Source organism: Streptomyces sp. NPDC048481, assembly GCF_043200075.1.
Classification (GTDB): domain Bacteria; phylum Actinomycetota; class Actinomycetes; order Streptomycetales; family Streptomycetaceae; genus Streptomyces.
This window is the reverse complement of the sequence record NZ_JBICXC010000002.1, coordinates 282267-397609: the sequence shown is the minus strand read 5'-3', so window position 1 is coordinate 397609 and position 115343 is coordinate 282267. Positions and strand designations below refer to the sequence as shown.

General features: G+C 72.7%; 104 protein-coding genes (1 of these 104 only partly in view). 76 read left to right on the top strand and 28 right to left on the bottom strand.

Annotated features, from left to right (window positions below; translation table 11 throughout):
* Window positions 1-886, top strand: partial view of a transglycosylase domain-containing protein gene (locus ACGFSH_RS08055; RefSeq protein WP_393346100.1) — the 3' end only. The gene continues 1556 nt to the left of window position 1, outside the view; the window shows 886 of its 2442 coding nt (coding positions 1557-2442); its start codon lies beyond the left edge, outside the window; its stop codon occupies window positions 884-886.
* Between the two features lie 105 nt (window positions 887-991).
* Here the strand turns inward: ACGFSH_RS08055 and ACGFSH_RS08050 are convergent, their stop codons facing one another.
* The 4 genes from ACGFSH_RS08050 to ACGFSH_RS08035 all read right to left on the bottom strand — a co-directional run bounded on the left by ACGFSH_RS08050 (window position 992) and on the right by ACGFSH_RS08035 (window position 7383).
* Window positions 992-3106, bottom strand: coding sequence for a SpoIIE family protein phosphatase (locus ACGFSH_RS08050; protein ID WP_393346098.1), 2115 nt, complete (start codon window positions 3104-3106; stop codon window positions 992-994).
* Window positions 3107-3423: 317 nt separating this feature from the next.
* Complete coding sequence (locus ACGFSH_RS08045; RefSeq protein WP_393346096.1) at window positions 3424-4116, bottom strand: DUF402 domain-containing protein; 693 nt, start codon at window positions 4114-4116, stop codon at window positions 3424-3426.
* Window positions 4117-4189: 73 nt separating this feature from the next.
* Entirely contained in the window at window positions 4190-5575 is a 1386-nt protein-coding gene (locus tag ACGFSH_RS08040; protein WP_393346094.1) for a class II fumarate hydratase, read from the bottom strand.
* A 140-nt stretch (window positions 5576-5715) separates the two neighbouring features.
* Window positions 5716-7383 carry a fumarate hydratase gene (locus ACGFSH_RS08035; RefSeq protein WP_393346092.1) on the bottom strand — a complete coding sequence of 556 codons (1668 nt, stop codon included), beginning with the start codon at window positions 7381-7383 and terminating at the stop codon, window positions 5716-5718.
* A gap of 277 nt (window positions 7384-7660) precedes the next feature.
* Between ACGFSH_RS08035 and ACGFSH_RS08030 the strand changes: the two genes are divergently transcribed.
* Together ACGFSH_RS08030 and ACGFSH_RS08025 are read left to right on the top strand one after the other, a co-directional pair.
* Entirely contained in the window at window positions 7661-8368 is a 708-nt protein-coding gene (locus ACGFSH_RS08030) for a DUF1707 domain-containing protein (RefSeq protein ID WP_393346090.1), read from the top strand.
* Window positions 8369-8499: 131 nt separating this feature from the next.
* Complete coding sequence (locus tag ACGFSH_RS08025) at window positions 8500-8874, top strand: WhiB family transcriptional regulator (RefSeq protein WP_069768104.1); 375 nt, start codon at window positions 8500-8502, stop codon at window positions 8872-8874.
* Window positions 8875-9159: 285 nt separating this feature from the next.
* Here ACGFSH_RS08025 and glpX read toward each other — a convergent pair whose 3' ends face one another.
* Entirely contained in the window at window positions 9160-10194 is a 1035-nt protein-coding gene (gene glpX, locus ACGFSH_RS08020; RefSeq protein ID WP_393346088.1) for a class II fructose-bisphosphatase, read from the bottom strand.
* Window positions 10195-10323: 129 nt separating this feature from the next.
* Here glpX and ACGFSH_RS08015 point away from each other — a divergent pair, with 129 nt between their 5' ends.
* Complete coding sequence (locus tag ACGFSH_RS08015; protein ID WP_393346086.1) at window positions 10324-10848, top strand: DUF4245 domain-containing protein; 525 nt, start codon at window positions 10324-10326, stop codon at window positions 10846-10848.
* Between the two features lie 103 nt (window positions 10849-10951).
* On the opposite strand, the gene ACGFSH_RS08010 is transcribed toward ACGFSH_RS08015, so the two are convergent.
* The 3 genes from ACGFSH_RS08010 to xseA form a co-directional block, all read right to left on the bottom strand.
* Window positions 10952-11542, bottom strand: coding sequence for a malonic semialdehyde reductase (locus ACGFSH_RS08010; protein WP_393346084.1), 591 nt, complete (start codon window positions 11540-11542; stop codon window positions 10952-10954).
* 271 nt (window positions 11543-11813) lie between these two features.
* On the bottom strand, window positions 11814-12050 hold the full coding sequence (locus ACGFSH_RS08005) for an exodeoxyribonuclease VII small subunit (protein WP_393346082.1): 237 nt from the start codon (window positions 12048-12050) through the stop codon (window positions 11814-11816).
* Window positions 12047-13429 carry an exodeoxyribonuclease VII large subunit gene (xseA, locus tag ACGFSH_RS08000; RefSeq protein WP_393346080.1) on the bottom strand — a complete coding sequence of 461 codons (1383 nt, stop codon included), beginning with the start codon at window positions 13427-13429 and terminating at the stop codon, window positions 12047-12049. The genes ACGFSH_RS08005 and xseA overlap by 4 nt, the downstream gene beginning before the upstream one ends.
* Before the next feature lie 126 nt (window positions 13430-13555).
* On the opposite strand from xseA, the gene ACGFSH_RS07995 reads away from it, so the two are divergent.
* Both ACGFSH_RS07995 and ppgK read left to right on the top strand, forming a co-directional pair.
* Window positions 13556-14584 carry a 4-hydroxy-3-methylbut-2-enyl diphosphate reductase gene (locus tag ACGFSH_RS07995; protein ID WP_393346078.1) on the top strand — a complete coding sequence of 343 codons (1029 nt, stop codon included), beginning with the start codon at window positions 13556-13558 and terminating at the stop codon, window positions 14582-14584.
* Between the two features lie 29 nt (window positions 14585-14613).
* Entirely contained in the window at window positions 14614-15363 is a 750-nt protein-coding gene (ppgK, locus tag ACGFSH_RS07990; RefSeq protein ID WP_393346076.1) for a polyphosphate--glucose phosphotransferase, read from the top strand.
* Between the two features lie 65 nt (window positions 15364-15428).
* Here the strand turns inward: ppgK and ACGFSH_RS07985 are convergent, their stop codons facing one another.
* Window positions 15429-15869 (bottom strand): DUF6542 domain-containing protein, encoded by a 441-nt coding sequence (locus tag ACGFSH_RS07985; RefSeq protein ID WP_393346074.1) that lies wholly within the window; start codon window positions 15867-15869, stop codon window positions 15429-15431.
* 355 nt (window positions 15870-16224) lie between these two features.
* Here ACGFSH_RS07985 and ychF point away from each other — a divergent pair, with 355 nt between their 5' ends.
* The 4 genes from ychF (at window position 16225) to ACGFSH_RS07965 (ending at window position 19098) form a co-directional block, all read left to right on the top strand.
* On the top strand, window positions 16225-17313 hold the full coding sequence (gene ychF / locus ACGFSH_RS07980; protein ID WP_393346072.1) for a redox-regulated ATPase YchF: 1089 nt from the start codon (window positions 16225-16227) through the stop codon (window positions 17311-17313).
* A gap of 269 nt (window positions 17314-17582) precedes the next feature.
* Window positions 17583-17867, top strand: a complete 285-nt coding sequence (locus tag ACGFSH_RS07975; protein ID WP_006138089.1) for a hypothetical protein — start codon at window positions 17583-17585, stop codon at window positions 17865-17867.
* Complete coding sequence (locus ACGFSH_RS07970; protein WP_393346070.1) at window positions 17849-18262, top strand: DNA-binding protein; 414 nt, start codon at window positions 17849-17851, stop codon at window positions 18260-18262. The genes ACGFSH_RS07975 and ACGFSH_RS07970 overlap by 19 nt, the downstream gene beginning before the upstream one ends.
* A 548-nt stretch (window positions 18263-18810) precedes the next feature.
* A complete protein-coding gene (locus ACGFSH_RS07965) occupies window positions 18811-19098 on the top strand; it encodes a hypothetical protein (protein WP_393346068.1) in 288 nt (95 codons plus the stop codon).
* Between the two features lie 356 nt (window positions 19099-19454).
* Here the strand turns inward: ACGFSH_RS07965 and ACGFSH_RS07960 are convergent, their stop codons facing one another.
* The gene (locus tag ACGFSH_RS07960) at window positions 19455-20198 is read right to left on the bottom strand and encodes a HEAT repeat domain-containing protein (RefSeq protein WP_393346066.1); all 744 of its coding nucleotides are present in this window, start codon (window positions 20196-20198) and stop codon (window positions 19455-19457) included.
* A complete protein-coding gene (locus tag ACGFSH_RS07955; protein ID WP_393346064.1) occupies window positions 20195-20581 on the bottom strand; it encodes a CPCC family cysteine-rich protein in 387 nt (128 codons plus the stop codon). Before ACGFSH_RS07955 ends, ACGFSH_RS07960 begins: the two co-directional genes overlap by 4 nt.
* Window positions 20582-20858: 277 nt before the next feature.
* Here ACGFSH_RS07955 and ACGFSH_RS07950 point away from each other — a divergent pair, with 277 nt between their 5' ends.
* The 27 genes from ACGFSH_RS07950 (at window position 20859) to ACGFSH_RS07820 (ending at window position 52740) form a co-directional block, all read left to right on the top strand.
* A complete protein-coding gene (locus ACGFSH_RS07950; RefSeq protein ID WP_393346062.1) occupies window positions 20859-23045 on the top strand; it encodes a DEAD/DEAH box helicase in 2187 nt (728 codons plus the stop codon).
* Window positions 23046-23308: 263 nt separating this feature from the next.
* Entirely contained in the window at window positions 23309-24289 is a 981-nt protein-coding gene (locus tag ACGFSH_RS07945; RefSeq protein WP_393346060.1) for a LuxR C-terminal-related transcriptional regulator, read from the top strand.
* A gap of 422 nt (window positions 24290-24711) precedes the next feature.
* On the top strand, window positions 24712-24888 hold the full coding sequence (locus ACGFSH_RS07940; protein ID WP_393346058.1) for a hypothetical protein: 177 nt from the start codon (window positions 24712-24714) through the stop codon (window positions 24886-24888).
* 53 nt (window positions 24889-24941) lie between these two features.
* A complete protein-coding gene (locus tag ACGFSH_RS07935; protein WP_393346056.1) occupies window positions 24942-26282 on the top strand; it encodes a nucleotide sugar dehydrogenase in 1341 nt (446 codons plus the stop codon).
* Window positions 26279-29449, top strand: a complete 3171-nt coding sequence (locus tag ACGFSH_RS07930) for an amino acid adenylation domain-containing protein (protein ID WP_393346054.1) — start codon at window positions 26279-26281, stop codon at window positions 29447-29449. The genes ACGFSH_RS07935 and ACGFSH_RS07930 overlap by 4 nt, the downstream gene beginning before the upstream one ends.
* Window positions 29446-30222, top strand: coding sequence for a polysaccharide deacetylase family protein (locus ACGFSH_RS07925; protein ID WP_393346052.1), 777 nt, complete (start codon window positions 29446-29448; stop codon window positions 30220-30222). The genes ACGFSH_RS07930 and ACGFSH_RS07925 overlap by 4 nt, the downstream gene beginning before the upstream one ends.
* A 22-nt stretch (window positions 30223-30244) precedes the next feature.
* On the top strand, window positions 30245-31537 hold the full coding sequence (locus ACGFSH_RS07920) for an MFS transporter (RefSeq protein WP_393346050.1): 1293 nt from the start codon (window positions 30245-30247) through the stop codon (window positions 31535-31537).
* Window positions 31538-31725: 188 nt separating this feature from the next.
* On the top strand, window positions 31726-33018 hold the full coding sequence (locus ACGFSH_RS07915; RefSeq protein ID WP_393346048.1) for an ATP-grasp domain-containing protein: 1293 nt from the start codon (window positions 31726-31728) through the stop codon (window positions 33016-33018).
* A gap of 130 nt (window positions 33019-33148) precedes the next feature.
* Complete coding sequence (locus tag ACGFSH_RS07910; RefSeq protein WP_393346046.1) at window positions 33149-33556, top strand: glyoxalase; 408 nt, start codon at window positions 33149-33151, stop codon at window positions 33554-33556.
* A gap of 61 nt (window positions 33557-33617) precedes the next feature.
* Window positions 33618-35180 carry an Ldh family oxidoreductase gene (locus ACGFSH_RS07905; RefSeq protein ID WP_393346044.1) on the top strand — a complete coding sequence of 521 codons (1563 nt, stop codon included), beginning with the start codon at window positions 33618-33620 and terminating at the stop codon, window positions 35178-35180.
* Window positions 35177-36118: a Gfo/Idh/MocA family protein gene (locus ACGFSH_RS07900; protein WP_393346042.1), complete on the top strand. Its 942-nt coding sequence runs from the start codon at window positions 35177-35179 to the stop codon at window positions 36116-36118. Before ACGFSH_RS07905 ends, ACGFSH_RS07900 begins: the two co-directional genes overlap by 4 nt.
* Window positions 36115-36867, top strand: a complete 753-nt coding sequence (locus ACGFSH_RS07895; protein WP_393346040.1) for a hypothetical protein — start codon at window positions 36115-36117, stop codon at window positions 36865-36867. The genes ACGFSH_RS07900 and ACGFSH_RS07895 overlap by 4 nt, the downstream gene beginning before the upstream one ends.
* Complete coding sequence (locus tag ACGFSH_RS07890; protein ID WP_393346038.1) at window positions 36864-37763, top strand: sugar phosphate isomerase/epimerase family protein; 900 nt, start codon at window positions 36864-36866, stop codon at window positions 37761-37763. Before ACGFSH_RS07895 ends, ACGFSH_RS07890 begins: the two co-directional genes overlap by 4 nt.
* Entirely contained in the window at window positions 37760-38581 is an 822-nt protein-coding gene (locus ACGFSH_RS07885; RefSeq protein WP_393346036.1) for a sulfotransferase family protein, read from the top strand. The genes ACGFSH_RS07890 and ACGFSH_RS07885 overlap by 4 nt, the downstream gene beginning before the upstream one ends.
* A gap of 83 nt (window positions 38582-38664) precedes the next feature.
* Window positions 38665-39963 (top strand): ATP-grasp domain-containing protein, encoded by a 1299-nt coding sequence (locus ACGFSH_RS07880; RefSeq protein WP_393346034.1) that lies wholly within the window; start codon window positions 38665-38667, stop codon window positions 39961-39963.
* Window positions 39964-40058: 95 nt separating this feature from the next.
* Window positions 40059-40880 carry a glycosyltransferase gene (locus tag ACGFSH_RS07875; protein ID WP_393346032.1) on the top strand — a complete coding sequence of 274 codons (822 nt, stop codon included), beginning with the start codon at window positions 40059-40061 and terminating at the stop codon, window positions 40878-40880.
* Window positions 40881-40883: 3 nt separating this feature from the next.
* The gene (gene cysC, locus ACGFSH_RS07870; protein WP_393346030.1) at window positions 40884-41447 is read left to right on the top strand and encodes an adenylyl-sulfate kinase; all 564 of its coding nucleotides are present in this window, start codon (window positions 40884-40886) and stop codon (window positions 41445-41447) included.
* Entirely contained in the window at window positions 41444-42391 is a 948-nt protein-coding gene (gene cysD, locus ACGFSH_RS07865) for a sulfate adenylyltransferase subunit CysD (protein WP_393346028.1), read from the top strand. Before cysC ends, cysD begins: the two co-directional genes overlap by 4 nt.
* Before the next feature lie 2 nt (window positions 42392-42393).
* Window positions 42394-43791, top strand: coding sequence for a sulfate adenylyltransferase subunit 1 (locus ACGFSH_RS07860; RefSeq protein WP_393346026.1), 1398 nt, complete (start codon window positions 42394-42396; stop codon window positions 43789-43791).
* Between the two features lies 1 nt (window position 43792).
* Window positions 43793-44551 (top strand): ABC transporter ATP-binding protein, encoded by a 759-nt coding sequence (locus tag ACGFSH_RS07855; protein ID WP_393346024.1) that lies wholly within the window; start codon window positions 43793-43795, stop codon window positions 44549-44551.
* The gene (locus ACGFSH_RS07850) at window positions 44538-45443 is read left to right on the top strand and encodes an ABC transporter permease (RefSeq protein WP_393346022.1); all 906 of its coding nucleotides are present in this window, start codon (window positions 44538-44540) and stop codon (window positions 45441-45443) included. The genes ACGFSH_RS07855 and ACGFSH_RS07850 overlap by 14 nt, the downstream gene beginning before the upstream one ends.
* Window positions 45444-45562: 119 nt before the next feature.
* Window positions 45563-46951 (top strand): DUF4190 domain-containing protein, encoded by a 1389-nt coding sequence (locus ACGFSH_RS07845; RefSeq protein WP_393346020.1) that lies wholly within the window; start codon window positions 45563-45565, stop codon window positions 46949-46951.
* A gap of 147 nt (window positions 46952-47098) precedes the next feature.
* Window positions 47099-47851 carry a GntR family transcriptional regulator gene (locus tag ACGFSH_RS07840; RefSeq protein WP_393346018.1) on the top strand — a complete coding sequence of 251 codons (753 nt, stop codon included), beginning with the start codon at window positions 47099-47101 and terminating at the stop codon, window positions 47849-47851.
* A 518-nt stretch (window positions 47852-48369) separates the two neighbouring features.
* Window positions 48370-48663: a hypothetical protein gene (locus ACGFSH_RS07835; RefSeq protein ID WP_393347004.1), complete on the top strand. Its 294-nt coding sequence runs from the start codon at window positions 48370-48372 to the stop codon at window positions 48661-48663.
* A 125-nt stretch (window positions 48664-48788) separates the two neighbouring features.
* Window positions 48789-49199 (top strand): (deoxy)nucleoside triphosphate pyrophosphohydrolase, encoded by a 411-nt coding sequence (locus ACGFSH_RS07830; protein WP_393346016.1) that lies wholly within the window; start codon window positions 48789-48791, stop codon window positions 49197-49199.
* Between the two features lie 192 nt (window positions 49200-49391).
* The gene (locus ACGFSH_RS07825; RefSeq protein ID WP_393346014.1) at window positions 49392-49820 is read left to right on the top strand and encodes an ATP-binding protein; all 429 of its coding nucleotides are present in this window, start codon (window positions 49392-49394) and stop codon (window positions 49818-49820) included.
* A 271-nt stretch (window positions 49821-50091) separates the two neighbouring features.
* Window positions 50092-52740: a SpoIIE family protein phosphatase gene (locus tag ACGFSH_RS07820; RefSeq protein ID WP_393346012.1), complete on the top strand. Its 2649-nt coding sequence runs from the start codon at window positions 50092-50094 to the stop codon at window positions 52738-52740.
* 7 nt (window positions 52741-52747) lie between these two features.
* On the opposite strand, the gene ACGFSH_RS07815 is transcribed toward ACGFSH_RS07820, so the two are convergent.
* Window positions 52748-54673 (bottom strand): hypothetical protein, encoded by a 1926-nt coding sequence (locus tag ACGFSH_RS07815; RefSeq protein ID WP_393346010.1) that lies wholly within the window; start codon window positions 54671-54673, stop codon window positions 52748-52750.
* A 92-nt stretch (window positions 54674-54765) separates the two neighbouring features.
* On the opposite strand from ACGFSH_RS07815, the gene ACGFSH_RS07810 reads away from it, so the two are divergent.
* Window positions 54766-55947, top strand: coding sequence for a hypothetical protein (locus ACGFSH_RS07810; RefSeq protein WP_393346008.1), 1182 nt, complete (start codon window positions 54766-54768; stop codon window positions 55945-55947).
* A gap of 19 nt (window positions 55948-55966) precedes the next feature.
* Here ACGFSH_RS07810 and ACGFSH_RS07805 read toward each other — a convergent pair whose 3' ends face one another.
* From ACGFSH_RS07805 to ACGFSH_RS07790, 4 genes are read right to left on the bottom strand one after another with little or no spacing between them, the layout of a single operon-like run.
* Window positions 55967-56746 (bottom strand): succinate dehydrogenase/fumarate reductase iron-sulfur subunit, encoded by a 780-nt coding sequence (locus ACGFSH_RS07805; protein WP_393346006.1) that lies wholly within the window; start codon window positions 56744-56746, stop codon window positions 55967-55969.
* Window positions 56743-58683, bottom strand: a complete 1941-nt coding sequence (locus ACGFSH_RS07800; RefSeq protein ID WP_393346004.1) for a fumarate reductase/succinate dehydrogenase flavoprotein subunit — start codon at window positions 58681-58683, stop codon at window positions 56743-56745. The genes ACGFSH_RS07805 and ACGFSH_RS07800 overlap by 4 nt, the downstream gene beginning before the upstream one ends.
* Window positions 58684-58715: 32 nt before the next feature.
* Window positions 58716-59549, bottom strand: coding sequence for a hypothetical protein (locus ACGFSH_RS07795; RefSeq protein ID WP_393346002.1), 834 nt, complete (start codon window positions 59547-59549; stop codon window positions 58716-58718).
* Window positions 59550-59580: 31 nt separating this feature from the next.
* Entirely contained in the window at window positions 59581-59871 is a 291-nt protein-coding gene (locus ACGFSH_RS07790) for a hypothetical protein (RefSeq protein WP_393346000.1), read from the bottom strand.
* A 282-nt stretch (window positions 59872-60153) separates the two neighbouring features.
* Between ACGFSH_RS07790 and ACGFSH_RS07785 the strand changes: the two genes are divergently transcribed.
* The 4 genes from ACGFSH_RS07785 (at window position 60154) to ACGFSH_RS07770 (ending at window position 69284) form a co-directional block, all read left to right on the top strand.
* Window positions 60154-62559: an ABC transporter family substrate-binding protein gene (locus ACGFSH_RS07785; RefSeq protein ID WP_393345998.1), complete on the top strand. Its 2406-nt coding sequence runs from the start codon at window positions 60154-60156 to the stop codon at window positions 62557-62559.
* Between the two features lie 266 nt (window positions 62560-62825).
* The gene (typA, locus tag ACGFSH_RS07780; protein WP_393345996.1) at window positions 62826-64733 is read left to right on the top strand and encodes a translational GTPase TypA; all 1908 of its coding nucleotides are present in this window, start codon (window positions 62826-62828) and stop codon (window positions 64731-64733) included.
* A gap of 139 nt (window positions 64734-64872) precedes the next feature.
* Entirely contained in the window at window positions 64873-65379 is a 507-nt protein-coding gene (locus ACGFSH_RS07775; protein ID WP_393345994.1) for a DinB family protein, read from the top strand.
* A 410-nt stretch (window positions 65380-65789) separates the two neighbouring features.
* The gene (locus tag ACGFSH_RS07770) at window positions 65790-69284 is read left to right on the top strand and encodes a BTAD domain-containing putative transcriptional regulator (RefSeq protein ID WP_393345992.1); all 3495 of its coding nucleotides are present in this window, start codon (window positions 65790-65792) and stop codon (window positions 69282-69284) included.
* Window positions 69285-69306: 22 nt separating this feature from the next.
* On the opposite strand, the gene ACGFSH_RS07765 is transcribed toward ACGFSH_RS07770, so the two are convergent.
* Entirely contained in the window at window positions 69307-70101 is a 795-nt protein-coding gene (locus ACGFSH_RS07765) for a BTAD domain-containing putative transcriptional regulator (RefSeq protein ID WP_393345990.1), read from the bottom strand.
* 614 nt (window positions 70102-70715) lie between these two features.
* On the opposite strand from ACGFSH_RS07765, the gene ACGFSH_RS07760 reads away from it, so the two are divergent.
* The 5 genes from ACGFSH_RS07760 to ACGFSH_RS07740 all read left to right on the top strand — a co-directional run bounded on the left by ACGFSH_RS07760 (window position 70716) and on the right by ACGFSH_RS07740 (window position 76550).
* The gene (locus tag ACGFSH_RS07760) at window positions 70716-72332 is read left to right on the top strand and encodes an ABC transporter substrate-binding protein (RefSeq protein ID WP_393345988.1); all 1617 of its coding nucleotides are present in this window, start codon (window positions 70716-70718) and stop codon (window positions 72330-72332) included.
* Window positions 72333-72484: 152 nt separating this feature from the next.
* Window positions 72485-73411: an ABC transporter permease gene (locus tag ACGFSH_RS07755; RefSeq protein WP_393345986.1), complete on the top strand. Its 927-nt coding sequence runs from the start codon at window positions 72485-72487 to the stop codon at window positions 73409-73411.
* Window positions 73404-74342, top strand: a complete 939-nt coding sequence (locus tag ACGFSH_RS07750) for an ABC transporter permease (RefSeq protein WP_256915667.1) — start codon at window positions 73404-73406, stop codon at window positions 74340-74342. Before ACGFSH_RS07755 ends, ACGFSH_RS07750 begins: the two co-directional genes overlap by 8 nt.
* A gap of 11 nt (window positions 74343-74353) precedes the next feature.
* Window positions 74354-75409 carry an ABC transporter ATP-binding protein gene (locus ACGFSH_RS07745; protein WP_393345983.1) on the top strand — a complete coding sequence of 352 codons (1056 nt, stop codon included), beginning with the start codon at window positions 74354-74356 and terminating at the stop codon, window positions 75407-75409.
* Complete coding sequence (locus ACGFSH_RS07740) at window positions 75402-76550, top strand: ABC transporter ATP-binding protein (RefSeq protein ID WP_393345981.1); 1149 nt, start codon at window positions 75402-75404, stop codon at window positions 76548-76550. The genes ACGFSH_RS07745 and ACGFSH_RS07740 overlap by 8 nt, the downstream gene beginning before the upstream one ends.
* Window positions 76551-76620: 70 nt before the next feature.
* On the opposite strand, the gene ACGFSH_RS07735 is transcribed toward ACGFSH_RS07740, so the two are convergent.
* Window positions 76621-77160: a hypothetical protein gene (locus tag ACGFSH_RS07735; protein WP_393345979.1), complete on the bottom strand. Its 540-nt coding sequence runs from the start codon at window positions 77158-77160 to the stop codon at window positions 76621-76623.
* Between the two features lie 537 nt (window positions 77161-77697).
* On the opposite strand from ACGFSH_RS07735, the gene ACGFSH_RS07730 reads away from it, so the two are divergent.
* The 6 genes from ACGFSH_RS07730 to ACGFSH_RS07705 all read left to right on the top strand — a co-directional run bounded on the left by ACGFSH_RS07730 (window position 77698) and on the right by ACGFSH_RS07705 (window position 83973).
* Entirely contained in the window at window positions 77698-77988 is a 291-nt protein-coding gene (locus tag ACGFSH_RS07730; RefSeq protein WP_329413280.1) for a helix-turn-helix transcriptional regulator, read from the top strand.
* 336 nt (window positions 77989-78324) lie between these two features.
* Complete coding sequence (locus ACGFSH_RS07725; RefSeq protein WP_393345977.1) at window positions 78325-79956, top strand: ABC transporter substrate-binding protein; 1632 nt, start codon at window positions 78325-78327, stop codon at window positions 79954-79956.
* Between the two features lie 6 nt (window positions 79957-79962).
* Window positions 79963-80886: an ABC transporter permease gene (locus ACGFSH_RS07720; protein WP_393345975.1), complete on the top strand. Its 924-nt coding sequence runs from the start codon at window positions 79963-79965 to the stop codon at window positions 80884-80886.
* A complete protein-coding gene (locus ACGFSH_RS07715; protein WP_393345973.1) occupies window positions 80879-81913 on the top strand; it encodes an ABC transporter permease in 1035 nt (344 codons plus the stop codon). Before ACGFSH_RS07720 ends, ACGFSH_RS07715 begins: the two co-directional genes overlap by 8 nt.
* 7 nt (window positions 81914-81920) lie before the next feature.
* Complete coding sequence (locus ACGFSH_RS07710) at window positions 81921-82940, top strand: ABC transporter ATP-binding protein (RefSeq protein ID WP_393345971.1); 1020 nt, start codon at window positions 81921-81923, stop codon at window positions 82938-82940.
* Window positions 82933-83973: an ABC transporter ATP-binding protein gene (locus ACGFSH_RS07705; protein ID WP_393345969.1), complete on the top strand. Its 1041-nt coding sequence runs from the start codon at window positions 82933-82935 to the stop codon at window positions 83971-83973. Before ACGFSH_RS07710 ends, ACGFSH_RS07705 begins: the two co-directional genes overlap by 8 nt.
* A 163-nt stretch (window positions 83974-84136) precedes the next feature.
* On the opposite strand, the gene ACGFSH_RS07700 is transcribed toward ACGFSH_RS07705, so the two are convergent.
* Window positions 84137-86263, bottom strand: coding sequence for an alpha/beta fold hydrolase (locus ACGFSH_RS07700; protein ID WP_393345967.1), 2127 nt, complete (start codon window positions 86261-86263; stop codon window positions 84137-84139).
* A gap of 179 nt (window positions 86264-86442) precedes the next feature.
* On the opposite strand from ACGFSH_RS07700, the gene ACGFSH_RS07695 reads away from it, so the two are divergent.
* On the top strand, window positions 86443-86637 hold the full coding sequence (locus tag ACGFSH_RS07695; RefSeq protein ID WP_020127941.1) for a hypothetical protein: 195 nt from the start codon (window positions 86443-86445) through the stop codon (window positions 86635-86637).
* 16 nt (window positions 86638-86653) lie between these two features.
* On the opposite strand, the gene ACGFSH_RS07690 is transcribed toward ACGFSH_RS07695, so the two are convergent.
* Together ACGFSH_RS07690 and ACGFSH_RS07685 are read right to left on the bottom strand one after the other, a co-directional pair.
* On the bottom strand, window positions 86654-86863 hold the full coding sequence (locus tag ACGFSH_RS07690) for a DUF397 domain-containing protein (protein WP_393345965.1): 210 nt from the start codon (window positions 86861-86863) through the stop codon (window positions 86654-86656).
* Window positions 86860-87729, bottom strand: coding sequence for a helix-turn-helix domain-containing protein (locus tag ACGFSH_RS07685; protein WP_393346943.1), 870 nt, complete (start codon window positions 87727-87729; stop codon window positions 86860-86862). The genes ACGFSH_RS07690 and ACGFSH_RS07685 overlap by 4 nt, the downstream gene beginning before the upstream one ends.
* 203 nt (window positions 87730-87932) lie before the next feature.
* Between ACGFSH_RS07685 and ACGFSH_RS07680 the strand changes: the two genes are divergently transcribed.
* From ACGFSH_RS07680 to ACGFSH_RS07640, 9 genes are all read left to right on the top strand, one after another.
* Complete coding sequence (locus ACGFSH_RS07680) at window positions 87933-88349, top strand: ATP-binding protein (protein ID WP_393345963.1); 417 nt, start codon at window positions 87933-87935, stop codon at window positions 88347-88349.
* Window positions 88350-88711: 362 nt separating this feature from the next.
* A complete protein-coding gene (locus ACGFSH_RS07675) occupies window positions 88712-89659 on the top strand; it encodes a helix-turn-helix domain-containing protein (RefSeq protein ID WP_393345961.1) in 948 nt (315 codons plus the stop codon).
* A gap of 9 nt (window positions 89660-89668) precedes the next feature.
* Window positions 89669-90544: an N-acetyl-1-D-myo-inositol-2-amino-2-deoxy-alpha-D-glucopyranoside deacetylase gene (gene mshB, locus ACGFSH_RS07670; RefSeq protein ID WP_393345959.1), complete on the top strand. Its 876-nt coding sequence runs from the start codon at window positions 89669-89671 to the stop codon at window positions 90542-90544.
* Window positions 90544-90954 carry a DUF6113 family protein gene (locus tag ACGFSH_RS07665; RefSeq protein ID WP_393345957.1) on the top strand — a complete coding sequence of 137 codons (411 nt, stop codon included), beginning with the start codon at window positions 90544-90546 and terminating at the stop codon, window positions 90952-90954. The genes mshB and ACGFSH_RS07665 overlap by 1 nt, the downstream gene beginning before the upstream one ends.
* Before the next feature lie 154 nt (window positions 90955-91108).
* The gene (locus ACGFSH_RS07660; RefSeq protein ID WP_393345955.1) at window positions 91109-93511 is read left to right on the top strand and encodes a hypothetical protein; all 2403 of its coding nucleotides are present in this window, start codon (window positions 91109-91111) and stop codon (window positions 93509-93511) included.
* A 90-nt stretch (window positions 93512-93601) separates the two neighbouring features.
* Entirely contained in the window at window positions 93602-94516 is a 915-nt protein-coding gene (locus tag ACGFSH_RS07655; protein WP_393345953.1) for an ABC transporter ATP-binding protein, read from the top strand.
* Complete coding sequence (locus tag ACGFSH_RS07650) at window positions 94513-95253, top strand: ABC transporter permease (RefSeq protein ID WP_393345951.1); 741 nt, start codon at window positions 94513-94515, stop codon at window positions 95251-95253. The genes ACGFSH_RS07655 and ACGFSH_RS07650 overlap by 4 nt, the downstream gene beginning before the upstream one ends.
* Window positions 95250-96455, top strand: coding sequence for a sensor histidine kinase (locus ACGFSH_RS07645; protein ID WP_393345949.1), 1206 nt, complete (start codon window positions 95250-95252; stop codon window positions 96453-96455). Before ACGFSH_RS07650 ends, ACGFSH_RS07645 begins: the two co-directional genes overlap by 4 nt.
* Window positions 96452-97069, top strand: coding sequence for a response regulator transcription factor (locus tag ACGFSH_RS07640; RefSeq protein WP_351367772.1), 618 nt, complete (start codon window positions 96452-96454; stop codon window positions 97067-97069). The genes ACGFSH_RS07645 and ACGFSH_RS07640 overlap by 4 nt, the downstream gene beginning before the upstream one ends.
* Window positions 97070-97098: 29 nt before the next feature.
* Here the strand turns inward: ACGFSH_RS07640 and ACGFSH_RS07635 are convergent, their stop codons facing one another.
* Both ACGFSH_RS07635 and ACGFSH_RS07630 read right to left on the bottom strand, forming a co-directional pair.
* The gene (locus ACGFSH_RS07635) at window positions 97099-97953 is read right to left on the bottom strand and encodes a tetratricopeptide repeat protein (RefSeq protein ID WP_393345946.1); all 855 of its coding nucleotides are present in this window, start codon (window positions 97951-97953) and stop codon (window positions 97099-97101) included.
* Window positions 97950-99011, bottom strand: coding sequence for a GNAT family N-acetyltransferase (locus ACGFSH_RS07630; RefSeq protein WP_393346941.1), 1062 nt, complete (start codon window positions 99009-99011; stop codon window positions 97950-97952). The genes ACGFSH_RS07635 and ACGFSH_RS07630 overlap by 4 nt, the downstream gene beginning before the upstream one ends.
* Window positions 99012-99151: 140 nt before the next feature.
* Between ACGFSH_RS07630 and fdxA the strand changes: the two genes are divergently transcribed.
* The 3 genes from fdxA (at window position 99152) to ACGFSH_RS07615 (ending at window position 101034) form a co-directional block, all read left to right on the top strand.
* Window positions 99152-99475, top strand: coding sequence for a ferredoxin (fdxA, locus tag ACGFSH_RS07625; protein WP_069768200.1), 324 nt, complete (start codon window positions 99152-99154; stop codon window positions 99473-99475).
* A gap of 112 nt (window positions 99476-99587) precedes the next feature.
* On the top strand, window positions 99588-100682 hold the full coding sequence (locus ACGFSH_RS07620; RefSeq protein ID WP_393345944.1) for a bifunctional succinyldiaminopimelate transaminase/glutamate-prephenate aminotransferase: 1095 nt from the start codon (window positions 99588-99590) through the stop codon (window positions 100680-100682).
* Window positions 100683-100740: 58 nt separating this feature from the next.
* Entirely contained in the window at window positions 100741-101034 is a 294-nt protein-coding gene (locus ACGFSH_RS07615; protein WP_393345942.1) for a DUF1330 domain-containing protein, read from the top strand.
* An 82-nt stretch (window positions 101035-101116) separates the two neighbouring features.
* On the opposite strand, the gene ACGFSH_RS07610 is transcribed toward ACGFSH_RS07615, so the two are convergent.
* A complete protein-coding gene (locus tag ACGFSH_RS07610) occupies window positions 101117-101566 on the bottom strand; it encodes an ATP-binding protein (RefSeq protein WP_393345940.1) in 450 nt (149 codons plus the stop codon).
* Window positions 101567-101877: 311 nt separating this feature from the next.
* Window positions 101878-102834, bottom strand: a complete 957-nt coding sequence (locus tag ACGFSH_RS07605; protein WP_393346939.1) for a heavy metal transporter — start codon at window positions 102832-102834, stop codon at window positions 101878-101880.
* A 157-nt stretch (window positions 102835-102991) separates the two neighbouring features.
* On the opposite strand from ACGFSH_RS07605, the gene dapE reads away from it, so the two are divergent.
* Together dapE and ACGFSH_RS07595 are read left to right on the top strand one after the other, a co-directional pair.
* On the top strand, window positions 102992-104071 hold the full coding sequence (gene dapE / locus ACGFSH_RS07600; RefSeq protein ID WP_393345938.1) for a succinyl-diaminopimelate desuccinylase: 1080 nt from the start codon (window positions 102992-102994) through the stop codon (window positions 104069-104071).
* Between the two features lie 116 nt (window positions 104072-104187).
* A complete protein-coding gene (locus ACGFSH_RS07595; RefSeq protein WP_393345936.1) occupies window positions 104188-104946 on the top strand; it encodes a TIGR00730 family Rossman fold protein in 759 nt (252 codons plus the stop codon).
* Between the two features lie 38 nt (window positions 104947-104984).
* Here the strand turns inward: ACGFSH_RS07595 and folP are convergent, their stop codons facing one another.
* Window positions 104985-105845, bottom strand: a complete 861-nt coding sequence (folP, locus tag ACGFSH_RS07590; protein ID WP_393345934.1) for a dihydropteroate synthase — start codon at window positions 105843-105845, stop codon at window positions 104985-104987.
* Between the two features lie 124 nt (window positions 105846-105969).
* On the opposite strand from folP, the gene ACGFSH_RS07585 reads away from it, so the two are divergent.
* Window positions 105970-106332, top strand: coding sequence for a DivIVA domain-containing protein (locus ACGFSH_RS07585; RefSeq protein ID WP_393345932.1), 363 nt, complete (start codon window positions 105970-105972; stop codon window positions 106330-106332).
* Complete coding sequence (locus ACGFSH_RS07580; RefSeq protein ID WP_393345931.1) at window positions 106329-106934, top strand: DNA-3-methyladenine glycosylase I; 606 nt, start codon at window positions 106329-106331, stop codon at window positions 106932-106934. The genes ACGFSH_RS07585 and ACGFSH_RS07580 overlap by 4 nt, the downstream gene beginning before the upstream one ends.
* 124 nt (window positions 106935-107058) lie before the next feature.
* On the opposite strand, the gene ACGFSH_RS07575 is transcribed toward ACGFSH_RS07580, so the two are convergent.
* A complete protein-coding gene (locus ACGFSH_RS07575; protein ID WP_393345929.1) occupies window positions 107059-107850 on the bottom strand; it encodes an enoyl-CoA hydratase/isomerase family protein in 792 nt (263 codons plus the stop codon).
* 377 nt (window positions 107851-108227) lie between these two features.
* On the opposite strand from ACGFSH_RS07575, the gene ACGFSH_RS07570 reads away from it, so the two are divergent.
* Window positions 108228-108395, top strand: a complete 168-nt coding sequence (locus ACGFSH_RS07570; protein ID WP_003966491.1) for a DUF3117 domain-containing protein — start codon at window positions 108228-108230, stop codon at window positions 108393-108395.
* Between the two features lie 138 nt (window positions 108396-108533).
* On the opposite strand, the gene ACGFSH_RS07565 is transcribed toward ACGFSH_RS07570, so the two are convergent.
* A complete protein-coding gene (locus ACGFSH_RS07565) occupies window positions 108534-109232 on the bottom strand; it encodes an O-methyltransferase (RefSeq protein WP_329417334.1) in 699 nt (232 codons plus the stop codon).
* A 163-nt stretch (window positions 109233-109395) separates the two neighbouring features.
* On the opposite strand from ACGFSH_RS07565, the gene sigE reads away from it, so the two are divergent.
* The 5 genes from sigE (at window position 109396) to ACGFSH_RS07540 (ending at window position 115205) form a co-directional block, all read left to right on the top strand.
* The gene (sigE, locus tag ACGFSH_RS07560; protein WP_393345927.1) at window positions 109396-110181 is read left to right on the top strand and encodes an RNA polymerase sigma factor SigE; all 786 of its coding nucleotides are present in this window, start codon (window positions 109396-109398) and stop codon (window positions 110179-110181) included.
* The gene (locus ACGFSH_RS07555; protein ID WP_393345925.1) at window positions 110178-111167 is read left to right on the top strand and encodes an anti-sigma factor family protein; all 990 of its coding nucleotides are present in this window, start codon (window positions 110178-110180) and stop codon (window positions 111165-111167) included. The genes sigE and ACGFSH_RS07555 overlap by 4 nt, the downstream gene beginning before the upstream one ends.
* A 731-nt stretch (window positions 111168-111898) precedes the next feature.
* Entirely contained in the window at window positions 111899-113665 is a 1767-nt protein-coding gene (locus tag ACGFSH_RS07550; protein ID WP_393345923.1) for a S1C family serine protease, read from the top strand.
* A gap of 254 nt (window positions 113666-113919) precedes the next feature.
* On the top strand, window positions 113920-114366 hold the full coding sequence (locus ACGFSH_RS07545; protein WP_393345921.1) for a sec-independent translocase: 447 nt from the start codon (window positions 113920-113922) through the stop codon (window positions 114364-114366).
* Window positions 114367-114545: 179 nt separating this feature from the next.
* Window positions 114546-115205 (top strand): hypothetical protein, encoded by a 660-nt coding sequence (locus ACGFSH_RS07540; RefSeq protein ID WP_329413336.1) that lies wholly within the window; start codon window positions 114546-114548, stop codon window positions 115203-115205.
* Window positions 115206-115343: the final 138 nt, after the last annotated feature.

Genomic DNA, 115343 nt, shown 5'->3' with positions numbered 1-115343 from the left:
CATCAACTCCGTCTTCGCGCAGATGGGCGTGGACGTCGGCATGGACAAGGTGCTCCAGGTCGCCGACCAGCTCGGCATGCACACGAAGGACCTGAAGGCCGTGCCGGCCCAGACCCTCGGCACCATGGGCGCGAGCCCTCTTCAGATGGCCGGCGTCTACGCCACCCTCGACAACCACGGCAAGAAGGTCACCCCGGCGCTCATCAAGTCGGCGGAGAACAGCGCCCACCCCTCCTTCAAGCACACCGCCCCCATCGGCGGGCAGGTCATCGACCGCGAGGCGGCCGACTCGGTCACCTCCGTGCTCACCGGCGTGGTCGACGACGGTACGGCGAAGATCTCCGTGCGGGACAACCCGCTGCGCAGGGGCCAGAAGGTCGCCGGCAAGACGGGCACCTCCGACAACAACAAGTCCGCCTGGTTCACCGGCTACACCCCCGATCTCGTCACCTCGGTCGGCCTGTTCGGCGAGTCCGCCAAGGCCCCCCACCCGCAGGTCCCGCTCACCGGCGCGACGAACGGCCTGAAGTCCGACGCGGGCCGGGTCAACGGCGGCGGCTTCCCGGCGCAGATCTGGGCGGCCTACACCTTCGGCGTCTCCACCAAGGTCTCCAAGTTCGACCTGGAGACCGACCAGGGCGCGGCGGTCCAGACGGCGTCCCCGTCGCCGTCCTCCTCGCCCTCGCCGAGTTCCTCGCCGTCCTCGTCGCCCTCGCCGAGCACCTCGCCGTCCTCGTCGCCGAAGCCGAGCACGTCCCCGTCCTCGTCGGCCAAGCCGAGCACGTCCCCGTCCAGCTCGCCGTCCGGCGACACCTCGACCGAACCGAGCACGGACGCCCCCTCCACCGGCTCGGAGCGCCCTGACAACCCGCTCTTCGGCCAGTAGCGCCGGAGGGACGACGAAGGGGGCGCCCGGAGATCTCCGGGCGCCCCCTTCGCGCGTCCACCCGTCCGCGCTCTCGGCGTCTCTCGCGTGTCCGCGTGTCTGGCGTCAGTTCCGGTTCAGCTCGAACCAGACCACCTTGCCGGTGCTGAGCCGGGTGGCCCCCCAGCGCCGCGCGAGCCGGTTCACCAGGTACAGGCCGCGCCCGCCCTCGTCCGTCGCCCTGGCCTGCCGCAGCCGGGGCAGCTGCGGGACGTCGTCCCCGACCTCGCACCGCAGCACGTCGGTCCGCAGCAGCCGCAGGGTGACCGGCCGCGTCGCGTACCGCACCGCGTTCGTGACGACCTCGCTCACCAGCAGCTCGACCGAGTCGGACATGTCCTCCATGCCCCAGCGGGACAGCGCCCGCCGCGCCAGCCGGCGCGCCCGCCCCGGCGCCGCGTCCTCCGGCTCCAGGAACCAGTACGCCACGTCGCTGGGCGCGATCCCGTCGAACCGGGCGGCCAGGAGCGCGATGTCGTCGTCCCGGTCGCCCGGACCGAGCATGTCGAGCACCTCGTCGCACAGGGCCTCGAGGGGCGGCGGATGATCCGGCCCGGTCAGCTGGGCGGTCGCCGCGAGCTTCTCCCGCAGCTGTTCTATGCCCGTCGCCACGTCCCGCAGCCGGGACTCCACCAGGCCGTCCGTGTACAGCAGCAGCGTCGCCCCCGCAGGCGCGTCCAGTTCCACCGCCTCGAAGTCGACCCCGCCGACGCCGATCGGCGCGCCCGGCGGCACCCGCAGCACCTCGGCCCGGCCGCCCAGATGCAGCAGGATGGGCGGCGGATGCCCCGCGTTGGCGATCGTGATGCGGTGCGCGACCGGGTCGTAGACGGCGTACAGACACGTCGCCATACGGTCGGTGCCCAGCCGCTGGGCCTGCTCGTCGAGATGGTGCAGGACCTCCTGCGGCGGCAGGTCCAGCCCGGCGAGCGTCTGCGCCGTGGTGCGCAGCTGCCCCATGATGGCCGCCGACGTCATGGAATGCCCCATCACGTCCCCGACGACCAGGGCCACCCGGCTGCCGGGCAGCGGGATCGCGTCGTACCAGTCGCCGCCCACCCGCGCCGTCTCCGCCGCCGGCAGGTACCGCGACGCCAGCCGCACGCCCGTGGGACGCGGCAGCGTCTCGGGCAGCATCGTGCGCTGCAACTCGTCGGCGATGTACGCCTCACGGTCGTACAGCACCGCCTTGTCGATGCCGAGCGCGCTGTGCGTGGCGAGCTGGGCCGCCACCAGCAGGTCGTCGTTCTCGAACGGCAGGCGCTCGGGACGGCGCAGGAACACCGCCGCGCCGATCACCCGCCGCCGCCCGCGCAGCGGGGCCAGCACGGCCCGCTGGCCGCCCGGCACCACCAACGTGCTGTCCTCGCCCAGCAGTTCGGGCAACGCGGCCCGCGCCGCCGGATTGTCCGCGAACACCGGACGCACCCCGCGCAGCACCTCCGCGAGCGCGCCGCCGGGCCGCACCTCGCACATGTCCCCGACCGACGCCGACAGCTCGGCCGTCAGCTCCCCCGGCTCCGGAGGCGGCAGGGCGAGCGCGGCGAAGCCGGTCTCCGTGTCGCGCTCCTCCGGGATGCGGTCGGTGCGGCGCAGCCGCAGCATGATGCGGTCCGCCGCCGGCCGCTCGTCGCCGACCGGCAGCGGATCGCGCAGATAGACCAGGATCGCGTCGGAGAAGGTCGGCACCGTGGCCCGGCACAGCCCCATCACGATCTCGTCCAGGTCCAGACCGCGCGCGATCCGCCGGGTCGCCGCGCCCACGAACCGCAGCCGGTCCCCGTCGCGCCGCATCGGCGTGGGCCGGCCCGGCGCCACCGCCATACCGGCCCGCCGCTCCTGCCCGCCCGGCCCGCGCTCGGCGCGCGCCTCCGCGCCCGGCTGGGCCGGGATGGACTCGGGCACGGGCCGCGGCCGGTGCGTGTCCGGTTCGGTGGACGCGGACGGCTGGGAGTGCTCGGTCCCGGAACCCGCCTCCGGACCGGCCGCCGCATCCTTTCCCGCAGCTCCCTGGCCGCCCATGGTGCCCTTTCCGCCCTTTCCGCAGGTCGTCGTACCCGAGCCGTCGGGCGGTAACGCTGCCGCACCCGGCGCGGGCGCCGGGGTGTGCAGGAGTGCCCCACGGGGGTCCGTGGGGTCGACGCCCTGGGGGCGTTCGTAGGAGATGGGCTGCTCCGTCACGCGTGTCGAATCCGTCCGTCCGGGGCTGCGCGCCGCGCGCGCAGTTGGTCCCGCAGGAAGTCCGATACCCGGAATACATGTCCCTGGAACGGAATTCCCGCGTGGTCAGAGGTTGTTCCTGTGTCGCCGGTGGACCTCGCGCGACCCTGCGAGCCTACGTGGAACGTCCCGCCGGTGTTTCCCTCGTGCCCCTCGCTCACGTCCTGCCGCCCCTCGGTGACGTTCGGTCAGACCCGTTCCGCACCCCGGGAGTTACCGCCTGCGGTGCCTTGCGGAGGACGATCCTACGTTTGCCGCCCGGGGGCGCATCAAGGGTCTCATGTGGACATGTGCGCGGGGGTACGGTCCCAGTCCTCCGGCAGCAACGGTACGGCCCACGCCGGATCCGGGCGCCAGTGCTGCCATCCCTCGTCGAACGGCGGCCCCCAGGCGCGGATCCTCTCCACGGCCCTGCGGCCCGCCTCACGGACCCGCCGGGCCACCGACGCGTCCATCAGCCCGTCCTGCTGGGCCTGCGCGAACTCGTCCTCGTCACGCCAGCCCCAACTGCGGTCCGGGTACACACAGATGTCCAGGAAGTGGTCCACCGAGTCCACCCCGCCGTCCCAACGGGCCAACGGCTCCTCCAGGTTGACGTACCAGTTCTTGAACCGCCAGCCCGGCTCCCAGAACAGCCACACCGACCAGGGCTCGCCGGGCCGGGCCAGCTTCAGCACACCCGTGCCGAACCAGCGGTCGCGCTGCACGGTCCGCGGCTTGGTGTATCGGGTGGGCAGCGGCTCCTGGTGCAGCGGGGTGCCGTCCGCGAGCACCGGCTTGACGCACTCCGTGCCCGGCGCCATCCACACGGCGAGGAGTTCCTCGTCGTCGCGCACGACGGTGACCGGGCGGGCGATGTGGAAGCGCGCCCCGCCGTTCTCCCGGTAGCGCCACAGGATCCGGTCCCCCGGCTCCCAGAAGGCCGCCGCACCGCCCGTTCCCTCGCGTCTCACCGCTCCGCCGTCAGCCATGGACAGATATTAGGTGCCATGGCCATACGACGCTGCGGCGCGTGTCACGGTTCTCGCGCCGGGGCGCGAAACGTCACGGGCGCGTCATCCGCAGGACATCCAGCGCCTCGTCGAGCTGTGCGACCGTCAGGTCCCCGCGCTCCACGTACCCGCCGTCCAGCACCACCTGGCGGATCGTCCGCCGCTCCGCCAGCGCCTTCTTGGCCACCTTCGCGGCCTCCTCGTACCCGATGTACTTGTTGAGCGGGGTGACCACGGACGGCGAGGACTCCGCGTACTCCCGGGCGCGTTCGCGGTGGGCGACGATCCCGTCGACGGTCCGGTCGGCGAGCAGCCGCGAGACGTTGGCGAGCAGCCGGACCGACTCCAGCACGTTCTTCGCGATGACCGGCAGCATGACGTTCAGCTCGAAGTTGCCCGCCGCGCCGGCCGTGGCGACGGTCGCGTCGTTCCCGACGACCTGCGCGGCCACCATCAGCACCGCCTCCGGGATCACCGGGTTCACCTTGCCCGGCATGATCGAGGAGCCCGGCTGGAGGTCGGGCAGGCTGATCTCGGCCAGCCCCGTGCGCGGCCCGGACGCCATCCACCGCAGATCGTTGGCGATCTTCGTGAGGCCCACCGCGATGGTCCGCAGCTGACCGCTCGTCTCGACGATGCCGTCCCGCGCCCCCTGCGCCTCGAAGTGGTCGCGCGCCTCCGTCAGCGGCAGCCCGGTGACGCGGGCGACCTCTTCGATGACGGCGGCGGAGAACCCGGGGGGCGTGTTGATGCCGGTCCCCACCGCCGTGCCGCCCAGCGGCAGCTCGGCGAGCCGCGGCAGGGAGGCGTTCAGCCGCTCCACGCCGTACCGCACCTGCGCCGCGTACCCGCCGAACTCCTGCCCCAGGGTGACGGGCGTGGCGTCCATGAGGTGGGTGCGCCCCGACTTCACCACGTCGGCGAACTCCTCCGACTTGCGGGTGAGGGAGGCCGCGAGGTGCTCCAGCGCGGGGATCAGGTCGCGGGTGACGGCGGCCGTGGCGGCGATGTGCAGGGACGAGGGGAAGACGTCGTTGGAGGACTGGGAGGCGTTGACGTGGTCGTTGGGGTGCACGTCGCGGCCCAGACGCTCGGTGGCGAGGGTGGCGACGACCTCGTTGGCGTTCATGTTGGACGACGTCCCCGACCCGGTCTGGAAGACGTCGACGGGGAAGTGCTCGTCCCACCGGCCCTCGGCGACCTCGGCGGCGGCCTCCTGGATGGCGTCGGCGATGTCCTGGTCGACCACCCCGAGCCGCGCGTTCACCTTCGCCGCGGCCCCCTTGATGCGCGCCAGCGCCTCGATGTGGGCGCGCTCGATGCGCTGGCCGGAGACGGGGAAGTTCTCGACGGCGCGCTGCGTCTGGGCCCGCCACTTGGCGTGCGCCGGAACGTGGACCTCGCCCATGGAGTCGTGCTCGATGCGGTAGTCGCTCATGCCCCGTACAGCGAACGGCGCGGCCCGCTTGTTCCTGCCCGGGGCCGTCCGGGCCACGCCCCCGGGCAGGAAAGGGCGGCGACGGGCGCACCGGGGCGCCACGCCAGGCCGGGGCCCGCCGCCCCGCCGCCCCTGAGGCACTACGCCAGGCCGGGCCCGCGCACCGGGATGGAAGTGAACGTCGGCGCCGGGGCGGGATCCTGGAAGAAGTCGTTGCCCTTGTCGTCGACGACGATGAACGCCGGGAAGTCCTCGACCTCGATCTTCCAGACGGCCTCCATGCCGAGTTCCTCGTACTCGACGACCTCGACCTTCTTGATGCAGTCCTGGGCGAGGCGCGCGGCCGGGCCGCCGATCGAGCCGAGGTAGAAGCCGCCGTGGGCGTCGCACGCGTCGGTGACCTGCTTGCTGCGGTTGCCCTTGGCCAGCATCACCCTGGAGCCGCCCGCGGCCTGGAACTGCTCGACGTAGGAGTCCATGCGGCCGGCCGTCGTCGGGCCGAAGGATCCGGACGCGTACCCCTCGGGGGTCTTGGCCGGACCCGCGTAGTACACCGGGTGGTCCTTCAGGTACTGCGGCATCTCCTCGCCCGCGTCCAGCCGCTCCTTGATCTTGGCGTGCGCGATGTCGCGGGCCACGACCAGCGGGCCGGTCAGCGACAGCCGGGTCTTGACCGGGTACTTGGTCAGCTCGGCGAGGATGTCGTCCATCGGCTGGTTCAGGTCGATGCGCACGACGTCGGACGACTCGTCGAGGTGCTCGTCCGTGGTCTCGGGGAGGAACCGCGCCGGGTCCGTCTCCAGCTGCTCCAGGAAGACGCCCTCGGCGGTGATCTTCGCGACCGCCTGGCGGTCGGCCGAGCAGGAGACGGCGATGGCGACCGGGCAGGACGCGCCGTGCCGCGGGAGGCGCACCACGCGCACGTCGTGGCAGAAGTACTTGCCGCCGAACTGCGCGCCGATGCCGATCTTCTGGGTCAGCTCGAAGACCTTCTCCTCCAGCTCCTTGTCCCGGAAGCCGTGGCCCAGCTCGGAACCCTCGGCGGGGATCTCGTCCAGGTAGTGCGCGGAGGCGTACTTCGCGGTCTTCAGCGCGTACTCGGCGCTCGTGCCGCCGACGACGATCGCGAGGTGGTAGGGCGGGCAGGCGGCCGTGCCCAGCGAACGGATCTTCTCCTCCAGGAACTTCATCATGGAGGCCTCGTTCAGGACGGCCTTCGTCTCCTGGTAGAGGAACGACTTGTTGGCGCTGCCGCCCCCCTTCGCCATGAACAGGAACTTGTACGCGCCGCCGTCCGCGGCGTACAGCTCGATCTGCGCCGGCAGGTTGGAGCCGGTGTTCTTCTCGTCCCACATGGTCAGCGGGGCCATCTGCGAGTAGCGCAGGTTGAGGTTCAGGTAGGCGTCGTAGATCCCGCGGCTCAGGGCCGCCTCGTCGCCGCCCTCGGTGAGCACGTTCTGGCCGCGCTTGCCCATGACGATCGCGGTGCCGGTGTCCTGGCACATGGGGAGCACGCCCGCGGCCGCGATGTTCGCGTTCTTGAGCAGGTCCAGCGCCACGAACTTGTCGTTGGCGGAGGCCTCCGGGTCGTCGATGATCCGGCGCAGCTGGGCGAGGTGGGCGGGGCGCAGGTAGTGCTGGATGTCGTGGATCGCCTCCGCGGCGAGCTTGCGCAGCGCCTCCGGCTCCACCTTGAGGAACGTCCGCCCGTCGGCCTCGAAGGTGGAGACACCCTCGGAGGTCACCAGCCGGTAGGGGGTGGTGTCCTCTCCCATGGGGAGCAGATCGGTGTACGCGAACTCAGGCATCTCGCCCATTCCTCACTCGGCAGACGGCGCCCGCCTCCATTGGCGGGCGCCCACCAGCGTAGAACCTGCGGGGAACGGGCCGCCTGTGAGGTCCGGCTCAGTGACGGCGCGACGGGTGCGGGACGGCGGCGGGACGGCGGCGGGACGGCGGCCGGGAGCGATATGCGGCGGCCGGGGCGGGGGGAGGGATGACCGTGGAGGGGGGAGCGGCGACCCGTGGCCGGGGTGGCCGTGAACAGGGGTATCGCGATCTATCGTGTTTCGGTACGCTGCTGTCGTGGACCTTCAGAAGCAGAGCAGCGCCCCTGCCGCCGCCCCCACGGCCCCCGCGCCGGCCGCCGAGCTGCGTGCGTCCGACGCCGACCGCGACCGTATCGCCGACATGCTGCGCGACGCCCTGGCGGAGGGCAGGCTGACGGCCGACGAGCACGCCGAGCGCGTCGAGGGCGTGCTGGCCGCCAAGACGGTCGGCGAGCTGGAGGCGTTCGTCCGGGACCTGCCCGCGGCGCACGCCCGGCGTGCGGCTCCCGCCTCCGCCCCCTCCCGTCCCACCGCCGGCGCGATTCCGGCCGACCCCGACGACAACGTCGTCGCGATCTTCAGCAGCGCGGTCCGCCGCGGGCGCTGGCGCGCGGGCCGGCGCATCCACGCCTACGCGGTCTTCGGCAGCGTGGAGATCGACCTCACCGAGGCCCTCTTCGAGTATCAGCAGGTGGTGATCAAGGCGATCTCGGTCTTCGGCAACGTGGAGGTCCGCGTCCCGGAGAACGTGTCGCTGCGCGGCACGGGCGGCGCGGTGCTGGGCAACTTCGAGGTGGACGCGCTCGACTCCCCGGAGCCGGACGCGCCGGCGGTCTACGTGGACGGCTGGGCGGTCCTGGGCAACGTCGAGGGCCGGCCGAAGCGGGGCAAGCTGGTGGCGGACATCCTCGACCGCGTGCAGCACAAGGTCGACAAGAAGCTGCGCCGGCACCTGGACCGCTGAGGGGCGAGAACGCGCCAACACCGGCGGCGGCGCGGTCCCGCGCCTGCGAACCCTGTGCATAGGCGCGCGTACAGCGGGTAGGCCTTGCTGCATCGTCGCTCGCTCGCGAAGCCGTCGTCAGGAGTAGACCCGTGCTGCAACCGCCGCATTCGTCCCTGCAGGTCGCCGCCGTCCCGGCCCAGCGGGTGCCAGCGCGCGACAGGGACCAAGACGCTCCCTGGCACACCGAGGCGGTGTGCCGCCGGGACGAGGCAGGTCTGTTCTTCGCCCCCTCCAAGGAGCCCACGGCCGCCCGGCTCTCGCGGGAGGAAGCGGCGAAGCGGGTCTGCGCACGCTGTCCGGTGATGGTGGAGTGCCGCGAGCACGCGCTCCTTCAGCCCGAGCCCTACGGCGTGTGGGGCGGCCTCACCGCAGCCGAGCGCCGCGTGGTCCTCGCCCGGCGCCGGCGCCGCGACGTCGAACTGCAGAAGGCGCGCGCGGCGGGCCGCATAGCGCAGGCCGGTTAGGGCCTGGCGTACCCCTTCGAAACACCCCGCGGGCGCGGGCAGGTCCGCCTCCGGAACACCCGGCGGGCGCGGGCAGGTCCGCCTCCGGAACACCCGGCGGGCGCGGGCGGGTCCGCCTTCGGGCCACTGCGCGGACGCGAGACGGTCCGCCTTCGGGCGACCCCGCGGCCGCGGGAGGCCGAACGGCAGGCCCGGCCCCTTGGTCTGCCCCCGAGCATGAAACGGGCGCCCCCCTCCGCACCGGGGGGCGCCCGCCGACCGACCGGGCCGCTCGGCCCGTCGCGGCTACTTCGCCCGGTCGAAGTCGACGGCGCTGTAGGCGCGCAGCTTGCTCAGCCGGTGCTCGGAGTCGATGCGCCGCACCGTCCCGGACTTCGACCGCATCACGATCGAGTCGGTGATCGCGGTCTCCGAGCGGTAGCGCACCCCGCGCAGCAGCTCGCCGTCGGTGATGCCGGTCGCGACGAAGAACACGTTCTCGCCCGTGACCAGGTCCTCGGTGGTGAGCACCCGGTCGAGGTCGTGTCCGGCGTCGATCGCGCGCTGCCGCTCCTCGTCGTCCTTGGGCCACAGCTTGCCCTGGATGACACCGCCCAGGCACTTCACGGCGCAGGCCGAGATGATGCCCTCGGGCGTGCCGCCGACGCCGAGCAGCAGGTCGACGCCGGTGCCCTCGCGCAGGGCCAGGATCGAGCCGGCCACGTCGCCGTCGGAGATCAGCTTGATGCGCGCGCCGGTCGCCCGGATCTCCTCGATGATGCCCGCGTGCCGCGGCCGGTCCAGGATGACGACGGTGACGTCCTCGGGCGTGGCCCGCTTGGCCTTGGCGACCCGGCGGATGTTGACCTCGACGGGCGCGTCGATGTCGACGAACTCGGCCGCCTCCGGCCCGGTGACCAGCTTGTCCATGTAGAACACGGCGGACGGGTCGAACATCGCCCCGCGCTCGGTGGCGGCGAGGACGGCGATCGCGTTCGGCATGCCCTTGGCCGTCAGCGTGGTGCCGTCGATCGGGTCGACCGCGATGTCGACCTCGGGTCCGGTGCCGTCACCGACGCGCTCGCCGTTGAAGAGCATCGGGGCTTCGTCCTTCTCGCCCTCTCCGATGACGACCACGCCGTTCATCGACACGGTGGAGACGAGGGTGCGCATGGCGCGCACCGCGGCGCTGTCGGCGCCGTTCTTGTCCCCGCGTCCCACCCAGCGGCCGGCGGCCATGGCGGCGGCCTCGGTCACCCGGACGAGTTCCAGGGCGAGGTTGCGGTCGGGGGCCTCGGAGGGAACGTCCAGCTCGGACGGCAAATGATGATGCTCGGTCATCGGAGCGCACCTTTCTGACTGATACGACGACGGCCGGATGAGGGTTCGATGCCGACTCTATCGTCAGTCCGACAAAATGAGCAGGGGACCCCACGGATGAGCGCACCGGGCACCTGCGACGATAGGGGCGTGGCAGGTTCGAACGGCAAGCAGAAGACGGCCCGGGACATGATCCTCTCCCTGGGGCTGATCATGATCGCGGCATGGGTCATCTACCTCTTCATCCCGCACGAGGACCGCGCTCCCGACGTCAAGCGGGTCGACTACCGCGTCGAGCTGCTCACCGCGCGCCGCGCGGCGTCGTACCCGGTGGCCGCGCCCGAGGGCCTGCCCGACACGTGGAAGGCGACCTCGGTGCGCTTCAAGGGTGACGCCTTCGACGCCTGGCATCTCGGATTCCACGCCCCCGACGGGGAGTACGTGACCATCGAGCAGTCCACTCAGCGCCGTTCGCAGTTCATCGACGAGGCCAGCCAGGGCTCGACCGCGACCGACGTCACCGAGCGGATCGGCGGCCGCACCTGGACCCGCTACACCGGCGGCCGTTACGACGCCCTCGTCCTCCAGGACGCCAAGGGCTCCACCACGGTGGTCGCGGGCACGGGCGGCTTCGGCCAGCTGACGACGATGGCCGGTGCGCTGAAGCTGGCGTGAGGCGGGCGGCCTCGGACGGCACAGACGTGAGGAGGCCCCCGGCGGGCACGCGAAGAGGCCCTCGGCGGGCGTGCGCCGGGGGCCTCTTCGTGCGTCAGCGGTCTCAGACGGTGGTGACGACCTCGTCGTAGGCCAGGCGCGGGGAGCGCGGGTACCAGGCGCCCTCGCCGGGGCGGCCGATGTTGACGACCATCAGCGGGGTGTGGTCGTCGTCCAGGAACTCCTTGCGGACGCCCTCCAGGTCCACGCCCGTCATGGGGCCGGCGGCGAGACCCGCGGCGCGCACGCCGATGATGAAGTACGCGGCCTGGAGCGCGGCGTTCAGCGCGGCGGCGCCCTCACGGGCCGGACGCTCGCTGAAGAAGAGGTCCTTGGCCTGCGGGAAGGCCGGGAAGAGGGTGGGCAGTTCCTCGTGGAACTCGTTGTCCGCGGAGAGGATCGCGACCAGCGGGGCGGTCGAGGTCTTGGCCTGGTTGCCCTCCGCCATGTGCCGCACGAGGCGCTCGCGGGCCTCGGGGGAGCGGACCAGGGTGATGCGCAGCGGGGTCTGGTTGAACGCCGTCGGTCCGTACTTGACCAGGTCGTAGATCGCCTGGACCTGCTCGTCGGTCACCGGCTCGTCGGTGAAGGTGTTCGCGGTGCGGGCCTCGCGGAACAGCAGGTCCTGGGCGGCGGGGTCGAGAACGAGAGACATGCGTGGACTTCCTCAGGGTGCGTGCGGTACGACCGGAACCAGTACCGGACCGTGGTCCGGATAGGCTGACGTCGTAGACCATACGCCAGGGATGTTCAAGTTTCAACAAAGGGGTGAGCCGGAGTGATCCGCTTCACAGCGGCACCCGTCGATCACCCGTCGATCACCTGGCGGACCGGCCCGAGCCGGACCGGACTGGACCGGGATCGGACCGGACCGGGCCGGACTGGACCGGGATCGGACCGGATCGCATCGGACCGGCGTCCGGGGATCACGCGTCGGCCGCGCCTCCCGGAGTCTCCTCGTCCTCCTCCGCCAGGGCCGCGTCCAGTCGCGCCCGGGCGCCCTCCAGCCAGCGGCGGCACACCTTGGCCAGCTCCTCGCCCCGCTCCCACAGGGCGAGGGACTCCTCCAGCGTGGTGCCCCCCGCCTCCAGACGCCGTACGACCTCGATCAACTCGTCGCGGGCCTGCTCGTAACCGAGGGCCTCGTCCGTCCTGCTCGTCATGCACCCATTCCCTTGCCGGTTGCTGCCTGGTCGTCGGCGCGTCCGGCGCCGCTCGCCCCACCCGCGCCGCTCTCCGCGCCCGTGTCGCTCTCCGTGCCTGCGCTGCTCTCCGCGCCCGGGCTGCTCTCCGTGCCCGGGCTGAGCGCCTCGCCCGTGGGCGCGTCGCCGGCCGAGGCGTCGACGCGGACGGTGAACTCGCCCTCGGCGACCCGGGCGCGCAGCACGTCGTCCGCCGTCACCTCGTCCGGGCCCCGGACCACATGCCCGTCGGCCCGCTGGAGCACGGCGTACCCGCGCTTGAGCGTGGCGGCCGGCGACAGGGCGACCACGCGCGCGTGCGTGTGCGTCAGCTCGGAATCGGCACGGTCCAGGAGGTGGCCGAGCGTGCGCCGTGTGCGGTCCACCAGCGAGGCGACGTGGTCGGCCCGCTCGTCGATCATCCGGTGCGGATCCTGTATCGCCGGCCGCGCGAGGGCGTGCGCGAGCCCGCGCTCCTCCCGCTCCACATACGACTCCACGCACCTGCGGGCGCGCCCGCGCAGCATCCGCACCCGCTCCAGCTCCTCGCCGACGTCCGGCACCACCTTCTTCGCGGCGTCGGTCGGCGTCGAGGCGCGCAGGTCGGCCACATGGTCGAGCAGGGGGTTGTCCGGCTCGTGCCCGATGGCCGAGACGACCGGCGTACGGCAGGCGGCGACCGCGCGGACCAGCTGCTCGTCGGAGAACGGCAGCAGATCCTCCACGCTTCCGCCGCCCCGCGCGACGACGATCACGTCGACCTCCTCCAGCGCGTCCAGCTCCTTCACCGCCTGGACGACCTGCGTCACCGCGTGCACCCCCTGCACGGCGACGTTGCGCACCTCGAAGCGGACCGCCGGCCAGCGGTGCCGGGCGTTCTCCAGGACGTCCCGCTCCGCGGCGGAGGCCCGCCCGCACACCAGCCCGATCAGCTGCGGCAGAAAGGGCAGCGGCTTCTTCCGCGACGGGGCGAAGAGCCCCTCCGCGGCCAGCGACTTCTTCAACTGCTCCAGCCGCGCCAGGAGTTCCCCGACGCCGACCGGCTTTATCTCCAGGGCCCGCAACGACAGCTGTCCGCGCGGCGCGTACCACTCCGGTTTTGCGTGGACGACGACCCGCGCGCCCTCGCCGACGACGTCCGCGACCGCGTCGTAGACCTGGCGGAAGCACGTCACGCCCACGGAGATGTCGTGCGACGGGTCCCGCAGCGTCAGAAAGACGACGCCCGCTCCCGGACGCCGGGAAAGCTGGGTGATCTGCCCCTCGACCCACACCGCGCCGAGCCGGTCGATCCATCCTCCGATGAGCCGCGAGACCTGGCCGACGGGCAGCGGGGCGTCCGCGGACGTGTTCACAGCCATGCCGTCGAGAGTATCGGCCCCTGCTGACAACGAAGGGCCGACGCCCGCCCGCGGGTGCGGCCCGGAGCGCGGGCGTGGAGGGCGGCGCCCCGGATGACGCCGGCGGGGGCGGGCCACGGCCTTACGATGGGACGCATGACTGCTTCGCCTGGCCGCCGCCGTGTCCTGCTCGCCGCTCCCCGGGGCTACTGCGCGGGCGTCGACCGCGCCGTGATCGCCGTCGAGAAGGCGCTGGAGCAGTACGGGGCGCCGGTCTACGTCCGGCACGAGATCGTCCACAACAAGTACGTCGTGCAGACCCTGGAGAAGAAGGGCGCCGTCTTCGTCGAGCGGACGGAGGAGGTGCCGCCGGGCAACATCGTCATGTTCTCCGCGCACGGCGTCGCCCCCGTCGTCCACGAGGAGGCCGCGCGCGGGCGTCTGGCCACCATCGACGCCACGTGCCCGCTGGTCACCAAGGTCCACAAGGAAGCCGTGCGCTTCGCCCAGGAGGACTACGACATCCTCCTCATCGGGCACGAGGGCCACGAGGAGGTCATCGGCACCTCCGGCGAGGCCCCGGACCACATCCAGCTCGTCGACGGCCCCGCGGACGTCGCCAAGGTCGAGGTCCGCGACCCGTCGAAGATCGTCTGGCTCTCCCAGACCACCCTCTCCGTCGACGAGACGATGGAGACGGTCGACGCCCTGAAGGAGAAGTTCCCGCAGCTCGTCTCCCCGCCGAGCGACGACATCTGCTACGCCACGCAGAACCGTCAGCTCGCGGTGAAGCAGATGGGCGCGGAGGCCGAGCTGGTCATCGTGGTCGGCTCGCGCAACTCCTCCAACTCCAAGCGGCTCGTCGAGGTCGCCAAGCTCGCCGGATCCCGCGCCGCGTACCTGGTGGACTTCGCGAGCGAGATCGACGAGGCCTGGCTGGAGGGCGTGACCACGGTCGGCGTCACCTCGGGCGCCTCCGTCCCGGAGGTCCTGGTGGAGGAGGTCCTGGGCTGGCTCGCCGAGCGCGGGTACGCAGACGTCGAGCTGGTCAAGGCCGCCGAGGAGCACATCACGTTCTCGCTGCCCAAGGAACTCCGCCGTGACCTGCGCGAAGAAGCGGCGGCCCTGGTCGCCGAGCGTGGCGGAAGCGGCGCTTCCGGCTCCTCGGCTGAGTGACTGTCAGTCGATCGTCGTAACGTAGGGCCATGCAGATCTTCGGCGTGGACATCGGCGGGTCCGGGATCAAGGGCGCTCCCGTGGACCTCGACAAGGGCGACCTGGCTCAGGAGCGCCACAAAGTGCTCACCCCGCAACCGGCGACTCCGGAGGGCGTCGCCGACGGCGTGCGGGAGGTCGTGGAGCACTTCGGCTGGAGCGGGCCCGTCGGTCTGACGTTCCCCGGCGTGGTGACCGGCGGATCCACCATCCGCACGGCCGCCAACGTCGACAAGAGCTGGATCGACACCGACGCGCGCGCGTTGTTCGGCGAGCGGCTCGGCGGCCTGCCGGTGACCGTGGTCAACGACGCGGACGCGGCGGGCGTCGCCGAGGTGTCCTTCGGCGCGGGCCGCGACCGCAGCGGCACGGTGATCCTGCTGACGTTCGGCACCGGCATCGGCAGCGCCCTCTTCGTCGACGGGGTCCTGGTCCCCAACACCGAGCTGGGCCACCTCGAGCTGAACGGCCACGACGCGGAGAAGCGGGCCAGCAGCAAGGCCAGGGAGGACCACGAGCTGACCTGGGAGCACTGGGCGCGCCGCGTCCAGAAGTACCTGGCCCACGTCGAGATGCTGTTCTCGCCCGAACTGTTCATCATCGGCGGCGGCGTCAGCCGCAAGGCCGACAAGTTCCTGCACCTCATCGAGGGCATCAGGGCGGAGATCGTCCCCGCCCAGCTCCAGAACAACGCGGGAATCGTGGGAGCGGCGATGCACGCGGCGGCCAAGCCGGAGTAGAAGAGGCCGGGGGACGTCTCCGGCCTTCCGCAGACCGGCGGCGCAGGGATGGCCGTGGGCGCGGGCTAGCGGCGTGGGGATCCGGTTCGGCGGCGGGTCGCCGCGCGGCGCAGGCCGCGGGCCAGGACGGTCAGTCCGGCCAGCAGGGTGCCCGCGTAGAGCCAGCCGACCTGGGTGGCCAGCGCGGTCACCAGGCCCGCCAGCCGCTCCCCGGCCCCGTCGCCGCTCCTGGCCACGGGCAGCAGCCCGAACGTGAAGGCGATCGGCGCCACGACCGGCGCGGCGAGCAGCTCGGCCCCGCGCACCCACAGGCCGGTGAGCACGCACACCGGCAGGAACAGCACGCTGTACACGGTCAGCGAGCCTTCGAACAGCAACTGGTCCAGGCATCCCAGCACGAACATCAGCGCCCCGCTGAACAGGCCGCCGCCCAGTCCGGTGAGCCGCGCATTCGGCAGCCGTCGCACCGCGCCCGGCCCGCCCGACGCGCCCGAACCGCCCGGCACGACCGGGACCGCCGTACCCGGCCGCCGCACTCCGGGGCGGGCGGGCCGGCCGGAGGGGCGCGGCGATCTGCGGTTCCCCTCCCGCTCGGCCAGTGGCGGCAGCGGCTGCCCGCCGGGTCGGGTGCCTCGGTCCGGGGGGCGCGTCCTGTGTTGCTCCACCGGACCAACCTAGGTCGGTTTATGTGCTGAATCGGGTGTCGGACACGCCGTGCGGAGGGGCTTGGCCATCCGTTCGACAGGGCCGCCGGGCCGGGGCCGGCCACGCCGTAAACTGGTGGACCGGTCAGCCCTCTGGCCCTGGCCCTCTCACTCCGGGAACGGGCCCTATGGCCCTCTCACCACGGGAAGTCGCAACGTGTCGCTCACGATCGGAATCGTCGGTCTGCCGAATGTCGGCAAGTCGACCCTGTTCAACGCCCTGACCAAGAACGACGTGCTCGCGGCCAACTACCCGTTCGCCACGATCGAGCCGAACGTGGGCGTGGTCGGCGTCCCCGACGCCCGCCTCACCAAGCTGGCCGAGATCTTCTCCTCGCAGCGCATCCTCCCGGCGACCGTCGACTTCGTCGACATCGCGGGCATCGTCAAGGGCGCGTCCGAGGGTGAGGGCCTGGGCAACAAGTTCCTGGCGAACATCCGCGAGTCCGACGCGATCTGCCAGGTCATCCGCGCCTTCAAGGACGAGAACGTCGTCCACGTCGACGGCAAGGTCTCGCCCAAGGACGACATCGAGACGATCAACACCGAGCTGATCCTCGCCGACCTCCAGACCATCGAGAAGGTCCTGCCCCGCCTCCAGAAGGAGTCGCGGATCAAGAAGGACGTCGTACCCAAGGTCGCGGCGGTCGAGGCGGCGAAGGAGATCCTGGAGAAGGGCGACACCCTCTTCTCCGCGGGCATCGTCCAGGGCTCCGGCAACGAGGAACTCCTGCACGACCTGCACCTGCTCACCACCAAGCCGTTCCTCTACGTCTTCAACGTGGACGAGGACGAACTGGTCGACGAGGAATTCAAGGCCGAGCAGCGCGCACTGGTCGCCCCCGCCGAGGCGATCTTCCTCAACGCCAAGCTGGAGCAGGACCTCGCCGAACTGGACGAGGACGACGCGATGGAGCTGCTGGAGTCGGTCGGCGCCGAGGAGCCCGGCCTCACCACCCTCGCCCGCGTCGGCTTCGCCACCCTCGGCCTCCAGACGTACCTCACCGCCGGCCCCAAGGAGTCCCGCGCCTGGACGATCAAGAAGGGGGCGACCGCCCCCGAGGCCGCCGGCGTCATCCACACCGACTTCCAGAAGGGCTTCATCAAGGCGGAGGTCATCTCCTTCGCCGACCTGGTGGAGACCGGCTCGGTCGCCGAGGCCCGCGCGAAGGGCAAGGCCCGCATGGAGGGCAAGGAGTACGTGATGCAGGACGGCGACGTGGTGGAGTTCCGCTTCAACGTGTAGCGGCTGGCTATCGCCACGTCGCAGATCTGGCAAACATGCAGGTAGGCAGGGTCCGGCTCTTCGGAGTCGGGCCCGTGGTCTTTCCTGTGCTGGGATGGTGCTGGGATAGCTGACTCCTCGTCACCTGTCGTCATCCCTGGTCATCCCTACCGTGCTGGGATTGTGCTGGGACGGGAGGAGGGTGCCCGTGCTGGGATTTGTGCGAGCAGGGCGCCGGCTGAGCTGTGCGGACCTGGCACTTTTCCTACTCGTTTGACACAATCGGGGGCATGGCTGAGACGACGTACAGCATCGGGGAAGGGCCGGCGACGCGGGTGAGCTTGTCGCTGCCGGAGGGGACCGCGGAGGCGATCCGGGCTCGGGTGGGCAAGCGGGAGTTCTCCGCGTTCATCGCCGAGGCGGTCGAGCGTGAGCTGCGCGGGCAGGTCCTGGACGAGTACCTGGCGGACTACGAGAGCCGCAAGGGGCCGGTCTCCGAGCCGGCTCGTCAGCGGGCGCGGCAGGTCTTCGACGAGGTGTTCGCCGAGGAGGCCGAGTGGCCCGCCGCAGGCTGAGTCACGAGGGGACGCTCGTCCTCGACAGCGAGGGACTCTCGAAGCTGCTCGCTGACGAAGAACAGGTGGTGGCTCTGATCGCTGAGGCGCGCTCGCGCGGCATGGAGGTCGTGATCAGTGCGCTCACCATCATCGAGGCCGTCCACGCCCGTACGGACAAGTCACGCCTGAACTGGGTGCTTTCCGGGCTGCGGGTTGTCCCGGTCGGTGACGAGGAGGCGAGGGCGGCCTCGAAATTGCTGATGAATGCTGGGTTGCACGGACACAAGTACGCGATCGATGCAGCCGTCGCCGAGGCCGCGCTGCGACAGCACCGCCCCGTGGTCATGCTGACTTCCGATATTGACGACATGGCCAAGCTGTGCGGCGAGCGGGTCCGGCTCGTGGCGGTGTGATTTCCCCTGGTCCGCTTTCTGCCTTTCGACGGTTGATCAGTGAGTGGCGGTGGAACTACCAGTATTCGGCGGACCACCGGTTTCGGTAACCGGCGATCCGCCGCTATGTTGCCGCTCTTCCCCTTCTTGGTGAAATTTCGTAGGTCGCGGGCGGAGCCAAGGCTCAATAGGAGCGGGGCCCGTAGGGGCTCCAGTGGCCGAGAAAGGGCTTGAGGTCGTCGCCGCTGGGCTTCGGCGGCGTGGGCAGTTTCGGTGCTGAGACCGATTCGGTGCGGTGTTGGAGATGCGTGTCCGCGAACGCGAGCCACGCCTCGATCGCGGTCCGCTCCTGCCCTGGCGGCAGTGATGCGGTGTGGTCGCGTACTGCTGTGATGTATTCGGTCAGGCGGCTGGCCTGATACCAAGTGTCTGCCTGTTCTCCGATTCCAGGTCTTTTACGGTCAGCGGCTCTTGCCCGAGGGCAATTCGGGACAGCGGGAGCCCGGTCAGTTCATGCAGTCGCTGCTCCGCGCTCTTCCCGGTGCCTGGACGATCAACAGCGGGAGCTCGTGGGGCGGTTCCTCGGACGGCCGGTGTGCGGACTGATCAACTCAGCTGAGCTGACCGGCAGAACGGACGACGGGTTCCGTCCTTCGGCCGCGTTCGTGGCCCAGCAGGCCGCCTGCCTGGTCGTCGGCGCCTGGATGGCACGCAGTACGGGCCTGGTCAGCGGGCCTCCACGACGCATCGAGTACGACACCCGCTTCGGCCCCCGGCCCGACCAGATGATCGACCACCGGCTTCCCACCCCCGGATGCGTGTGTCAGAAGGACGCTGCACTCATCAACCAGATCTGACTCGCCTGTGGGCGGGTCGGGCACAGACGTCTGCCCGCAGTGGGTCCTCGGGCCCGCGATGCGGTGACAGCGTTCGGCCGGACGGCGTGGCGGCAACGGGGTCCACTGGTGGCGACGCGGACGCCCTCCTCCGGCGCCGCCCGGACCAGAGCCACGGCGGTGCGGTTTTTGCGGGTGAGAGCTTCGTTGCCGGTCTCGAAGTCGGCGACGATCTCCCGCAGCTTGTCCATCGCGACCCCCTGTTCGAGGGCCTGCTCGGGTGGTCCGAGTCCTTCCTCGTCACGCGGCGCTCGATCATGTAGCCGTAGCCGTAGCCGTAACCGATCTCCTCGGGGTGCCGGAACGGCGCGCGGGCTTCATCTCTCGGGGTAGGAATCCGGGTACAGGTCGATGCGGTCGATCCAGGTGGGGGCGACGAAGACGGTGTCGCCGGCGGGGGCTTCGGAGGCTTCCAGCAGGGACCAGGTGCGGGACTCCTCGACCAGGTGCTCCCAGGGCGCGGTCCAGTTGAGTTCCCAGTCCAGGGCGGGGCCGGAGACGCCGTATGTGCCGCCGGCGTCCACGCGCCAGAACTGGGAGTAGAGGATCACCTGGGCGTGGTCGGCCAGGTCGTCGATGATCTCGGAGAAGTGGGCCGAGGGCCAGCCGGGGGTGTCGTCAGGCACGGTGGCTCGTAGGCGCGCGGTGAGCGGCGGGACGACAGGGCTGCGTGCGCCGAGTTCGGTCAGGGCCCAGCGGATGCCGCCCGGCTCGGTCCAGTCCGGTGGCGTCGCCCGTTCCAGGCAGGCGCGGTAGGCGTGGCGCAAGGGCTCGACGGCGCCGTCGATCTCCAGGCTCGCCAGGGCCATCGCCGCCCATTCGCGGACGGTCGGGTCGTCGCTGTCCAGCAGGCCGATGAGAGCGGGGCCGCAGCGGGGGTCGCCCACCTCCTCGAAGACCTCGATGGCGGTCAGCTGACCGAACCCGCCGAGGGAAGGCAGGCCGTCGATGACGGCGGGTATGGCGTCGGAGCCGATCCAGATCAGCTCCGCGCGGGCGTCGTAGGACTCGTCGGCCCTGCCGTCGAGCAGCTGGACGAGTGTGTCGATGCGAGAGGTCATGACGTGGCGTGGTCCCGGCGCCAGAAGGCGGGGAGCCACCAGCAGAGAACCGAGCTGTCCTCGGGCCACGGGGCGCGGTCCTCGGCCGCCCAGTGCTCGAAGGAGTCGCGTGCCAGGTCGATGGGGCGCCAGGCGGGGTCGAGCGGCTCGTCCTCGGCCGGCGGGCGGACGTACGGGCGGCCGAGCTCGTCACAGGCGCCGAAGTCCTGGTAGTTGCGCTGGGCTTCGATCAGGGAGACCTTGTTCGCGCCGCCGCTCATGGTGGGCCAGCGGAACTGGACCCCGTCGTCCTCCCAGAAGCAGACGGGGCAGATCTCGTACGAGCCGGGCATCGCGTCCAGCACACGGTGCCCGCAGCACGGGCAGGGGTAGGAGTCGCTCACCTGCGCAGTGTCGTCGCAGGTCCCGCCCGGGTGCCACGGGTTTCTCGGCCGCTGCCTGCGCGGCCGGTCCGCAGCCGGTCCGCAGAACACCCGAGGACGGCCGTCGGGAGCCGACGTATGCCGACGAGGAAATCCGAGGTCAGAGCCTTGGAGAGTGTTCCACCGCAGGTCAGGGTCAGACCGGGGTCGGTCCGTGCGCCGTGGACCCCTTGACGTCCGTCCGGCCCTGTGGGGGCGATGGCAGGATGCGGGTGGGCCAGGGAGAGGGGCGGGAAGCGTGGGGCGTGGGGAGCGGGAGACGGTCGCGAGGGGAGCGCGGCTGCACGAGGCGGCGGGCGCCCTGGTCGATGATCATGGAAGGGTCGTGGAGGCGGTGCGGGCGGCGCTGAAGCCGATCCATGACGCGGCGGTGGCGCGGGAGCTGGACGCCATCCCGGTCGCCCGGTTGCAGGACGTCACCGAAGGGCGGCTGCGACTGGGGAGCGTCGAGAAGAGCGGACTGCGTTCGGTAAGGAGTGTGCTCGCGGCGGGCCCCTACCGGTTGCGGCAGATCCCCGGCGTCGGGCAGCGCACGGCCGACCAGATGCTCGCGGCCGCCCGTCGTCTCTCCGAGGCCGTGCACGAGACCGTGGCCGTCCATATCGACGTGGACCGCCCGGAACCGGCCACGACCGCGCTCGTCACGGCCCTGCACGTCCTGGTGGAGGCCGGTCCCGCCGTTCGGCGTGCGGTCGACGAGGCCGCCGCCCTGTCGAAGCGGCTCGGTCCGTTGCTCGCCGACGCCGGGCCCGCCGCCGCGCGCATCCGGATGCTGCTGGCAGGCCGACAGAGGAAGGCTCGCGCATCGGAGGCGGTCGCCGGCATCCGGTCGCTGGTGGACGAGGCGGAACGGAAGGGCCTGCCCGGACTGCTCGCCCAGACATCGGTGGACCTTCTTCGGGGGCCTTCGTCCCACGTCGCGGCCTGGACGGACTTCGAACTCCGCTCCGCCGAGTACTACAGCCTGCTCGCCGAGATCTCCGGGCGGCTGCCGGACGCGGCCGCCGCCGAGGGCTTCCTGCCGGACGAGATCGCCGAGCGGGTGCGCACCCAGCCTCTCGACGACACGTACCGTCGAGTCTCCCTGCGCGGTTACCAGGCGTTCGGCGCACGGTTCGCGCTCGCGCAGCGCAAGGTGATCCTCGGCGACGAGATGGGGCTCGGCAAGACCATCCAGGCGATCGCCGTGCTGGCCCATCTGGCCGCCGCGGGACAGAGCCACTTCATGGTCGTCTGCCCGGCGAGCGTCCTCGTCAACTGGACGCGGGAGATCGAGGGCCGCAGCGTCCTGCGTGTCGCGGTTCTCCACGGCCCCGACCGGCAGGACGCGTTCGCCGACTGGAAGGCGCGGGGCGGGGTCGGGGTGACCACGTTCGACGCGCTGCGCGGTTTCCGCCCGCCGGACGGTGGGGAGGTCGGGCTGCTCGTGGTCGACGAAGCGCACTCCGTGAAGAACCCGCAGGCCAAGCGGTCCCAGGCGGTCACGTCGTGGGCGGAGCGCTGCGAGCGCACCCTCCTCATGACGGGAACCCCGATGGAGAACAGGGTCGTGGAGTTCCGCAACCTGGTCCGGATGCTCGACGGCGGCGTAGCGGACTCCCTCGGTGAACGGGACGCGCCGGCCGGGTCGGTCGCCTTCCGCAAGGCCGTGGCCCCCGTCTACCTGCGGCGCAACCAGGAGGACGTGCTGACGGAACTCCCGAGCCTCCAGCAGACCGACGAGTGGGAGGAACTGAGCGCGTCGGACGAGGAGGCCTACCGGGAAGCCGTGCGCGCGGGCAACTTCATGGCGATGCGCAGGGCCGCCTACATGTGCCCAGGTAAGTCGGCCAAGCTGGCCCGGCTCCTGGAGATCGTCCGGGAGGCCGGGGAGAGCGGGCAGAAGACGGTGGTCTTCTCCCAGTTCAGAGCCGTGCTGGGCGTGGTGGAGGACGCACTCGCGGCCGCTGCCGCCGCCGACGGCGCCCCGCTGTTCGGTCCGCTCACCGGGAGCGTCCCGGCCGGGCGGCGGCAGCAGATCGTGGACGACTTCGCCGACGCCGCGGGCCCCGCGGTGCTCCTGGCGCAGATCCAGGCAGCGGGCGTCGGCCTCAACATGCAGGCCGCCTCCGTCGTGGTCATCTGCGAACCTCAGATCAAACCGACCGTCGAACACCAGGCGGTGGCCCGGGCCCACCGGATGGGGCAGGTCAGGCCGGTCCGTGTGTACCGTCTCCTCGCCACCGGGGGTGTCGACGAGCGCATGGTGAGGATGCTGGAGGCCAAGACCCGCCTGTTCGACGCCTACGCCCGCCGCAGCGCCGTGGCGGAGGCCACCCCGGACGCGGTCGACGTGTCCGACACCGAGCTGGCACGCCGGATCGTCGAGGAGGAACAGGCACGTCTGGGCACGACGACGGACACAGGGCTCATGGCAGCCGAGTGAGGCCGCAGTGCCGCAGTGTCGTAGTGCCGCCTGCACGCCATGGAACGCCCGGGAGGGCGGGGCAGGCGTCGGTGTTCCGCGGCGCCCGGTGTCAGGGGCGCGGAGAACGAGTGTGCTATGACTCGATCGCATCAGTGAATCGAGCCCTCGAAGATCTCGGGGCGGCCCGCAGGGGATCCGCCCGTGGCCTGCCGGCGACCAGCGGCGCAGGACGGGTCGCCCGCTGCCACGGGGAAGGGGTCGAGCCGAACGAGGGGGACGTTGTGAACGAGGAGAGCGAACGGATACGCCGGCGGCTCTACGGGCTGATCTACCGGCACCCGGCCTGGTCGCTGGAGCAGATGGCGGCCGAGGTCCGCTGCTCCCTCGCCGTGGCGGACCAGATGTGCGACGAGCTCTGCGCCGTCGGACTGCTGATCCCCGCGTCCGCGGCGCCCTGCGGATATGTGACGGTGACGCCGGAGGCGGCGCTGACCCGGCTGTTCTCCGCCGAGGAGCGTCAGACCGCGGCCCACGCGCAGCACGTGTCCAGGATCCGCGGCGCCATCGCCTCGCTGATCGGCGACTATCCGCGGCTGCGCGACGAGCGGCGCGAGTCCCTCGAGATCGAGGTCCTGCCGACCCCCGCCCTGGTGAACACCTTCCTCGAGGACGCGGGCAGCACCTGCAATGTGCGCATGCGGTCGATGCATCCCGGCGGGCCGCCGCCGGAGGACCTCATGGAGGACATGCTGTTGCGCGACAAGGAGATGGAGAGCCGGGGGATCCGGGTGGAGACGCTCTACTCGCGGCGGACGGCGGAGGTCCCCTACATGGCGGCCTATCTGTCGGATGTCGAGCGGCTGGGGCGCGAGGCGCGTACGGCGGTCTATCTGCCGCTGCGGATGATCCTGTTCGACTACGACCTCGCCGTGCTGCCGATCAACCCGCACGACAGCGGTGAGGGGGCCTTCGCCGTCCACGGGCAGGCGCTGGTGCGGTCCCTGCACGCGCTGTACGACTACTGCTGGCACACCTCGGCGCCGTTCCGGCCGCTGGCCGCGCACGGCGCGGACCTCGACTCGCAGGATCTCGCCGTGCTGCGCATGCTCGCCGACGGCGTCAAGGACGAGGCGATCGCCCGTCATCTCGGAGTCTCCTCGCGGACGTTGAGCCGGCTGATGACCGGCCTGCTGGACCGGCTGGGAGCGCAGACGCGGTTCCAGGCGGCCCTGCGGGTCGCGGAGCTGGGACTCCTGGACTGAGGGCCGGCCGGCCCTCCGACGCCACGGCAGCGCCGGTCCGTCGGGTGTCGAGCACAACACCGGCCTGCCGGCGTCGACCGCAGCGCCGTCCGTCGGGCGTCGATCGCAGCGCCGGCCCGCTGGGCGTAGACCGCAGCGCCGGCCCGCCGGGTGGCCGTCGCAGGGCTCGCTTCCGGCTCCTGTTTCACGATCGCCGAGGGCTGCACATCCCTGCGGCGGAGGGGTGCGTTCCGTTTCGTCTCACATCGTGAGACCGATCGGGGGTGTGACGTCCTGTCGCCATGGCCGGTCGCCGCCTGTGGAATGGCTTGAACCCGGGGTCCGCGTGACAGCAGCATGGGTCTGCCGGACGGGAGGGGCGGCGGTGACCGCGTTCCCGTCCGCCGCGTCTCGCACACGTCAGACACCACCGGGGGATACGTATGTCTGCAACACTTCGCCATTTCGTCTGTAGCGCCCTCCTGTGCGCCTCTCTCCTCGCCGTGGCCGGAACCGTCCGCGCCGCCACGCCCGAGCCGGACGCCGCCGGCGGCCGGGTCGCGTCGGCTGCCGAAGCGACCCCGCTGTCCACGCCCCAGGGCGACAACGGCTGGTGGTAGGCGCACCCGCGCCTCACCCGCCCGCCAGCCAGTCCGCGCACCAGGAGAGTTCGATGGACGTCATCGCCGCCGCACCACCCGGTCCACCCGAGCCGGTCTTCACCACGGATCTCGCTCCGGCAGCGCACCGCGACCGCACGGTCGACGCGGTCGACGTGGCTGTCGTGGGCATCGGTTACGCGGGCCTTCCGCTCGCGGTGGCCGCCGCGCTGGGCGGGCACCGCACCCGCGGACTCGACCTGAGCGACTTCCTCGTGGCGCAGGTCAACATCGGCCGGCCGCCCGTCGACACGGTGACGTCCGCCGAACTGGAGTCCGCGGCGCCGCTGCTCGACGCCACCACGGACCCGGCGTTCCTGCGCGAGTGCTCCGTCGTCGCCCTGTGCGTGCCCACGCCGGTGGACACGCACGGCGTGCCGGACCTGGAGCCGCTGCTGGCCGCGGTGCGCACCGTCCGCCACCACCTGACGGCGGGGCAGTTGGTGATCATCGAGTCCACCACCTATCCCGGCACCACCGACGGCGTCATCCGCGACATCCTGGAGGAGTCCGGACTGGTCGCGGGCCGGGACTTCCATCTGGCCTTCTCGCCGGAGCGGGTGGATCCCGGCAACACCCGGTACGGCTTCCACAACACGCCCAAGGTGGTCGGCGGACTGACCACGGCGTGCGGCGCCCGTGCCGCCGCGTTCTACGCCGGCCTGACCGACCACGTCCACGTCACCCGGTCCAGCCGTGAGGCCGAGGCCGCGAAGATCCTGGAGAACACCTACCGCCAGGTGAACCTGGCGCTGGTCAACGAGTTCGCGCAGATCTGCCACCGGCTGGGCGTCGACGTCTGGGACACCATCGCGGCCGCGGCCACCAAGCCCTTCGGCTTCACCCCGTTCCGGCCCGGCGCGGGTGTCGGCGGCCACTGCATCCCGGTCGACCCGCTCTATCTCGTGCACCGCGCCACACAGGCCGGGGTGCCGTTCCGGATGGCCGAGCAGGCGCAGCGCATCAACGACTCGATCCCGGTCTGGGTCGCCTCCCGCGCGCAGGAACTGCTCGCCGCGAGGAAGATCGCCGTCCGCGGGGCCAAGGTGCTCCTGCTGGGCGTCACCTACAAGCCGGACGTCGCCGACACCCGGCACTCGCCGGCCGAACCGCTCGCCGCCGAACTGCTCGGCGCGGGCGCCGACGTGATGTTCCACGACCCGTACGTCAGCACCTTCTCCGCGCGGGGACGGGCGGTGCCCGCCGGGCAGGACCTGGTGGCCGACCTCGCCGCCGCCGACCTGACGATCGTCGTGCAGCGGCACCGGATGTACGACGGCGGCCTGCTGGCCCACGCACGGCTCGTCCTCGACCCCAGCGGACCCGGTACGACGGCGGAGGGCGTGTACGCATGACGCAGCACCCCGGGGTGGTGGAGCTGATCCACGCCCACGCAGCCGCACGCCCCACGGCCACCGCCCTGCGGACCCCGGCCGACACCGTGACCTACGCCGAACTGTGGACCCGGGCCGGACTGGCCGCGAAGGCTCTGACGGACCGCGGCGTGCGTCCGGGCGACACGGTCGTCGTGCGCATGCCCTCCGGTCCGCCGGCGGTCGTCGCGATGCTCGGGTGCTGGCTCGCCGGCGCCGCGTTCGTGCCCGTCGACATGGCGACCCCCGCCGAGCGCCTCGCGCACGTCATCGGCCACAGCGGCGCCGTCGCCGTCCTCGACGACGACACGGCGCTCGAGCCCACCACCGAACCCCGGCCCACCACCGAACCCCGGCCGACGGCCGCGGCCGGGACGCGGTCCGCCGGGGCGGCCGCCCCGCTCGACGACCGCGGCGCGTACGTCGTCTACACCTCGGGGTCCACCGGAGTTCCCAAGGGGGTCCTGGTGGGGCACCGGGCGCTGGCCGGCCACGTCCGCGCGTCCGTGGACCTGTTCGCGCTCGGGCCGCACAGTACGGTGCTTCAGTTCGCGAGCCTCGGCTTCGACGTCGCCCAGGAAGAGATCTGGCCGACGCTCGCCGCGGGGGCCACCCTCGCCTTCCACGGCGCGGGGAGCGTCCCCGACACCGCCCGCCTCGCCTCCGCCGCCGCGGAACTGGAGGTGTCCGTCCTCCAGCTCCCCACCGCCTACTGGCGCATGCTCTGCGCGGAACTCGACGGTACGGACGGTCCGTCGTTCGCCGGGGTCCGCACGGTGGTCGTCGGCGGCGAGAACGCCACGACCGCCGACGCCCGCGCCCACCGCCGCACCCCCCTCGCGCACACCGTGCTGGTGAACGGGTACGGCCCCACGGAGACCGTGATCACCGCGACCGCGCTGGTGCTCGCCCCCGGCGACGACGTGCCGGCGACGGCCGGGCTGCCCATCGGCCGGGCGGTCGGCGAGCGCGTCGCGCGGGTGCTCGACGAGGAACGACGGCCCGTCGCCGACGGCGAGCCGGGCGAACTGTGGATCGGCGGCGAGCTGCTCGCCACGGGCTATCTGCACGACGAGGCGAGGACGCGCGAGCTCTTCCCGCCCGACCCGTACGCGACGGCCCCCGGCGCGCGGATGTACCGCACCGGCGACATGGTGGTGCGGCGGGAGGACGGCGGCATCGAGTTCCTGGGGCGCGTCGACAACCAGGTGAAGGTGCGCGGCCACCGCGTCGAGCTCGACGAGGTCGACCGCCATCTGCTCGACGTGCCCGGCATCGTCTCCGCGACCGCGTTCACCCTGGACGACGGCGCCGGCGGGAACGTGCTCGCGGCCGCCGTGGCCGGCGACGGCTCCGGCCCCGACCCCCGGGCGGTCCGCGCGCACCTGCGGGAGCGGATTCCCGCCTACCTGGTGCCGGGCCGCATCGCGGTCCTCGACCGGCTGCCCCTCACCACGTCCGGCAAGACCGACCGCCGTGCGGCGGCGAAGGCCGCGGCGGCCGTCCTGGCGACCGGTACGACGCCCCTCCCGGACGGCTCCGGCCCGCCGCGATCCCCGCTGGACGCGGTCCTCGCCCTCCTCCGGTCTCTGCTGCTCGCGCCGGACTTCGGCCCCGACGACGACTTCCTCGCCCAGGGCGGCGACTCCCTCATGGCCCTGCGCGTCTGCGCCCGGATGCGAGGACGGGGCGTCTCCATGAACCCCGGCGATCTCCTCACGGGACGCACCGCCCGCGCCGCCGTCGCCCTGGCGGAGCGCCGCCGCGCGCCGCACACCGTCGAGGAGGAGCCGGCCGGCCCGCTCGACCTGCTGCCCGCCCAGCACCGCTGGCTCCGCGACGGCGACCTCCCCGAACGCGACCACTTCTGCCTCAACGCCCTGTTCACGACCGGCTCCGGCCTGTCGGCCCGCCGTCTGGCCCAGGTGGCCGGCGCGCTGCACAGGCGCCACCCGGCGCTGCGCACGGCGCTGCGCGAGGACGGCACGGCCGAGCTGGCGCAGAGCGACCCGGCGGACGCCGTCCGCGTCCTCGACCTGGGCCCGGTCCCGCCGCGGGAACGCACCGCCGTCCTGGAGGAAGCGCTGGCCGCGGCCCAGACGTCGATGTCGCTCGAGAGGGGCCGGGTCCTCCAACTGCTCTACGCCGACGGCGTGGACGGCGACGCCCGGCTGCTTCTGACGGTGCATCATTTCGTGCTCGACGGCGTCTCGATGAGCGTCCTCGTCGACGACCTGGAGCTGCTGCTGGCCGACGGCCGCCCGGAAGCCGCCGCGACGGGACCACGCGCGGTCGGGGACGCCCTGCGGGACTGGGTGCGCACGCCGCAGGCACGGGCGGACGCCGCCGCATGGGCCGCCCGCGCCACCGGGTTCACGGCGCTGCGCCCCGACACGGACGGCGCCGCCCCACTGCCCACGCTGCGCACGCACCGCTTCCGGCTGCCCGCGGACCTCACCCGTCAGGTGACCCACCGTCTCCCCGCCGCCGGTGTCTTCCCCCACCACTTCGCGCTCGGCTGCCTCGTCGGCGGCCTGGCGGCCTGGACCGGGGAGCCCGTGCACGGCGTGGACGTCTACGCCCACAGCCGTGACGTGTCCCCGGGCGACCTCGACCTGTCCCGCACGGTCGGCTACGTGCAGAGCACCTACCCGGCCGTCCTGCGCTGGGAGGGGACGGGCATGCCCGCCCTCGTCGGGGCACTCGAAGGGCCGGCCGCCCTGCCCGAACGCCGGTACGGATTCGACGCGTTGCGCTTCCTCTCACCCGATCCCGGGGAGCGCGCGGCCCTGGCCGCGTGTCCGCGCCCGCGGGTCCGGCTCAACTTCCGGGGGCATCTGCTGCGGCTGGAACAGCGGTCGTCGGGCGCCGTGCTGCGGCCCGCGAGCGAGAGCTTCGGCGCTCACCGCTCGCCGCTCCAGCAGGAGCGGTATCTGCTCATGGCCGAGGGGGACATCGTCGACGGGCGACTGGAGATGAGCCTGAAGTACTCCACCGTCCACTGGAGCGCGGAGCGGATCGAGGAGCTGGCCGGCTGCGTCGAACGGGTGATGCGGCAGACGCTGGACGACTCCGGCGACGCGTCCCGGGCTCCCGCGGGCCCGGCGCGTGCGCACACCGCCCCCCTCGCGGACGGGGGCGCCGCATGACACCGGTCCCGCCCACGATCGCCGGCATCCCCGCCGAGCACCAGCCCGCGACGGGCAGCGCGCCGCGATGGCCGCTGGTTCTGTACTTCCACCATGTGCACCCCGGCGTACGGCACTACACGGCTCTCTCACCGGACGAGTTCGAGCGGGGACTGGAGCAGGTGCTCGAACGGTTCGACCCGTACGATCCGGCCGACCTGCTGGCCGACGGAGGGCCCCGCCGGCCGGAGCGTCCCACGGTGCTGGTCACCTTCGACGACGGCTACCGCGACAACACGACCCACGCGCGGGACATCCTGGACCGCCTCGGCGTCCGCGCGGTGTTCTTCGTCTGCACGGGGATGCTCGGACGGCGCAGCCCCCGTCCGCGTGAGGACCACCTGACGTACGAGGAGTGCGACCGGCTGGCGGGCGAGGGACACCTGATCGGCGCCCACACCCGCACCCACCCGCACCTCGACCGGATCCCCGCGGCCGACGGCCGCGCCCAGACCCGGGGGTCGCTCGACGACATCCGCGAGCGGTACGGCCCGGGTCCGGCCCGGCTGTTCGCCTACCCCTACGGCGGGGTGCCCGCCGAGCCGCACCTGCCCGACGACGTCCTCGCCTTCGGAACGGTCCGCTCGCCCGCCACGCCATGGACCGCGCACCCGCAGCGGATCCGCAGAACCTATCTGCCCTCCGGGGCGGCCGACACCTGGGCCGATCTGGTGCTGCACTGGCGCACCGCGTGGGACGGGCCGACGGCGCCGACCGCGGCCGGCCCGTCCTGACCGCTTCCGAGAGGGAAGACAGATGACCGAACGGAAAACGTGGCGCACCCGGCTGACCGGGGCGCTGCCCGCCACTCGCGAATCCCGCATCATCGCGGTGAACGCGCTGATCGGATCCATGGGCACCGGCATGTTCCTGGCCGGCTCCGCCCTCTACTTCACCCGCTTCGCCGGACTGAGCGAGACGCAGCTCGGCGTGGGCCTGGCCGTCGCGGGAGTCGTCGGCCTCGCCACCGCCGTGCCGATGGGCATGCTCGCCGACCGCTTCGGCCCGCGGAACATCATCCTGGTGGTCTGCCTGTGGCGGGCGGTCGGCTACCTCGCCTATCTGCGGGTCGACGGATTCGCCGAGTTCATGCTCACGGCCAGCCTGCTGTACGTCATGGACCGGGCCGGCCAGCCCCTGAACCAGGCCCTGGTGGGCCGGCTGATCACCGGGTCCGAACGCAACCGGACGATGGGATTCATCAGGTCCCTGCGCAACCTCGGCTTCACCGTCGGGTTCTCGCTCGCCGGCATCGCCCTGACCACGGGGTCGAAGACGGCGTTCCAGTGGCTGTTCATCGGCAACGCCCTCAGCTTCCTGGTGGTGTTCGCCCTCGTCTGGCTGCTGCCGCGGGTCGGCCCGGCGGCGGCCGAGGACACCGGCGAGGGGGAGAGCGCGAAGGCGGTGGTCCCGCCCATCCGCGACTGGCGGTTCGTGGCGGCCACGGCGGCGAACGGCGTCATGTTCCTGCACGACGCCATCCTGATCACCGTGCTGCCGCTCTGGGTCGCCGAGCACACCGCGTCGCCGATCTGGATGATCACCGTCCTGGTCACCACCAACACGGTCATCACCGTGCTGGGCCAGGTCAGGGTGACCCGGCACATCGACAGTCTGGCCTCCGCCACCCGCGCCACCACCTGGTCGTCGGTGCTGCTGCTGTTCGCCTGCGTCGCCTTCGCGTTCAGCGGCTGGTCGGACTCGGCCGGCTGGGCTGTCACGACCCTCATGACGGCGCTGCTCCTGCTGACGTTCGGGGAGCTGCTGCACTCGGCGTCGTCCTGGGAGATCTCCTTCGCCCTGTCGCCCGAGGCGGCACAGGGCCGCTACCTCGCCTTCTTCAACGTGGGCTTCTCGGCGGCGGAGATCGCCGGACCGGCCTTGGTGCTGTGGCTGCTGTCCCGGACCGGCCCGGGCGGCTGGCTGGTCATCGCGGTCTGCTTCCCGCTCTCCGCCGCCCTGAGCCGGCTCGGCACCCGGCAGCGGCCGGCGCCCGTCCCGGCCGGGCCCGGCGCGGCCGAACCCGTGGCCGCCACGAGCGGCTCCTGACCGCACGCACCGGCACGCACCCGCCCGGCGCCCGTCGGGCCGCCCGCGGCCCGGCCGGCGGGTATGGCCCGCTCCACGCGAGGCGCGCCCGGGCCCGCCGCCCGAAGCACCCGAAGCGCCCGCGGCGACGCAACCCGCACCGACCGCATTCCCACCGACCGGCGGAATGCCCACTGACGGAGGAAAGCATGTCCGACACACCCGCCCCCCAGCACCTCCTGATCGTGAGCGGCGGCCGTGATCTGCCGGACCGCGCGCGCGACGCCTGGCCCGGGCTGCGCACGACGGTCATCTGCCGGCCCGAGGTGGTGCCCCGGCTGCGCAGCCGCGAGAAGATCCAGCGCCTGATCGTGCTCCGCGAGGACGCCCCCGTCGAGGAGTGGGTGGCCGCCGCGCGGTTCGTGCACGCGATCGACCCCGTCGACCGGCTGGCCAACTTCACGGAGAAGGACACCGAGAAGACCGCGGCCATCGGAGTCGACCTCGGTCTCGCCTGGCACAGCGCCCGCACGGTACGGGCGGTGGCCGACAAGCACGAGATGCGCAGGGTGCTGGCCGAGGCCGGGATCGGCGGCGTCGTCGCCGAGACCGTCCACGACGTCGAAGGCGTGCTCAAGGTCGCCGAGCGGACCGGCTACCCGCTGATCTGCAAGCCCGTGCGCGGGGTCGCCAGCAAGGGCGTCACCCGTATCGACGGACCGGCCGACATCGGGCGGGCTCTGGAGTGGGGCGCCGAGGGAGCCGGCGATCTGGACGCGCCGGACCTGCTCGTCGAGCAGTTCCTGAGTGGCGACGAGTACAGCGTGGAGTGCGTCAGCGAGGACGGCGAGCACCTGGCCGTGGGCATCACCCGCAAGATCTCCGAGCACGACCACTTCGTCGAGGTCGGGCACGTCGTGCCCGCCCCGCTCGCGGACGCGGACGAACGACGGATCCGGGACGCCGTCACCGGCATGCTGACGGCCCTCGGCGTCCGCCAGGGCGTCACCCACACCGAGGTCATCGTGGCAGCGGACGCCGTGCACATCGTGGAGACGCATCTGCGCCCGGCCGGCGACGAGATCCCCGAGCTGTGGGCCCGCGTCAGCGGCGTCGACCTGATCGACGTCGTCGCCCGGCAGGCCGTGGGCATCAAGGTCCTCGACGACGTCCGGGCGGCGCTCGCCGCCCCGCACGACGGGCCGAGCGCGGCGGCCATCTGGTACGCCTGCCCGGACGCGGTGGGCGAGATCGTGGAGATCACCGGCGAGGACGAGGCCCGCGCGCTCGAAGGCGTCGTCGACGTCGAGGTGCTGCGCGAACCGGGCAAGCGGCTCAAGGGAGTCACCGGATCCTTCGCCCGGGGTGCACACGTGTGCGCGGTGGGCACGTCACAGGACGAGGCGCTGCGCCGCGCCCAGGAAGGGGTGCGGAAGCTGTCGTTCACGGTGCGCAGCGACGGCATGGCCGCCCGCCACGAGGCTCTGGCCTCGACCGGCTGACCCCGCGTCGGCCGCACGGACCGCGGCGGCCCGCCGCCCGGCGCGCCCGCACGACCGGGACAGCAAAGACACCAGAAACCCCGGACTCCGAGAGCCACCTGAGACACCAGAGAGAAGAGAGTGAAGAGAGATGACCGCACAGAACAGTGAACCGGCCACCCCCGACTACGCGTTCGGCGGCCTGCACCACGTCCAGCTCGCCATCCCGCCGGGCGGCGAGGACCAGTGCCGGGCGTTCTGGGGCGAGGTGCTCGGGATGACGGAGCTGGAGAAGCCCCCGGTGCTCGCCGCCCGCGGCGGATGCTGGTTCCGCGGCGGCGGCCTCGAGGTCCACCTCGGCGTCGAGCAGGACTTCTCGCCCGCGCGCAAGGCGCACCCGGGCATCCTCGTCCGGTCGCTGCGCGGTCTGGCCGAGCGCCTGGAGAAGGGCGGCCACGAGGTGACGTGGGACGACAACTTCCCCGGCCACGACCGCTTCTACGCGTTCGACAAGTTCGGCAACCGGCTGGAGTTCCTGGAGCCGCAGACCGCGTCCTGACCCGGGCCACCGGGCCCCGGTGTCGTCCGACCCCGTACCACGGCATTTCGAGGAGCCAGCAATGACCGAAGCAGCGGGCAGGCCGCCCGCCTTCCGCGTGGCGGACCTGATCGTGGCCGAAGGCCCCGAGGGAGCCGAGCGCATCCTGATCGCGGGGCTGACCGTCACCGTGGCCGCCGGCGAGATCGTCGCGGTGCTCGCGGACGACACCGGGCCCGCGGTCGCGCTGATCGAGGTGCTCGCCGGGCGCCGCCGGGCCCAGTACGGCGCCGTCACCGCCGGCGGGGCCCCCAGGCCCCGCCGCATCACCCCGGTCCTGCCCGCCGGCGTGACCGTGGTGAGCGCACGGGAGGCCTCCCCGGCCGCGCCGGCCACGGCGCCCGTCGTGGTGGTCGACGCCGTCGGCGGCCCGCATCCCGACGACTCCCGTGCCGACCCGGCGCGCTCGGCGGCCCGGCGGGGCAGCGCGGTCCTCCTGGTCACCACCGACGCCCGGGCCGCGGCGTCGGCCGACCGGACCGTGCACCTCAACCGCGCTCCCCGGCCCGAGCCCCGCCCGGCGGCGGAGGCGGAGGTGCGTTTCACGCCCGACGCGCTGCTGACGGCGGCGACCGGATCGCTCACCGCCGCCGGTGTCGGTGCCGAGCGCGCCGCCCTGGTCGCCCGTGTCCTCGTCGACGCCGATGTCCGGGGCCACTTCTCGCACGGTGTGGGCCTGCTGCCGATGTACCTCGACCGGCTGCGGCAAGGCGGCATCGATCCCGCCGCCGAACCGGAGTGGACCCGGGAGGACGGCTCCGTCGTGCTCGTCGACGCCCGAGGCGGGTTCGGACAGGTCGCCGCCGATCTCGCGGCCCGCCGGTGCGCGGAGCGTGCGGCCCGCGACGGGATCGCCGCCGTCGCCGTCCGGGGCAACAACCACGTCGGCATGCTGGCCGCGTACCGCGACCACTTCGTCCGCCACGGCGTGGTCGGTCTCGTCCTCAACGTGTCGGGCCCGAGTGTCGCCGCCCCCGGCGCGGGGCGTCCCACCCTCGGGAACGACGCGGTGTGCATGGTGGTTCCCCGCGACGGCCGGGCCCCGCTGGTCGTGGACTTCGCCACCGGCACCGTCGCCAGCGGAAAGATCAGGCATGCCGCGCACCGCGGTGAACGCGTGCCCGCGACCTGGCTGGTGGACCGCGAGGGCCGTCCCACCACCGATCCGGAGGAACTCGACCGCGGCGGCGCCGTCCCGGTCTTCGGCGGTCACAAGGGCCTCGGGGTCGCCGTCATCACCGAGGTGCTGGCCGGCGTCCTCGCCGGCGGCACGGTGAGCCCCCTCGTCCACAAGCAACGGGCCGAGCCCGACCGGCCGATGGACTGCTCCCAGTTGTTCCTCGCGCTGTCGCCGGGCGCGTTCGGCGACCCGCCGGTGGACGAGCTGCTCGACGTCCTGTCGGGCGCGGTGGCCGCCGGCTATCCGCAGGGGCCGCCCGCGGTCCACCTGCCGGAGCAGCAGGAGCGGCTGGCGGAGGCGCTGGCGGCCGAACACGGCGTGCCCGTGCCGGCGTCGGTCGTCGAACGCCTCGGCTGGGACGCTCCCGAGACGGCCGCGGCCGCCCCGGCGGGAGGTGCCGCGTGAGCACGCGTCTCGGTGTGGGCATCGTCGGATTCGGAGTCGCCGGGCGGCAGCACGCCGCCGCCCTGGAGCGCCTGCCGGGCGCGGGCATCGTGTCCGTCCTGGAAGAGGCCTCCACGGTCGACACCGGCGACCATCGCCGGGCCGGTTCGTGGCGGGAACTGCTCGACGACCCCGACGTCGGGCTGGTGGCCCTGTGCGTTCCGCCCGGAGGGCGGGCCGGGCTGGCGGTCCAGGCGCTGGAGGCGGGCAAGGCCGTCCTGCTGGAGAAGCCGCCCGCCGTGTCCGTGGCGGAGATCGACGCCGTGGCGGCCGTGGCCCGCCGGACCGGCCTGCCGGTCGGAGTCATGCTCCAGCACCGGATGCGGCTGCCGGACGCGGCCCTCGCCGCCACCTGGTCGGCGCCCTCCGTCACCGCGGTCCTCGAAGTGTCCCGGTTCCGCCCTCCGGCCCACTACCGGCGTGCCGGGTGGCGCAGCGACCCCGCCGCGGCACTGGGCGGCATCTCCGCCCATCTGGGCGTCCACTACCTCGACCTGGCCTGTCAGCTGCTCGGGCAGCCGGAGTCGGTGCGCCTGACGCCGGCCCGGGAGGTCGCCGCGGGGATCGACACCCGCGTCACGGGAGTGGTCACGTTCGTGTCCGGGGCCACCCTCGCGTTCACCGTGACCGCCGAGTCGATGGTCCGTTCCGAGCGGCTCCAGGTCCTCGGCCCCGACGGCGGCCTCAACATCACCGACGGCACGGTGATGACCCAGATCGGGGGCGCGGAGCGGACCTGGCCCACGGTGCCGACCGCGGAGCTGCGCACCGACGTCTACCGCGAGATGGCCGAGGCCATGGCCACGGGACGGCCCCCGGCGCGCTGCCACCTCGACGGCGCCCGGGGAGTGACCGGGATCCTCTCGTCGGTCGCCGGCGCCACGGCGGTGATGGCGTGAACCCCCTGATCGGCGTCTCCTCCGGTTCGGCGCCGCACCTGGACGCCGCCGCCCTGGCCGGCCTCGTCCTCTCGCTGGGCGGCACGGCCGTCGACGTGCGGGAGGGCAAGGGCCACGCCTGGGAGGCCGGAGGGCTCGACGGACTGCGGGCCGCCGGAGCCGAGGTGTGCTTCGTCGGCGTCGCCACGGTGCTCGGCGACGCCGCCCACCCGCCCGGCGGGATCGGCGGCCGGCGCCGACTCGAGAAGGGCCTGCCGGTGAAGGTCTTCGCGGCCGCCGGATGCACCGCGCCCGAGCGGCTCGGCCTGACGCTCGCCCAGGTCGAGGCGCTGGTGGCGAGGGTCGGCGACAGCTCCCTCGTCCTCGTGGAGACCCATCACGGATACGCCCCCGTCCCCGAACTGGAGGAGCTGTGCCGCCGGGCCGGCACCTCGGTCCTGCTCGACACGATGGGGCTCGCCAGAATCGACGGCGATCCCGTCGCGGCGGCGGCCCGGCTCGCCCCGTGGATCTCGTACGCCCAGGTCAAGGGCTTCGACTGGGACGCGCCCGGCACCTCGCGCCACCGGCCGCTGGCCTGCGCCCGGCCCGAGCTGACCCGGCGGGTCCTCGACGCGGCCGGCGCGCTGCGCGCGGTCACCGTCGAGTCGAAGGCGCCGTCCCTCGCCGAGGACACCGCGCTGCTGCGCGAGTGGTACGTCCCCGGTCCGCCCCCGTCCCCGGCCCTCAGCGAGGAGGCCCCGTCGTGAGACTCGCCATCATCAACGACGAGTTGTCCCAGGACATCGAGGAGGCGGCCGCGGTGTCGGCCCGCCTCGGCTTCGACGGCCTGGAGATCCGCTCCAGCGGCGGCGTGCCGCCGCATCGCATGGACGACGCCGCCCTCCTCGCCGTACGGGACGCCGTGACCCGGCACGGGCTGCGGGTGGCCGGTTTCGACCCGCCGGCCCTGAAGTGCGAACTGCCCCGCACGGCGGCGGAGACGGACGCCGCCCGCGACCTCGTGGTGGACTCCGTGCGCAGGGCCGAACTGCTCGGCGCGCCGTTCGTGCGCGTCTTCACCTTCTACCGGCAGGGCGACCCGGACCCGCGCAGGGCGGCCGCGGCGGCCCGCGAGGTGCTGGACGGAGTGCCCGCGGGACGGGTCCCGCTGCTGGTGGAGACGGGCATGCGGACCAACAGCCCCACCATGCGCCACACGCTGGAGTTCCTGGACGCGCTCGGCGACGACCGCCTGGGCGTGCTGTGGGATCCCGGCAACAGCGTCTTCAGCGGCTGGGACCCCGCCCCGTTCCCGCAGGACTACGCGCTGGGGCGCGAACGCATCCGGCACGTCCACGTGAAGGACCCGGACGGGCAGCGCGCCTACGTCCGTCTCGGCGACGGCGATCTGCCCTGGCCCGCGATCCTCGCGCGGCTGGCCGAGGACGGATACCGGGACTGGGTCTCCCTGGAGACGCACTGGCGCGTCGGACGGGTGCTGACGCAGGCCCAGCGCGACGAGCCGTGGGGCGAGGACTTCACCGCCGGCGGCTTCGAGGCCAGCACGGCCTGCATGCGACTGCTCCGCGAGATGACGCGGGGCCCGGGCGGGGACGCCGTTCCCGCCGGCACGGACGCGCACACGGTGGAGGCCGGCGCATGACCATCTCACCCGTGATCCTGCTCGGGGGCCAGCGCTGCGGCACGACGGCCCTCGCCTACGCGATGAACCTCGCCTTCCACGACGCGGGCGGTCACTTCACCGTCAACGGCAAGCTGCCCTACCTGCTGCACCGCTGGCTGGGCGGCCAGGACCTGGCGGACCGCCACCTGCGCGCCGACGAGATCCTGCACGCCCTGGACCGGCGGCCGCCGGACGGCGCGGGAGTCGAACAGTGGCGCGCCCGGGTGGAGCGGAGCCTGCGGGCCGCCGCCCGGGACGTCGCCGAGGGCGCCGCCGGGGACGATCCGGTGGAGCTGGCGCGGCGGATCCTGGGCGCCGCCCAGGGCGAATCGCCTTACTGGGGCGACAAGTACAACGAGTACCTGCTGCACCTGCCGTGGTTCGGCAGGGTGCTGCCCGACGCCCGTTACGTGATGCTCGTCCGCCACCCGGTGGAGGCCGCCCGCTCGATGCTGCGGTGGAAGGGCGACCGGCCGTACGTGCCGCTCACCGAGGAAGCCGCCCTGGCCAAGTGGACGGCGTGGAACAGGCACTGGCTCGCCTTCGCGCCCGGCGTGCCGGCCGAGCGCCGTCTGGTCGTCGAGTACCACGCCCTGTGCCGGGGGGAGGAGACCGAGCGCCTGTCACGGTTCACCGGGCTCGATCTCACGCCGTACCTCGCCGGCCTCAAGCCCCGGTCCCCGGCCGCCGACACCGGCGTCGTCCTGCCGGCGGACACCCGAACCGTGTGGGAGGAACTGCGCGCCGCCGCCGAGCCCGCCGCCACCGCCCCCGCCCCCGCACCGGCCCTGACCTGAACCGACCCGATCTGCCCTATGAACCCCGCCCTGATGAACCACCTGATGAACCACCCCATGAACTCCGACCTGAGGTGACTCCCTTGTCCGCAACCCGCGTTCTCGTCGTCGGCGGAAAGGCCGGCATCGTCCGCAAGGCCGCAGCACTCGGTCTCGAGGTGGTGCACGTCCAGAAGCCGTCCGCGTTCGACCCGGACGTGGTGCCATACTGCGCCCAGCTGCTGCTGGTCGACTACCAGGACGTTCCCACCGTCACCGCCCTGGTGCGCGCCCTGCACGAACAGCGCCCCTTCACCCGTGTCTTCACCCAGACCGAGGCGGCCCAGGCCGTGGCCGGACATCTGACCGACACGCTCGGACTGCCCGGGAACAGCGAGCGGACCACGCGCCTGCTGCACGACAAGCCGGCGCTGCGGGCCCTGCTGAACGAGCGGGGCATCGGACCGGTGGCGACGCTGACCCGGCCCAGCCGCGCCGAACTGCGCGACTTCGTGAAGGCCTCGGGAGCGGCCGTCCTCAAGCCGACCATGGGCTCCGGCAGCCTGGGCGTCCGCCGCATCGCGTGCGTGGACGAGGTCGACGAGGCGTGGGCGTGGCGCGAGGCCTTCGGCCTGGACGACTTCATGGCCGAGGAATGGCTGGTCGGCGCGGAGCTGAGCGTCGAGACGTTCTCCCGCGCCGGATCCCACACGGTCGTCGCCGTCACCGGCAAGGAGACCGGGCAGGGAGTGGTCGAGCTCGGCCATGTGGTGCCCGCGCCGCTGGACGACGCCGACCGCTACGCCGTCGAGGCGACGGTGCGGGCGCTGCTGGACGCCGTGGGCTTCGTCGACGGCCCCGCGCACACCGAGCTGATCCTCACCGCCGCCGGCCCGCGCGTCGTCGAGTCGCACAGCCGCCGGGGCGGGGACCGCATCAACGACCTCGTCCGCCTCGTGCACGGCGTCGACCTGGAGGAGGCCACCTACCGGCTCGCCCTGGACGACGACCCGCCGGCGCTGCGGCGGGCGCCGGACGGCGCGGCCGCCATCCGCTTCCTCGTGGCCGACCCCGGGACCGTCACCTCGGTGACCGGCGAGGCGGAGGCGGCGGCCGCGGACGGCGTCGTCCAGGTCGACGTCCAGGTGGAACCCGGGGACACCGTGCACGAACTGCGCTGGTCGGAGGACCGCTGCGGGTTCGTCGTGGTGCGCGCGGCGGATCCGGAGACCGCCGTGCGGCTGGCGGGCGAGACCGCGGCCCGCGTCGTGATCGCCACCGAGCCGGCCGCCGCCGGCCGGGGCCGGCCCGTCACGCTCGGCGCGCTGCTCGACGAGGTGGACGAGGTCCTCGACCCGTTCGCCGCCACCACCGCCGAGCCGTCCGCCACCGCACCCCGCTGACCGGCCGCACCCCCGGCATCCTCCGCACCCCCTTCTCCGAACCCCACCCGACCCACGGACGTGGCCGCCGGCGAACGTCCGCAAGGAGTACGGCAATGAGCACGACACACCCAGACGGCGGCAAGCAGGTCTCCGTGGTGGTCGCCACCCGCAACCGGCCGACCGACATCGACCTGCTGCTGGCCGCGATCGCGGCGTGCGACACGGGCGTTCTGCACGAGGTGATCCTCGTCGACGACTGCTCCGACACCCCCCTGCGCGTCGACGGCGACGCCCACCCCTTCCCCGTGCGCCTGCTGCGCCACGAGCGGCGCCGTGGCGCGGCGGCCGCCCGCAACCTCGCCGGCCAGGAGGCGACCGGCGACGTCATCGCCTTCCTCGACGACGACGCCCGGCCGCTGCCCGACTGGTTCGACGTCCTCGACACGGCCCTGACCCCCGACCGGGCGGCGATCACCGGCAGAGTGCTCCCGTTCGACAGCAGTGTGGTGGCCCGCGCCCGCCAGTACCGCTACGAGGTCCGCTACGCACAGCACGGCCCCGGCAGCGAGGTCACGTTCTTCGCGGGCGGCAACTCGGCCGTGTGGACGCAGGCGTTCCGCGCCGCCGGCGGGTTCCCCGACGTCGTCACCGCGAGCGACAACGGTCTCGTCGAGCGGCTCGCCGAGTCCGGGGGGCGGGTCCACTTCGTCCCCGGCCTGCGGATCGCCCACCGCAACAGCAAGGGAGCCGGCATCGCCCTGCGGGAGGCGTGGCGCGCGGGGCGTCTGGCGCCCCGCAGCACACCGGCGGCCGCGCTGCGCCGGTTCGCCACCAGCGCCAGGACCCAGCCCTGGTCGGACGATCCCGCCGCGGCAGGTCTCAACATGGGACTACAGGCGGCGAACTCGCTCGCCACCGCTCTGCCGGCGGCCTGAGCGATGGCGGGCACGGGGGACGCGCGCCGGGCGGACGCGGGAGCCACGGTGTGGCTCACGGGCCTGCCGAGTGCGGGCAAGACCACGATCGCGCGGGCACTGGCCGGGCGGCTGCGCGAGCAGGGCCGGCGCGTCGAGGTGCTGGACGGTGACGAGATCCGCGCGTCCCTGTCGGCCGGCCTGGGGTTCGGCCGGGCCGACCGGCACACCAACGTGCAGCGGATCGGCTTCGTCGCCGAGCTGCTTGCGTCGCACGGCGTGCTGGCGCTGGTGCCGGTGATCGCACCGTACGCGGACAGCCGAGAGGCGGTGCGCCGGCGCCACCGGGAGCACGGCACGGCGTATGTCGAGGTGCACGTCGCCACACCCGTGGACGTGTGCTCGGCGCGGGATGTGAAGGGCCTGTACGCGAAGCGGGCGGCGGGCGAGATCAGTGGTCTGACCGGGGTCGACGACCCGTACGAGGCGCCGGCGGCGCCGGATCTGCGGATCGACTCGCAAGGCCGGACGGTGGCGGAGTGCGCCGCGGCCGTCCACGCGCTGCTCACCGAGAGGGGTCTGCTGTGACGACGTTCGCCGCGACGGTCCGTGAGAGGACGGACGGCCCGGACAGCCCGTACGCGCTGTCCCATCTGGACGCGCTGGAGTCCGAGTCCGTGCACGTCTTCCGTGAGGTGGCGGGGGAGTTCGAGCGGCCGGTGGTGCTGTTCTCCGGCGGCAAGGACTCGGTCGTCATGCTGCATCTGGCGCTGAAGGCGTTCGCGCCGGCGGCGGTGCCGTTCTCGCTGCTGCACGTGGACACCGGGCACAACTTCCCCGAGGTGATCGAGTACCGCGACCAGGTGGTCGCGCGGCACGGGCTGCGGCTGCACGTGGCCTCGGTGCAGGAGTACATCGACCGGGGCGAGCTGCGGGAGCGGCCGGACGGCACGCGCAATCCGTTGCAGACGGTCCCGCTGACGGAGGCGATCCGGCGCCACCGTTTCGACGCGGTGTTCGGCGGCGGGCGGCGTGACGAGGAGAAGGCGCGGGCGAAGGAGCGGGTGTTCTCGCTGCGGGACGAGTTCTCGCAGTGGGATCCGCGCCGTCAGCGTCCGGAGCTGTGGAATCTGTACAACGGCCGGCACGCGCCGGGTGAGCATGTGCGGGTCTTCCCGCTGTCGAACTGGACCGAGCTGGACGTATGGCAGTACGTGCGGCGCGAGCGCATCGAGCTGCCCGGGATCTACTTCGCGCACGAGCGGGAGGTGTTCGCCCGCGGCGGGATGTGGCTGACCGCGGGCGCCTGGGGCGGTCCGAAGCCGTCGGAGCCGGTGGAGAGGCGGCTGATCCGCTACCGCACGGTCGGTGACATGTCCTGCACCGGCGCGGTCGACTCCGGCGCGGCCACACCGGACGCGGTCATCGAGGAGATCGCCGCGTCCCGGCTCACCGAGCGGGGCGCCACCCGCGCCGACGACAAGCTGTCCGAGGCGGCGATGGAAGACCGCAAGCGCGAAGGGTACTTCTAGAGATGACCAGCATCACCGAGCAGCCCGGCGCCCGGTCGTCGACGACCACTCTGCTGCGCTTCGCGACCGCGGGCTCCGTGGACGACGGAAAGTCGACCCTGGTGGGGCGGCTCCTGCACGACTCCAAGTCGGTCCTCGTGGACCAGCTCGAGGCGGTGCGGGAGTTCTCCCACGGCCGCGGCCAGGAGGCGCCCGACCTGGCGCTGCTGACCGACGGCCTGCGCGCCGAACGCGAGCAGGGCATCACCATCGACGTCGCCTACCGCTACTTCGCCACGCCCAGGCGGCGGTTCATCCTGGCGGACACGCCGGGGCACGTGCAGTACACCCGCAACATGGTGACGGGCGCGTCGACGGCCGAGCTGACGCTGATCCTGGTCGACGCCCGCAACGGCGTCGTCGAACAGACCCGCCGGCATGCGGCGCTCGCCGCGCTGCTCCGCGTCCCGCACGTGGTCCTCGCGGTCAACAAGATGGACCTGGCCGGCTTCGCGCAGCCGGTGTTCGCCGCGATCGCCGAGGAGTTCACCGCGTACGCGACGAAGCTCGGCGTGCCCGCCGTCACCGCGATCCCGATCTCCGCGCTCACCGGCGACAACGTCGTGGAACCCTCCGCGGCCATGGACTGGTACGACGGTCCCACCGTCCTGGAGCACCTGGAGACGGTGCCGGAATCCCGTCTGCCCGCGGGCGGCTCGTGCGCGGACGGCGGGACGGCGGGACCCACCCGGTTCCCCGTGCAGTACGTGATCCGGCCGCAGACGCCCGAGCACCCCGACTACCGGGGCTACGCCGGCCAGATCGCCGCCGGCGTCCTGCGGGTGGGGGAGGAGATCGCCGTGCTGCCCGCCGGCCGCACCTCGAAGGTCGCCGGGATCGACCTGCTGGGCCGGTCCGTGGACGTGGCCTGGGCGCCGCAGTCGGTCACCCTCCTCCTGGAGGACGACATCGACGTCTCGCGCGGCGACATCATCGTCCCGGCCGGCGACGCGCCCGTCGCCACCCGCAGCGTCGAGGCCACCGTCTGCCAGGTCGCGGACAGCCCTCTGACCGTCGGCCGGCGGGTGCTGCTCAAGCACACCACCCGCACGGTCAAGGCGATCGTCGAGGACATCCCCTCGCGCCTGACCCTCGACGACCTCACCCAGCACCCGGCCCCGGGACGGCTCGTCGCCAACGACATCGGCCGGGTCGTGATCCGCACCGCGGAACCGGTCGCACTCGACTCCTACGCCCGCTCCCGGCGCACCGGCTCGTTCCTGCTGATCGACCCCGCCGACGGCGCGACCCTCGCCGCCGGCATGGCGGGCGACGCCTTCACGGGCAGCGGCGCCGCCGAGGCCCCCGGACCCGAGGCTCCCGGACCGGGCGGCGCCGCGGACGAGGGCTGGGACTTCTGAGGTGAGCGGACACCCCACGGCCGTCGAGGTGTGCGGCGCCACGAAGACGTACGGCACGGGCGCCGCCCGCCGCGTCGTGCTGGACGACGTCCGTCTGCGGCTGGAGAAAGGCGAGTTCGTGTGCGTGGTCGGCGCCTCCGGTTCGGGCAAGTCGACCCTGCTCCAGCTGGTCGCCGGCCTGGAGACCGCGACCGCGGGACACATCGACGTCAAGGGCGGACGCCCGGCGGTGATGTTCCAGGAGCACGCCCTGTTCCCCTGGCTCACGGCGGGGAGCAACGTCGAACTGGCGCTCCGTCTCGCCGGAGTGTCCGGCGCGGCCCGGCGCGCGCGGGCCAGGAGCCTCCTCGCGCTGGTGGGACTCCCGGACAGCCATGGGCAGCGGGTGCACGAACTGTCCGGCGGCATGCGCCAGCGGGTCGCCCTGGCCCGAGCCCTGGCGCAGGGCGCCGACGTGCTGCTGATGGACGAGCCGTTCGCGGCGCTGGACACGGTGACCCGGAAGGCGCTGCACGGCGAACTCGCCCGCGTCTGCGCGGAACGGGGGGCGACGGTGCTCTTCGTGACGCACGACGTCGGTGAGGCCGTGGCACTGGGGGACCGGGTGGTGCTCATGTCGTCGGGGCCCGGTCGCGTCGTGGCCGAATGGCCCGTCCGGCGAGGCCCGGCGCGAGGGGCCGACACCTGCGACGCGGCCCGTCTCGTCGACGAGATCACCGCCCGGCTCGCCGAGGAGGCCGACCGCCATGCCCGCCGTTGACAGTCCCCGACGCCCCACGCCGTCACGGCCCGGCCCCCGCGTACGGCCCGGGGCGGTCCGCCCGCACGGAACGCCCGCGGGGACCGGCCGCCGAGGCCGCGCCGGGGCGCTGCTCCGGCGTGCCGCGGCCCGGCTCTGGCCCGGCTGCTCGGCGCTGCTGCTGGTGGCGGGCCTGTGGCAACTGGTCCATCTGCTCGGCCTGTCGCCGGTGCTGCCCGCGCCGTCGGCCGTGCTGCGGGACCTGTCGGACGCCTGGTCGGCGGGGACGCTCGGCTCCGGGCTGCTGCACAGCCTGGGGCGCTGCCTCGCCGGGTTCGCGGCGTCGGCGGCGGTGGGCGTGCCCCTCGGTCTGCTGCTCCACCGGTTCGGGTTCCTGCGCACGCCCGTGGCCCCGGTGCTGGGAGCGTTCCAGTCGCTGCCGGCCGCGGTCCTGGTGCCCATCGCCGTGATGTGCCTCGGCCCCTCGCGCGGCGCCGTGTACCTGGTGGTCCTGCTCGGCGCGGTTCCCTCGGTGACGACCGGGGTCCTCACCGCCCTGGACCAGGTGCCGCCCCTCCTGGTGCGGGCGGGCCGCGCGATGGGGGCGACGGGAGCCGCCGCCGTGCGTCATGTCCTGCTCCCGGCCGCCCTCCCCGGTGTGGTGGCCGCACTCCGGCAGGGCTGGGCGTTCGGCTGGCGGGCCCTGATGACGGCGGAACTCATGACGGCGACCCCTCTTACCGGCCTCGGCCGGATGATCGACGCGGGCCGGCGCAGCGGTCGGCTCAGCGCGGTTCTGGCGGCCGCCGTGGCCGTGCTGGCCGTCGGCGTGCTGGTGGAGGCGGGCGTCTTCGGACCGGTGCAGCGGCGGGTGCTGCGCGCCCGCGGACTGCCCGGCACGGACGGACGGTGAGCGGCGGTCGCACGTCAGTGCCATGCCGGGTCCGGCGCCCTGCCAGACTGGCCCGGGCGACTCGACGACCGGCTGCCCGCCCGACCGCGTAACCCGTCAGAACCAGGAGCACGGTGCTCGTGTCCATACCCCCGCCACCAGGGCCGCACCAGCCCCAGGACGACCCGTACCGGCCTCCGCGGCCGTCGGACCCGTACCCGCGCGACCCGTTCGCCCCGCCGAAGGACCCGGACGCGCACGGCCCGCACGCACCGCACGCCCAAGGCCCGTACCCCCAGGGCCCGTACGGGCCACAGGGGCACCCGGCCGGCGCTCCGGGACATCCGGCGGATCAGCATCCCGGATACCCGGGGTATTCCGGGTATCCGGCGCAACCGGGCCCGTATCCGCAGGCCCCCTACGGGGGTGCGCCCTACCCGGTCTGGGGGCAGGGGTACAGCCCGTACGGGCGTCCGGCCGCGGTCAACGGTCTGGCCGTCGCCGCCCTCGTGCTCGGCATCCTGTGCTTCCTGCCGGCCGTCGGTCTGGTGCTCGGGATCGTCGCGCTGGCGCAGATCCGGAAGCGGGGCGAACGCGGCAAGGGCATGGCGGTGGCGGGAGCGGTCCTGTCGTCCGTCGGGCTCGCGCTGTGGGTCCTCGCGCTGGCCACGGGCGGCGCGTCCGAGTTCTGGCAGGGGTTCAAGGACGGCGCGGCCGCGCGCTCCGGCTTCTCGCTCGTCAAGGGCGACTGCTTCGACATCCCGGGCGGGAGCTTCGGCGAGGACGTGTACGACGTCGACGAGGTGGCGTGCTCGGGCGAGCACGACGCCGAGGTCTTCGCGACGGTTCCGCTGTCCGGCAGCCGCTTCCCGGGCGACGACCGCGTCGGGCGGATCGCGGACGACGAGTGCTTCCGGCTCCGGGACGCCTACACGAGGGACCCCTGGGCGCTGACCGACGAGGTGGACGTCTACTACCTCACGCCCGCCTCCGGGAGCTGGCGCGCCGGCGACCGGGAGATCACCTGCGTCTTCGGACCGGTGGACGACAAGGGCACCCTGACCGGCTCGCTGCGCGCGGACGAGACGACCCTGGACGCCGACCAGCTGGCCTTCCTCGAGGCGATGGCCGTCGTCGACGCCGTCCTCGGACAGGAGCCGGAGGACTCCGCCGACGTGGACCTCGCGGCCGGCCGGAAGTGGGCCGCGCACACCGGGGACGTCACCGCGGACCAGGCGGCCGCGCTGGGGGACCGCGCCTGGCCCGCGAAGGCCGGCGGGCCGGTCGCCGCGCTGGCCGAGGACATGCGCAGGTCGGGCCGGGAGTGGGCGGCGGCCGCGAAGGCCACCGACGCCGACGCCTTCTACGAGCACTACGAGACGGCCTACGCGTACGTCGACGGCCGCACGACCGTCACCGCACGCGAGGCTCTGGGCCTGGCCACCACGCCGCCGGCTCACGACGAGGACTCCGACAGCGGGGACGGCGGGGCCGTCGGGGGCGACGGTGACACCGGCCTCGATGTGTGATCACGTCCACAGCGGGGAGAAAGTGCCTGGGTAAAGCGTTTCGCGAGCAGATGTCATCACATCGAGTGATTCCCTGGCCTTTGCTTGCACGGCCCAACCCACGGTTGCCAGGCTGTAGCTGTCTGTACAACCTGATGGGAGTGGCCAGTGACATTCGGTGAGCAGCCGGCGTATCTGCGTGTCGCGGGTGATCTCCGCAAGAAGATCGCCGACGGATCGCTGCCACCGCACACCCGCCTCCCGTCCCAGGCGAGAATCCGCGAGGAGTACGGCGTCTCCGACACGGTGGCCCTGGAGGCGCGCAAGGTGCTGATGGCCGAGGGCCTGGTCGAGGGCCGCTCCGGTTCGGGCACCTATGTACGCGAGCGGCCCGTCCCCCGCCGGATCGCCCGCTCCGGCTACCGCCCGGTCAGCGGGGCCACCCCGTTCCGCCAGGAGCAGGCCGAGGCGCACACCCGCGGCACATGGGAGTCCAGCAGCGAGCAGGTCGAGGCGGGCGTGGCCGTGGCGGAGCGGCTCGGCATCAAGCCGGGCGACCGCGTGATGCGCACGAAGTACGTCTTCCGGGAGGCCGGCGAGGCGATGATGCTCTCCACGTCCTGGGAGCCCCTCGCGGTCACCGGCCGCACCCCGGTGATGCTCCCCGAGGAGGGTCCGCTCGGCGGCATGGGCGTCGTCGAGCGGATGCGGGCCATCGACGTCATCGTCGACAACGTCACCGAGGAGGTGGGTGCCCGCCCCGGGCTGGCCGAGGAACTCCTCACCCTCGGCGGCGTCCCCGGGCACGTGGTGCTGGTCGTGCAGCGCACGTACTACGCCTCGGGCCGCCCGGTGGAGACGGCCGACGTGGTGATCCCGGCAGACCGCTACCGGGTCGCGTACCACCTGCCGGTGAAGTAGGCCGCCCGCAGAATCACTGCCCCCCATCCGTCGCCCGCGGAACACTGCTCACCGGCCCGCCCCCCAGCGCCCGTCGGCGGGAGGCGGAGAGGGCCGGCGACGACCGTGTCCTGCGGGGCGGGTGGAGTGGAGGAGGCGCCAGGGCGGCCCGGGGCCGTAGCGCATACGGCCGGGCGGCGCACACCCTTCCGGCAGTTGCCGCCGGAATCGGCCCGCCCGGGAGCTGGCCGCGCGCCGTCGGAATCCGGACGTTTCCCCTGGTTCCCGCAGGTCGACCGGTATCTGCCCACAACCCCGCCGACCGGACGCGTTGCGGCGCGCGCACGGCGCGTTCGGTCCCGTGCGCCCCCTGCGTCCTGGCTGGTTGCGTACCTCTTTGTGCAAAGCCGTGTTCGGTGCGTAAAGGTAAGGCGTACGCTCGGGCATATGCGGATTGCGGTTTCCTTGGCAGGCGGGGCGCGCGGCGCGCCGCGGACGGGATCCGGCCGGGCCGGGACGGTGAGGGGGCGGAGGGCGCGATGAACGACGGCACCACCTCCCTGCCCTGGCTCGTCATACGGCAGGACGACAACGGCAACCGCTACCGCGTGGGCAGGTACGCGACCCGGGCCGAGGCCCAGGAGACCGCGGACAGCCTCGACGGCCGCGGGCACAAGCAGCTCTACTGGGTCGAGCGGATCGGCCAGACGCAGGGACAGCCGCAGCGCCACGCCCAGACCCCGCACCACCCCCCGACACCGCCTCCGGCCCAGGCGCAGACACAGATGCAGGCGCAGGCGCAGGCGCAGAACGGTGACGGCACCCTGAACTGACCGGGCGTCGGACCGGACCCGTCGTCAACCCGGCGTCGGCACCGCCCCCGACCGCCCCGCCCCGACCGCCGCTGCCCCCGGCCGCCCCGCCCCCCCACCAGCTCCCGTCCCGTAGGCTCCGCCGCATGACGGAACGGACCGTGGTGGTGGGAGCCGCGCTGCTCGACGGCGGCCGCCTGCTCGCCGCCCGCCGCAGCGCGCCCCCGGAGCTGGCCGGACGCTGGGAACTGCCGGGCGGCAAGGTCGAGCCGGGGGAGGGCCCCGAGGCGGCTCTCGTGCGCGAACTGCGCGAGGAACTCGGTGTCGAGGCCGAGACCGTCGGACCCGTGCCGGGGGAGTGGCCCCTGAGACCGCCCTACGTCCTTCAGGTGTGGACGGCCCGGCTGCGGCCCGGCTCGGCCGCCCCCGAACCGCTCCAGGACCACGACGCGCTGCGCTGGCTCGCCCCGGAGGAGGTCTGGGACGTCGACTGGCTCGACCAGGACGTTCCCGCGGTGCGCGAGACGCTCGCCGTGATCGCCGCCGACGCCCACTGAGCCCGTCCCCTCGCGGTTGGCCGGTGGCTGGTCGTCCGTCGCGCGGCCGCGCGCGGATCCCGCGCCCGGGGCGCGTCGGCGGGCCGGGCGGGGGCGGGGTGTACGCCGTTCGTGCCACTGTGCGCCCTGCCGAGCGATACTCGCCCAGAGATATCGGGTATGTGCCCATTAACCCCACGAAACCGGACATGGGTGCACTCGCTGGGCTGGGAAGTGATCGGCGTGATCGACACCGAGGACGACCGGGCCGAGTGGTCGTTTCCCGCGGAGCCCGGTGCGGTGCGCACCGCCCGCGCGGCCGTCCGCGACCAGCTGCACCGCTGGGACCTCGACAGCCTGGGCGACATCGCGGCCCTGCTGGTCAGCGAGTTGGTGACCAACGCGCTCCGGCACGCGACCGGCCCCATCGGCGTCCGTCTGGTCCGTCAGGCCCGGCTGCGGGACGTGCTCCTCGTGGAGGTGTCCGATCCGCTGCCCGACCCGCCGCGCGAGCGGGTCGCCCGCCCCGACGACGAGAGCGGGCGCGGACTTCAGCTCGTCGCCTCCGCCGCGCGCCGCTGGGGCACCCGGCCGGGGAGCGCCGGCAAGACCGTGTGGTTCGAGCTGGCGGTGTCGGGTTGACGGGGCGTGACACGGGGATGACCCAGGTGGACGGCGGGCCTCCCGCCGTCGCCCGTTCGGCGCCGGTCCGCGACCGGTGCCCGAAGGTGTGATTCGACCACGTGCCCGCTGGTTAGAAGACTGGAAGTGTTGTCGCGGGACGGGCCGGAAAACGCCTGGACCGTGCTGTGATCGTGAACACCGTGTCGTGCGGACCCGTAGTGCTGGATACTGCGGGCAGCCGCCGCCGGTGACCGGTGCCGGACGCGGTGAGCTGGAGGGGACGGTTCGCGTGAGCGAGATACCAGCGAAGGCCACGGAGTCCGAGGACCCGTCGGGCGGCGCGAGGGCGGAGGCCGCGGGCGCGCACGCCGCGGACGCCGTGCACCGCCCCGGCGACGGGGAGGGCGAAGCGGCGTCGCACGGTGACGCCATGTGGCAGAGCAGCCCACCCGGTTCGATCTACGACTACATCAGGGTCGCCTCGTTCTCGATCGGCCCCGACGGCCTCGTCGACCAGTGGAGTCTGCGCGCCGAGCAGATCTTCGGCATCCCCGCCGAGCGCGCCGTCGGCATGGACCCCATCGACGCGTTCGTCGACCCCGACCTGCGCGAACGCGGCCAGCGCAAGATGGCAGAGATCCTCGACGGGCGCGAGTGGACCGGCGTGGTCCCCTTCCGGATGCCCGACCCGGCGCCCGGCGGCGGACGCGGCGAGCAGGGCCTCGCCGAGGTGTACGTCATGCCGACGCGCAGTCTGGACGGCGAGAAGGCCGCCGTGTGCATCGTCGTCGACGTCCGCACGCTGCGCAGCATCGAGACCGACCTCGCCGCCTCGCAGGCGATTTTCGGCCAATCCCCGTTCGGCTTCCTGCTGATCGACCCCGACCTGCGGGTGCGCCGCGCCAACCAGCGGTTCGCCTCCATCTTCGGCGGCACTCCCGACGAGCACCGCGGCAAGGGCGTCCACGACTACCTGCCCCGGCCCGAGGCCGAGCGGGTCAGCGCCACCCTGCGCCGGGTCCTGGAGACCGGCGACTCCATCACGGACATGCACGTCACCGGGTTCGTCCCCGGCTCCGACGAACGCCGGCACTGGTCGATCAACCTGTACCGGGTGCACAGCGGCAGCGGCCGGCCCATCGGCATCGCCTGGCTCGGCACCGACATCACCGCCCGCCGGGCCGCCGCCCGCGAGGCCGCCGCCGCACGGCGCAATCTCGCCCTCCTGAACGAGGCGGGAGCCCGCATAGGCAACTCCCTCGACCTGGAGACGACCGCGCGCGAACTCCTCGACGTGGTCGTGCCCGGCTTCTGCGACCTGGCCACCGTCGACCTCTACCAAGGGCTCCTGGCCGGCGACGAGACCCCGCCCGGACTCGCCGACGGCAGCGCCGAACTACGCCGGGTCGCCTTCTCGTCCGCCGTGTCCGACGCCCCCTTTCCCGGCGCGGGCGCGCCCGTCGCGGTCGGCGCGGTCCACCACTTCCCGTTCAACTCGCCCTGCGCGGACGCCCTGCGCACCGCCCGCCCGCAGACCATCCCCGGCGAGGAGGGCGGCCTCGTGCAGTCCAGCCTCGCCGTCCCGATGGTCGCCCACGACACCGTCGTCGGCCTCGCGCAGTTCTCGCGGACCAAGGGCAGCGAGCCGTTCGGCGACCGCGACCGCGATCTGGCCGTGGAGCTGGCGGCGCGCGCCGCGGTCTGCATCGACAACGCCCGCCTCTACCGGCGCGAGCACGAGCGGGCGCTGATACTGCAACGCTCCCTGCTGCCGCCCGGCGACCCGGTGGCCTCGGGCCTGGACATCGCCTGCCGCTACCTTCCCGGCAACGTCTCGATGGGCCGGCCCAGCGAGGTCGGCGGCGACTGGTTCGACGTCATCGAACTGCCCGGCCACCGCACGGCGCTGGTGGTGGGCGACGTGATGGGCCGCGGGCTGCGGGCCGCGGTCGCGATGGGCGAACTGCGCACGGCCGTGCGCACGCTGGCCCTGCTCGACCTCGAACCGGCCGAAGTGCTCTCCGCGCTGGACGAGATCGCGCGCGGGCTCGGCACCCCCGGCGGCGTCCAGCAGGCCACCCGGGCCGCCCGCCGGCCCCGCGAGGCCGACCTGTCCGAGGTGTACCTCGCGACGTGCGTGTACGCGGTCTACGACTCGGTGACCCGGCGCTGCACCTTCGCCAACGCGGGCCATCTGCCCCCGGTCCTCGTCGAGCCCGGCGAACCGGCACTGATGCTCGACGTGCCGCCGGGCATGCCGCTCGGCGTGGGCGGCGAACCCTTCGAGGAGGTGGAGGTCGACCTCCCCGAGGGCGCGCTGCTGGCGCTCTACACCGACGGCCTGGTCGAATCCCGCGACCACCCCCTCGACGAGGGCCTCAACGCGTTCGTCGGGGCGCTCACCGACCCCACCAGGCCGCTGGAGGACGTCTGCGACCACGTCCTGAACACGCTCGACTCGCACCACGGCGAGGACGACATCGCGCTGCTGATGGCACGGGTGCAGGGGCTGCCCGCGGACTCGGTCGGCGACTGGACGCTGCCGCGCGAGCCGCGCAGCGTGGGCCGGGCGCGGGAGTACGCGCGGGGCCGGCTCCAGTCGTGGGGTCTCGAAGCGCTCGTCGACACCACCGAGTTGCTGGTCAGCGAGCTGGTCACCAACGCGCTGCGTTACGGCGAGGGGGAGATCAGACTCCGGTTGCTGCTGGACCGCACCCTGGTGTGCGAGGTGTGGGACGCGGGCCTCGTCCAGCCGCGCCGCCGCCGCGCCCGGGACACCGACGAGGGCGGCCGCGGTCTCCAGCTGGTGGGGCTCCTCTCGGCGGCCTGGGGTTCGCGCCGCACCCCGCGCGGCAAGACGGTGTGGTTCGAACTGCCCCTGCCCGACGGCGAGACGACGCTCGCGGACCCGGCGGAGGCCCTGCTGAGCCTGTTCTGACGGGCGCTCATCCGTCGGCGGCGGGCCGGGCCGGTCCGGCGAAGCCCGCCGGCCGCCCGCCGTCGGGATTCCCGGCCGGTACGACGCCGCCGAGGACGGCCCCGCCGACGCCCGCCGTGTGGTCCGGCCCCGCATACGGGTTCCCGTGCGCGCGGACGTCGAGTTCGGCCAGCTCCCGGGCCTCCCCGGCGAGGTCGTCGGCGGACGGGCGGTCCGCCGCGTCCCCGGTCGCGAGGAGCCGCCGCGCCTCCGCCAGCCGGGTGCGCGCGGTCACGCCCACCGCCCCGCGGTGCGTCTCGACGAAGTCGGCCGCGCAGCCGACGGCGGACCGGGCGGTGAGCAGCGCGGCGGCCCGCAACGCCTCGTCCGGCTCCGGTCCGAGGGACACGGCCGCCCGCACGATCCGCCGAAGCTCCCCGACCGGATCCCAGCCCGCCCCGGCCGGATCCGGGTCCTCCCCGACCGCACCTGAACGCGCCGCGACCGGATCGGGGCCGCGCGCTTCCCCCTGATCCGGGCCCGCATCTGTTCCCCGGTCAGGGCCCGCGACGCCGTCGGGACGGACGGCGGGCGGGCCGTCCGGGGCCGGGCGGTCCGGCAGTCGGCGCCGGATCGACGCCAGCACGGCGTCGGCGTGCAGCAGCCGGGCGTGCAGCTCCCCCGGCGAGGCGTCCGGCGGCGCGACGATCACGCGCCGTCCCGTTCCCGTTCCCGCCCCGGCGTCCGCCCTCGTGGCCTCCTCTTCCCCGGCCCCGCGCGGGACGCCGTCCGCGTTCCCGTCGGCCCGGCCGTTCCCGGCGCCTTCCCGTGCCGCTTCCGCCGCGCGGGCCCGGGACAGGTGCTCCTGGGCCGCCGCGAGGGCGGCCGGCGCCGCCCGCTCGGCCGCCGCCAGCTCGCCGGCCAGCCGGTCGACGCCCTCCAGGAGGACGGCGGCCTGGGCTATGACCCCCTCGGCGGCCCCCAGGTGACGAGCCGCCCGCTCAGGCCGTCCCGCATCGGCCGCCTGACGCGCCCGGTTCAGCCGGTCGGTGGCGAACAGCAGCCGGTCCCTGGCCTGTTCGACGTTGCCGACGACGCCGTCGGTGGCGATGTGCGCGTACCGGGCCCGCAACCCGGCGAGGACGGCCTCCGCGGTCCCCACCCGCCCGGTCAGCTCCCGGAACCGCCCTTCGGCGACCACCAGGGCCTCACCCGACGCCCGCCCCGGCGCGCGCAGCCCCTCGAACTCCCCGGCCGCCGAGTCGAGCAGCCCCTGCACCTCCTCGCACCGGCCGATGATCCCGGCGAGCGCGTGTTCCCGCGCGGCCTCCTGCGCCGGCACACCCTCGTCGTAGCACTGCCGCATACGGAAGGCGGCGGCCAGTTCGGCGGCGGCCTCGTCGAGGGTCCGCCGGAACCGGGCCGTGTCCTGGGCGGCGAACAGCTCGGCGGCGAAGCCGAGTTCGCCGCGGGCGGCCCGGATCCGGTCGTCGGCCGCGACCAGTGCGGCGCAGGCCCGCTCGTCGAGGGCGGCGGGCCGCGGCGCCGACGGCGCGGACTGGGAGGTCTGCGACGACTGCGACGACGGTGCCGGCCGGACGGGCTGCGGCGACGCGGGGTGGCCGGTCCCACCCGGGGTCGTGCGGTCGCGGGTGCGTCTGACCCGGCGTATGTACCCGTACCCGGCGGCCGCGCCGGCCGCGCCGACGGCCACCAGCGGCAGCACCAGATCGACGGTCGACCTCCCGCCGTCGGCGGTGACGGTGGCGGGAGCCGTGCTCGCGGCGGGCGCCGGGTCCTTGATCGCAACCGGAACCCCCGCATCGGACGTCATCCCCGGCAACACCAGCCACACGATGCCGACCGTCCCGCCCACCACGGTGTGGGCCACCCGTACGGACAGGTGCGAGCCGGTTCGCCGGGGCCGGCCTCGACGAGGCTGCGAAGAGGTCACATTTGCGAGCGTATGGCCGTCAATGCGGGCACGCGAGCGGGATGCACCCGACTCGGGGGGCGTGGGGCGGAACGACACGGGAGGGGGCCCCGATGGAACGACCACCGGGACGGACGACCGCGGACACCGAGCCGGACGGCGAGGCAGCGTCCGGCACCGAGCGGGGGAACCCGGACAACCCCGAGAGCACGGGAGAGCTGAAGACCCCGGAGAAGCAGGAGCCCCCGGAGTCCCCGGGGCCCCCGGAATCCCCGGTGAAGCAGGGGAGGCGGTGGAGGCGTTGGGTGCGCCGGGGGGCGCTAGCCGTGGTGCTGCTCGTGCTCGTGCCGGTGCTGACAGCCGAGGCGGTGCTCGGTGTGAACGGCATGGGAGATCCGGCCGGGAGTGCCCGGACGCGCGGCAAGGACGCCCTCTGGCTGGGCCACGCCTGGGTGGACGGCCGCAAGACCGACGCCGATGTCGAGGCTCTGGCCCGCCGCCTCGCGGACACCGGCATCCGGGACCTCTATGTGCACGCCGGCCCGCTGGAGCACGACGGCACGCTGCCCGCGTCCGCCTACCCGCGTGCGCGGTGGTTCGTCGCCGCCGTCCACCGGGCGGCCCCCAGGCTGCGCGTCCAGGCCTGGCTGGGCGACGTGCTCGCCTCGGAGACCCCGGACGGCATGCGGCTGGAGCGCCCGGCGACCCGCGCCGCCGTCGTGCGGTCCGCCCGGGAGATCCTCGCGGCCGGCTTCGAGGGCGCCCACTTCGACCTCGAACCCCTCCACTCCGACGACGCCCACTACCTCGCCCTGCTGGACTCCCTGCGGGCCGTGACCCGCGCGCACCACGCCCAGCTCTCGGTGGCCGCGCACCAGATCGACCCGGTGCCGGGGTTCCACTCCTTCTGGGGCACGACCACCGGGCACCCCAAGTGGTGGTCGCAGAAGTTCTTCGGCCAGGTCGCCGGACGCGTCGACCAGATCGCGGTCATGTCGTACGACACCATGCAGCCGTTGCAGCGAACGTACAGCGGTTACGTCGCCCAGCAGACCTCCCTCGCCCTGGAGGTCACCCCGCGCTCCACCGACCTGCTGATGGGCCTGCCGTTCTACCAGGAGAACCGCTTCGGGCACTGGGCGCACGCGGAGACCGTCGCCGCCGCCGTCCGGGGCGTCCGGCTCGGCCTGTCCCGCACCGACGCCGACCGCGCGAACTTCGGTGTGGCGGCGTACGTGGACTTCACGGCGACGGAGACCGACTGGAGGGCGTACCGGACGGGTTGGGTCCGGTAGGAGGTGGCCGCCCGGCCCTTCACGCGTCCTCGGGCGACCGCCTCCTGATCTTCGAGCCCAGCCACACCAGCGGGTCGTACTTGCGGTCGACCGCCCGCTCCTTCAGCGGGATCAGCGCGTTGTCCGTGATCCTGATGCCCTCGGGGCACACCTCGGTGCAGCACTTGGTGATGTTGCAGTAGCCGAGCCCGTGTTCGTCCTGGGCGGCGCGTCCGCGGTCCAGGCCGCTCTCCTCGGCCGCGTCCAGGGGGTGCATGTCCAGCTCGGCGACCCGCATGAGGAAGCGGGGGCCCGCGAAGGCCGTCTTGTTCTCCTCGTGGTCGCGCACGACGTGACAGGTGTCCTGGCACAGGAAGCACTCGATGCACTTGCGGAACTCCTGCGACCGGTCCACGTCCTGCTGGAACATCCGGTACTCGCCCGGCGCGACCCCCTGGGGCGGCACGAACGCCGGGACCTCCCGCGCCTTGTGGTAGTTGAAGCCCACGTCCGTGACCAGGTCGCGGATCACGGGGAAGGCGCGCAGCGGGGTGACGGTGATCGTCTCCGCGCGGTCGAAGACCGACATGCGCGTCATGCACATCAGCCGGGGGCGCCCGTTGATCTCGGCCGAGCAGGAACCGCACTTGCCCGCTTTGCAGTTCCAGCGGACGGCGAGGTCGGGCGCCTGGGTGGACTGGAGCCGGTGGACGATGTCGAGGACGACCTCGCCCTCGTTGACCTCGACGGTGAAGTCCTCCAGGTCTCCGCCCCGCGCGTCGCCCCGCCACACCCGGAAACGGGCGTCGTAGCCGCTCATTCGTACAGCTCCTCTTCGGTGAGGTACTTGACCAGCTCCTCCTTCTCGAAGAGGGCGAGCAGGTCGGGGCGGATGGGCTCGGTGGTCTCCCGCACCAGCCGGATCTGGCCGTCCTCGGGTCCGGCGGCCGCCGGGCCGTCGCCCGGCCCGGTGAGCCGGCACAGCAGGTTGACGTTGCGCCAGGCGCGTTCCATCGCCGGGTGGTCCTCGCGGGTGTGACCGCCGCGCGACTCGGTGCGCTCCAGGGCCGCCCGCGCCACGCACTCGCTGACCAGCAGCATGTTGCGCAGGTCGAGGGCGAGGTGCCAGCCGGGGTTGAACTGGCGGTGGCCCTCGACGCCGGCCCGCCGGGCCCTCACGCGCAGCTGCGCCAGCTTGACCAGGGCCTGCCTCATCTCGCCCTCCCGGCGGATGATGCCGACCAGGTCGTTCATGGTCTGCTGGAGTTCCTGGTGGACCGCGTACGGGTTCTCCGGGGGGCCGGGCGCGGGTTCCTCGCCGTCGGCCTCGGCGGAGAAGGGGCGCAGGGCCTCCGCGGCCGCCGCGTCCACCTGGGCTTCGTCCACCGGCGGCCGGGCGGTCGCCGTCGCCGCGGCGTGCGCGGCCGCGTGCAGTCCGGCCCGCCGGCCGAACACCAGCAGATCGGACAGCGAGTTGCCGCCCAGCCGGTTGGAGCCGTGCATCCCGCCCGCGACCTCGCCGGCCGCGAACAGTCCGGGCACCCCGCGTGCGGCGGCCGTGTCCGACTCGACCGCGATACCGCCCATCACGTAGTGGCAGGTGGGCCCGACCTCCATCGCCTCGGCGGTGATGTCGACGTCCGCCAGCTCCTTGAACTGGTGGTACATCGACGGCAGCCGGCGACGGATCACCTCCGCGGGCATCCGCGTGGAGACGTCGAGGAAGACGCCGCCGTGCGGGGAGCCGCGGCCCGCCTTGACCTCGGAGTTGATGGCGCGGGCGACCTCGTCGCGGGGGAGCAGCTCGGGGGGGCGCCGGTTGTGGTCCGGGTCCTCGTACCAGCGGTCGCCCTCCTCCTCCGACTCGGCGTACTTCACCTTGAAGACGTCCGGGACGTAGTCGAACATGAACCGCTTGCCCTCGGAGTTGCGCAGCACCCCGCCGTCGCCGCGGACGGACTCGGTGACGAGGATGCCCTTGACCGACGGCGGCCAGACCATGCCCGTGGGGTGGAACTGCACGAACTCCATGTTGAGCAGGGGGGCTCCGGCGAGGAGGGCCAGCGCGTGGCCGTCGCCGGTGTACTCCCACGAGTTGGACGTCACCTTGAAGGACTTGCCGATGCCGCCGGTGGCGATCACGACGGCGGGCGCCCGCAGGACGAAGAAGCGGCCGGTCTCGCGCTCGTAGGCGAAGACGCCGCTCACCCTGGATCCGTCCTTCAGGATCCGGGTGACGGTGCACTCCTGGAAGACCTTCAGCCGGGACTCGTAGTCGCCGGTCTCCCGGAAGTCCTCCTGCTGGAGCGAGACGATCTTCTGCTGGAGGGTGCGGATCAGCTCCAGTCCGGTGCGGTCGCCGACGTGGGCGAGGCGCGGGTACTCGTGGCCGCCGAAGTTGCGCTGCGAGATGCGGCCGTCCTCGGTGCGGTCGAACAGCGCGCCCCAGGTCTCCAGCTCCCAGACCCGGTCCGGGGCCTCCTGGGCGTGCAGCTCGGCCATCCGCCACTGGTTGAGGAACTTGCCGCCGCGCAGGGTGTCGCGGAAGTGGACCTGCCAGTTGTCGTGCTCGTTGGCGTTGGCCATGGCCGCCGCGATGCCGCCCTCGGCCATCACCGTGTGCGCCTTGCCGAACAGCGACTTGCAGATGACGGCCGTGCGGGCGCCCCGCTCGCGGGCCTCGACGGCGGCCCGCAGGCCGGCGCCTCCCGCTCCGACCACGACGACGTCCCACTCCTGGCGGTCGACCACGGTCATCGGCGGGCCCCGCTCATCAGGTTCGGCAGCATCTAGAAAAACCTCGGATCGTCGAAGACACCGGACGCGACGAGATAGACGTAGAAGTCGGCGAGCGCGACGCTCACCAGCGACGCCCAGGCCAGCAGCATGTGGCGGGCGTTGAGGCGGCCGACGAACTGCCAGGCCCGGTAGCGCACGGGGTGCTTGGAGAAGTGCTTCAGCTTGCCGCCGACGATGTGCCGGCAGGAGTGGCAGGAGAGCGTGTACGCCCAGATCAGGGTGATGTTGAGCAGGAAGACGAGGGTGCCGAGGCCCATGTGGCCCCACGCGTGGTGCTCGTCGCGGAAGGAGAGCACGGCGTCGTAGGTGAGGATCCCGGCGACGAGGATCGCCGCGTAGAAGAAGTACCGGTGGATGTTCTGGAGGATCAGCGGGAAGCGGGTCTCGCCGGTGTACTTCGTGTGCGGCTCGGCGACCGCGCAGGCCGGCGGCGAGGCCCAGAAGCCCCGGTAGTAGGCCTTGCGGTAGTAGTAGCAGGTGAGGCGGAAGCCCAGCGGGAAGATCAGGATGATGATCGCGGGGGAGATGCCCCACCAGCTGCCGAAGAGGTCCGTGTTCGGGCCGGCGTGCATGGGCCGGCAGTTCTCCGCCAGGCACGGCGAGTAGAACGGCGAGACGTAGGGCGCCGCGTAGTAGTCCGCGTTCGCGAAGGCCCGCCAGGTCGAGTAGACGATGAACGCCAGCAGGCCGGCCGCGGTGGCGGCGGGGGCCAGCCACCAGCGGTCGGTCCGCAGGTGGGGCGCGGCGATCGCGGCGCGGCCAGCGCCGCGGACGCCGCTTCGGGGACGGGGGTCGGTGGAGGGGGGTTCCGTACCAGTGGCCAACTCAGGACTCCGGTCGGGTCAGGGGCTCGGGTCAGGGTGCGTGCCGGTGCCGGGCGCCGAGTCCCTCGTCGTCGGTGTCGATCCACAGGGAGTCGTCGTAGGGGGTGTCGGGGATGGTGAGCAGCTCGGGCCGGCGCGGAGTGCCGGGCTGGGCCGTCGCTTCGCGCAGCAGCGCGACGCTCTCCTTCAGATGGGCGGCGTCTGCGCGGACGCGGCGCATCTCCAGGCCGCCGCTGCCGAGCTGCTGTTCCAGTCGGCCGACGGACCGGGACAGGTCGTCGAGGCAGCGCTGGACCGCTGTCAGGTCGTCGTGCACGGACATGCCATGACCTCGCTTCCGTGGGCGTCTCGCCCTGGACGGGAACGTTCATGTGCGCCTGCGAGTGTTGCGCGTCACACCGGTGGATGTGAAGGCGTGTGCAGCGATTGGCGGATGCGCAGGGGGTGCGTTGCTCCGCACGAGTGGCCTTCGACGGTCCCGCCGCCGTGTCGCCGTCGGCAGGCGAACCGTTTCGCTTTCAGTGGGCCGTAGATCTGATCAACACGCAAATACCGCCGAACGTGATCAGAACGCACCGGCAGCGGCTCACCGGAGGTACCAGAGATGTCCCACGACGGCGTCGGCCCGCGCGCGGTGACGCGTTCGGTCGCCTTCCTCACCGCAGGCGTGCTCGCGGTGCCCCTGCTCACCGGCTGCGGCTCCTCGGACGAGGCCGGCCGGCCCCTGGCCCGCCAGGACGTCGCCCGCGCCGACCGCGCCTCGGTCGCCGACGGCGGCACCCTGCGCTGGGCGGTGGACGCCGTCCCGGAGACCTTCAACGCCTTCCAGTCGGACGCGGACCAGACGACCGCCCAGGTCGCCCAGGCCGTGCTCCCCTCGATGTTCCGGATGGACGCGAACGGGCGGCCGCAGCGCGACGCCGACTACCTGGAGTCCGCGAAGGTCGTCGCCACCGAGCCCAAGCAGGTCGTGCTGTACAAGCTGAACCAGCAGGCCGTCTGGAGCGACGGCCGGGAGATCGGCGCCGCAGACTTCGCCGCCCAGTGGCGGGCGCTGTCGGGCAAGGACAGCGCGTACTGGACCGCCCGCAACGCCGGCTACGACCGCATCGAGAAGATCGAGCGCGGGGCCAACGACCTGGAGGTCAAGGTCACCTTCGGCCGCACCTACGCCGACTGGCGCTCGCTGTTCTCCCCGCTGTACCCGAAGGACGTCATGGGCACCCCCGACTCCTTCAACGACGGCGCGCGGCGCACGCTGAAGGTGACCGCCGGGCCGTTCGCCGTGAAGAAGGTCGACCGCAAGAAGAAGCAGGTCGGCCTCACCCGCAATCCGCGCTGGTGGGGGAAGCCGGCCAAGCTCTCCGAGATCGTGCTGACGGCCGTCCCGAGGGACGAGCGGACGTCCGCGCTGGCCGCCGGGAAGATCGACCTGGCCGAGATCGACCCGTCCGACGCACAGAACGTCGACGGCGCCGCCCGCGGCACGGCCGGACCGCCCGCCGGGACCGGACCCGCCGGCCTGGAGGCCCTGCGCAGATGGGCCCTCGCCCACGGCATCGACCCGGCCGGCGGGAAGGACGGCGACACGGCCGACGGCAAGGCCCGCGGGAAGTCCGCCGGGAAGGCCGACGACGAGTCCGACGAGCAGTCGGACGAGCAGTCGGACGACGAGGCCGACGACGAGAAGAAGTCCTCGGGCGAGAAGGCCCGCGCGAAGTTGACCGCGGCGATCGCCGAGTGGCAGAGCCGGCAGAAGGCGCTGCGCGCCTTCGAGGTCCGCAGATCGCTGGAGCCCGCCTACACCCAGCTGGCCCTGAACGGCGCGCAGGGCCCGCTGGCGGACGAGCGGGTGCGGCGGGCCGTGGCCCGCGCCCTGGACCGCAAGGAACTGGCCAAGGCCGTCCTCAAGCCGCTGGGCCTGCCCGCCGAGCCCGTGGGCAGCCACCTCGCCCTGGCCGGACAGGACGCCTACGCCGACAGCAGCGGAGCCCTCGGCGACCAGGACACCGCCGAGGCGCAGGCGCTCCTCGCCGACGCCGGCTGGGTGGCCGGCGGCCCCGTCAAGGAGAAGGACAAGGACAAGGGCGAGAAGGCGGCCGGCTCGGCCGGCAAGAAGGAGAGCGGGCCGGACGCCGAGAAGCCGGAGAAGGGCGGCAAGCCGGAGAAGGGCGAGAAGGCCAGGAAGAAGGACGACGACGGCACGTACATCGTCGGCGAGGACGACAAGGCGGCCGGCGACGAACGCCACGACGCCGCGAAGAACGAGGCCGGCGGACACCGGCTCGCCCAGGACGGCAAGCAGTACCGGCAGCCGCACCGGGGAGGCGCCCCCGGCGCCTACGCCCCCAAGGGCACCGCCGCGCCCCACGCCGACGCGGCGCTCCAGGCCGGCGCGGCCCCCAAGGGCACCGCCGCGCCCGTCGCCGCCCCGGCCAAGGCGCTGGCCAAGGACGGCAAGGCGCTCGACCTGCGGTTCGTGCTGCCGTCCGGCCCGGGATCGCAGTCCCTGGAGGCGGTCGCCGAGCGGATCGCCAAGATGCTGGCGAAGGTCGGCATCCGGACCGAGATCACCAAGGTCTCCGACGCGAGCTACTTCAAGGACCACATCGCGTCCGGCGACTACGACCTCGCGCTGTACTCCTGGCCGGCGTCCGCCTTCCCGGCCACCGACGCCCGGCCGATCTACGCCAAGCCGCGGCCCGCCGCGGACGGCTCCCTGACCGTGGAGCAGAACTACACCCGGGTCGGCACCGACCAGGTCGACCAGCTGTTCGCCCAGGCGCTCGCGACCCTGGACCGGGACGAGGCCCGCTCCCTGATCCGCAAGGCCGACTCGCGCATCTGGGCGGCCGCCGGATCGATCCCCCTCTACCAGCGGCCGCAGCTCACGGCCGTGCGGAAGAACGTGGTGAACGCGGGGGCCTTCGGCTTCCAGACGCCCGTCTACGAAAACATGGGCTTCCTGAAGAAGGGCGCGAAGGCCGCCGGGAGCCCTGCGCGCAAGTGAGCGCGCGGCGGGCCCGCAACCACCGCGCGACCTGCGCGGGACCGGCTCCGCAGGCGGCGGGCGACCGGGCCCGGATCCCACGTGGATCCGGGCCCGGACGCGGTGCGGGAGGCCGTCCGCGGACCGGCCGTGCGGCCCTGCGGAGGCCGTCGCCCGCCGGGCCACGTACCATGGGGTGAGGCCGTGGCGTGTCAAGCCCGGCAGGGCCCGCGTAACACAGACGTACGCAGCAGGGTCGCCCTCACACTCCGGGAGAACGCCGCTTTATGGCCACGCGCCACGACATCCGCAACGTAGCCATCGTCGCCCACGTCGACCACGGCAAGACCACTCTGGTCGATGCCATGCTCAAGCAGGCCGGCGCCTTCGCCGCGCACGCCGCCGAGTCGCTCGACGACCGCATGATGGACTCGAACGACCTGGAGCGTGAGAAGGGCATCACGATCCTCGCCAAGAACACGGCGGTGAAGTACCACCCCAAGGACGGGGGGGACGTCGTCACGATCAACATCATCGACACCCCCGGTCACGCCGACTTCGGCGGCGAGGTGGAGCGCGGCCTGTCGATGGTCGACGCCGTCGTGCTGCTGGTGGACGCCTCCGAGGGCCCGCTGCCGCAGACCCGCTTCGTGCTGCGCAAGGCGCTTCAGGCCCGCCTGCCCGTCATCCTGTGCATCAACAAGACGGACCGTCCCGACTCGCGCATCGACGAGGTCGTCAACGAGGCCTACGACCTCTTCCTCGACCTCGACGCCGACGAGGACCAGATCGAGTTCCCGATCGTCTACGCCTGCGCGCGTGACGGCGTCGCCTCGCTGACCAAGCCGGAGGACGGCACGGTCCCGAAGGACAGCGACAACCTGGAGCCCTTCTTCTCCACGATCCTGTCGCACGTCCCGGCCCCCGAGTACGACGAGGAGGCCCCGCTCCAGGCGCACGTCACCAACCTGGACGCCGACAACTTCCTCGGCCGTATCGCGCTGCTGCGCGTCGAGCAGGGCGAGCTGCGCAAGGGCCAGACCGTCACGTGGATCAAGCGCGACGGCACGATGGCCAACGTGCGCATCACCGAGCTGCTGATGACCGAGGCGCTCACCCGCAAGCCCGCCGAGAAGGCCGGCCCGGGTGACATCTGCGCCGTCGCCGGCATCGCCGACATCATGATCGGCGAGACCCTCGCCGACCCCGAGAACCCGGTCGCGCTGCCGCTCATCACGGTCGACGAGCCGGCCATCTCGATGACCATCGGCACCAACACCTCGCCGCTGGTCGGCCGCGGCGGCACCGGCAAGGGCGCCGACAACAAGGCCGCCGTCAAGGACCGCAAGGTCACCGCCCGCCAGGTCAAGGACCGCCTCGACCGCGAACTGGTCGGCAACGTCAGCCTCCGCGTCCTGGACACCGAGCGTCCCGACGCCTGGGAGGTGCAGGGCCGCGGCGAGCTGGCGCTGGCCATCCTGGTCGAGCAGATGCGCCGCGAGGGCTTCGAGCTGACCATCGGCAAGCCGCAGGTCGTCACCAAGCTCGTCGACGGCAAGGTCTACGAGCCCGTCGAGCGCATGACGATCGACGTGCCCGAGGAGCACATGGGCGCCGTCACGCAGCTCATGGGCGTGCGCAAGGGCCGGATGGACAACATGTCCAACCACGGCTCCGGCTGGGTCCGCATGGAGTTCGTGGTCCCCTCCCGCGGCCTCATCGGCTTCCGCACCGAGTTCCTCACCGGTACGCGCGGCACGGGCATCGCCCACTCCATCCACGAGGGCCACGAGCCGTGGTTCGGCACCCTGACGACCCGTAACAACGGTTCGCTCGTCGCCGACCGCGCCGGCGCCGTCACCGCGTTCGCGATGACCAACCTCCAGGAGCGCGGCGTCCTGTTCACCGACCCCGGCACCGAGGTGTACGAGGGCATGATCGTCGGCGAGAACTCGCGCTCCGACGACATGGACGTGAACATCACCAAGGAGAAGAAGCTCACGAACATGCGGTCGTCGTCGGCCGACTCGTTCGAGGCGATCGTCCCGCCGCGCAAGCTGTCGCTGGAGCAGTCCCTGGAGTTCTGCCGCGACGACGAGTGCGTCGAGGTGACCCCGGAGGCCATTCGCATCCGCAAGGTCGTCCTCGACCAGCGCGACCGCGCCCGCACGGCGAGCCGCGCCAAGCACAGCTGATCCGCGAGCAGTTCGCGGCCGGGCGCACGCGCCCACCGGCCCGGGTCCCCTTCACGGGGGCCCGGGCTTTTCCGTGGCCGGCTTCGGCGCGGGGGAATCCCCTCGACAGGCGGGCGGGGGGCCGGACATGCTCGGCGCGATGACGAGAATCGACGACATGCCCGCCGCCTGGGACGAACGTGCCCAGCTGACCACCTTCCTCGACTACGCCCGGGACACCGCCAGGGCCAAGTGCGCGGACCTCTCCGACGCGGACGCCCGCAGGGCGCCCCTGCCGGGTTCGCCGCTGATGACCCCGAGCGGGGTGATCAGCCATCTGCGCTGGGTCGAGTACTACTGGTTCCGCGTGGTCCTCCTCGGCGAGGAGGACGAAGGACCCTGGACCGACGAGGACCCCGACCGCGAGATGCGCATCGCCGTCGACATTCCCCTCGCGAGCCTGCTCTCCGAGTACGCCGAACAGGCCGACGCCCACCGCGCGCTGGTCGCCGGGACGGTTCTGGACACCCGGGCGAGCCGGCCGATCCGCGACGGCCGCCATGTGGACCTGCGCTGGATCCTCCTGCACCTGATCGAGGAGACGGCCCGGCACAACGGTCACCTCGACATCATGCGTGAGCTGATCGACGGCACCACCGGCATGTGACCGCCGGGCACGACGTCCCCGGCCACCCGCGGCGGTCCCGCCGAGCCCCGCCGAGTCCCGCCCGGTCCCGCGGGACCGGCGCGAGGCCCGCGCGGACGGCCGGAAGACCGGCGGAGGTCCGGCGGAGTCCGGTGAAAGAGCACTGAAAGCCCGCTGAAAGACCACAGAAAGACCGCTGAAGGAGCCGGGAAAGACCGGGCCCGGAGACTGGTGGTGCGGGGCGGGCGACCGACGGGGGACACGCGGCGCCCGCCCCGCCTGCACAGCGCGCCGGCCCGCGCCGCGACCGCGTCCGCAGCCTTCGGCCCGGACGCCCCCGGTTGGCCGGAATCCGACCTCGGGCGGCCCGACGATTCGCGTCGGCGAAGCCCCGCGTTGCTCGGCCGTCGCCGCTGGACTACGTTCTGTCAATGCTCTCCCCACGGCTCCGTTTCCGTCTGCTCGGACCCCTGGACATCGAGATCGACGGACGGGCCGTCTCGCTCACCGGACGTCAACGGGCGCTGTGCGCGGTCCTCCTGCTCCACGCCAACCAGGTCGTCTCCGTCGACCGGCTGATCCAGTGCCTGTGGGACGACCGCCCGCCCGGCGCCGGCGCGGCCCGCGTCCGGGCCCTCGTCGCCGAGGTGCGGCGCGCTCTCGGGCCGTCGGGGACGGACCTGCTGACGACCCGTCGCCCCGGCTACGTCATTCACGCCGGTCCGGCCGAACTCGACCTGCTGGCCTTCGAGAACCTCGTCAGGGACGGCTCGCGGGCCGCCGCCGACGGCGACTGGCGGACGGCACGGCGCTGCGGCGAGGAAGCCCTGGAGCTGTGGCGGGACGAGCCGCTGGCCGACCTCCCGGGGGTCGCCGTGCGCGAGGCCGAGCGCCAACGGCTCGGCGAACTGCACCTGGTGGCCCGCGAAAGCGTGGCCGAGGCGGAGATCGAGACCGGCCGGCACCGGCAGGCCATCGCCGAACTGCTGCGGCTGACCGCCGCCCACCCGCTGCGCGAACGCCCGCACGGCCTGCTGATGGCCGCCCTGCACCAGGACGGCCGCAGCGCCGAGGCGCTGGAGCTGTACGCCGCGCTGCGCCGGCGCATGGTGGACGAGCTGGGCATGGAGCCCTCCGTCGACCTCCGGGACCTGCACCGGCGCCTGCTGGGCGACGGCAGGCCCGGCGGCGTCCTCACCGGCGCACCCGGCGCCCGTCCCCCGCGGTCCCGGTCCTGGCCGTCGTCGCCCTCACCGGCATACCCGCGGCCGCTCTCCCAGGGGCCACAGCCGCCGGCCGCCGGCCCCGAGCGGCCCGTGCCGCGCCAACTCCCGCCCGCCCCACGCCGTTTCGTCGGCCGCGACCGGGAAATCGGCCGTCTCGAATCCTGTCTGCGCGACGGCGAACCGCTCGCCCTCATCGTGGGGCCGGCGGGCGTCGGCAAGAGCGCCCTCGCGCTGCACTGGGCCCACCGGGTCGCCGACCGCTTCCCCGACGGCCAGCTCTTCCTGGACATGCGGGGCTTCGACAACGCCGAGCCGATGACCCCGGACGAGGCCCTGCCGCTGCTGCTGCAAGGTCTGGGCTGCGCCCCGCGCGACATCCCGCTGGGCGCGGAGGCGCAGACCGCGCTGTACCGGACGCTGCTGGCGGACCGCCGGGTGCTGGTCGTCCTGGACGACGTGGCCGACGCCTCGCACGTCCGGCGGCTGCTGCCCGCGTCGGCCGGCTCGCTCACGCTGGTGACGAGCCGCGACAAGCTCAGCGGCCTGGTCACCCTCGACGGCGGCTACCGGGTCTCCTGCGACGTCCTCGACAGCGCGGCCGCGCTGGAGCTGATCAGCGGCGCGGTCGGCGCGGAGGCCGTCGCCGCCGATCCGGAGGCGGCGGCCCGGCTAGTCGAACTCTGCGACCACCTGCCGCTCGCCCTGTGCGTCGCGGGCTCCTGGATCGGCGACCGGCCAGGCAGTATCCGGGCCTACGTGCGCGACCTCGCCGACCGGGGGCGACTGGCGCGGCTGCACGTCGAGGGGGAGGAGTCCGTCGCCGTGCGGGCCGCGCTCGACCTGTCGTACGGGACGCTGCCCGAGGACGCCCGGCTGGCCTTCCGCCGCCTCGGCACGCTGCCCGGCACCGGCCGGTCGGTGCCGGCCGCCGCCGCTGCCGCCGGGACCGGCGAACGCGACCTCGCCGACCGGCTGCGGCTGGCCCAGCGCGTGCACCTGCTGCGCGACGTCGAGCACGGCCGACCCGCGTGGCACGACCTCGTCCACGAGTACGCCCGCGACCGCACGCTCGCCGAGGACTCCCCCGAGGAGCGGGAGGCCGCCGTCACCCGAGTCCTCGACCACTACCTGCAGAGCGTCGTCAACGCCGCCGCCACGGCGGGCCTGTACGTCATGCGCACCCGCCCCGGCCCCGTCGAGGGCTCGCTGCCGCGGGAGTTCGCCACGGCCGAGGAGGCCTACGCCTGGTTCGACGGCGAGTGGGACGACATCGCGGCCGCCGTCGGACACGCCGCCGAGCACGGGCCCGCGCCGTTCGTGTGGTGGCTGGTGGACGCGTTGCAGGACCTGTTCCACCACCGCCGGCCGCTCTCCGACTGGATGCGGCTGGCCACCCTCGCCCGGGAGGTGGCCGCGCGCCACGGCGACGAGGTCGGCCAGGCCTCCATGTGCCTGTCCCTGGGCAGCGCCCGCTGGCGCAACGGCGACCTGCGGGGCGCGCTGGCCGAGTACGAGGAGGGGGAGCAGCTGGCCCGCCGGGCGGGCTGGGCGTACGGCGAGGCCGGCAGCCTCCAGGGCAAGGGCGTCACCCTCAAGCTCCTCGGCGAGCTGCGCCGCGCACTGCCCTGCTACGACCGGGCGCTCGCCCTCTACCGCACCCTGGGGAACGTCAAGAACGAGGAGATCATGCTGATCAACACGGCGTCCCTCAACCTGGCGCTGGGGCGGCTGGACGCGGCCGAGGAGGCGGCCTGTGCCGCCCTCGACCTGATCGGCGACACGGTCCACCACAACCGGGCGATGGCGCTCGTCAGCCTCGCGCAGGTGCGGCAGCGGCAGGCCCGGTTCGACGAGGCCGCGGCGGCGCTGCGCACCTGCTTCCTCGTCTCGCGCGACTCCGGCTCCACCTATACGGAGGCGGTGGCCCTGGAGGCGCTGGGCCGGGTCCGCGCCGACGCCGGCCGGGACGACCGCGCGCTCCTCGCTCACGAGGACGCCCTGGCCGTCTCCCGCCGGGTCGAGAACCGCAACTGCCAGGTCGACAGCCTGGTCGGGATCGCCTCGGTGAAACTGCGGGCGGGCCGCACCGAGGAGGCGGCCGGGCATCTCGACACCGCCTTCGAGACGGCCGAACGCACCGGGCACCGGGCGGGCCTGGTCGAGGTGCTGCTGGCCCGCGCCGATCTGGCCCGCGCCCAGGGCCGTCCCGCCGACGCCCTGGACTGCCTGGAGCGCGCCGAGGGCCTCGCCACCGACGGCACGCCGCTCGCCCTTGCTCGCATCCACCTCACCACCGCCCTCACGCTCCTGGACACCGACCCGGAAGAAGGGGCAAATCCGGACGAGGGCGGACATGTTGACGGGGGTGCACCTGTCGGCCCGGGGGGAGACGGCGCGTCTCCGCTCCCGGTCAGAGCCCGGGACGAGGCGGGCCGGGCCGTCGTCCTGGCCGAGGCCTCCGGGCAGCGCCTGCTGCACGCGCACGCCCTCGCGGCCCTGGCCGCCGCTCACGAGGCGCTCGGCGACGCCGGCTCGGCCCGCACCGCACGGGCCGGCGCCGAAGCGCTGTACGCGGCGATCGGCGTGCGGGCCGGCGCCGGGGTGTCCCCGAGCCCTCTGGCCGGGCACCGGCACCGCGAGCTGCCCCAGGACGCGGAGTCCCGCCTCACCCTCTATCTGAGCGAGCACTTCGACGGCTGACCGCGTCCGGGGGCGCGGCCGCTCAGGCGGACGCGGCGTACGCGCTGCCGACGCCGCCGAGCCCGAGCCGGGGGTCGCGGGCGAGAATGCGCTCCTGGAGCAACCGCAGGTCCGGGCCCGGCTCGCAGCCCAGCAGGTCGACCATCCGCATGCGCAGCAGCCGGAAGCAGTCCAGCGCGTCCGCCTGGCGTCCGCCCCGGTGCAGGGCGAGCATCAGCAGCTCGGCGACCTTCTCGTCGAAGGGGTGCATCTCGGCGAGCCAGTGCAGCTGCGGCAGGCACTCCTCGTGCCGCCCCGCGCGCAGGTACAGCTCGGCGCTGCCGATCAGCGCGTCCCGGTGCTCGCGCCGCAGGGCCGTGCGCGCCGACTCCGCCCAGGGCGTGCGCACGTCGGACAGCGGCTCGCCGCGCCACAGTTCCAGGGCCCGCGCGTACAGGTCGAGGGCGTCGTCCGTCCGTCCGGCGCGGGCGGTGTGCCGTGCCTGCCGGACGAGGGCGCGGAAGCGGCCGGTGTCCACGGACCGCTCGTCGACGGCGAGGACGTACCCGCCGCGCCTGCGGGCCAGTTCGAAGCCGGCGGCCCGCTGCCCGTCGGCCCCCAGGGCTTTGCGCAGCCGGGTGGCCTGGATGTAGAGCGCGTCACGCGGGTGCATCGGCCGGCGCTCCTGCCACACCCGCTCGATCAGCGTCTCGTCGGCGACGAAGGCGCCCGGGGTCCAGGCCAGCGCCGTCAGCAGCAGTTTGGTGCCGTGCGGAAGCGGCAGTTTGCCGCCGGAGTGGGCGCGGGCCTCCACGCAGCCCAGCAACTGGATTTCCATGCCGTACCCCCGTACCTCGAACCACGTGAGTCACCACTGTGCGCGTCCGGTGTTCGGCTGGCGCATGGATGCTGCACGGGCCCGGGGGCCCGGGTCCGTCGTAAGGAACACGTAGGGAAAACCCTTCATCCTGGTCATGGAGTCCGCTCGAAGGGCCTTTGCCTACTAGCCTGCTGTGTGAACGGTGGGCCTGCGCGGCTTCGAGCGCGCCTCCGTGTGTCTCCGGACACCCCGTCGCGGGTGGGTCGGCGCGGCCGATGCACATGGCCGACCGGGAGGCAAGTGAATTTCCTCTCCCGGTTGTCCGCAATGCGGACAGTCATCCCCGATAGATGTGTAACAAGTCCGTTTCGCAGGGATCTTTCTGCTAGCCGTTTGTCCGGATTTTGGAAGAAGTACACATCAGGTGTGATCGAACCGAGACCTTTGGGGTGTGGTTCGCTCTACGCCCATGGCAGATAGTTAGGCGCGTAGAGCTCGGAATGAACGGGTCACGCGCTGCAGCTGCGGCGACTCGCGAGCCCGGGGGGCACCTGACTGTTTCAGGCACCGGTGACGGTGGTGTCATGTGCCCCTTCATGCGGTGAACCAATGGACTCATGAGGAGGAGCCCCATGCGTGGTGCCAAGAGCGCCAAGTGGGTTGCGATAGCCGCCGTTGTGGCGCTGGGTGCGACGGCCTGTGGCGGTGGTGGTGACTCGGGCAGCTCGGCCAAGGGCGACGGCACCGTGTCGGTGGAGATCGGCGAACCGCAGAACAGCCTGGTCCCCACCAACACGTACGAGACCGAGGGCGGCCAGGTCATCAACGCCCTCTTCACGGGTCTGACCAAGCTTGACGCCAGCAACAAGGTCGTCAACGCGATGGCTCAGTCGATCGAATCCACCGACAACAAGGTGTGGACGATCAAGCTGAAGTCGGGCTACACCTTCCACAACGGCGAGAAGGTCACCGCCCAGTCCTTCATCGACGCCTGGAACTACGGCGCGAACCAGACCAACGCGCAGCAGACCAACCCGCTGTTCAGCCACATCCAGGGTTACAGCGACCTGAACCCGGGCGAGGGCAAGAAGCCCACGACCGACAAGCTCTCCGGTCTGAAGGCCGTGGGCGAGGACACCATCCAGGTCACCCTGACCGGCGCGTTCTCCGCGTTCCCCTCGCAGCTCTCCTTCACCGCGTTCGTCCCGCTGCCGAAGGCGTTCTTCAAGGACCCCAAGGGCTTCGGCGAGGCTCCGATCGGCAACGGTCCCTTCGAGATGAAGGGCAAGTTCAAGCACAACGAGTCGATCAGCACCACGAAGTACGACAAGTACCCGGACGCCTCGAAGATCGAGGTCAAGGGCGTCAACTTCAAGATCTACTCGAACCTGGACACCGCCTACAAGGACCTCGTCGCCGGCAACCTCGACAGCCTGCTGACGATCCCGACCTCGGGTCTGCCCACGTACAAGAAGGACCTGCCGAACCGCACGCTCGACGAGCCCGACTCGGCCGTCGGCTACATCGGCTTCCCGGTCAAGTACAACAAGGCCTTCCAGAACCCGGATCTGCGCAAGGCCATCTCGATGTCGATCGACCGGAAGACGATCTCCGACAAGATCTTCCTCGGCGCCCGCACCCCGGCGGACGACTACATCAGCCCCATCATCGACGGCTACCGCAAGGGCGCCTGCGGTGACGCCTGCACGCTGAACCCGGCGAAGGCCAAGGAGCTGTACAAGAAGAGCGGCGGGCTGCCCGGCAACACGCTGGAGATCGGCTACAACGCCGACGGCGGCCACAAGGACTGGGTCGAGGCGGTCGCCAACCAGATCCAGCAGAACCTGGGCGTCAAGGTCACGGCCAAGCCGTTCGAGCAGTTCCAGACGATCCTGAACGACCTGGACGCCAAGAAGTACAGCGGCGCCTTCCGGATGGCCTGGAGCATGGACTACCCGGACGCGGAGAACTACCTCCGCCCGGTCTTCTCCAAGGACGCCATCGCCAACGGCTCCAACTACTCGGGCTACGTCAACGAGGAGTTCGAGAAGCTCCTCGTCAAGGCCGACCAGGCCCAGACGCACGAAGAGGCCGTGAAGCTGTACCAGCAGGCGGACGACGTCCTGCTGAAGGACCTGCCGTACATCCCGGTGTACTTCTACACGATGAACGCGGGCTTCAGCGACAAGATCAAGTCGATGAAGGTCGCCGGTCACCAGATCCTGTGGGACACGGTCAAGCTCAGCTGACCCGAGTCTGAGCAGTTCCGAAACACAGCGGAACAGGGTGAGCAGGGGGGCGGGTCACCAGCCTTCCCCTGCTCACCCCTTCTGCCGTCTCCCGTCCGACAGTGCCGCCTTCCCGGCAGCGGGCGGGTCGAGCACCCCCCTCTGGAGTACCGATGGGCCGATACGTCGTGCGCCGCCTCCTGCAGGTAATCCCTGTGGCGATTGGCGTCACGTTCATCATCTTCTGCCTGGTCTTCGCTCTGCCCGGCGACCCGATCCAGGCACTGGCCGGCGACAAGCGCGCCGACCCGAACATCGCGGCGATCCTGCGCGACCACTACCACCTCAACCAGCCGCTGTACATGCAGTACTGGCACTACATCAGCGGCGTCTTCACCGGTGATCTCGGTGAGACCTACAACGGGCGTGCCGTCTCCGACCTCGTGTCCCAGCGGTTCCCCATCACGTTGAAGCTGGGCCTCACCGCCTTCGCCCTCGAAGCCGTCATCGGCATCCTGGCGGGCATCTTCGCCGCGCTGAAGCGCGGCAAGTTCCTCGACAACGTGGTGCTGATCTCCACGCTCGTGCTGATCTCCATCCCCGTCTTCGTCCTGGGCAGCGTGCTCCAGCTCGAGTTCGGCGTGAACCTCAAGATCACGCCGGTGGCGGGCATCCAGCAGGGCTGGCCGCAGAGCTACATCCTTCCCGCGATCGTGCTGGCCACGACCTCGATGGCCTACATCGCCCGCCTCACCCGGGCGAGCATGACGGAATCGGTGCGCGCCGACTACGTGCGCACGGCGGTCGCCAAGGGTCTGCCGCAGCGCCGGGTCATCGGCCTGCACGCCCTGCGCAACTCGCTGATCCCGGTCGTCACCTTCCTGGGCTTCGACCTCGGCGCGCTCATGGGCGGCGCCATCATCACCGAGCGCGTGTTCAACATGCCTGGCATCGGCCAGCAGTTGGCGCAGTCCCTCTATCTGCGCGAGCGTCCCGTCGTCGTCGGACTGGTCACCCTCCTGGTGCTGATCTACCTGGTCGCGAACCTGCTCGTCGACCTGCTGTACGCCGTGCTCGACCCGAGGATCCGTTATGAGTGAGAAGACGATAGAGAGGCCGACCACCGACGAGGCCGCCCTCGCCAAGGAGATCGAGGCCGACGAGAAGGCGGCGGCACGTCAGGCGAGCCTGCTCAAGGACGGCTGGGCCGACCTGCGCAAGCGCCCGATGTTCATCGTGTCGGGGCTCGTCATCGTGTTCCTGCTCGCCGTGGCCGTCGTCCCCGGTCTGTTCACGGCGCGCTCCCCGTTCTCGGACGGCTTCTGCCAGCTCCAGAACTCGATGACGCCGCCCACCTCGGGCCACCTGTTCGGCTACGACGTCCAGGGCTGCGACATCTACACGCGGACGATGTACGGCGCCCGCAACTCGATCATCGTGGGCGTGGTGACCACCATCGCCACGACGCTGATCGGCGGCCTGGTGGGCATGCTGGCCGGCCTCATCGGCGGCTGGATCGACGCGCTGCTGTCCCGCATCACCGAGGTCTTCTCGGCGCTGCCGCTGCTCGTCGGCGGTCTGCTGATCATGTCGATCTGGGGCGGCGGCGACGTGTGGTCGGTGTCGTTCATCATGGCGATCCTCGGCTGGCCCCAGGTCTTCCGCATCATGCGCGGCGAGGTCATCTCCAACAAGTACAACGACTACGTGGCGGCCGCCCGCGCGCTCGGCGCGGGTCCCGGGCGGATCGCGTTCCGGCACATCCTGCCGAACACTCTCGCCCCCGTCATCGTCATCACCACCATGAACCTGGGCGTCTACATCGCGGCCGAGGCCGCCCTGTCCTACCTGGGCATCGGCATCCAGTACCCCAACATCTCGTGGGGTCTGATGATCAGCGACGCCCAGGACCGGTTCCTGACCTCGCCGCACGCACTGCTGTTCCCGGCCGGCGCCCTGAGCATCACCGTGCTGGCGTTCATCATGCTCGGCGACGTGGTGCGCGACGCCTTCGACCCCAAGATGCGCTGAGGGAGGCGTACGTGACCATCATCGATCAGACAGACGCCGTCCCGGCTCCGCGGGACGGCGAGAGCACCGCCCCGCTTCTCGACGTGCGGAACCTGCACGTCGAGTTCGACACCCGCGAGGGCGTCGTCCGGGCCGTCAACGGGGTCAACTACTCCGTGAACTCCGGCGAGACCCTCGCCGTGCTCGGCGAGTCCGGCTCGGGCAAGTCCGTGACGGCCCAGGCCATCATGGGCATCCTCGACATGCCGCCGGCCCGCATCCCCCAGGGCGAGATCCGCTTCCACGGCCGGGACATGCTCGCCATGTCCGAGGAGGAACGGCGCAAGATCCGCGGTGCGCGCATCGCGATGATCTTCCAGGACGCGCTGTCCTCGCTCAACCCCGTGCTCAGCGTGGGCTTCCAGCTCGGTGAGATGTTCCGCGTCCACCAGGGGATGTCCCGCAAGGCCGCCAAGGCCAAGGCCGTGGAACTGATGGACCGGGTGAAGATCCCGGCGGCCGCGGCACGGGTGAACGACTACCCGCACCAGTTCTCCGGCGGTATGCGCCAGCGCATCATGATCGCCATGGCGCTCGCCCTGGAGCCCGACCTGATCATCGCCGACGAGCCGACCACGGCTCTCGACGTGACCGTCCAGGCCCAGGTGATGGACCTGCTCGCGGAGTTGCAGCGCGAGTATCAGATGGGTCTCATCCTCATCACCCACGACCTCGGTGTGGTCGCGGACGTCGCCGACAAGATCGCGGTGATGTACGCGGGCCGGATCGTGGAGACCGCGCCGGTGCACGAGCTGTACAAGCGCCCCGCCCACCCCTACACGCGCGGTCTGCTCGACTCGATCCCGCGTCTGGACCAGAAGGGCCAGGAGCTCTACGCGATCAGGGGCCTGCCGCCCAACCTGCTGAAGGTGCCGCACGGCTGCGCCTTCAACCCCCGTTGCGACCGCGCGCAGGACGTGTGCCGCACGGACGTTCCGGCCCTGGTCCAGGTGACCGAGCGGGACGGGACGGCACTGCCCGGCCGCGCCAGCGCGTGCCACTTCTGGAAGGAGACGATCCATGGCTGACACGACCAAGGCCACCGAGCCCGGGGACGCCACGCCCAACGTCTCCCCGCTGGAGGTCGCCGACGTGCACTCGGTGGAGGAGAAGGTCGCCGCCCTCGACACGCCCGTCGGGCGGGGCGAGCCGATCCTCCAGGTGCGCAACCTCGTCAAGCACTTCCCGCTGACGCAGGGCATCATCGTCAAGCGGCAGGTCGGCGCGGTGAAGGCCGTCGACGGCATCTCCTTCGACCTGTACCAGGGCGAGACCCTGGGCATCGTGGGCGAGTCCGGCTGCGGCAAGTCGACCGTCGCCAAGGTTCTGATGAACCTGGAGAAGGCGACGGCCGGCGAGGTCTTCTACAAGGGCCAGGACATCACCAAGCTGTCCGGGCGGGCGCTGAAGGCGGTCCGCCGGAACATCCAGATGATCTTCCAGGACCCGTACACCTCGCTCAACCCGCGCATGACGGTCGGCGACATCATCGGCGAGCCCTTCGACATCCACCCCGAGGTGGCGCCCAAGGGCGACCGCAGGCAGCGCGTGCGCGAGCTGCTGGACGTCGTCGGTCTGAACCCGGAGTACATCAACCGCTACCCGCACCAGTTCTCGGGCGGTCAGCGTCAGCGCATCGGCATCGCCCGCGGCCTGGCGCTCAACCCCGAGGTCATCATCTGCGACGAGCCGGTCTCCGCGCTGGACGTGTCCGTCCAGGCCCAGGTCATCAACCTGATGGAGCGACTTCAGGACGAGTTCAACCTCTCCTACGTCTTCATCGCGCACGACCTGTCGATCGTCCGGCACATCTCGGACCGGGTCGGCGTGATGTACCTCGGCCGGCTCGCCGAGATCGGCTCCGACGAGCAGATCTACGAGCACCCGACGCACCCGTACACGCAGGCGCTGCTGTCCGCGGTCCCGGTGCCCGACCCGGACGCCCGTGAGGGCCGCGAGCGGATCATCCTCACCGGTGACGTGCCGTCGCCGGCGAACCCGCCGTCCGGCTGCCGCTTCCGCACCCGCTGCTGGAAGGCTCAGGACAAGTGCGCCGAGGAGACCCCTCTCCTGGCCGTCCCCGAGCGTTTCAAGGGCGTGGACACGCCGGCCGCGCACGAGTCGGCCTGCCACTTCGCCGAGGAGAAGGACGTCGTCCACGCGGGGTGACCCGCCGGGCGGCACGGCCGCACACAGCAGAGCGGCCCGCCGGGATTCCCGGCGGGCCGCTCTCGTCACGCTACTTCCACTCCAGTCCCCAGACGTTGGCGTCCTTCTTCACCGGGGCGGTGAACCACTTCGCCCACTTGGTGCTCTCGTGGTACTTGCAGTGGCCGTCGTAGTAGTACGTGAACTTCGTGGCCTTGAACTTCTTCGACTCGTGGAACATCGTCATGCGGACCTTGGTCTTGCCCGCCTTGTTCTTCGCCGGGATCGAGTAGGTCCAGCTGCTGGCCTTCGACCACGTCTTGCCGACGGTCACGCTGAACGATGTGCTCGCCTTCGCGAAGATGACCCCGGCCTCGGCGGTGACGCCCGCCGTGCCGCTGGCGCTCACCGTGGCCGTCGCCGTGTGGTTGTAGGTGAGGTTGCCGCCGAGGTTGTCGTACATCCAGTCGCTGTGCAGGTTGGTCGGCTTGCTCACCGTGGACTTGTTGGTGATGTGGTAGCCGGTCCCCGGGTTCGGCGCGCACGCGGCCGAGGCGGGCGCGGCCACGCCGCCCACGATGCCGCCGGCGACGACGGCGGTGGTGATCAGGGTACTTGCGATCTTCCGCACGTACTTTTCCCTTCGAGTGAGTAAGTCGGCAGACGGCTCGCGCCGGGCTGCCTGTGTGCGCTCCAGGCGGTCTCGACGTACTCACCAGAACCCCCGTGAGAGGTCCGGCCGGCCGGAATGTGACGGTCGGTCGGACGGTGATCACCGAAGCGCGACGCCAGGATGTGCCGGGGGCCGGTGAAGTACAACCGGCGCGCCGGGCAGGCCGGCCGGCCCCGTTCGCCCCCGGCTGTTGACAGCCGGGGGGCGATGCCGGGCAAACCGTGCGGACGTCCGCGCGGGAGGCCGCTCGGAGAGGCGGTTCTTCCGCTTCCGCGCGGTTCGTCACCATCACTCGGCCTGTATGTCGTGAGGAACGTCTCATCAGGGAACGTCATGTGTCCCGCGGTATGACAGGCCCACCTCAAGCTTTCCCCAACCCCGGAACCGGCCGCCGCGGGCGCCGGTCCTGATCGGCAGAGCGCCCCACGGACCCCTCCCGGCGTACGCGGGGCGCCGACCGCAGTGACGAACGGGGAGAGTGACGAAGTGTTGGCTGTGACGCATCGCAGAGAACCCGGCGCCGGACACCCGGTGCCGGGCGAGTGGCTCGGAAGGCCCTTCGGGGCGGCCGTGCGGGCCAGGCGCCTGGAGCTGGGGCTGACCCAGGAACGCCTCGCGGCGCAGGCGGGAATGTCCCAGGGGGCCCTGTCGCGGCTGGAGCACGGCCGGGGGGTGCCCACGCTGCCGCTGCTGGAGCGGCTGGCGGCGGCCCTGTCGTCGAACCTGCTGATCTCGCTGTCGCCTTACGGCGCGGTGCACGTGGTCTTCAAGGCCCCGCCCCGCTGAGCTGCCCCGCCGCACCGCTCCCGGACGTCCCGCGCCGCGAAGGCGCGGGACGTCCGTGTTTCCGCCTTTCCCGCCCTTCCCGCCCCTCCCGCCTCTCCGGGGCCTCGCGGTCCTCCCGGGACCGCCCCCTTCCCTCCGTGTGCGTCCGCCGCCACCCGAACGGCCCAGCCGGGTCGTTCGGGTGGCGGTCTCTCAGGAGCCGACACAACCCGTACGGGTGTGGTGAGGGTGCACCGCCCGGGCAATGTGCGGATATTGACTGGCAAAGGATCAGATTTCCGGCGCCGGCGGCAGTCCGCCGCTCAGGACAGGCGCGCGGTCGAGGAGGAGGCATCCATGCGTGGAGCCACGCACGCCAGGTGGGCCGCGTTGGCGGCGGCGGCAGCGCTCACGGCGACGGCCTGCGGCGGCGGGGGGAGCGACAGCGGGAGCGGCGACGGAAGCGCGATGCTCAGCTCCTCCTGGGGAGACCCGCAGAATCCGCTGGAGCCGGCCAACACCAACGAGGTGCAGGGCGGCAAGGTCCTCGACATGATCTTCCGCAGCCTGAAGAAGTACAACCCGGAGACGGGCGCGGCCGAGGACATGCTGGCCCAGAAGATCGACACCACGGACTCCCAGAACTTCACCGTCACCGTCAAGGACGGCTGGACGTTCAGCAACGGCGAGAAGGTCACGGCGAAGTCCTTCGTCGACGCCTGGAACTACGGCGCGAGCCTGAAGAACAACCAGAAGAACGCCTACTTCTTCCAGTACATCGACGGCTACGACCAGGTGCACCCCGAGTCGGGCAAGCAGAGCGCCGGCACCCTCTCCGGCCTGAAGGTCGTCGACGACAAGACCTTCACGGTCAAGCTCTCGCAGAAGTTCTCCACCTTCCCCGACACCCTGGGCTACCCCGCGTACGCGCCGCTGCCCCAGTCGTTCTTCAGCGACCACGCCGGCTGGCTGAAGAAGCCGGTCGGGAACGGCCCTTACACGATCGAGTCGTACACCAAGGGCTCCCAGATGGTCCTGAAGAAGTGGGACGGCTACCCGGGCGACGACAAGGCGCAGAACGGCGGCGTGACCCTGAAGGTCTACACCGACAACAACACCGCCTACACCGACCTGCTGGCCGGCAACCTCGACCTGGTCGACGACGTGCCCGCGGCCCAGCTCAAGAACGTCAAGGCCGACCTGGGCGGCCGCTACCTCAACACCCCGGCCGGCATCATCCAGACCCTCGCCTTCCCGTTCTACGACCCGAAGTGGAACACCGCGGGCTCGGCCAAGGTCCGCACCGGTCTGTCCCGCGCGATCGACCGCAAGCAGATCACCGAGACGATCTTCCAGAAGACCCGCACCCCCGCCACCGACTGGACCTCGCCGGTGCTCGGCAAGGAGGGCGGCTTCCAGGACGGCCTATGCGGGGACGCCTGCGACTACGACCCCGCGGAGGCGAAGAAGCTCATCAAGGAGGGCGGCGGCCTCCCCGGCGGCCAGGTCAAGATCACGTACAACGCGGACACCGGATCCCACAAGCAGTGGGTGGACGCGGTCTGCAATTCGATCAACAACGCCCTGGACAACGACAAGGCCTGCGTCGGCAACCCGGTCGGCACCTTCGCCGACTTCCGCACCCAGATCGGCGAGCGGAAGATGAGCGGCCCGTTCCGGGCGGGGTGGCAGATGGACTACCCCCTGATCCAGAACTTCCTCCAGCCGCTCTACTACACCAACGCCTCCTCCAACGACGGCAAGTGGTCGAACAAGCAGTTCGACTCGCTCGTCAACCAGGCGAACGCCGAGACCGACACCGCCAAGGCCGTGGAGACCTTCCAGAAGGCCGAGGAGGTCGTCCGCGACAACATGGCCGCGATCCCGCTGTGGTACCAGAACGGCAGCGCCGGCTACTCCGAGCGGCTCTCGAACGTCAAGCTCAACCCGTTCTCCGTCCCGGTCTACAACGAGATCAAGGTCGGCTGACCCGCCATGGGCCGGTATGTGATCCGGCGTCTGCTCCAGATGATCCCGGTCTTCATCGGGGCCACGCTGCTGATCTTCCTGATGGTGAACGTGATGGGCGACCCCATCGCGGGCCTGTGCGGCGACCGGCAGTGCGACCCGGCCACCGCCGCCCAGCTCAAGAAGGAGTTCGGCCTCGACAAGCCGGTCTGGCAGCAGTACCTGACCTACATGGGGAACGTCTTCACCGGAGACTTCGGTACGGCGTTCAACGGCCAGCCGGTCACCGAGCTGATGGCGTCGGCGTTCCCGGTCACCATCCGGCTGACGATCGTGGCGATCCTCTTCGAGATCGTCGTCGGCATCGTGCTGGGCGTCGTGACGGGCCTGCGCCGGGGCCGGCCCGTCGACACCGGGGTGCTGCTGCTCACCCTGGTGGTCATCTCCGTCCCCACCTTCGTCACCGGCCTGCTGCTGCAACTGCTGCTCGGCGTCGAGTGGGGCTGGATCAAGCCGTCGGTCTCCACGGACGCGACCTTCGGCGAGCTGATCGTGCCGGGCCTGGTGCTGGCCTCCGTGTCACTGGCGTACGTCACCCGGCTGACCCGCACCTCCATCGCCGAGAACAAGCGGTCCGACTACGTCCGCACGGCCGTCGCCAAGGGGCTGCCCCGCCGCCGCGTCGTCACCCGGCATCTGCTGCGCAACTCCCTCATCCCGGTGGTGACGTTCATCGGGACCGACATCGGCGCCCTGATGGGCGGCGCGATCGTCACCGAGCGCATCTTCAACATCCACGGCGTCGGCTTCCAGCTCTACCAGGGCATCCTCCGCCAGAACACGCAGACCGTCGTCGGCTTCGTGACCGTCCTCGTGCTGGTCTTCCTGGTGGCCAACCTGCTCGTCGACCTCCTGTACGCCGTACTCGACCCGAGGATCCGCTATGCCTGAGCCGACTCCGCCCGAGGACCGTCTGCCGGGTGCGGGCCGCACCCCGCGGGAGGGCGCCATCGCCGACACCGGCATGGGCGGGGCCATGGACCTGGCCACGGCGGAGGGCGAGACCCTGGAGCGGATGCCGGACGGACCGCCGGGCGCGGGGGAGCGGGACGCGGACGGCGGCGCCGGCGAACGGGCCCGGTCGCTGTGGTCCGACGCCTGGCGCGACCTGCGCCGCAATCCCGTCTTCATCATCTCCGCCCTGGTCATCCTCTTCCTGGTCTTCATCTCCCTGTGGCCCGGCTCCATCACCTGGCTGAGCCCCCTCAAGTGCGACCTCGCCAAGGCCCAGGAGGGCTCCCAGCCGGGCCACCCGTTCGGCTTCGACGGCCAGGGCTGCGACGTCTACACCCGCGTCGTCTACGGCGCCCGTACGTCCGTCACGGTCGGCGTCCTGGCCACGCTCGGCGTGGCCCTGCTCGGCAGCGTGCTGGGCGGTCTCGCCGGGTTCTTCGGCGGGGCGGGGGACTCGGTCCTGTCCCGCATCACCGACATCTTCTTCGCCATCCCGGTCGTCCTCGGCGGCCTGGTCCTGCTGTCCGTGGTGACCAGCAACACCGTCTGGCCCGTCATCGGGTTCATGGTGCTGCTCGGCTGGCCGCAGATCTCCCGCATCGCCCGAGGCTCGGTGATCACGGCCAAGCAGCACGACTACGTGCAGGCGGCCCGCGCCCTGGGCGCGTCCAACTCCCGCATCCTGCTGCGTCACATCACCCCGAACGCGGTCGCCCCGGTGATCGTCGTGGCGACCATCGCGCTCGGCACGTACATCGCGCTGGAGGCGACGCTGTCCTACCTGGGCGTCGGCCTGAAGCCGCCGACGGTCTCCTGGGGCATCGACATCTCCGCCGCCTCCCCCTACATCCGCAACGCCCCGCACGCCCTGCTGTGGCCCTCGGGCGCGCTGGCCCTCACGGTCCTGGCGTTCATCATGCTCGGCGACGCGGTCCGCGACGCCCTCGACCCGAAGCTGAGGTGACGGCCGGATGCTGCTCGAAGTGCGCGACCTGCACGTGGAGTTCCGCACCCGGGACGGGATCGCCCGGGCCGTCAACGGCGTCAGCTACGGCGTGGACGCGGGCGAGACCCTCGCCGTGCTCGGCGAGTCCGGCTCCGGGAAGTCCGTCACCGCCCAGGCGATCATGGGCATCCTCGACATGCCGCCGGGCCGGATCACCTCAGGCGAGATCGTCTTCCGCGGCCGGGACCTGCTCACCCTCAAGGAGGAGGAGCGCCGCAAGGTCCGCGGGGCCGAGATGGCGATGATCTTCCAGGACGCCCTGTCGTCCCTGAACCCCGTGCTGTCGGTCGGCGACCAGCTCGGCGAGATGTTCGTCGTGCACCGCGGGATGTCGAGGAAGGACGCGCGGGCCAGGGCCGTCGAGCTGATGGACCGGGTCCGGATCCCGGCCGCCCGCGAACGCGTCCGGGACTACCCGCACCAGTTCTCCGGCGGCATGCGCCAGCGCATCATGATCGCGATGGCGATGGCCCTGGAGCCGGCGCTCATCATCGCCGACGAGCCCACCACCGCCCTGGACGTCACGGTCCAGGCCCAGGTGATGGACCTGCTCGCGGAACTCCAGCGCGAGTACCACATGGGCCTGATCCTCATCACCCACGACCTGGGCGTCGTCGCGGACGTCGCCGACCGCATCGCCGTGATGTACGCGGGCCGGATCGTGGAGTCTGCGCCGGTCCACGACATCTACAAGGCCCCGGCCCACCCCTACACCCGCGGCCTGCTCGACTCGATCCCGCGCCTGGACCAGAAGGGCCAGGAGCTCTACGCCATCAAGGGCCTGCCGCCCAACCTGATGAACATCCCGCCGGGCTGCGCCTTCAACCCGCGCTGCCCCATGGCCCAGGACGTGTGCCGCACGGACGTGCCGCCGCTGTACGAGGTCACCGAGGCGCCCGGGGCAGCCCGTGCCGCCGGGGTGGACGAACTGCCCGCGGACCGCACGAGCGCGTGCCACTTCTGGAGGGAGTGCCTGCATGGCTGAGCCGATTCTGGAGGTCAGCGGGCTGCACAAGCACTACCCGCTGACGCAGGGGATCGTCTTCCGCAAGCACGTCGGCGCGGTGAAGGCCGTCGACGGCGTGGACTTCACGCTCGGCCGGGGCGAGACCCTGGGCATCGTGGGGGAGTCCGGCTGCGGCAAGTCGACCGTCGCCAAGATGCTGGTCAACCTGGAGCGGCCCACGCAGGGGCAGATCCGCTACAAGGGCGAGGACGTCACCAAACTGTCCGGGCGGGCGCTCAAGGCCGTCCGCCGCAACATCCAGATGGTCTTCCAGGACCCGTACACCTCCCTCAACCCGCGTATGACGGTCGGCGACATCATCGGGGAGCCGTACGAGATCCACCCCGAGGTGGCCCCCAAGGGCGACCGGCGCCGCAAGGTCCAGGACCTGCTGGACGTCGTGGGCCTCAACCCCGAGTACATCAACCGCTATCCGCACCAGTTCTCGGGCGGCCAGCGCCAGCGCATCGGCATCGCGCGCGGGCTGGCCCTGCGCCCGGAGGTCATCGTCGCCGACGAGCCCGTGTCGGCGCTGGACGTGTCGGTCCAGGCGCAGGTGATCAACCTGATGGACCGGCTCCAGAGCGAGTTCGACCTGTCCTACCTGTTCATCGCGCACGACCTGTCGATCGTCCGGCACATCTCGGACCGGGTCGGGGTGATGTACCTCGGCCGGATCGTGGAGATCGGCCGCGACGCGGAGATCTACGACCATCCCACCCACCCCTACACCCAGGCCCTGCTCTCCGCGGTCCCGCTGCCCGACCCGCAGGCGCGCGAGCACCGGGAGCGGATCATCCTGACCGGCGACGTGCCGTCCCCGACGAACATCCCCTCCGGCTGCCGGTTCCGCACCCGCTGCTGGAAGGCGCAGGAGCGCTGCGCGCAGGAGGTCCCGGCGCTGGCCGTGCCGGCCCGATTCCGTGCCGCCACCGGCCCCGAGGCCCACGCCTCGGCCTGCCACTTCGCCGAGGAGAAACAGGTGGTGCCGCCGGAGCCGGAGCGGAACTGACGCGCGCCGCGCCCCCGCGCGTTCGCCTCGCAACCGCGTTAACACGCAGGCAACTTGGCCGACCCGGTTCCGATATACGGACGCGGCAGGCTCGACAGCGTACGGCCGTGCGGGTGCCGTGAGCGGGCCGGGGCGATCATGTCGCCCCGGCCCGCTGCCCGTGTCAGGGGCGGGCGAGGCCCAGCGAGCGGCGCAGGAAGTCCAGTTGCAGGTGCAGAAGGTTCTCGGCGACCTGTTCCTGCGGGGTCATGTGGGTCACGCCGGACAGGGGCAGCACCTCGTGCGGGCGGCCGGCGGCGAGCAGCGCCGAGGACAGCCGCAGCGAGTGGGCGACCACCACGTTGTCGTCCGCCAGGCCGTGGATGATCAGCATCGGACGGGCCGGCTCGACGGCGTCCACCAGGCCCTCGTCGTCGATCAGCGAGTTGCGCCGGTAGACCTCGGGGTTCTCCCCGGGGTGGCCGAGGTAGCGCTCCTGGTAGTGCGTGTCGTACAGGCGCAGGTCGGTGACCGGCGCGCCCACCACGGCCGCGTGGAAGACGTCGGGGCGGCGCAGCGCCGCGAGCGCGGCCAGGTAGCCGCCGAAGGACCAGCCGCGCACGGCCACCCGGTCCAGGTCGAGCGGGAAGCGGTCGGCGAGTGCGTGCAGGGCGTCGACCTGGTCCTGCAAGGTGACCGCGGCGACCTCGTCCTTGATCGCCTTCTCCCAGGCGGGGGAGCGGCCCGGCGTTCCCCGGCCGTCGGCGACGATCACCGCGAAGCCCTGGTCGGCGAACCACTGCGAGGTCAGGTGCGCGTTGTGCGCGGCCACCACCCGCTGGCCGTGCGGCCCGCCGTACGGGTCGAGCAGAACGGGCAGCGGGGCGTCACCCTGGTAGTCCGTAGGCATGAGCACGGCGCATGGGATGCGCCGTGCGCCCCCCTCGACGAAGGTGACGCGCGGGGACAGACCGGGATCCTCCGCGCAGGACCGCACGGTCGCCACCGGCTTCCCCTCGCGCAGCACCCGCGCCACGCTCCCCGGCCGGTCCGGCGTGGCCGACACCATGACCGTCACCGGCCCCGAGCGCACCGCCGAGTGCACGCCCGGTTCCCCGGAGAGCCGCTCCACGCCCAGCTCGTTGACGCGGTAGACGTGCACCTCGCCGATCTCCGGCGCGCTCGCGTCCTCCCCGGCGGAGGCCGAGACCAGCACGTCGTCGGCCGTCACGTCCAGCACCGCCCGCACATGCAACTGCGCGCCGGTGAGCGGACGTTCGCCCACCGCGAGTACCCGCGCCCCGCCCTCGTCCGCGATCCGGACCAGCTGCCCGGACGGGCTCCAGCACGGCACGCCAGGGAAAAGTTCCAGCCAAATCCGATCTTCGTCGGCGTGCACCATCCGGGTCGCCCCGGACTCGGTGTCCACCGCCAGGAACAGCTGACTGCGCTGGTCGCGCGCCTGTACGAGGATCAGCGGGGCTCCCGCCCCTGACCAGTGCACTCGCGCCAGATACGGGTAGCGCGCCCGGTCCCAGGCAACCTCCGTGCGCACCCCGTCGAGCCCGAACACGAACAGCCGCACCTGCGCGTTGGCCGTCCCGGCAGCCGGATAGGCGACGTGTTGTGGCTCACGTTTCGGCTGGGCGGGATCCGCGATCCACCACCGCTGCACCGGCGTGTCGTCCACCCTCGCCACCAGCAGCCGGTCCGACTCCGGAGCCCACCAGAAGCCCCGCAGGCGGCCCATCTCCTCGGCCGCGATGAACTCGGCCAATCCATAGGAAACCGTGTCCGATTCCGGCTCCGCGACCGCCCGGTCGTCCTCGCCCCCGGCGCCCACCACCCGCAGCGCGCCACCCGAGGCGTACGCGACGAGCCGTCCGTCGGGGGAGGGGCGGGGGTCGACGACCGGCCCGGCGACGGGGAGTTCGGCGGCCGTGCCGGCCGGCAGCTCGGCCGTGAAAAGCCGCCCTGACAAGGCGAAAGAGGCCAGCTCGACGGCATCGTCGGTGGCATACCCGACGATGCCGGCGCCGCCCTCGCGGCTGCGTTCGCGGCGGGCCCGCTCCTGGGGCGAGAGGTCCTCAGAGGCGCCGCCGAGCAGGGCGCCCGGGTCGGCGGCCAGGCGTTCCGTGCCGTCGGCCGGATCAAGGACCCACAGGGCGCCCGAACGGTCCGTGCCGGAGCCGGAACGAAGGAACACGACCCGGGAGCCGTCGGGGGCCACCGTGAACGAACGCGGCGCGCCGAGGGTGAAACGCTGGGTGCGGGCGTGCCTGCGGGGGAAGGAGCCGGAGTCGGTCGTCATCCCCCGACCATATTGGCCATGCTCCCCCCTTGTGCGGCTGTGCGCCGAGAGATGCGCGCCCACACATAGTTATGATCACTAGCGCTGTGTGGGTATGAACCTGCTGGCCGATGTATGGATTTACCAGTTCCCTCGATCTGTCGTCCCCCACGTTCCCGGGTCCTTGGAGGTGAGCCGCCGTGGCACTCTCGATTTCGGCGGTGGTGCTGCTGGCCATCATCGTCTTCCTGCTGGTCAAGAAGTCGGGACTGAAGGGCGGTCACGCCGTCGTCTGCATCCTGCTCGGCTTCTACCTGGCCTCGTCGACGATCGCTCCCACGATCAGCGACCTGACGACGAGTGTGGCGAGCATGATCGGCAGCATCAAGTTCTGACGCCGTCGGTCCTCGGTCAGCCCTCGGACGCGTACGGCACGAAGTCGGCCCAGGCTTCCGGCGAGAGCCGGAGGCGGGGTCCGTCGGTGTGCTTGGAGTCGCGGACGTGGACGGTGTCGGGGGCGGCGGCGATCTCTACGCAGGAGTCGCCGTCCGGGCCGTCGCTGTAGCTGCTCTTGAACCACGCCGGCTCGGAGTTCTCTCCAGCGGAACTCGTGTGGATCATGTCTCTCCCAGCAGTTTCTCGATGAAGGTCAGCGACTCCCGCGGCGTGAGAGCCTGGGCCCGGATCGTGCCATATCGCAGTTCGAGGATCCGAAGCTGCTTCGGATCCGAGATCGGCCGGCCGTTGTACGCGCCGTCGGAACGGCCCACAGCCGTGCCGTCCGGGAACTTCAGCACCTCGATCTTTCCGCTCAGCCCGGGGTGGGCCTCGGAGTCCGTCGGCATCACCTGAAGCGTGACGTGGCGCAACTGTCCCACCTCCAGCAGATGTTCGAGCTGCTGACGCCACACCATTCTGCCTCCGACCGGCCGACGCAGTGTCGCCTCTTCCTGGACGAAGCTGAGGGCGGGGGCGGGTGACCGCTCGAAGATCGACTTCCGGGCCATACGGGCAGCCACCCGCCGTTCCGCCTCCTCCGGCGCGTAGACGGGCTGCCACGCCTCGAACAGGGCCCGCGCATGCTCCGGTGTCTGCAACAGCCCGTGCAGGCTGAGTCCGACGTACACCCCGAGTTCGACGGCCTGCGCCTCCAGCTTGGCGATCTCGCGGACGTTCTTCGGGTACCGGACCTTCTTCACGTCTTCCTTCATCGCCGACAGCAGTCCGCCCGCTTCGAGCACCCTGTCGGCCTTGTCCAGGTACTCGGGCCGGGGGATCCGCTTCCCGCTCTCGATCTTGTAGACGAGGTCCTCGCCGTACCCGACCGCCAGCCCGAAGTCGGCCGCTCGCATCCCCACGGCCTCGCGCCGCAGTTTCAGCTGCCGCCCCACGGTCTCCACCACGGCGACGCCCCAGTCGTCGTCCGGGTCCACCTCCCAACCCGGCTCGTCCGCCTCCTCCTTGAGCTGGACCGGCTTGCCGTTCACCTGCGTCACCCGCACCCCTCCGTCCTCCGGACCGACAGTTCGGACATGCCCGGACAGCACCCGGACAGTCACCGTACGCAACCGCTTCGTCACTGTTCACGGTAAGCGGGAGCGGCCACGCTGAGTGACGTGATCCAGGAATCCGTCTCCTCCGGGACCGGCCGTCCGCCCGGCCCCCCGGACAGCACTTCCGCAACTTCAGCGTGCGGCTGTCCCCCACGCCTCGTGGAGCGCGCCTCGCCCGGCTGCTGGCCGTCGAGCAACTGCGCTCCTGGGGAACGCCGGTGGACCCGGCCGGCCAGATCGTCGCCGAACTCGCGGCGAACGCGGTGACCCACGGGCGCGTGCCAGGCCGGGACTTCAGACTCACGCTCTACGTCATCGCGGACACGCTGCGCATCGAGGTCACCGACACCGCGGGCGACCGCGCGCCCCGTCCGCCCCGTCCGTCGCGTCCGGGTTCGGACGGCTGCGCCGACGCCATGTCCGGCCGTGGGCTGCTGCTGGTCGAGGCGCTGGCCGACCGGTGGGGCTGGGCCGCGGAGCTGCGCCCGCGCAAGACGGTCTGGGCCGAGATCGTCCTGGCGCCGGACGATGTCCAGGCTCGCCGCGCCACCTGACCGCCGCAAGCCCCGGACGGAACGGCGTGGGTCCGTCACCGGAACCCGGGTTCCCGTGCTCCGGTGAAAGGGGCGCTCTCTCCAAAGGACCATGGCGGCGGAAAAGGACCCCGACCGAGCCCCACCCCTCCCGCCCGCCGGGCAAACTCACTCCCGCGAGTGAATATGCCCAACTCCGCTGGATTCGTGACAGGTTGCGTGGCTTACGCTCAGCGCGACGCAGGACCGAGCAGGACTGCGACCCCAGACCTGCGACCTCAGACCTGCGATCCCAGACCTGCAACCCCAGACATGCGACGGCCCTCGCCGGGACGGCAATCCCAGTGCGAGGGCCTGACCACCGAGAAGTAAAGGGCTTCCCGATGGGCTTCCAGAACCCTAGCGCGCCGTCATGCGCCGAGTCCCGCAATGCGGGTAAAAACCACCCCCGCGCGGGCGGCCTCGACCACGAGAACGCCCGTCACACCACCCGCTTCACGGTGATCGGCAACCACCTCGCCCAGCACCGGGAGCTGTCGCTCCTGGCGATCGGGCTGGGGGTGCACATCCAGTCGCTGCCCAAGGGTGCCCGCGTCGACATCAAGTATCTCGCCGGCCGCTTCCCCGAGGGCGCGACCCGTATCGCCGCCGCCCTGCGCGAACTGGAGTCCCACGGCTATCTGCGCCGCGAGCGCACCCGCGTGCCGGGCGGCCGGATCGTCACCCGCACGATCTCCTGCAACCAGCCCGGCCGCCACGACCGCCGCCCGGCATCCGCCGAAGCCGCCCACGACGCCGCCCGCGACTCCGTGCCCGCTCCCCCCGCCGAACCGAAGACGCGCGCACCCCGCACGTCCCTCCCGGCCGTCCCGCGCCCCGGCTACCCGGCCCCCGCCCTCCTCCAGGCGGCCACGGACCTCCTCGCCGGCCTGCGCCGACACGATCCCGGGCTCCTCCTGTCCACTTGCGACACCGCCCACCTGGCACCCGGCGTCGCCGCGTGGCTGGAGCGGGACGTCAGCCCGGCCGCCGTGCGCCGGGCGCTCACGTCCGACCTCCCGGCCGAGGGGATCCGCCGCCCGGCCGCCCTCCTGGCCCACCGGCTGACAGCCCTGCTGCCACCGCCACCGCCGTTCCGCGAGCCCGCCGCCCCGCCGCCGCCGGCCCCGTACGAGATGCGCAACTGCGACGGCTGCGACCGCGGCATCCGCGCCGCCGAGCCGGACGCCCGCTGCCGCGACTGCCGGGAGCAGCCGGCGGCGGCTCCCGGCCTTCACGGGACGAGGGACGACGGGCGGGTGCATGACCGGGGGAGAGGCGCCGCCTCGTAGGGTGGGCGCATGACGGAACTGCCCGCCCGGCGTCTGCTGCTGGTGCACGCGCACCCGGACGACGAGTCGATCAACAACGGCGCGACCATGGCCAGGTACGCGGCCGAAGGGGCCCACGTGACCCTGGTCACCTGCACTCTCGGCGAGCGGGGCGAGGTCATCCCGCCGCACCTGCGCGAGCTGACCGGCGCGGCCCTCGGCGAGCACCGCCGGGGCGAGCTGGCCGCCGCGATGGCCGAACTCGGCGTCACCGACTTCCGGCAGCTCGGCGGCCCCGGCCGCTACGGCGACTCCGGGATGATGGGCCTCTCCGACAACGACGACCCGGCGTGCTTCTGGCAGGCCGACGTCGACGCGGCCGCCGCGGCCCTGGCCGAGGTGATCCTGGAGGTGCGCCCCCAGGTCCTCGTCACCTACGACGACGACGGCGGCTACGGCCACCCCGACCACATCCAGGCCCACCGCGTCGCCATGCGGGCCGCCGATCTGGCCCGGGCCGCCGGATGGCGCATCCCCAAGGTGTACTGGAACCGCGTCCCGCGATCCGTCGCCGACGAGGCCTTCGCCCGCCTCCGCGACGAACTGCCGGCGCTCCCCTTCACCCGCGTCGCCGCCGTCTCCGACGTGCCGGGCGTCGTGGACGACGACCGCGTCACCACCGCGATCGACGGCACGGGCGCGCCCGCCGCCGCCAAGGCCGCCGCCATGCGCGCGCACGCCACCCAGGTCGAGGTCGCCCCCGGTGACCGGTACTTCGCCCTGTCCAACGAACTCGCGCAGCCCCTCTTCGCCACCGAGTACTACGAGCTGGTGCGCGGAGAGACCGCCGGAAAGAGGGAGAACGACCTGTTCGCGGGTCTCGACGACACGGCGGGGGCGGCCTGATGTCCGACCGCGGCTCGATGCTCGCCCAGCCGCTGCGGATGCCCTCCGCCGGGCGGCTCGCCGCCTATACGGCACTCCTGCTGCTCGGCGCGCTCGTCGCACTCGCCGGCGCACTCGTCCAGGCCGGCTGGTTCCCCGGCGGGCTGCTCCTCGCGCTCGCCGGCGCGGGCGGACTGTTCGTCGGCGGCGCGCGGGCCCTCGCCACCCGCGCCGGGGCCGTCGCGCCCGCCGCCGGCTGGATGATCACCGTCGTGCTGTGCACCGCGGGCCGCCCCGAGGGCGACTTCCTGTTCGGCGCGGGAGGCGGCTCGTATCTCTTCCTGCTCGGCGGCATGGCACTTGCTGTGATCTGCGCCACCATTGGTTTGGGGCGGCAACCGGTCGGCGACGACGTCCGACTTGGGAAGTGACGTACCACTTCACCGCGGCCGGCCCGTGGGAGTCCCGTGTGGGTTTCCGCGGCGGTCGTGGGATACAGGCCAGAAGTGGCCAGTATGGTGGTGCGCGCCGCCGAGCTGCCCGTGAGGTCGTGGCGGGCGGCGGAGCCAACCTGGAGAACCTGCCTTGAGTCGTGAAACTGACAGTCCGTCCTCCGGGCCCAACGGGTCCAACGGGCGCGGCGGAGCCGCATACCCCTCGGGCACGCCGCCGTACGGCACCCCCGTGGTGTCCGAAGGCGGCGCCGACGCGGGCCGTTCGGCCGCGCGACCGGAGGAACGCAAGACCGAGACCACGCTGACCACGCGGATCCGCATCAACATCCCCGGATCCCGGCCCATTCCGCCGGTCGTCGTGCGCACGCCCGTGGCCGAGTCCGACGGCGCGGGCGAGAACGCCGCGGGCGGCACGTCCGACGCCGGCGCCGACGCACAGCAGCCGGCGCCACCGGGCGCCGCCGGCCCCGGCTCGTCCGACACCGGCTCGTTCGAACTGCCCGCCGACCCCGCGTCAGGCGCCGACGACAAGACGAGCGACTGGTTCGCGCCGCGCAAGTCCGCGCCCGCCAAGGGCGGTCAGGGCGGCGGCGGGACCAACGGCGCCGGACTGCCCGGCGGTTCCGCCGCAGGCACGCCCGCCGTCGCCCCGGCCCCCGCTCCCGGCGCCCCGCCCGCCCCCGGCGGCGCACGGCCGGGTGCCGGACGTCCCGGCGGCGTGGTCGGCTCCATGAGCGTGCCCGGCGGCGCCCGCCCCGGCGGCGCCAACGGCGCCGGGCTCCCCGGCGCGACCGGCGGTCCCGTGGCTCCGGGGCACGGCGGCGGCACCGGCTCCTTCGACGTGACCGAGGCGCTCGCCGCGGGCCCCCAGGGCAACGGCGCGCGTCCGGGCCAGGGACCGGGCCAGGGACCGGGCCAGGGCGGCGCGGCCGACCCGAGCCGCGACGACCTGCCCTACTTCTCGGGCACCGGCCAGAACGGCCTCCCCGCCCCGAGCGCCGGCCCGCAGGGCGGTCCCGGCGGACCGGGCGGCCGGACGGGCCTCCCGGCCGGTCCCGGCGCTCCCGGCAGCTCCTACGACTTCAACGGCCCCGACGGGCCGGGCGGTCCCGGCGGCCGGGGCGGCCCGCAGGGCGGTCCCGCCGGCCCCACCACCGGCCCGGTCACCGGCGACGGCCCGATGGTGCCCCCGATGAACGGCGGCGCCCCCGGCGCGACCCGCGCTCCCGGAACGCCAGGCGGCCCCGGCCCGCGCCCCGGTTCCGGCGGTCCGCGGACGGCCGCTCCCGGCGCCGGCGCGGGCGCCGGCCGGCTGCCCGGCGGCGGCCTGAGCGACGACACCGCGATCCTCACCCCGCAGAAGCCCGCCCCCGGACCGGGCGCGGGCGGCTACGGCAGCCGTCCGGCCGACAACGTCTCCGGACACACCGTCACCAGCGGCATCCCCGTCGTCCCGGCCGGCGGCCAGGGTGGTCCGGGCGGGCCCTTCGCGGGCGCCGCGCCCGCCGACGGACCGCTGCCGCACACCCCGCCCAAGGCGCCGGAGCAGACCGGGCAGAGCCCGGCCGCCGGCTCCAAGAAGAAAAAGAAGAAGGGCCGCGGCAAGCTCCCGCTGCTCGGCGGCCTGGTGGTCGTCGCGGGGGTCGGCCTGTACGGCGCGGGCCTGCTGATGAACCACTCCGACGTGCCCAAGGGCACCACCGTCCTCGGCGTGGACATCGGCGGCGGCACCCGCGACGACGCCGTCAAGAAGCTCGACGACGCCTTCGGCAAGCGGGTCGTCCAGCCGCTGAAGCTGTCCGTCGACGGCGGCTCCGTCACCCTCAAGCCGGACCAGGCGGGCCTTCAGTTCGACATCCCGGCCACGGTCGACCGCGCCGCCGGGAGCGACTACAACCCGGTCTCCGTGATCGGCTCGCTGTTCGGGCAGCACCGCGTGGCCGAGCCCGAGATGCCGGTCGACGAGGAGAAGCTCCAGGCCGCTCTGCGGAGCGCGGCGGGCGGCTCCGGCTCGGCCGCCGACGGCACCATCAAGTTCGAGTCCGGCAAGGCCGTCCCCGTCTACGGCAAGGCCGGCAAGGGCATCGACGCGGCGAAGGCCGAGGACGCCGTCGTGGCGGCCTACCGCACCCAGGTGGAGACCGGTTCGGCGTCCGGCGTGAAGGTGCCGACGACGACCCGGCAGCCGACGGTGTCCGACGCCGAGGTCGACCGCATGATGAAGGAGTTCGCCGAACCGGCGATGTCCGGCAAGGTCACCGTCATGACCGACGCCGCGCACGCCGTCTCCTTCAGCCCGAAGAACTCCCTGTGGAAGTTCCTCCAGGTCAAGGCCGTCAACGGCAAGCTCGTCGAGAGCTACGACCAGGCCGCCCTGAAGGAGCTGTACGGCCGCACCTTCGACGGCGTGCTGATCGCCCGCGGCACCGGCCAGAAGACGGCCGTCACCGTCCAGGACGTCATCGGCGCCCTGCGTCCCGCCCTCAAGAGCGAGACGAACCGGACCGGGGTCATCGACACCGACCCGAGCTGACGCGCCGGCGGTGCCGCATGACATCTGTCATGCGGCACCCCGGACGTCCGGCACTGCCGCCCCGGCCGCCGCCCGCGCGACGATGACGGCATGACGACGCAGACAGCACCGGCGGTCGGGTTCGACCAGGTGAGCAAGAGCTTCGGGAACGTGCGGGCCGTGGACGGCCTGACGCTCTCGCTGCGCCCGGGGGAGACCGTGGCGCTGCTCGGCCCCAACGGGGCGGGCAAGTCCACCACCCTCGACCTGCTCCTCGGCCTCAAACAGCCCGACAGCGGCTCCGTCCGCGTCTTCGGGGTCACCGCGCGCGAGGCGATCGTCGCCGGCCGGGTCGGCGCGATGCTCCAGAGCGGCGGCCTGATGGACGAGGTCACCGTCGCCGAACTCGTCGGCCTCGCCTGCGCCCTGCACCCCAAGCCGTACAAGGCGTCCGAGGTGATGGCCCGCGCGGGCATCGCGCAGATCGCCGCCCGCAAGGTGAACAAGCTCTCCGGCGGCCAGGCCCAGCGCGTGCGGTTCGCGCTCGCCACCGCCGGCGACAGCGACCTGATCGTCCTGGACGAGCCCACCACCGGCATGGACGTCACCGCCCGCCAGGCCTTCTGGGCCACCATGCGCGAGCAGGCGGACCAGGGCCGCACCGTCCTGTTCGCCACGCACTACCTGGAGGAGGCCGACGCCATAGCCGACCGGGTGCTCGTCCTGCACCGGGGCCGGCTGCTGGCCGACGGCACGGCGGCCGAGATCAAGGCGAAGGCGGGCGCACGGCGCGTCTCCTTCGACCTGGAGGGCGTGATCGACGAACGGGCCCTGCGCGGGCTGCCCTTCCTCACCGCCCTCGACGTCTCCGGGCACACCGTGCGCATCCAGTCCGCCGACGCCGACGCCACCGTCCACGCGCTGTACGGGCTCGGCGTCTACCCCCGCAACCTCGAAGTCGCCGGGCTCGGCCTGGAGCAGGCCTTCGTCGCCATCACCGCCGCCGAGGAGGCGAAGACCAAGTGAACAGCCTGATCAAGCTGGAGCTCGCCCGCGCCCTGCGCAACCGCAAGTTCCTGTTCTTCTCCGTCATCTACCCGTCGGTGCTGTTCCTGCTGATCTCCAGCACCTCCGACACCACCACCGAGGTCGAGGGGACGGGCCTGACCCTCCCGACGTACATGATGGTCTCGATGGCCTCCTTCGGCGCTCTCACGGCCGTCCTCATGGGCAACAGCGAGCGCATCGCCAAGGAGCGCGAGAGCGGCTGGGTGCGGCAGCTGCGGCTGACCACCCTGCCCGGCCGCGGCTACGTCCTCGCCAAGACCGCCAGCGCGGCCGTGGTCAGCCTCCCGTCCATCGTCGTGGTGTTCGCGTGCGCCGCGCTCCTGAAGGGCGTCCGGCTGGAGGCCTGGCAGTGGGGCGCCCTCACCGGCGCGATCTGGGCCGGCAGCCTCGTCTTCGCCGCACTGGGCGTCGCGATCGGCTACCTCGCCGACGGGGACGCCGTCCGCCCCATCACGATGATCACCTACTTCGGGCTGTCGATCCTCGGCGGCCTGTGGTGGCCCACGGCCACCTTCCCGGCCTGGCTGCGGGACATAGCCGAGTGGGCGCCCACCCACGCGTACGCTTCTCTGGGCCAGGCCATCGAACAGAGCCAGGCCCCGCACGCCAAGGACATCGCCATCCTGGTCGTCTTCTTCGCCCTGTTCACGGGCGGCGCGGCCTGGCTGTACCGGAAGGACACGCTGAAGGCGTGAGCGCCATGACGCAGGACCAGTCGAACGAGGCCCGGCGGGACCCCCTGATCCTGCCGGGCGGGCCGGCCCGCAGCCGGGGCGAGCTGTGGCGGCGCAAGTTGCTGTGGATCGGCGTGTGGCTGGTGTTCCTCAGCTCGCCGGTCCACGACCTCGTCTCCGGCGGCCACAGCGCGGGCGCGACCGCGGCCGGCTCCCTGGGCCTCGCGGTGTTCGTCGTCCTCTATCTCGCCCTGCTGTTCCGCAACATGGGGGCCGCGCCCTTCGTCCCGCGGCTCGTCGCCGCCCTCATCGGCGCGATGGCGGTGCTCGCCACCGTGCTGAGCCTCACCATGGGTTCCGCCTGGCTCGGCCTGTACTGCTACGTCTCCGTCGCCTGCGGGAGCGTGCTCCCGATGCGGGCGGCGTTCTGGACGATCCCCGGCACGGGCGCGGTCATGCTCCTCGTCGGGCTGCGCACCGGCGAGGAGGAGGCACTCAACCTCCTGCTGCTGGTCCTGCTCATCGGCTTCGCGATGAGCGGGGTGAGCCAACTGGTCCGCACGACCGTGGAGTTGCGCAAGGCCCGGGCGACGGTCGCCCAACTGGCCGCCAACGAGGAGCGGCTGCGGCTGGCCAGGGACCTGCACGACCTGCTCGGCCACTCGCTGTCGCTGATCACGCTCAAGAGCGAGCTGGCCGGCCGGATGCTCCCCGGCCACCCCGACAAGGCCGCCCAGCAGGTCGCCGACATCGAACAGGTCAGCCGCCAGGCCCTGGTGGACGTCCGTGAGGCCGTCACCGGTTACCGCCGGCCCCGGCTGGCGTCCGAACTGGCCGGCGCCGAGGTCGCGCTGACCGCGGCCGGTGTCGTCGCCGCGATACCCGCCGAACCCGACCTGGAGGGCGTCCCCGAGGAGAGCGAGTCCGCTCTGGCCTGGGCGCTGCGCGAGGCGATCACCAACGTCGTGCGGCACAGCGGCGCGACCCGCTGCACGGTGGACGTCGTCCGGCGGCAGACCCTCGACGGCCCCGTCGTCGAACTGTGCGTCGAGGACGACGGATCCGGCGGCTCCGGCAAGGGCCCCGGCAACGGCCTCACCGGCCTGACCGAACGCATGGAGAAGGCGAACGGCGCCCTGGAGGCGGGCCGGTTGAAGAAGGGCTTCCGGCTCACGGCCCGGGTCCCGGCCGGCCCGGCGCCGGACATAGGATCCGGTTCATGAGTGGTGGCATGATCAAAGTCCTGCTGGCCGAGGACCAGTCCATGGTCCGCGAGGCTCTGGCGGCGCTGCTCGGCCTGGAGGACGACATCGAGGTGGTCGCCCAGGTGGCGCGCGGCGACGAGGTCCTCGCGGCCGCCCGCGCCCACGACGTCGACGTCGCCCTCCTCGACATAGAGATGCCGGGCGCGACGGGCATCGAGGCCGCCGGACAGCTCCACCGCGAGTTCCCGCGGCTGAAGCTGGTCGTCCTCACCACGTTCGGCCGCCCCGGCTACCTGCGCAGCGCGATGGAGGCGGGCGCCGACGCGTTCCTCGTCAAGGACGCCCCGGCCGCCCAGCTCGCCCAGGCGGTCCGCAAGGTCCTCGCGGGCGAACGGGTCATCGATCCCACGCTCGCCGCGGCGGCCCTGGCGGAGGGCGCCAACCCGCTGACCGACCGCGAACGCGAGGTGCTGCGGGCGGCGGCCGACGGCTCGACCAACGCCGAACTCGCCGCCGCCCTGCACCTGTCCCAGGGCACCGTGCGCAACTACCTGTCGACGGCGATCCAGAAGCTCGCGGTGCGCAACCGGGCCGAGGCGGTCCGCACCGCCCGGGAGAAGGGCTGGCTGTGAGATCCGGGCCGCCGGCCCGGCCGGGGGCGTCAGTTGAGCAGGGCGCGCGCGGCGAACGCTTCCTTGCGCACCCGCTCCGCCGTCGCCCCGTCCACGACCTCCACCAGCGACGCGTACTCCTCCAGCTCGGCGGCCCCGCCGACGAAGTCACCGCGCTGCACCAGCAACTGGCCCTTCTCGTAGCGCAGCCGGGCCGGATGCGAGGGCACGGCCAGCCCCAGCTCGACGGCCCACAGCGCGACGTCCGACCGCTCCGGGCGGGCCGCCGCCCACGAGCGGATGTTGTTCAGGATCCGCGTCACCACCTCCAGCGGCTCCGCCGGACCCAGCATCGACGGCTCCAGCCGCGCCCCCGTCGCCCCGGTGACCAGCCGCTCGGCGTCGCCGCCGGTCAGCACGCGGCCGCCGTCGAAGGGATCGACGAGCACCTGGCGCGCGACGTCCCCGGGCGGCCCGAACCCCACCACGAAGTGCCCCGGCAGCGCGACCCCGTACACCGGGGCTCCGGCCCGCCGCGCGACCTCCACCCACACCACGGACAGCAGGATCGGCAGCCCTCGCCGCCGCGTCACCACCTGGTGCAGCAGCGACGACTCCAGCCGGTCGTAGTCCGCGGCCGACCCGCCGAAGCCGTGCCGCCCGCCGAGCAGATCCCGCAGCGCCACCGCCCAGTCGTGCGGTCCGCCGGGCCGGAACGGCAGTTCCCCGGCCAGCCGGTCCAGCTCGATCTGGGCGGCGTCCACCCCGGCCTCGTCCAGCAGCGGATCCGCCGCCGCGCCGATCAGCAGGCACAGCAGCGCCAGGTCGGGCCGCTCGGCGCGGGCCTCCTCGGCGAACCGCCGGCGCACCTCGTCCCCGTCGATCCCGCGCCCGGACCCGCTCACGACGCCCCCGCAGCGGGCCGCGACGACGGCTGCGGCTCCCGGTAGTGGTGGTAGGCGTGGTGCGCGGTGAAGCCCAGGCCGGCGTACAGCGCCCGCGCGCCCGCGTTGTCCTCCTCCACCTGGAGCCAGGCCGCCGACGCCCCCTCCGTCAGCGCCTCGCGGGCCAGGGCGGCCATCACGGTCGTGGCGAGGCCCTCGCGCCGGCGCGCCGGATCGACCTCGACGGCGGCGAACCCGGCCCAGCGCCCGTCCACCACACACCGCCCGATCGCGGCGGGCGGCGCCCCCGCGTCCGGGCCGGGCACCGACGCGAACCAGACCGACGGCTCCGCCCCGCCCGCGCCGGGAGCGGCCGCAGAGCGCCCGCCCAGCACCTTCAGGGCCGCCTCGCCCACGCCCTTGCGCCGGTACCGCGCCAGCCACGCCCCGTCGGCCTCCCGGGACAGCACCACGCCCGTGGGCTCCGCCCGGTCGGCGAGCGGCGCCAGCGCCCCGATCCACAGCTCGGCGGTCACCTCACGCACCCACCCGCGCTCCTCCAGCCGGGCGCCCAGCAGTTCCTGCGTGCCCTCGGCCCCCGTCGCCGTCTGCACATAGGCGGGCAGCCCGCGCCGGCCGTACCAGTCGCGTACGGCGTCCAGGGCCGCGTCGAGGGGCATCCCGGGGTCGCCGAGCGGCAGCACCGAGTTGGCGCGCCGGGTGAAGCCCGCGGCGGCCCGCAGTTCCCACGCGCCGAGCGGCTCGCTCTCCACGGGACGCCAGGCCCGCGCGGCGACCCGGGCCAGTTCCGGATAGGAGGCGGCGGGGCCGCGCCGGCGCGCGGGCGCGGGCGGCACGACCTTCCCGGCGACCAGCGAGGACGCGTCAACACGGACGCTCTCGCCGCTCTTCCGTGTGATCACGAGCACACCGTCGTCCCATGATGTGAGAACACCGACCGTGTCGGTGAATTCGTCCCCCGTGGACGTGCTGCCGCTCAAACGCCGCACGGAGACACGTTTGCCCACGTCAGCGGCGGTGATACGGACCTCCAGGCGTCCGGCGGCCGAGATTTCCACAGGTCGTTTCACCCCTCCTGTTCGGATCATGCCCAAGAACGGAGATACTAGGGGCGGGCATCGACGACGCCGCGCTCCCGCGCGCCAGGCGGCGGAGCCTGAGGAGGCCCGCCAGCGCCCTATCGAGGAGGAACGACAGCGTGACCTACGTCATCGCGCAGCCTTGTGTCGACGTGAAGGACAAGGCCTGCATCGAAGAGTGCCCGGTCGACTGTATCTACGAGGGCCAGCGGTCCTTGTACATCCACCCGGACGAATGCGTCGACTGCGGCGCCTGTGAGCCGGTCTGCCCGGTCGAGGCGATCTTCTACGAGGACGACACTCCGGAGGAGTGGAAGGACTACTACAAGGCGAACGTCGAGTTCTTCGACGACCTCGGCTCGCCCGGCGGCGCCAGCAAGCTGGGTCTGATCGAGCGCGACCACCCCTTCGTCGCCGCGCTGCCGCCGCAGGCGGCCGAGTAATCCGCAGCAGCGGCCCGCACTCCGTGCCGCCTCGGTCCCGTACGGCCTGATCCCGCCCGATCGCCGTACGGGGCCGAGGCGTTTGCCGTCGTACGAAAGTGAGCCAGTCACCGTGTCCTCCGCAGTCTCCGACCGCCTTCCCACGTTTCCCTGGGACAAGCTGGAGCCGTACAAGAAGACGGCCGCCGCGCACCCGGACGGCATCGTCGACCTGTCGGTCGGCACCCCGGTCGACCCGGTTCCCGATCTGATCCAGAAGGCGCTGACCGACGCCGCGGACTCGCCCGGCTACCCGACGGTGTGGGGCACCCCGGCCCTGCGGGACGCGATCACCGGCTGGCTGGAGCGCCGGCTGGGCGCCCGGGAGGTCACCCACCGCCACGTCCTGCCGATCGTCGGCTCCAAGGAGCTGGTGGCCTGGCTGCCGACCCAGCTCGGTCTCGGCCCCGGCGACCGGGTGGCCTTCCCGCGGCTGGCCTACCCGACGTACGAGGTGGGCGCCCGGCTGGCCCGCGCGCAGTACGAGGTCTACGACGACCCCACGACCCTGGACCCGGCCGGCCTCAGGCTGCTCTGGCTGAACTCGCCGTCCAACCCCACCGGCCGGGTCCTGTCCAAGGCGGAACTGACCCGGATCGTCGCCTGGGCGAGGCGGCACGGGGTGCTGGTCGTCTCCGACGAGTGCTACCTGGAGCTGGGCTGGGAGGCCGACCCGGTGTCCGTCCTGCACCCGGACGTCAACGGCGGCTCCTACGACGGCGTCGTCGCGGTCCACTCGCTCTCCAAGCGCTCCAACCTGGCGGGGTACCGCGCGGCCTTCCTGGCGGGCGACCCGGCCGTCCTCGGCCCCCTGCTGGAGATCCGCAAGCACGGCGGGATGATGACGTCGGCGCCCACCCAGGCGGCGGTCGTGGCCGCCCTCGGCGACGACGCCCATGTCCGTGAGCAGCGCGAACGCTACGCGGCCCGCCGTACCCTCCTGCGCGAGGCGCTGCTCTCCCACGGCTTCCGCATCGAGCACAGCGAGGCCAGCCTGTACCTGTGGGCGACGCGGGACGAGTCCTGCTGGACCACGGTCGCCGACCTGGCCGGCCGGGGCATCCTGGTGGCCCCCGGCGACTTCTACGGCGAGGCGGGCGAGCGCTTCGTGCGCGTGGCCCTCACGGCGACGGACGAGCGGGTGCGCGCCGCGGTGGGACGCCTGTAGCCGGTACCGACGACGGCGCCCGCACCGCCGCGGCGCCCGTCCCCATTCTGGAGGTTGTATGCCCAAGGCCTACTGGGTCAGCGTCTACCGCACCGTTTCCGACCCCGAGAAGCTGGCCGCCTACGGCGAGCTGGCCCGCCAGGCCATTCAGCCCTGGGGCGGCCGGACCTTCGTCCGCGGCGGCCGGGTCGCGGCGTACGACGCCGGGATCGCCGAGCGCACGGTCCTGGTCGAGTTCGACAGCTTCGAGCAGGCCGTAGCGGCCCGGGAGAGCGCGGCCTACCAGGAGGCGCTGGCCGCCCTCGCCGACGGCGTCGAGCGTGACTTCCGCATCGTCGAGGGCCTCGACTGACCGGCCGCCGCGGCGCGCCGATCGGCCGGAGCCCCCTTCCGCGGGCTCCGGCCGCATGCCGACGCGCTCCGAGCGGCAGGCCTTAGCCGAGCGGCAGGCTCTTCACCGGCAGGGTCTGCGCGCCGGGCAGTCCGCCCTTGGTGAGGGAGTCGGTCGGCAGTCCGCCCTTCGTGGCGGTCGACGCGGTGTCCCCGAGGAGGCCCCCGGCGGACCCCGCCGCCTCGCCGGCCGTCTTCTGCGCCACCGGAGCCGCCTGCTTCACGGCCTTGCCGCCGGTCGTGGCCGCGGCCGGCAGCGCCTGCTCGACCGTCTTGCCGCCGGTCTCACCCGCGAGCCCGGTGACCTGGTGCGCCGCGCCGTCGACCGTGTGGGAGACGTTCGCCCCGTCCAGGGCGGTCAGCCCGCCGAGGTTCGGGGCGGCGGGCAGGCTCGGGGCGGCGCCGGCGGAGCCGGCCGCACCGACCCCGGCGGCCGCTCCCGCAGCGACGAGCAGCGCGGCACGGGCGATCCGACGGGTCAGGGGGAGGGACATGATGCTCCTTCGACGGAGAGAACAAGGACTGTCTGTGACTGCTGTGACTGTCTGTCTGTCCGGGCCCGGACGCAGTGACTACCGCTCGAAGCCCCCGAAGGTTGCGCACGGCCGACGTAAAGAGTTGGCAATGCGTCGCATTATCGGCTGGGGTGGAAAACGGGCAAAAACCGCCCGATCTGAAAGTCCGGCAAACCGGTGCGGCCCTTTGTCCTCAAGGGATCACCGGCCCGCGAGGGTGACGGCGCGAAAACCTGAACACCCGGCCGGGACGCCGCCCCTCACACGACCCGGACGGGTGAAGACCCGTACTACTGCTCGGTGACGATCCGCACGCCGTCCGCGCCGCCGCCCGCCGCCGCGCCCCCGGCGGCCTCCGCGCTGGTGGAACCGGTCGACCGCCACCGGCTGTCGCTGTGGCCGGACACCCACTCGCGGCCCGCGTACACGACGCGCTCGATGCGCAGCGCCGAGGCGTTGGCCACCGCCCAGTGCGCCAGCTGCCAGCCGCGCTCGCCGGCACCGCGCCCGCCGGTGGCGGCGTCCTCGGACACGGGCAGCGTCAGCGTCCGCCCGGAGCTCCGGGCGACGGGCGGCCCGGCGGCGGCCTGCGAGGCCTTCCCCGCGCCGCCGGAGGTCTTCGAGCCGGTCTTCGAGCCGGTCCCCGCGCCCTCGCGCGCCCCGCCCCGCCCGAAGTCGCGGGTCAGCGCCGCCCGCACCGCCGCCGGGCCGGTGCTCGCCGTGGCCCGCGAACGGCCGTCGCAGGTCAGCGTCGCCGCCGACGTCCCGGTCAGCGCGGCGGCCAGCAGCACCGCGTCCCGCTCGTGCTTGGCGTAGGCCTCCGGGTAGCCGCTGCGCTGCACGCGCTGCGCGGCCACCGTCAGCGGCAGCTCGGTGTAGTCGTCGACCTTGGCGAGGTGCTCGTAGAAGATGTCCGCCGCGTACGCCGGGTCCGTGACCTGCCGCGCGGTGCCCCAGCCCTGCGAGGGCCGCTGCTGGAACAGGCCGAGCGAGTCCCGGTCGCCGTGCGCGAGGTTGCGCAGCCCCGACTCCTGGATGGCCGTCGCGAGGGCGATCGCCACGGCCCGCTCCGGCATGGCCCGGTCGGTGCCGACGGCGGCGATCGTGGCCGCGTTCACCGCCTGCTCCGGCGTGAACTCGTACGTCGCCCCGTCGGCGCCGCCGGAGACGACCCGGCAGCCGGGATCTCCCGTCCCGCCGGAGACGTACTGGACCACGGCATAACCCGCGACGGCGGACAGGACCACGCAGGCCGCCCCGAAACGGACGAGGCGGCCGCGGCGTTTGGGGGAAGGCGACGGCTGCGGCACGCCTACAAGGTACTGGAGAGTACGGAGGAGCAGGAGGGGTGTGCGCACGGGTGGTGAAGAGGGGGCGCCCGACCGGCGCGTTAGGGTCGACGCCATGGCCGACACCCCGCTTGACCTCACCCTGGACGCCGCCGCGCTCACCGCGCGGCTCGTCGACTTCCGCTCGGAGAGCGGCGACGAGAAGCCGCTCGCGGACGCGATCGAGACCGCCCTGCGCGCGCTGCCCCACCTGACGGTGGACCGCCTCGGCAACAACGTCGTCGCCCGCACGCAGCTCGGCCGCGCCGAACGCGTCGTCCTGGCCGGCCACATCGACACCGTGCCGATCGCCGGCAACGTCCCGTCGCGGCTGGACGAGGACGGGGTGCTGTGGGGCTGCGGCACCTGTGACATGAAGTCGGGGGTGGCGGTCCAGCTGCGCGTCGCGGCGACCGTCCCGGCGCCCAACCGCGACCTGACCTTCGTCTTCTACGACAACGAGGAGGTCGCCGCCGACCTCAACGGCCTCAAGCACGTCGCCGAGGCCCGCCCCGAGTGGCTGGCCGGCGACTTCGCGGTGCTCCTCGAACCCTCCGACGGCCAGGTCGAGGGCGGCTGCCAGGGCACCCTACGGGTCCTGCTGAAGACCAGGGGCGAGCGGGCCCACTCCGCACGCGGCTGGATGGGCTCCAACGCGATCCACGCGGCCGCCCCGATCCTGGCCCGTCTGGCCGCCTACGAGCCCCGCCACCCGGTCATCGACGGCCTGGAGTACCGCGAGGGCCTCAACGCGGTCGGTGTCACCGGCGGAGTGGCCGGCAACGTCATCCCCGACGAGTGCGTCGTCACCGTCAACTTCCGCTACGCGCCGGACCGCAGCGAGGAGGAGGCCGTCGCCCACGTCCGCGAGGTCTTCGCCGGCTGCCCGGTGGCGGAGTTCGTCGTCGACGACCACAGCCCCGCCGCCCTGCCCGGCCTCTCCCACCCGGCGGCGGCCGCCTTCATCGAGGCGGTCGGCGGCACGCCGCTGCCCAAGTACGGCTGGACGGACGTCAGCCGCTTCTCCGCGCTGGGCGTGCCCGCGGTCAACTACGGCCCCGGCAACCCGCACTTGGCGCACAAGCGGGACGAACGCGTGGAGACGGCCAAGATCCTGGCCGGCGAGGAGCGGCTGCGGGCCTGGCTCACCGCCTGAGCCCGACCGGGCGGGCCGGGCCGGCGGCGGTGCACGGCGGACACGCCGACGTCCCCCGCCGGTAACCCGCGTGGATCTACGCTGAGGTGGATCGAACGAAGCGGAGGGAGTTCACCATGCCTACAGGGAACCCCGAGGGAAAGAAGCAGCCACCGGACGAGCAGCGCCTGGGGCCCGTCCTGCGACGGCGCGACCAGGTGCAGGCCAGCACGACCGACCAGCGGCTGCTGGACGAGCGGGCTCCCTCGGACTGGGTGCACACCGACCCCTGGCGAGTGCTGCGGATCCAGTCGGAGTTCATCGAGGGGTTCGGCACACTCGCCGAACTCCCCCCGGCGATCAGCGTGTTCGGCTCCGCCCGCACACCCGTCGGCTCCCCGGAGTACGAGGCGGGCGTACGCCTGGGCGGCGCCCTCGTGGACGCGGGCTGGGCCGTCATCACCGGCGGCGGACCGGGCGCCATGGAGGCGGCCAACAAGGGCGCGAGCGAGGCGGGCGGCACGTCCGTCGGCCTGGGCATCGAGCTGCCCTTCGAGCAGGGGCTCAACCCCTACGTCGACATCGGCCTCAACTTCCGCTACTTCTTCGTCCGCAAGATGATGTTCGTGAAGTACGCGCAGGGCTTCGTCGTCCTGCCCGGCGGACTCGGCACCCTGGACGAGCTGTTCGAGGCCCTCACCCTCGTCCAGACCCAGAAGGTCACCCGCTTCCCCATCGTCCTGTTCGGCACGGAGTACTGGGGCGGCCTGATCGACTGGCTCAAGAACACCCTGATCGCCCAGGGCAAGGCGGCGGAGAAGGACCTCCTCCTCTTCCACGTCACCGACGACGTGGACGAGGCGGTGGCCCTGGTCTCCAAGGAAGCGGCCCGCTAGACGCGGCGCGTACGGCGCGTACGGGCCTGCCGTACGGCCTACGCGAGCCCCCGGCGGGCGACCGCCGGGGGCCGGTGGCCCGCGATCGACGCGACCATGTCGAGCACCTGCCGCGTCTCCGCCACCTCGTGCACCCGGTACACCTGCGCCCCGAGCCACGCGGACACCGCGGTCGTGGCCAGCGTGCCGGTCAGGCGCTCCTTCACCGGCCGGTCCAGCGTCTCGCCGACGAAGTCCTTGTTGGACAGGGACACCAGCACCGGCCACCCCGTCTCCACCATCTCCCCGAGCCGCCGCGTCGCCTCCAGGCTGTGCCGGGTGTTCTTGCCGAAGTCGTGCCCCGGATCGATCAGGATCGACTCCCGCGGCACCCCCAGCCCCGCGGCCCGCTCCGCCAGCCCCACGGTCACCCGCAGGATGTCGGCCATGACGTCGTCGTACGCCGCCCGGTGCGGCCGTGTCCGCGGCTGCGCGCCGCCCGCGTGCGTGCACACCAGACCGGCCCCGTGGCGCGCCGCGACCTCCGCGAGCCGTGGATCCACCCCGCCCCACGCGTCGTTCAGCAGGTCGGCGCCCGCCTCGCAGACCGCCTCGCCGACCTCGGCCCGCCAGGTGTCCACGCTGATGACCACGTCCGGGAACCGCCGCCGCACCTCCGCCACGAAGCCGACGGTGCGCCGCGCCTCCTCGTCCGCCGTCACCTCTTCGCCCGGACCGGCCTTCACCCCGCCGACGTCGACGACCGCCGCGCCCTCCGCCACCGCCTGCTCCACGCGCGCGAGGGCCGGCTCGTCCCGGAAGGTCGCGCCCTGGTCGTAGAAGGAGTCCGGGGTCCGGTTCACGATCGCCATGATCACCGGCTCGTGCGCGCCGAATTCACGCCTGCCCAGCCTGAGCATCCCCTGTGACCTCTCCTCGTACGTCCTGCACATCCGCCGCCTGCGACCCTAACCGCCGTACCCGCATGGCACGATCGGACCCGCACACATCCGCTCCGAGCACACCGAGTGTGGAGACCCACCGATGGTTATGTTCCTGTTCCTGGTCGTCGCGCTCGCCGTCGTGGTCGCCGCGGTGACACTCGCCGTGGTGGGCGGCGGCGAGGGCGCCGGCCCGCTGCCGGAGGCCGTCCCCGAGCGACTGCACGACCCGCTGCCCCCGGACCGCCCGCTCGACCGCTCCGACGTCGACCTCCTGCGCTTCCCGCTGAGCGTCCGCGGGTACCGCATGGCCGACGTCGACGACGCCCTGAACCGGCTCGCCGCGGAACTCGCCGAGCGCGACGCGCGCATCGCCGACCTGGAGTCGGCCCTGGCCGGCGCGCAGACCCCGGCCGCCGAGCCCCACGTCTCCATGGAGAAGCAGACCCCCGAGGACCAGCAGTGAGCGACGGCGCCGCCCTCGCCGGGGCGGACGGCGCGCTGCGCTGCCCCTGGGCCCTGTCCACCCCGGACTACGTGACCTACCACGACGAGGAGTGGGGCCGCCCGGTCCACGGCGACGACGCCCTCTTCGAACGCCTCAGCCTGGAGGCCTTCCAGTCGGGCCTGTCATGGATCACGATCCTGCGCCGCCGCGAAGGCTTCCGCGCCGCGTTCGCCGGCTTCGAGATCGCCTCGGTCGCCCGTTTCACCGACGAGGACCGCGCCCGCCTCCTGGCCGACCCCGGCATCATCCGCAACCGGGCGAAGGTCGACGCCACGCTCGCCAACGCGCGCGTGCTCGCCGAGTGGGCGCCGGGCGACCTGGACGAGCTCATCTGGTCCCACGCCCCCGACCGGGCAGGCCGGCCCGCGCCGAAGACCCTGGCCGACGTCCCCGCCGTCACGGACGAGTCGACGGCCCTGTCCAAGGCGCTCAAGAAGCGGGGCCTGCGCTTCGTCGGACCGACGACGGCGTACGCGCTGATGCAGGCATGCGGCCTGGTCAACGACCACCTGGCGGCATGCGCCCGCCGGAACGCCCTCCGAACCCCTCTGAACCCCTGAGAGGGCGGACGGCCGAGCCACCGCCCCTCCGCTCCCCTCACCCCGCCCGCCGTGCGCACACCCACACACGCGCCGTGCCGCGCGCAGTCCGGACTGCGCGCGGCGGCCGCGGTGGCGGCCGGGCTCAGCGGCCCAGATACCTCGGGGTCTCCTTCTGGACGAACGCCCGCACCGCGATCGCGTGGTCCTCGGAGGCTCCCGCCCGCGTCTGAAGCTCGTCCTCCTTGTCCAGCGTCTCGGAGAGGCTGTGCGCCGATCCGTACGCCACGGCCTCCTTGATCGCCGCGTACGCCACCGTCGGCCCCGCGGCGAGCGCCCGGGCCACCTTCTCCGCCTCTGCGCGCAGCGCGTCCGCCGGCACGACCCGGTTGGCGATGCCCAGCTCGTACGCCTCCTGCGCCTTGATGCTGCGCGGGAAAAGCAGCAGGTCGGTGGCGCGGCCAGGACCGATCACCCGGGGCAGCGTCCACGAGACGCCCGAGTCGGCGGTGAGCGCGACCCCCGCGAACGAGGTGTTGAAGGACGCCGTCTCGGACACGACGCGGTAGTCCGCGGCCAGCGCGAAGCCGAAGCCGGCGCCCGCGGCCACCCCGTTCACCGCGGCGACCACCGGCTTCGGCGCCTCCGTCAGCGCCCGCACGATCGGGTTGTAGTGCTCCGAGACCGTGCTCATGACCTGCTTCGACCCCTCGGCCAGCAGCCCGATGTGCTCCTTCAGGTCCTGCCCCACGCAGAACGCGCGCTCACCGGCGGCGGTCAGCAGCACGGCCCGTACGGCGTCGTCGGCCGCGGCGGCCCGCACCGCGTCCCGGAGGGCGACCTTGGTCGCGACGTCCAGCGCGTTCATCGCCTCGGGGCGGTTCAGCGTGATCGTCGCGAGCCCGTCACTCACCTCGTAGAGCACGGTGTCGACCATGGCGTTTCCCCTCCGTGTCGCGTCCGGGACGCCCTACTGGCCGGTACGTCCCCTGTACGGGACAGCATGGCGGAGATCACCACCCGGGGACCGGACCCGACGTGTGACCTGCGTCAAAGAATTCAGGACGGATTCCGGCGCCCGGAAGCGTGTGCGGCGGCGCAGTATCGCAGCCACATCGCCGAATTGAGTGGTTTTGCTCGCGCGCGTTGCCCAAGCGATGCCGACCGATGTTGGTCATCGGGTCCTGAGATGCGGGATAATGGCCTGGAAGCAATGTGTTCGATGCCGGTGCCGCGGGTCCCACGCTGGACCGCGGCTGCCCTCCACGGGCCGTCGGCTTTGGCGATGAGCTGGTTTCAGGAAGGGGAACGAGCATGGCGGCCATGAAGCCGCGAACGGGTGATGGCCCGCTCGAGGTGACCAAGGAGGGGCGGGGCATCGTCATGCGCGTTCCGCTCGAAGGCGGCGGGCGGCTCGTCGTCGAGCTGACCCCTGACGAGGCCGACGCGCTCGGCGACGCCCTGAAGAAGGTCGTCGGCTGACGCGAAGCGACCCTGCACCGTCGATCGCTCCGGCGTCCCTCTGGGCGCCGGGGCGGTTGTCTTTTCCGGCGGTTCTGCGGGTCCACGGCGGCCGTGCGGCCCGAAAGGACCAACGCCGGCGCCCGACCTCTCAGCGCCTCAGCGCTTGACCGCGCACAGGAGCCCGTCGCCCACCGGCAGCAGCGACGTCACCAGCTCCTGGCTCTCGCGCACCGCCCGCAGCAGCTCCCGGATGCGTATGACCTCCGTGGGCTGCGGCCCCGAGTCCACCGTGCGGCCGTTGGCGAAGACGCCCTCGAAGACGACCAGCCCGCCCGGACGCAGCAGGCGCAACGATTCAGCGAGGTACTCCAGCAGCTCCAGCCGGTCGCCGTCGCAGAAGACCAGGTCGTAGCCGGAGTCCGCGAGACGGGGCAGCACGTCCAGCGCGCGGCCGGGGATGAAGCGGGCCCGGTTGCTGGCGAACCCGCAGGCGCGGAACGCCTGCCGGGCGAACTGCTGGTGCTCCGGCTCCGGGTCCACGGTCGTCAGGACGCCGTCCGGGCGCATTCCGTGCAGCAGGTGGATCCCGGAGACGCCGGTGCCGGTGCCGATCTCGGCGACCGCCTTCGCGTCCACGGTGGCGGCGAGCATCCGCAGCGCGGCGCCCGTGCTGGGCGACACCGAGCGCAGCCCTGCCTCACGGGCCCGGTCGCGGGCCCAGCGCAGCGCTTCGTCCTCGGCGGCATAGGCGTCGGCGAACGCCCAGCTTGCCTGCCGGTTGCCGGTAATGACCCTCTCCTGTCCCCGTGGTTGCCTGGGCGTGACTGTATCCGTTGGCGCCGGGAACCCGCAGATGGGACCGGGCGTTTGAAGGGGTGGGAACGACTACGGGGGGACACGGTTGGATCACGACGTGGGACAGGGCGCCGAGCAAGTGCTGACGCAGCCGCATGAGCCGTGTCAGCCCACATCAATTTCTCGTAAAACCGCTTATCCGGAGCTAACGGGCGAGGTGGCTATGGTAGGGGCTCCACTGGACACCACCAATGCCGACAGGGGAGGTGCGGCCGCGCCTGTGGATCGGGGAGGAGTGCTGCGGCGCTTTCTCGGATCGGCAGTCAGGCCGAAATCCGTGAACGACACCGCTGCTGACCCCAGCCACTCCGCCGGCATCGCCGTCGGCCCAGCCCAGACCGCGACCTTCACCACTGACGCGGACGGGCAGGCGTGGACTCCGCCCACGTGGGAGGAGATCGTCAGCATGCACAGCGGCCGGGTCTACCGGCTCGCCTACCGGCTGACCGGCAACCAGCACGACGCCGAGGACCTCACCCAGGAGGTCTTCGTCCGCGTCTTCCGCTCCCTGTCGACGTACACGCCGGGCACCTTCGAGGGCTGGCTGCACCGCATCACGACCAACCTCTTCCTGGACATGGTCCGCCGCAAGCAGCGCATCCGCTTCGACGCGCTCGGCGACGACGCGGCCGAGCGGCTGCCCAGCAAGGAGCCCACCCCGCAGCAGGTCTTCAACGACGCCCACTTCGACGCGGACGTCCAGCAGGCCCTGGACACCCTCGCGCCCGAGTTCCGCGCCGCGGTCGTGCTGTGCGACATCGAGGGGCTCTCCTACGAGGAGATCGCCGCGACCCTCGGCGTCAAGCTCGGCACGGTCCGCTCGCGCATCCACCGCGGCCGTTCCCAGCTGCGCAAGGCCCTCGCACACCGTGCGCCCGAGGCCCGCGCCGGACGTCGCTCCTTCGTGCCCCGGGTGCCCGCACTGGGAGGAGGGGGCGCGACCGCGTGAGTGGATCCCGACACGACGCAGCCGAGCGGCTCCTCGCGGAGCAGCACCTCGGCGACCGGCTCTCGGCCCTGGTGGACGGCGAGCTCGGTCACGACACCCGCGAGCGCGTGCTCGCCCACGTGGCGACCTGCGCGAAGTGCAAAACAGAGGTCGACGCGCAGCGCCGGCTGAAGAACGTCTTCGCCGAGGTCTCCCCGCCGACCCCCTCCGAAAGCTTCCTCGCCCGCCTTCAGGGCCTCCCCGCCGGAGGTGACTCCGACGGCCGTGGCACGCCGCTGGGCGGGGCAGGCTTCGCCGACTCGGTCTTCGGAACGAGGGGCACGAGACGGGACGAGCCGTTCGAGTTCGGCTATGTGCCGGCCCGGGACCACGGCTCCGTCCTCTCGCCCGCCTCGGACCGCGGCTTCCGCATCCACCCCGTCGGCCGCGCAGGCGACCGGCACGACACCGAGCGGTCGCGGGGCATGCGCTTCGCGTTCGTCGCCGCCGGCGCGGTGTCGCTGGCCGCGATCGCGCTGGGCGGCATGACCGGCGTCGCCCCCGTCGACACGACCGCGGACGGCCGGGCCGGTTCCGGCTCGGGCAGCAATGTGCTCCCGGCACGCACCCAGGGCACGGGCTCCGTGACCGCGGAGAACCAACGCCGCCGGGCCGCGGGTCCCCTGCTCTCCCAGGGCGGACAACTCGGCGGCACCCCGACCGCACCGACCGAGGTGTCAGCGCCGCTGCTGCCGGGGATGCCCGTCCAGCCCGGCGGCCCGGTCGAACAGGCCCTGCACCGGTTGACCACGCCCATGGTCGCCGGGGCCGCGGTGATGTCCCCGCTGATACGTCCCCTCGGCACGAACTCGCCGGTGTCGCTGAGCGCCTGGAGCGGCAGCGGCCCCAAGTTCGCCGGTCCCGGTCTGCTCGCCGCTCCCGTCCCTCTCACCACGTCCGCTCCCAGCCCCTCTTCTGCCCTCCCTCAGGGGCGGCACACCCGCTGACCGTGCCCTGCGCCGCGCCCGGCGAACCTGGTTGAATCGCGGTGGACCGCGTCCTGCCAGGCTGCCGGGCGCGACGGCGAATCACGCCGGGCAGGGCCGGGGGAGTGCCACCGGTTCGCGCCGCGGTCGGCTCGACTGGGGGAGAGAGCGTGGACGAGGGGAAGCCCACGAGGGCGAAGTGGTGGAGCCTGCCCCGGCAGCAGCCGTCACCGGCACGGCGCAGCCCCGAGGACCAGGGTCAGGACCCGGGTCGGGACCGGGATCGGGATCGGGATCGGGCCGACAGCACCCTGAGCGAGCTCTTCGGCCCGGAGCACGGCCGGACCGACGGCGACTTCGAACTCCCCCGCCCGAACAGCGCCCCGCGCGACACCGGCGTGCCTGAAGCCCCGGCCGGCGCCGCGCCGGAACCGGAGCCGACGACTGCGTCACCCTCCGCAGCCCCCGCGTCCACCCCCACTCCGCCCGCCTCCGGCGACGGCGGCGGGAGCGGGCGAACCGGGGAGGGCGGGGAGAGCGGGAGCGACGGTGACTACGAACTGCGCCGTCCGGCGACCGCCCCCGAGCCGGACGCCGACCCGTCCCCGGAGCGAACCCCCACCTCCCCGGCCCGCGATCCCCGCGATTCCCAGGATCCGCGCGACCCCTTGAACGCGGTCGCAGGCGAGGGCGGAGGCGAAGGCGCGGGCGAAGACGCGGGCGCAGGTGCAGACGAAACCGCGGGTGCAGACGTGGGGGAGCGGCGGGACGGGCCGTTGCACGATCCGGACCCGTACAGCACGCCGCCGTACGGGGAGCCCGGCCCCTGGGCGCCCGCACCCCCGGTGCAGCACCCGGCGGTCGCGCCCCTGCCCGTCGCACCGCCGCCCGGGGACGGGTCCCGGGCCCCCCGAGTCGCCGCACCGGCCCACGTCGCCCCGGCCCACGCCGTACCGCCCCACGTGGCCCAGGCCCACGCCGCCCCGCCCCACGCCGCCCCGGCCCACGTCGCCCCGGCCCACGCCGCCCCGCCCCACGCCGCACCGGCCCACGTCGCCCCGGCCCACGCCGTACCGCCCCACGTGGCCCGGCATCCCGCGGGCCCGGAGACGCAGCCGGGGCCCCTGCTCCCCGCGCCTTCCCCCACCCTCGCGCCCGACCCCGCGCTCCCCTCCTCGCCCGCCGCCCCCGCGCCCTCCACTTCGCCCGCGCTCCCTTCCTCGTCCTCCACGCCCGTCGCTCCGCCGGCCTCGGCGGTGCCGGCTGTCGCCGGGTCTCCCGCTCCGCGTGCCGCCGGCCCCGCCCCCGCGGACCCCTGGCGGCGTTACGACCCCTGGTCGGCGACGCCGTTCGGCGGTTCCGGCAGGGCGGGGTCCGCAGGCGATGCGTCCGGCGGGGAGCGAGAGCGGCGCCGGCAGGTGCGCAGGAGGCTGGTCGGCGGCGCGCTGGCCGTGGCCCTCGTCTCCGGCGGGCTGGGCGGAGCCGTCGGCGCCTACCTGGAGCGCAACGGCGGACTGCGCCCGATCCGGCTGCCGCAGGCGTCCGCGGATCCCGGACGGTCCGCCGAGGGGGTGGCCGGGATCGCCGCGCGCGCCCTGCCCGGCGTGGTCACCCTGCACGTCAGCGGCGGCGGCCGGTCGGGCACGGGCACGGGCTTCGTCCTCGACTCCCTCGGCTACATCCTCACCAACAACCACGTCGTCGAGTCCGCGAAGGGCGGCGGCGGGATATCCGTCGTCTTCGAGGGCGGGAAGACCATCGAGGCGGAGGTCGTCGGCCGGGACAGCGGCTACGACCTCGCCGTGGTGCGGGTGACCGGGGTGAAGGGCCTCAGGCCGCTCTACCTCGGCAACTCCGACGACGTCCGGGTCGGCGATCCCGTCGTCGCCATCGGCGCGCCCTTCGACCTGGAGGGCACCGTCACCTCCGGCATCATCAGCGCCAGGGAGCGGCCCGTCGTCGCCGGAGGCGGCAGCGGCGACGCGAGCGACGTCTCGTACGTGGACGCCCTCCAGACCGACGCGCCGATCAATCCCGGCAACTCCGGCGGCCCCCTTCTCGACGCCCGGGGCTGGGTCATCGGCGTCAACTCCGCCATCCGGTCCGGCTCCGACGGCGCCGACGGGACCGACGCCCAGGGCGGGTCGATCGGACTGGGGTTCGCCATCCCGATCAACCAGGGCAAACGCGTGGCCGAGGAGCTGATCAACACCGGCCGGGCGACGCACCCGGTCATCGGGGTGAGCCTCGACATGGACTACGCCGGGGACGGCGCGCGCGTCAGTGCCACGGGCGCCGACGGGAACGCGCCGGTGACACCCGGCGGGCCGGGCGACCGGGCCGGGATCAGGGCCGGCGACGTCATCACCGGGGTCGACGGCCGACGCGTCCACACGGGCGGGGAGCTGATCGTCAGGACCCGCGCCCACCGCCCCGGCGACCGCCTGGAGCTGACGGTGGAGCGTGCGGGGCGGGAGCGCACGCTCACCCTGGTCCTCGGGTCGTCCGGCGGCGACTGAGACGGCTGCGGGGCCCGCCGGCTCCGCCCCTGTCGCGCGGACCGCCGCGTACGTCACAGGGCGGACCGTGAAATCCGGCGCCGGCAGGCAAACAACGCGGAAAACCGGCCGGGTACACCCACACGGAGGCCTCGGGGCAGTACCGGTCGGACAGGTGCGGCAGGTACCGTGGGACCGGCCCGGGCCGCCGAGGACCCGAACTCGACCGCTGAGGGCCGAGGGCCGTGGGCCGCGGACATCGCAAGGAGCTTCAGGTGTTCAATGACATAGGACCGCTCGAGCTGGTGACGATCATCGTCCTGGCCGTGCTCGTCTTCGGTCCGGACAAGCTCCCCAAGGTGATCCAGGACGTGATGCGCACCGTCCGGAAGATCCGCGAGTTCTCGGAGAGCGCCAAGGCGGACATCCGCAGCGAACTCGGCCCGGAGTTCAAGGACTTCGAGTTCGAGGACCTCAACCCCAAGACGTTCATCCGCAAGCAGCTGGACAACGACGAGCTGGGGCTGAAGGAGATCCGCAACGGCTTCGACCTGAAGAAGGAGATGGCCGAGGTCACGGACGCCGTCCACAGCCGCGACACGGACACCCCCGCGGCTTCGGGATCCTCGGGCGCGTCGGGCGGCGCGCGCGTCGACATGACGAAGCGTCCCGAGGAGCCGGGCGGGGACGACCGTCCGCCCTTCGACGCGGACGCCACCTGAGCCACCTGGGCTGTCCGGCGTCCCCCGATGTGAGGGGGCGCACGCTCCACGCGCCGGGTGGATTCCCGGCAGCCCGGAGCGGGGTGGCTATGCTGCCTGGTTGTTGTGCGGAGCGGACGAGTACGCCCGAAGGGGGGCGGGCCGGTCGCTCCGTCGAGAACGAGGAGGCGTCCGGGCACATGGAGACGACGAGTCGGGCAGTCGCGCAGACGCCGGCCGCGGAGGACGGACAGCAGGTCCCCTCCGCGCGGCGCACGGTCGACGGCTACCTGGAGGCACCCTTCCCCTGGTACGGCCTCGACGAGGCCTTCACCGGGCCGCGCTGGCTGATGCAGGTGGGCACAGCCGCTGACGGGGCCGTCGAGCACGGTTCCATCGGGCACGGCGACGAGCCCTCCGTGCGGCACGAGACGGCCGGCGAGGACCGCGGGAAGTTCGCGGTCGTCGTGACCGTCGCCGCGAACCCCGTACGGCGCAGCGCGGACGGCACCGGTCTGCTGGAGGCGACGTCCGTGTCGTCGGCGGCCTGGCTCGCCGGGGTGGGCCTGCTGTCCTTCACCTGGCCCGGCCAGATGGACCACAGCCTGCGCGACGACTGGCTGGACCAGCAGACCGAGACGGCGTGGGTCCTCGCCGACGACCTCGACGGCCCGGACTGGTCGACGCTGTCCCTGCCGGTCGACGGCGTGCCGACGCCGTTCCACTACCGCGAGTCCGAGTTCGGCTGGGTGCTGGCCGGCTCGACCTCGCAGGGGGTGCACGTGGGCGCGTACGGACGGGGCATGAGCGCGTACGGTCTCGGCTTCGCCATGGTCAAGGACATCGAGACGTACGCCTGACCGGCCGCACACCCGGCCCTGACGACAGTGGGGGGGCGGGCGGGGCCCGGCCGGGCCCCCCCCGCCGGCGGGGGGGGGGGGGGGGCCGGGGCGGGGGCGGCGACGAGTACAAGGGCAATTGGAACGCCCCAACCCCCC

Coding starts and splice junctions, on each gene's coding strand:
- ACGFSH_RS07770 (WP_393345992.1), top strand. CDS start 65,790: ATGCTCTCCCCACGGCTCCGTTTCCGTCTGCTCGGACCCCTGGACATC.
- ACGFSH_RS07905 (WP_393346044.1), top strand. CDS start 33,618: ATGACCGAAGCAGCGGGCAGGCCGCCCGCCTTCCGCGTGGCGGACCTG.
- xseA (WP_393346080.1), bottom strand. CDS start 13,429: ATGGCTGTGAACACGTCCGCGGACGCCCCGCTGCCCGTCGGCCAGGTC.
- ACGFSH_RS07940 (WP_393346058.1), top strand. CDS start 24,712: ATGTCTGCAACACTTCGCCATTTCGTCTGTAGCGCCCTCCTGTGCGCC.
- ACGFSH_RS07935 (WP_393346056.1), top strand. CDS start 24,942: ATGGACGTCATCGCCGCCGCACCACCCGGTCCACCCGAGCCGGTCTTC.
- ACGFSH_RS07790 (WP_393346000.1), bottom strand. CDS start 59,871: ATGTCCGTGCACGACGACCTGACAGCGGTCCAGCGCTGCCTCGACGAC.
- ACGFSH_RS07675 (WP_393345961.1), top strand. CDS start 88,712: ATGGGCTTCCAGAACCCTAGCGCGCCGTCATGCGCCGAGTCCCGCAAT.
- glpX (WP_393346088.1), bottom strand. CDS start 10,194: ATGACCGAGCATCATCATTTGCCGTCCGAGCTGGACGTTCCCTCCGAG.
- ACGFSH_RS07570 (WP_003966491.1), top strand. CDS start 108,228: ATGGCGGCCATGAAGCCGCGAACGGGTGATGGCCCGCTCGAGGTGACC.
- ACGFSH_RS07930 (WP_393346054.1), top strand. CDS start 26,279: ATGACGCAGCACCCCGGGGTGGTGGAGCTGATCCACGCCCACGCAGCC.
- folP (WP_393345934.1), bottom strand. CDS start 105,845: ATGCTCAGGCTGGGCAGGCGTGAATTCGGCGCGCACGAGCCGGTGATC.
- ACGFSH_RS07875 (WP_393346032.1), top strand. CDS start 40,059: ATGAGCACGACACACCCAGACGGCGGCAAGCAGGTCTCCGTGGTGGTC.
- ACGFSH_RS07595 (WP_393345936.1), top strand. CDS start 104,188: ATGCCTACAGGGAACCCCGAGGGAAAGAAGCAGCCACCGGACGAGCAG.
- ACGFSH_RS08040 (WP_393346094.1), bottom strand. CDS start 5,575: ATGAGCGACTACCGCATCGAGCACGACTCCATGGGCGAGGTCCACGTT.
- ACGFSH_RS07835 (WP_393347004.1), top strand. CDS start 48,370: ATGAACGACGGCACCACCTCCCTGCCCTGGCTCGTCATACGGCAGGAC.
- ACGFSH_RS07925 (WP_393346052.1), top strand. CDS start 29,446: ATGACACCGGTCCCGCCCACGATCGCCGGCATCCCCGCCGAGCACCAG.
- ACGFSH_RS07655 (WP_393345953.1), top strand. CDS start 93,602: ATGACGACGCAGACAGCACCGGCGGTCGGGTTCGACCAGGTGAGCAAG.
- ACGFSH_RS07750 (WP_256915667.1), top strand. CDS start 73,404: ATGAGTGAGAAGACGATAGAGAGGCCGACCACCGACGAGGCCGCCCTC.
- ACGFSH_RS07755 (WP_393345986.1), top strand. CDS start 72,485: ATGGGCCGATACGTCGTGCGCCGCCTCCTGCAGGTAATCCCTGTGGCG.
- ACGFSH_RS07760 (WP_393345988.1), top strand. CDS start 70,716: ATGCGTGGTGCCAAGAGCGCCAAGTGGGTTGCGATAGCCGCCGTTGTG.
- ACGFSH_RS07765 (WP_393345990.1), bottom strand. CDS start 70,101: ATGGAAATCCAGTTGCTGGGCTGCGTGGAGGCCCGCGCCCACTCCGGC.
- ACGFSH_RS07700 (WP_393345967.1), bottom strand. CDS start 86,263: ATGACGACCGACTCCGGCTCCTTCCCCCGCAGGCACGCCCGCACCCAG.
- ACGFSH_RS07715 (WP_393345973.1), top strand. CDS start 80,879: ATGCCTGAGCCGACTCCGCCCGAGGACCGTCTGCCGGGTGCGGGCCGC.
- sigE (WP_393345927.1), top strand. CDS start 109,396: ATGGTAGGGGCTCCACTGGACACCACCAATGCCGACAGGGGAGGTGCG.
- ACGFSH_RS07810 (WP_393346008.1), top strand. CDS start 54,766: ATGGAACGACCACCGGGACGGACGACCGCGGACACCGAGCCGGACGGC.
- ACGFSH_RS07690 (WP_393345965.1), bottom strand. CDS start 86,863: ATGATCCACACGAGTTCCGCTGGAGAGAACTCCGAGCCGGCGTGGTTC.
- ACGFSH_RS07960 (WP_393346066.1), bottom strand. CDS start 20,198: ATGACCTCTCGCATCGACACACTCGTCCAGCTGCTCGACGGCAGGGCC.
- ACGFSH_RS07830 (WP_393346016.1), top strand. CDS start 48,789: ATGACGGAACGGACCGTGGTGGTGGGAGCCGCGCTGCTCGACGGCGGC.
- ACGFSH_RS08010 (WP_393346084.1), bottom strand. CDS start 11,542: ATGTCTCTCGTTCTCGACCCCGCCGCCCAGGACCTGCTGTTCCGCGAG.
- ACGFSH_RS07860 (WP_393346026.1), top strand. CDS start 42,394: ATGACCAGCATCACCGAGCAGCCCGGCGCCCGGTCGTCGACGACCACT.
- ACGFSH_RS07805 (WP_393346006.1), bottom strand. CDS start 56,746: ATGAGCGGCTACGACGCCCGTTTCCGGGTGTGGCGGGGCGACGCGCGG.
- ACGFSH_RS07740 (WP_393345981.1), top strand. CDS start 75,402: ATGGCTGACACGACCAAGGCCACCGAGCCCGGGGACGCCACGCCCAAC.
- ACGFSH_RS07610 (WP_393345940.1), bottom strand. CDS start 101,566: ATGTCCCTCCCCCTGACCCGTCGGATCGCCCGTGCCGCGCTGCTCGTC.
- ACGFSH_RS07640 (WP_351367772.1), top strand. CDS start 96,452: ATGAGTGGTGGCATGATCAAAGTCCTGCTGGCCGAGGACCAGTCCATG.
- ACGFSH_RS07850 (WP_393346022.1), top strand. CDS start 44,538: ATGCCCGCCGTTGACAGTCCCCGACGCCCCACGCCGTCACGGCCCGGC.
- ACGFSH_RS07910 (WP_393346046.1), top strand. CDS start 33,149: ATGACCGCACAGAACAGTGAACCGGCCACCCCCGACTACGCGTTCGGC.
- ppgK (WP_393346076.1), top strand. CDS start 14,614: ATGCAGATCTTCGGCGTGGACATCGGCGGGTCCGGGATCAAGGGCGCT.
- ACGFSH_RS07725 (WP_393345977.1), top strand. CDS start 78,325: ATGCGTGGAGCCACGCACGCCAGGTGGGCCGCGTTGGCGGCGGCGGCA.
- dapE (WP_393345938.1), top strand. CDS start 102,992: ATGGCCGACACCCCGCTTGACCTCACCCTGGACGCCGCCGCGCTCACC.
- ACGFSH_RS07710 (WP_393345971.1), top strand. CDS start 81,921: ATGCTGCTCGAAGTGCGCGACCTGCACGTGGAGTTCCGCACCCGGGAC.
- ACGFSH_RS07540 (WP_329413336.1), top strand. CDS start 114,546: ATGGAGACGACGAGTCGGGCAGTCGCGCAGACGCCGGCCGCGGAGGAC.
- ACGFSH_RS07885 (WP_393346036.1), top strand. CDS start 37,760: ATGACCATCTCACCCGTGATCCTGCTCGGGGGCCAGCGCTGCGGCACG.
- ACGFSH_RS07615 (WP_393345942.1), top strand. CDS start 100,741: ATGCCCAAGGCCTACTGGGTCAGCGTCTACCGCACCGTTTCCGACCCC.
- typA (WP_393345996.1), top strand. CDS start 62,826: ATGGCCACGCGCCACGACATCCGCAACGTAGCCATCGTCGCCCACGTC.
- ACGFSH_RS08045 (WP_393346096.1), bottom strand. CDS start 4,116: ATGGCTGACGGCGGAGCGGTGAGACGCGAGGGAACGGGCGGTGCGGCG.
- ACGFSH_RS07995 (WP_393346078.1), top strand. CDS start 13,556: ATGGGACGCATGACTGCTTCGCCTGGCCGCCGCCGTGTCCTGCTCGCC.
- ACGFSH_RS07665 (WP_393345957.1), top strand. CDS start 90,544: ATGTCCGACCGCGGCTCGATGCTCGCCCAGCCGCTGCGGATGCCCTCC.
- ACGFSH_RS07975 (WP_006138089.1), top strand. CDS start 17,583: ATGGCTGAGACGACGTACAGCATCGGGGAAGGGCCGGCGACGCGGGTG.
- ACGFSH_RS07585 (WP_393345932.1), top strand. CDS start 105,970: ATGGTTATGTTCCTGTTCCTGGTCGTCGCGCTCGCCGTCGTGGTCGCC.
- ACGFSH_RS07775 (WP_393345994.1), top strand. CDS start 64,873: ATGACGAGAATCGACGACATGCCCGCCGCCTGGGACGAACGTGCCCAG.
- ACGFSH_RS07915 (WP_393346048.1), top strand. CDS start 31,726: ATGTCCGACACACCCGCCCCCCAGCACCTCCTGATCGTGAGCGGCGGC.
- ACGFSH_RS07705 (WP_393345969.1), top strand. CDS start 82,933: ATGGCTGAGCCGATTCTGGAGGTCAGCGGGCTGCACAAGCACTACCCG.
- ACGFSH_RS07720 (WP_393345975.1), top strand. CDS start 79,963: ATGGGCCGGTATGTGATCCGGCGTCTGCTCCAGATGATCCCGGTCTTC.
- ACGFSH_RS08005 (WP_393346082.1), bottom strand. CDS start 12,050: ATGACGAGCAGGACGGACGAGGCCCTCGGTTACGAGCAGGCCCGCGAC.
- ACGFSH_RS07800 (WP_393346004.1), bottom strand. CDS start 58,683: ATGACCGTGGTCGACCGCCAGGAGTGGGACGTCGTCGTGGTCGGAGCG.
- cysC (WP_393346030.1), top strand. CDS start 40,884: ATGGCGGGCACGGGGGACGCGCGCCGGGCGGACGCGGGAGCCACGGTG.
- ACGFSH_RS08035 (WP_393346092.1), bottom strand. CDS start 7,383: ATGCCTGAGTTCGCGTACACCGATCTGCTCCCCATGGGAGAGGACACC.
- ACGFSH_RS07920 (WP_393346050.1), top strand. CDS start 30,245: ATGACCGAACGGAAAACGTGGCGCACCCGGCTGACCGGGGCGCTGCCC.
- ACGFSH_RS07785 (WP_393345998.1), top strand. CDS start 60,154: ATGTCCCACGACGGCGTCGGCCCGCGCGCGGTGACGCGTTCGGTCGCC.
- mshB (WP_393345959.1), top strand. CDS start 89,669: ATGACGGAACTGCCCGCCCGGCGTCTGCTGCTGGTGCACGCGCACCCG.
- ACGFSH_RS07575 (WP_393345929.1), bottom strand. CDS start 107,850: ATGGTCGACACCGTGCTCTACGAGGTGAGTGACGGGCTCGCGACGATC.